This window comes from Sphingomonas sp. YR710 (genome assembly GCF_900101455.1).
GTDB lineage: Bacteria > Pseudomonadota > Alphaproteobacteria > Sphingomonadales > Sphingomonadaceae > Rhizorhabdus.
The window spans coordinates 1-115,343 of record NZ_FMZJ01000014.1 but is presented as its reverse complement, the minus strand read 5'-3'; the positions used below and the strand labels follow the sequence as shown (position 1 = coordinate 115,343).

The 115,343-nt window shown below is 62.0% G+C and carries 90 protein-coding genes and 2 tRNA genes (1 of these 92 running past the window's edge); 39 read left to right on the top strand and 53 right to left on the bottom strand.

The window, feature by feature from the left end; all coding sequences use genetic code 11:
- From BLS13_RS16160 to BLS13_RS16100, 13 genes are all read left to right on the top strand, one after another.
- Positions 1 to 139: the 3' portion of an urease subunit beta gene (locus BLS13_RS16160; RefSeq protein ID WP_093453659.1), read on the top strand. It extends 170 nt beyond the left edge of the window; 139 of the gene's 309 nt are visible here — the last part of the coding sequence; the start codon falls outside the window, past its left edge; its stop codon occupies positions 137 to 139.
- A gap of 163 nt (positions 140 to 302) precedes the next feature.
- The gene (gene ureC, locus BLS13_RS16155) at positions 303 to 2,012 is read left to right on the top strand and encodes an urease subunit alpha (protein ID WP_093453658.1); all 1,710 of its coding nucleotides are present in this window, start codon (positions 303 to 305) and stop codon (positions 2,010 to 2,012) included.
- A gap of 8 nt (positions 2,013 to 2,020) precedes the next feature.
- Complete coding sequence (locus tag BLS13_RS16150; RefSeq protein ID WP_176943633.1) at positions 2,021 to 2,506, top strand: urease accessory protein UreE; 486 nt, start codon at positions 2,021 to 2,023, stop codon at positions 2,504 to 2,506.
- Positions 2,499 to 3,191 carry an urease accessory protein UreF gene (locus tag BLS13_RS16145; RefSeq protein WP_093453655.1) on the top strand — a complete coding sequence of 231 codons (693 nt, stop codon included), beginning with the start codon at positions 2,499 to 2,501 and terminating at the stop codon, positions 3,189 to 3,191. Before BLS13_RS16150 ends, BLS13_RS16145 begins: the two co-directional genes overlap by 8 nt.
- A 226-nt stretch (positions 3,192 to 3,417) precedes the next feature.
- Positions 3,418 to 4,053 (top strand): urease accessory protein UreG, encoded by a 636-nt coding sequence (ureG, locus tag BLS13_RS16140; protein WP_093453653.1) that lies wholly within the window; start codon positions 3,418 to 3,420, stop codon positions 4,051 to 4,053.
- The gene (locus BLS13_RS16135) at positions 4,050 to 4,619 is read left to right on the top strand and encodes a HupE/UreJ family protein (protein WP_093453652.1); all 570 of its coding nucleotides are present in this window, start codon (positions 4,050 to 4,052) and stop codon (positions 4,617 to 4,619) included. Before ureG ends, BLS13_RS16135 begins: the two co-directional genes overlap by 4 nt.
- Positions 4,607 to 7,774, top strand: a complete 3,168-nt coding sequence (locus tag BLS13_RS16130; protein WP_256325929.1) for a hybrid sensor histidine kinase/response regulator — start codon at positions 4,607 to 4,609, stop codon at positions 7,772 to 7,774. Before BLS13_RS16135 ends, BLS13_RS16130 begins: the two co-directional genes overlap by 13 nt.
- The gene (locus tag BLS13_RS16125; RefSeq protein ID WP_093453651.1) at positions 7,771 to 8,688 is read left to right on the top strand and encodes a response regulator transcription factor; all 918 of its coding nucleotides are present in this window, start codon (positions 7,771 to 7,773) and stop codon (positions 8,686 to 8,688) included. The genes BLS13_RS16130 and BLS13_RS16125 overlap by 4 nt, the downstream gene beginning before the upstream one ends.
- A 221-nt stretch (positions 8,689 to 8,909) precedes the next feature.
- Positions 8,910 to 11,171, top strand: coding sequence for a putative bifunctional diguanylate cyclase/phosphodiesterase (locus tag BLS13_RS16120; RefSeq protein WP_093453650.1), 2,262 nt, complete (start codon positions 8,910 to 8,912; stop codon positions 11,169 to 11,171).
- Between the two features lie 166 nt (positions 11,172 to 11,337).
- Positions 11,338 to 13,269, top strand: a complete 1,932-nt coding sequence (locus BLS13_RS16115; protein ID WP_176943632.1) for an alpha/beta hydrolase family protein — start codon at positions 11,338 to 11,340, stop codon at positions 13,267 to 13,269.
- Positions 13,270 to 13,654: 385 nt separating this feature from the next.
- The gene (locus tag BLS13_RS16110) at positions 13,655 to 14,875 is read left to right on the top strand and encodes a CaiB/BaiF CoA transferase family protein (protein WP_093453648.1); all 1,221 of its coding nucleotides are present in this window, start codon (positions 13,655 to 13,657) and stop codon (positions 14,873 to 14,875) included.
- Between the two features lie 35 nt (positions 14,876 to 14,910).
- Positions 14,911 to 15,906, top strand: a complete 996-nt coding sequence (locus tag BLS13_RS16105; RefSeq protein WP_093453647.1) for an amidohydrolase family protein — start codon at positions 14,911 to 14,913, stop codon at positions 15,904 to 15,906.
- Between the two features lie 30 nt (positions 15,907 to 15,936).
- Entirely contained in the window at positions 15,937 to 17,166 is a 1,230-nt protein-coding gene (locus BLS13_RS16100; protein WP_176943631.1) for an MFS transporter, read from the top strand.
- A 134-nt stretch (positions 17,167 to 17,300) separates the two neighbouring features.
- Here BLS13_RS16100 and BLS13_RS16095 read toward each other — a convergent pair whose 3' ends face one another.
- The 9 genes from BLS13_RS16095 to BLS13_RS16055 form a co-directional block, all read right to left on the bottom strand.
- Complete coding sequence (locus BLS13_RS16095) at positions 17,301 to 17,480, bottom strand: hypothetical protein (protein ID WP_093453645.1); 180 nt, start codon at positions 17,478 to 17,480, stop codon at positions 17,301 to 17,303.
- Entirely contained in the window at positions 17,471 to 18,235 is a 765-nt protein-coding gene (locus BLS13_RS16090) for an MBL fold metallo-hydrolase (protein ID WP_093453644.1), read from the bottom strand. Before BLS13_RS16090 ends, BLS13_RS16095 begins: the two co-directional genes overlap by 10 nt.
- Entirely contained in the window at positions 18,232 to 19,008 is a 777-nt protein-coding gene (locus tag BLS13_RS16085; protein ID WP_093453643.1) for a TatD family hydrolase, read from the bottom strand. Before BLS13_RS16085 ends, BLS13_RS16090 begins: the two co-directional genes overlap by 4 nt.
- Entirely contained in the window at positions 19,008 to 20,564 is a 1,557-nt protein-coding gene (gene metG, locus BLS13_RS16080; RefSeq protein ID WP_093453642.1) for a methionine--tRNA ligase, read from the bottom strand. The genes BLS13_RS16085 and metG overlap by 1 nt, the downstream gene beginning before the upstream one ends.
- Before the next feature lie 7 nt (positions 20,565 to 20,571).
- Entirely contained in the window at positions 20,572 to 21,561 is a 990-nt protein-coding gene (locus tag BLS13_RS16075; protein WP_093453641.1) for a DNA polymerase III subunit delta', read from the bottom strand.
- The gene (tmk, locus tag BLS13_RS16070) at positions 21,558 to 22,181 is read right to left on the bottom strand and encodes a dTMP kinase (RefSeq protein WP_093453639.1); all 624 of its coding nucleotides are present in this window, start codon (positions 22,179 to 22,181) and stop codon (positions 21,558 to 21,560) included. The genes BLS13_RS16075 and tmk overlap by 4 nt, the downstream gene beginning before the upstream one ends.
- Before the next feature lie 200 nt (positions 22,182 to 22,381).
- Entirely contained in the window at positions 22,382 to 23,548 is a 1,167-nt protein-coding gene (locus BLS13_RS16065) for a D-alanyl-D-alanine carboxypeptidase family protein (RefSeq protein ID WP_093453679.1), read from the bottom strand.
- Complete coding sequence (locus tag BLS13_RS16060; RefSeq protein WP_093453638.1) at positions 23,545 to 24,468, bottom strand: septal ring lytic transglycosylase RlpA family protein; 924 nt, start codon at positions 24,466 to 24,468, stop codon at positions 23,545 to 23,547. Before BLS13_RS16060 ends, BLS13_RS16065 begins: the two co-directional genes overlap by 4 nt.
- Before the next feature lie 31 nt (positions 24,469 to 24,499).
- Positions 24,500 to 25,498 carry a lytic murein transglycosylase gene (locus BLS13_RS16055; protein ID WP_256325931.1) on the bottom strand — a complete coding sequence of 333 codons (999 nt, stop codon included), beginning with the start codon at positions 25,496 to 25,498 and terminating at the stop codon, positions 24,500 to 24,502.
- Between the two features lie 277 nt (positions 25,499 to 25,775).
- Between BLS13_RS16055 and BLS13_RS16050 the strand changes: the two genes are divergently transcribed.
- From BLS13_RS16050 to BLS13_RS16040, 3 genes are all read left to right on the top strand, one after another.
- A tRNA-Ser gene (locus tag BLS13_RS16050) sits at positions 25,776 to 25,865 on the top strand.
- 1,236 nt (positions 25,866 to 27,101) lie between these two features.
- Positions 27,102 to 28,877: a type I secretion system permease/ATPase gene (locus BLS13_RS16045; protein WP_093453636.1), complete on the top strand. Its 1,776-nt coding sequence runs from the start codon at positions 27,102 to 27,104 to the stop codon at positions 28,875 to 28,877.
- The gene (locus tag BLS13_RS16040) at positions 28,874 to 30,253 is read left to right on the top strand and encodes an HlyD family type I secretion periplasmic adaptor subunit (protein ID WP_093453635.1); all 1,380 of its coding nucleotides are present in this window, start codon (positions 28,874 to 28,876) and stop codon (positions 30,251 to 30,253) included. Before BLS13_RS16045 ends, BLS13_RS16040 begins: the two co-directional genes overlap by 4 nt.
- Positions 30,254 to 30,451: 198 nt before the next feature.
- Here BLS13_RS16040 and pelF read toward each other — a convergent pair whose 3' ends face one another.
- From pelF to BLS13_RS16000, 8 genes are all read right to left on the bottom strand, one after another.
- Positions 30,452 to 31,960 (bottom strand): GT4 family glycosyltransferase PelF, encoded by a 1,509-nt coding sequence (gene pelF / locus BLS13_RS16035; RefSeq protein WP_093453633.1) that lies wholly within the window; start codon positions 31,958 to 31,960, stop codon positions 30,452 to 30,454.
- A complete protein-coding gene (locus BLS13_RS16030) occupies positions 31,957 to 32,679 on the bottom strand; it encodes a hypothetical protein (protein WP_093453632.1) in 723 nt (240 codons plus the stop codon). Before BLS13_RS16030 ends, pelF begins: the two co-directional genes overlap by 4 nt.
- Entirely contained in the window at positions 32,676 to 33,626 is a 951-nt protein-coding gene (locus BLS13_RS16025; RefSeq protein WP_143011984.1) for a hypothetical protein, read from the bottom strand. Before BLS13_RS16025 ends, BLS13_RS16030 begins: the two co-directional genes overlap by 4 nt.
- Positions 33,626 to 34,996: a hypothetical protein gene (locus tag BLS13_RS16020; RefSeq protein WP_143011983.1), complete on the bottom strand. Its 1,371-nt coding sequence runs from the start codon at positions 34,994 to 34,996 to the stop codon at positions 33,626 to 33,628. The genes BLS13_RS16025 and BLS13_RS16020 overlap by 1 nt, the downstream gene beginning before the upstream one ends.
- A gap of 179 nt (positions 34,997 to 35,175) precedes the next feature.
- Positions 35,176 to 37,290 (bottom strand): tetratricopeptide repeat protein, encoded by a 2,115-nt coding sequence (locus BLS13_RS16015; RefSeq protein ID WP_093453627.1) that lies wholly within the window; start codon positions 37,288 to 37,290, stop codon positions 35,176 to 35,178.
- Positions 37,287 to 38,078 carry a glycoside hydrolase family 191 protein gene (locus BLS13_RS16010; RefSeq protein WP_256325928.1) on the bottom strand — a complete coding sequence of 264 codons (792 nt, stop codon included), beginning with the start codon at positions 38,076 to 38,078 and terminating at the stop codon, positions 37,287 to 37,289. Before BLS13_RS16010 ends, BLS13_RS16015 begins: the two co-directional genes overlap by 4 nt.
- Before the next feature lie 89 nt (positions 38,079 to 38,167).
- The gene (gene pelG, locus BLS13_RS16005; protein WP_093453624.1) at positions 38,168 to 39,562 is read right to left on the bottom strand and encodes an exopolysaccharide Pel transporter PelG; all 1,395 of its coding nucleotides are present in this window, start codon (positions 39,560 to 39,562) and stop codon (positions 38,168 to 38,170) included.
- Between the two features lie 54 nt (positions 39,563 to 39,616).
- Positions 39,617 to 43,294: a cadherin domain-containing protein gene (locus tag BLS13_RS16000; protein WP_093453622.1), complete on the bottom strand. Its 3,678-nt coding sequence runs from the start codon at positions 43,292 to 43,294 to the stop codon at positions 39,617 to 39,619.
- 350 nt (positions 43,295 to 43,644) lie between these two features.
- Between BLS13_RS16000 and galE the strand changes: the two genes are divergently transcribed.
- From galE to BLS13_RS15985, 3 genes are all read left to right on the top strand, one after another.
- Entirely contained in the window at positions 43,645 to 44,667 is a 1,023-nt protein-coding gene (gene galE, locus BLS13_RS15995; protein ID WP_093453676.1) for a UDP-glucose 4-epimerase GalE, read from the top strand.
- A gap of 223 nt (positions 44,668 to 44,890) precedes the next feature.
- Positions 44,891 to 45,076 (top strand): hypothetical protein, encoded by a 186-nt coding sequence (locus tag BLS13_RS15990; RefSeq protein WP_093453621.1) that lies wholly within the window; start codon positions 44,891 to 44,893, stop codon positions 45,074 to 45,076.
- A 402-nt stretch (positions 45,077 to 45,478) separates the two neighbouring features.
- Entirely contained in the window at positions 45,479 to 48,289 is a 2,811-nt protein-coding gene (locus BLS13_RS15985; RefSeq protein WP_093453619.1) for a PAS domain S-box protein, read from the top strand.
- 57 nt (positions 48,290 to 48,346) lie between these two features.
- Here the strand turns inward: BLS13_RS15985 and BLS13_RS15980 are convergent, their stop codons facing one another.
- On the bottom strand, positions 48,347 to 48,946 hold the full coding sequence (locus BLS13_RS15980; RefSeq protein WP_093453618.1) for a response regulator transcription factor: 600 nt from the start codon (positions 48,944 to 48,946) through the stop codon (positions 48,347 to 48,349).
- A gap of 705 nt (positions 48,947 to 49,651) precedes the next feature.
- Complete coding sequence (locus BLS13_RS15975; protein ID WP_218123305.1) at positions 49,652 to 51,511, bottom strand: PAS domain-containing sensor histidine kinase; 1,860 nt, start codon at positions 51,509 to 51,511, stop codon at positions 49,652 to 49,654.
- Between the two features lie 549 nt (positions 51,512 to 52,060).
- On the opposite strand from BLS13_RS15975, the gene BLS13_RS15970 reads away from it, so the two are divergent.
- Complete coding sequence (locus BLS13_RS15970; protein WP_143011981.1) at positions 52,061 to 52,510, top strand: hypothetical protein; 450 nt, start codon at positions 52,061 to 52,063, stop codon at positions 52,508 to 52,510.
- A 7-nt stretch (positions 52,511 to 52,517) separates the two neighbouring features.
- On the opposite strand, the gene BLS13_RS15965 is transcribed toward BLS13_RS15970, so the two are convergent.
- The 29 genes from BLS13_RS15965 to BLS13_RS15825 all read right to left on the bottom strand — a co-directional run bounded on the left by BLS13_RS15965 (position 52,518) and on the right by BLS13_RS15825 (position 82,709).
- Positions 52,518 to 53,516 carry a hypothetical protein gene (locus BLS13_RS15965; RefSeq protein ID WP_093453615.1) on the bottom strand — a complete coding sequence of 333 codons (999 nt, stop codon included), beginning with the start codon at positions 53,514 to 53,516 and terminating at the stop codon, positions 52,518 to 52,520.
- A 5-nt stretch (positions 53,517 to 53,521) separates the two neighbouring features.
- A complete protein-coding gene (locus BLS13_RS15960; RefSeq protein WP_143011980.1) occupies positions 53,522 to 56,071 on the bottom strand; it encodes a fimbria/pilus outer membrane usher protein in 2,550 nt (849 codons plus the stop codon).
- Positions 56,046 to 56,762 carry a fimbria/pilus periplasmic chaperone gene (locus BLS13_RS15955; protein ID WP_093453612.1) on the bottom strand — a complete coding sequence of 239 codons (717 nt, stop codon included), beginning with the start codon at positions 56,760 to 56,762 and terminating at the stop codon, positions 56,046 to 56,048. The genes BLS13_RS15960 and BLS13_RS15955 overlap by 26 nt, the downstream gene beginning before the upstream one ends.
- A gap of 73 nt (positions 56,763 to 56,835) precedes the next feature.
- Entirely contained in the window at positions 56,836 to 57,396 is a 561-nt protein-coding gene (locus tag BLS13_RS15950; protein ID WP_143011979.1) for a hypothetical protein, read from the bottom strand.
- Positions 57,393 to 57,983, bottom strand: coding sequence for a hypothetical protein (locus BLS13_RS15945; protein WP_093453609.1), 591 nt, complete (start codon positions 57,981 to 57,983; stop codon positions 57,393 to 57,395). Before BLS13_RS15945 ends, BLS13_RS15950 begins: the two co-directional genes overlap by 4 nt.
- A 10-nt stretch (positions 57,984 to 57,993) precedes the next feature.
- On the bottom strand, positions 57,994 to 58,551 hold the full coding sequence (locus tag BLS13_RS15940; protein ID WP_093453607.1) for a hypothetical protein: 558 nt from the start codon (positions 58,549 to 58,551) through the stop codon (positions 57,994 to 57,996).
- 50 nt (positions 58,552 to 58,601) lie between these two features.
- Positions 58,602 to 59,150: a hypothetical protein gene (locus BLS13_RS15935; RefSeq protein WP_093453606.1), complete on the bottom strand. Its 549-nt coding sequence runs from the start codon at positions 59,148 to 59,150 to the stop codon at positions 58,602 to 58,604.
- A 70-nt stretch (positions 59,151 to 59,220) separates the two neighbouring features.
- On the bottom strand, positions 59,221 to 59,781 hold the full coding sequence (locus tag BLS13_RS15930; RefSeq protein ID WP_093453605.1) for a hypothetical protein: 561 nt from the start codon (positions 59,779 to 59,781) through the stop codon (positions 59,221 to 59,223).
- Between the two features lie 136 nt (positions 59,782 to 59,917).
- A complete protein-coding gene (locus tag BLS13_RS20880; protein ID WP_143011978.1) occupies positions 59,918 to 60,256 on the bottom strand; it encodes a hypothetical protein in 339 nt (112 codons plus the stop codon).
- Positions 60,257 to 60,929: 673 nt separating this feature from the next.
- Positions 60,930 to 61,463: a hypothetical protein gene (locus tag BLS13_RS15920; protein WP_143011977.1), complete on the bottom strand. Its 534-nt coding sequence runs from the start codon at positions 61,461 to 61,463 to the stop codon at positions 60,930 to 60,932.
- 175 nt (positions 61,464 to 61,638) lie between these two features.
- Positions 61,639 to 63,915 (bottom strand): S8 family serine peptidase, encoded by a 2,277-nt coding sequence (locus BLS13_RS15915; RefSeq protein ID WP_176943629.1) that lies wholly within the window; start codon positions 63,913 to 63,915, stop codon positions 61,639 to 61,641.
- 371 nt (positions 63,916 to 64,286) lie between these two features.
- Positions 64,287 to 64,790 carry an A24 family peptidase gene (locus BLS13_RS15910; RefSeq protein ID WP_093453599.1) on the bottom strand — a complete coding sequence of 168 codons (504 nt, stop codon included), beginning with the start codon at positions 64,788 to 64,790 and terminating at the stop codon, positions 64,287 to 64,289.
- On the bottom strand, positions 64,787 to 65,611 hold the full coding sequence (locus BLS13_RS15905) for a tetratricopeptide repeat protein (RefSeq protein WP_093453598.1): 825 nt from the start codon (positions 65,609 to 65,611) through the stop codon (positions 64,787 to 64,789). Before BLS13_RS15905 ends, BLS13_RS15910 begins: the two co-directional genes overlap by 4 nt.
- Positions 65,611 to 66,510, bottom strand: coding sequence for a LytR C-terminal domain-containing protein (locus tag BLS13_RS15900; RefSeq protein WP_093453596.1), 900 nt, complete (start codon positions 66,508 to 66,510; stop codon positions 65,611 to 65,613). Before BLS13_RS15900 ends, BLS13_RS15905 begins: the two co-directional genes overlap by 1 nt.
- Positions 66,507 to 67,487, bottom strand: coding sequence for a type II secretion system F family protein (locus tag BLS13_RS15895; RefSeq protein ID WP_256325927.1), 981 nt, complete (start codon positions 67,485 to 67,487; stop codon positions 66,507 to 66,509). The genes BLS13_RS15900 and BLS13_RS15895 overlap by 4 nt, the downstream gene beginning before the upstream one ends.
- A gap of 4 nt (positions 67,488 to 67,491) precedes the next feature.
- A complete protein-coding gene (locus tag BLS13_RS15890; RefSeq protein WP_093453594.1) occupies positions 67,492 to 68,487 on the bottom strand; it encodes a type II secretion system F family protein in 996 nt (331 codons plus the stop codon).
- A complete protein-coding gene (locus BLS13_RS15885) occupies positions 68,487 to 69,857 on the bottom strand; it encodes a TadA family conjugal transfer-associated ATPase (RefSeq protein WP_176943628.1) in 1,371 nt (456 codons plus the stop codon). Before BLS13_RS15885 ends, BLS13_RS15890 begins: the two co-directional genes overlap by 1 nt.
- Positions 69,857 to 71,062: a CpaE/TadZ family protein gene (locus tag BLS13_RS15880; RefSeq protein WP_093453593.1), complete on the bottom strand. Its 1,206-nt coding sequence runs from the start codon at positions 71,060 to 71,062 to the stop codon at positions 69,857 to 69,859. The genes BLS13_RS15885 and BLS13_RS15880 overlap by 1 nt, the downstream gene beginning before the upstream one ends.
- Positions 71,063 to 71,076: 14 nt before the next feature.
- On the bottom strand, positions 71,077 to 71,697 hold the full coding sequence (locus tag BLS13_RS15875; protein ID WP_093453591.1) for a TadE/TadG family type IV pilus assembly protein: 621 nt from the start codon (positions 71,695 to 71,697) through the stop codon (positions 71,077 to 71,079).
- Entirely contained in the window at positions 71,694 to 72,185 is a 492-nt protein-coding gene (locus tag BLS13_RS15870) for a TadE/TadG family type IV pilus assembly protein (protein WP_256325925.1), read from the bottom strand. The genes BLS13_RS15875 and BLS13_RS15870 overlap by 4 nt, the downstream gene beginning before the upstream one ends.
- Before the next feature lie 30 nt (positions 72,186 to 72,215).
- Positions 72,216 to 73,748 (bottom strand): pilus assembly protein TadG-related protein, encoded by a 1,533-nt coding sequence (locus tag BLS13_RS15865; protein WP_093453588.1) that lies wholly within the window; start codon positions 73,746 to 73,748, stop codon positions 72,216 to 72,218.
- 8 nt (positions 73,749 to 73,756) lie between these two features.
- Positions 73,757 to 74,029 carry a hypothetical protein gene (locus BLS13_RS15860; protein WP_093453586.1) on the bottom strand — a complete coding sequence of 91 codons (273 nt, stop codon included), beginning with the start codon at positions 74,027 to 74,029 and terminating at the stop codon, positions 73,757 to 73,759.
- Positions 74,030 to 74,039: 10 nt separating this feature from the next.
- Positions 74,040 to 75,554 (bottom strand): type II and III secretion system protein family protein, encoded by a 1,515-nt coding sequence (locus BLS13_RS15855; protein ID WP_093453585.1) that lies wholly within the window; start codon positions 75,552 to 75,554, stop codon positions 74,040 to 74,042.
- Positions 75,541 to 76,434, bottom strand: coding sequence for a Flp pilus assembly protein CpaB (cpaB, locus tag BLS13_RS15850; RefSeq protein ID WP_093453583.1), 894 nt, complete (start codon positions 76,432 to 76,434; stop codon positions 75,541 to 75,543). The genes BLS13_RS15855 and cpaB overlap by 14 nt, the downstream gene beginning before the upstream one ends.
- Positions 76,435 to 76,519: 85 nt before the next feature.
- On the bottom strand, positions 76,520 to 76,696 hold the full coding sequence (locus BLS13_RS15845) for a Flp family type IVb pilin (RefSeq protein WP_093453670.1): 177 nt from the start codon (positions 76,694 to 76,696) through the stop codon (positions 76,520 to 76,522).
- Between the two features lie 536 nt (positions 76,697 to 77,232).
- Positions 77,233 to 77,997 carry a DUF2569 family protein gene (locus tag BLS13_RS15840; RefSeq protein WP_176943627.1) on the bottom strand — a complete coding sequence of 255 codons (765 nt, stop codon included), beginning with the start codon at positions 77,995 to 77,997 and terminating at the stop codon, positions 77,233 to 77,235.
- A gap of 95 nt (positions 77,998 to 78,092) precedes the next feature.
- On the bottom strand, positions 78,093 to 79,499 hold the full coding sequence (locus BLS13_RS15835) for an HlyD family type I secretion periplasmic adaptor subunit (RefSeq protein ID WP_256325924.1): 1,407 nt from the start codon (positions 79,497 to 79,499) through the stop codon (positions 78,093 to 78,095).
- A gap of 2 nt (positions 79,500 to 79,501) precedes the next feature.
- Positions 79,502 to 81,244, bottom strand: a complete 1,743-nt coding sequence (locus BLS13_RS15830) for a type I secretion system permease/ATPase (RefSeq protein WP_256325923.1) — start codon at positions 81,242 to 81,244, stop codon at positions 79,502 to 79,504.
- Positions 81,245 to 81,359: 115 nt separating this feature from the next.
- Positions 81,360 to 82,709 (bottom strand): endo alpha-1,4 polygalactosaminidase, encoded by a 1,350-nt coding sequence (locus tag BLS13_RS15825; RefSeq protein WP_093453577.1) that lies wholly within the window; start codon positions 82,707 to 82,709, stop codon positions 81,360 to 81,362.
- A 333-nt stretch (positions 82,710 to 83,042) separates the two neighbouring features.
- Between BLS13_RS15825 and BLS13_RS15820 the strand changes: the two genes are divergently transcribed.
- The gene (locus BLS13_RS15820) at positions 83,043 to 83,495 is read left to right on the top strand and encodes a glycosyl hydrolase family 95 catalytic domain-containing protein (RefSeq protein ID WP_371128219.1); all 453 of its coding nucleotides are present in this window, start codon (positions 83,043 to 83,045) and stop codon (positions 83,493 to 83,495) included.
- Between the two features lie 689 nt (positions 83,496 to 84,184).
- Entirely contained in the window at positions 84,185 to 85,018 is an 834-nt protein-coding gene (locus BLS13_RS15815) for an amidohydrolase family protein (RefSeq protein WP_093453574.1), read from the top strand.
- A 21-nt stretch (positions 85,019 to 85,039) separates the two neighbouring features.
- Here the strand turns inward: BLS13_RS15815 and BLS13_RS15810 are convergent, their stop codons facing one another.
- Entirely contained in the window at positions 85,040 to 86,860 is a 1,821-nt protein-coding gene (locus tag BLS13_RS15810) for an ABC transporter ATP-binding protein (RefSeq protein WP_093453573.1), read from the bottom strand.
- 201 nt (positions 86,861 to 87,061) lie between these two features.
- The gene (locus tag BLS13_RS15805) at positions 87,062 to 89,410 is read right to left on the bottom strand and encodes a TonB-dependent receptor (RefSeq protein WP_093453571.1); all 2,349 of its coding nucleotides are present in this window, start codon (positions 89,408 to 89,410) and stop codon (positions 87,062 to 87,064) included.
- 431 nt (positions 89,411 to 89,841) lie between these two features.
- Between BLS13_RS15805 and BLS13_RS15795 the strand changes: the two genes are divergently transcribed.
- The 7 genes from BLS13_RS15795 (at position 89,842) to BLS13_RS15765 (ending at position 97,055) form a co-directional block, all read left to right on the top strand.
- On the top strand, positions 89,842 to 91,458 hold the full coding sequence (locus BLS13_RS15795; RefSeq protein ID WP_176943626.1) for an ABC transporter substrate-binding protein: 1,617 nt from the start codon (positions 89,842 to 89,844) through the stop codon (positions 91,456 to 91,458).
- Positions 91,459 to 91,642: 184 nt separating this feature from the next.
- Positions 91,643 to 92,572 (top strand): ABC transporter permease, encoded by a 930-nt coding sequence (locus tag BLS13_RS15790; protein ID WP_176943625.1) that lies wholly within the window; start codon positions 91,643 to 91,645, stop codon positions 92,570 to 92,572.
- On the top strand, positions 92,569 to 93,399 hold the full coding sequence (locus BLS13_RS15785) for an ABC transporter permease (protein WP_093453565.1): 831 nt from the start codon (positions 92,569 to 92,571) through the stop codon (positions 93,397 to 93,399). The genes BLS13_RS15790 and BLS13_RS15785 overlap by 4 nt, the downstream gene beginning before the upstream one ends.
- A gap of 1 nt (position 93,400) precedes the next feature.
- The gene (locus tag BLS13_RS15780) at positions 93,401 to 94,387 is read left to right on the top strand and encodes an ABC transporter substrate-binding protein (RefSeq protein WP_093453564.1); all 987 of its coding nucleotides are present in this window, start codon (positions 93,401 to 93,403) and stop codon (positions 94,385 to 94,387) included.
- A gap of 164 nt (positions 94,388 to 94,551) precedes the next feature.
- Positions 94,552 to 95,481 (top strand): LysR family transcriptional regulator, encoded by a 930-nt coding sequence (locus tag BLS13_RS15775; RefSeq protein ID WP_093453562.1) that lies wholly within the window; start codon positions 94,552 to 94,554, stop codon positions 95,479 to 95,481.
- A gap of 81 nt (positions 95,482 to 95,562) precedes the next feature.
- Positions 95,563 to 95,997 (top strand): AtzH-like domain-containing protein, encoded by a 435-nt coding sequence (locus BLS13_RS15770; protein WP_371128217.1) that lies wholly within the window; start codon positions 95,563 to 95,565, stop codon positions 95,995 to 95,997.
- A gap of 86 nt (positions 95,998 to 96,083) precedes the next feature.
- Positions 96,084 to 97,055 carry a bile acid:sodium symporter family protein gene (locus tag BLS13_RS15765; protein ID WP_093453667.1) on the top strand — a complete coding sequence of 324 codons (972 nt, stop codon included), beginning with the start codon at positions 96,084 to 96,086 and terminating at the stop codon, positions 97,053 to 97,055.
- Positions 97,056 to 97,076: 21 nt separating this feature from the next.
- Here BLS13_RS15765 and mutL read toward each other — a convergent pair whose 3' ends face one another.
- Positions 97,077 to 98,861, bottom strand: a complete 1,785-nt coding sequence (mutL, locus tag BLS13_RS15760; RefSeq protein WP_093453561.1) for a DNA mismatch repair endonuclease MutL — start codon at positions 98,859 to 98,861, stop codon at positions 97,077 to 97,079.
- 125 nt (positions 98,862 to 98,986) lie between these two features.
- Here mutL and BLS13_RS15755 point away from each other — a divergent pair, with 125 nt between their 5' ends.
- The 6 genes from BLS13_RS15755 to BLS13_RS15730 all read left to right on the top strand — a co-directional run bounded on the left by BLS13_RS15755 (position 98,987) and on the right by BLS13_RS15730 (position 104,706).
- On the top strand, positions 98,987 to 100,027 hold the full coding sequence (locus BLS13_RS15755) for a rod shape-determining protein (RefSeq protein WP_093453559.1): 1,041 nt from the start codon (positions 98,987 to 98,989) through the stop codon (positions 100,025 to 100,027).
- Between the two features lie 15 nt (positions 100,028 to 100,042).
- The gene (mreC, locus tag BLS13_RS15750) at positions 100,043 to 100,918 is read left to right on the top strand and encodes a rod shape-determining protein MreC (RefSeq protein ID WP_093453558.1); all 876 of its coding nucleotides are present in this window, start codon (positions 100,043 to 100,045) and stop codon (positions 100,916 to 100,918) included.
- Positions 100,915 to 101,424 carry a rod shape-determining protein MreD gene (locus BLS13_RS15745; RefSeq protein WP_093453556.1) on the top strand — a complete coding sequence of 170 codons (510 nt, stop codon included), beginning with the start codon at positions 100,915 to 100,917 and terminating at the stop codon, positions 101,422 to 101,424. The genes mreC and BLS13_RS15745 overlap by 4 nt, the downstream gene beginning before the upstream one ends.
- Positions 101,425 to 103,413: a penicillin-binding protein 2 gene (mrdA, locus tag BLS13_RS15740; protein WP_093453554.1), complete on the top strand. Its 1,989-nt coding sequence runs from the start codon at positions 101,425 to 101,427 to the stop codon at positions 103,411 to 103,413.
- Positions 103,410 to 104,510 (top strand): rod shape-determining protein RodA, encoded by a 1,101-nt coding sequence (rodA, locus tag BLS13_RS15735; RefSeq protein WP_093453552.1) that lies wholly within the window; start codon positions 103,410 to 103,412, stop codon positions 104,508 to 104,510. The genes mrdA and rodA overlap by 4 nt, the downstream gene beginning before the upstream one ends.
- 120 nt (positions 104,511 to 104,630) lie before the next feature.
- Positions 104,631 to 104,706: transfer RNA gene (locus BLS13_RS15730), tRNA-Lys, on the top strand.
- Between the two features lie 310 nt (positions 104,707 to 105,016).
- On the opposite strand, the gene BLS13_RS15725 is transcribed toward BLS13_RS15730, so the two are convergent.
- Positions 105,017 to 106,006 carry a cyclase family protein gene (locus tag BLS13_RS15725; RefSeq protein ID WP_218123304.1) on the bottom strand — a complete coding sequence of 330 codons (990 nt, stop codon included), beginning with the start codon at positions 106,004 to 106,006 and terminating at the stop codon, positions 105,017 to 105,019.
- A 202-nt stretch (positions 106,007 to 106,208) separates the two neighbouring features.
- Positions 106,209 to 107,216 (bottom strand): pyridoxamine 5'-phosphate oxidase family protein, encoded by a 1,008-nt coding sequence (locus tag BLS13_RS15720; RefSeq protein WP_093453549.1) that lies wholly within the window; start codon positions 107,214 to 107,216, stop codon positions 106,209 to 106,211.
- 184 nt (positions 107,217 to 107,400) lie between these two features.
- Between BLS13_RS15720 and BLS13_RS15715 the strand changes: the two genes are divergently transcribed.
- The 4 genes from BLS13_RS15715 to BLS13_RS15700 form a co-directional block, all read left to right on the top strand.
- Positions 107,401 to 108,300, top strand: a complete 900-nt coding sequence (locus tag BLS13_RS15715; protein WP_093453548.1) for an SDR family NAD(P)-dependent oxidoreductase — start codon at positions 107,401 to 107,403, stop codon at positions 108,298 to 108,300.
- Between the two features lie 156 nt (positions 108,301 to 108,456).
- Positions 108,457 to 109,269: an SDR family oxidoreductase gene (locus tag BLS13_RS15710; protein ID WP_093453546.1), complete on the top strand. Its 813-nt coding sequence runs from the start codon at positions 108,457 to 108,459 to the stop codon at positions 109,267 to 109,269.
- Positions 109,270 to 109,513: 244 nt separating this feature from the next.
- On the top strand, positions 109,514 to 110,815 hold the full coding sequence (locus BLS13_RS15705; protein WP_176943624.1) for a spinster family MFS transporter: 1,302 nt from the start codon (positions 109,514 to 109,516) through the stop codon (positions 110,813 to 110,815).
- 974 nt (positions 110,816 to 111,789) lie between these two features.
- On the top strand, positions 111,790 to 115,343 hold a 3,554-nt coding region (locus BLS13_RS15700), incomplete at its 3' end, for a two-partner secretion domain-containing protein (protein WP_093453543.1).

Here is a 115,343-nt window from a genome sequence, read left to right as displayed (position 1 = left end):
GGGCCAGAGGCTCGATATTCCCGCGGGGACGGCGGTGCGGTTCGAGCCGGGGCAGACGCGCGATGTCGATCTGGTGCCGTTTCGGGGCGGGCGAACAGTGATCGGCTTTCAGGGCAAGGTGATGGGGGCGTTGAAGTGATGGGTAGCTTCTGCTCCCCTCCCTGCAAGGGAGGGGCTGGGGGTGGGTGGCGAGCGCAAGCGAGCCTCCGACCTTCCGCCAGTAGCGACAATCCGGGCGTCGAGCCCGAATTGCCGCTCACCCACCCCTTAACCCCTCCCTTGCAGGGAGGGGAGTAGCAAATATGCCCTACCGCATCCCCCGCGCGGCCTATGCCGACATGTTCGGCCCCACCACCGGCGACCGCATCCGCCTGGGCGACACCGCGCTTATCATCGAGGTCGAGCGCGATTGCACGATCCTGGGCGAGGAAGTGAAGTTTGGTGGCGGCAAGGTGATCCGCGACGGGATGGGCCAGTCGCAGATCACCAATGCCGCGGGGGCGGCAGACACGGTGATCACCAACGCGCTGATCCTCGATCACAGCGGCATCTACAAAGCCGATATAGCACTGAAATCGGGCCGGATCGCGGCGATCGGCAAGGCCGGAAACCCGGATATCCAGCCCGGTGTCGACATCGTCATCGGCCCCGGCACCGAGATCATCGCCGGCGAAGGCAAGATCGTCACCGCGGGGGGCGTCGACGCGCATATCCACTTCATCTGCCCGCAGCAGGTGGAGGAGGCGATCGCTTCCGGTATCACGACGATGGTCGGCGGCGGCACGGGGCCCGCGACCGGAACCAACGCCACCACCTGCACCTCCGGACCCTGGCATATCGCGCGGATGCTGCAGGCGGCCGAAGGTCTGCCGGTCAATATCGCGCTCGCCGGCAAGGGCAATGCGAGCCGGCCCGAAGCGCTGATCGAGCAAATCCGTGCCGGCGCCGCCGCGCTCAAGCTGCACGAGGATTGGGGCACGACGCCGGCCGCGATCGATTGCTGCCTGAGCGTCGCCGATCAATTCGACATCCAGGTGATGATCCACACCGATACGCTCAACGAGAGCGGCTTCGTCGAGGATACGATTGCAGCGTTCAAGGGCCGAACGATCCACGCCTTCCATACCGAGGGCGCGGGCGGCGGCCACGCACCAGACATCATCCGGCTCGCCGGCTTCGCCAACGTGATCCCGTCGTCGACCAATCCGACCCGGCCGTTCACGGTCAACACGATCGACGAGCATCTCGACATGCTGATGGTGTGCCATCATCTCGATCCGTCGATCCCCGAGGATCTCGCCTTCGCCGAAAGCCGCATCCGCAAGGAGACGATCGCCGCCGAGGATATTCTCCACGATCTCGGCGCGCTTTCGATCATTTCGTCGGACAGCCAGGCGATGGGCCGGGTCGGGGAGGTCGTCACCCGCACCTGGCAGACCGCACACAAGATGAAGGTTCAGCGCGGAAGCCTGTCCGGCGATCCCGAACACAACGACAATCTGCGAGTGCGCCGCTACGTCGCCAAATATACGATCAACCCGGCGATCGCGCAGGGCATGGGGCATGAGATCGGATCGGTTGAGGCCGGCAAGCTCGCCGATCTGGTGGTGTGGACGCCGGCCTTCTTCGGCGCCAAGCCCGATCTGGTGATCAAGGGCGGCATGATCGCTTATGCGATGATGGGCGATCCCAATGCGAGCATCCCGACGCCGCAGCCCGTCCATGCCCGCCCAATGTTCGGCATGTATGGCCGGGCGATCGGCGCGACCTGTATTACTTTCGTGTCTGCCGCCGCGATCGAGGGCAGGGTTGCCGAACGGCTCGGGCTCGAGCGGATGGTGTTGCCGGTGATCGGCACCAGGGGGATCGGCAAGGCGCAGATGAAGTTGAACGATGCGCTGCCGGATATCCAGGTCGATCCGGAAACCTATGAGGTGCGCGCCGACGGCGAACTGCTGACCTGCGAACCCGCCGCCGAGCTGCCGCTCGCGCAGCGTTACTTCCTCTATTGAGTGGTCCCATGCGCAAGATCGTCAGCATCATAACCGAGGGCGCGCCCGACACGAACGAGGTGCTGAGGCTCGACCATGATCTGCGTAACCGGCGGCGAATGGTGTTCACCACCGATCAAGGCAGTATCCTGCTCGACATGCCGCGCCCCGTGCACCTGCGTGATGGCGATGTGCTCGCGCTCGATGACGGCAATGCCGTCCGGATCGAAGCGGCCGCCGAGGCGCTGATCGAAATCCGCGCGCACGACCTGCCGGCGCTGGTCCGCATCGCCTGGCATCTCGGGAACCGCCATCTGCCGACGCAATTGCTCGGCGATCGGCTGCGAATCCGCCACGATCATGTAATCGCCGATATGGTGTCGGGGCTGGGCGGGCATTGCGAGGCGATCATGGCGCCGTTCGATCCGGAACGGGGCGCTTATGCCGAGGATCAGGCCTTGCCTGGTGCCGGCCATCACCACCATCATCACGAAGACGAGCATCATCATGGCTGAAACCGCGATCTACGATTTGCTCTCCTGGATGTCGCCATCCTATCCGATCGGCGCCTTTTCCCATTCGAGCGGGCTCGAATATGCCGTTGAGGCTGGGCATGTCGTCGATCGGGTATCGACCGAGAACTGGATTACCGACCAGATCGATAATGGCGCGATCCTGACCGATCTGCTGATTTTCGTTCACTGCCACCGCGCGACGATCGCCGGTGATCGGTATCGGCTGCTGGCCGTCGCGGAACTCGCGCTGGCCAGCCTTACCAGCCGCGAGCGGACATTGGAGGGAACCGCGCAGGGCGCCGCCTTTCGCCGGATCGCGCGCGCAACGGCGCCGGCGGCGACGCTCGCCATGCTCGATGCTCTTGATGACGGTGAACTCAGTTATGCAGTCGCGGTTGCCTGCCTGACGGCGGGCCATGATATCCCGCTCGAACTCGCTTTGACGGGGTATCTGCATGCGGTCGTCGCTAATCTCGTCTCGGCGGCACAGAGGCTGGTTCCGCTCGGCCAGACCGATGGGCAACTCGCGATGCGGAACCTTGCTTCCACGGTGTTCGCCGCCGTCGCGATCATGGCCGCGATGCCCGACAGCGACCCGTTCGAGCAGATGGGCAGCGCGACCCTTTATGCCGATCTCGCCTGCATGGCGCACGAAACCCAATATACGAGGCTGTTTCGGACATGATTCACGAGCGATATTTTCTCGTTCCTCCCCGAGCTTGGTCGGGGAGGGGGACCGCCCGCGTAGCGGGGGGTGGTGGGGTAATCCCGACCTTTCATCCTCGACGTCTTCGCGCATCCTATCGTTGCGCCGGCCCCTCCACCATCCTTCGGATGGTCCCCCTCCCCAAGCAAGCTCGTGGAGGAATTGGCGCCGTCCAGATGATTGCTCCTGAGGGGAGGCCCGCAGCATGAGCGAACGCATGTCTCCGCTGCGTATTGGCATCGGCGGGCCGGTCGGCTCGGGCAAGACCGCCTTGATGGATGCGCTGTGCAAATATTTCCGTGACGATTACGATATCGCCGCGATTACCAACGATATCTACACGCGCGAGGATGCCGAATTCCTGACGCGGGCAGGGTCGCTGCCACCCGAACGCATATTGGGGGTTGAGACCGGCGGCTGCCCCCATACGGCGATCCGCGAGGATGCGTCGATCAACCTCGCTGCGGTCAACCAGTTGCACAAGGCGTTTCCGGCGCTCGACCTGATCCTGATCGAAAGCGGCGGTGACAATCTGGCGGCGACATTCAGCCCCGAGCTCGCCGATCTGACGATCTACGTCATCGATGTCTCGGCCGGCGACAAGATCCCGCGTAAGGGCGGCCCCGGGATCACGCGATCGGACATGCTCGTGATCAACAAGATCGACCTCGCGCCGTTCGTCGGCGCCAGCCTCGAAGTGATGGACCGCGATGCGAAGAAGATGCGCGGCGAGCGGCCATTCGTGTTCACCAATATCCGCGCAGGCACAGGCGTTGCCGAGATCGCACGGTTCATCACAATCACCGGCGGCCTGCCCGCCGTGCAGGAGAAACTGACATGACGAAGGCAGGAGCCCTAAGACTTTTACCGCACACCCTGTTGGCGCTGGCAACGCCGGCCTTCGCGCATCCCAGCCATGCGACCGGCTTTGCGGGCGGTATGCTCCATCCGATGACCGGCATCGATCACCTGTTGGCGATGCTGATGGTGGGCTTATGGTCGGGCTTGTGCCTCGGCCGGTATAGGTGGACCGGTCCGGCGGCTTTCGTCACGTTCATGCTGGCAGGCTTCACTTATGGAGCGGCGGGCGGAGCGCTTCCGATCGCCGAAGGCATCATCCTCGCCTCCTTGATCGGACTAAGCGGGCTGCTGATATTCCAGGTGAAGCTGCCAGTCGCGGCGTCGGCCGGGCTTATCGGGCTGTTTGCCATCGGCCATGGCTTTGCCCATGGTAGCGCTATGCATGGCAGCGGACATGACTATGCCTTTGCGACGGGCCTGATCACCACCACGATCCTGCTTCATGCCACGGGCATCGGCCTGTCGCGATTTGCCGGGCGCCGGATCGGGCAGGCGACGGGTCTGTTCGCCACCGTTACCGCCGCTGCCCTCATGTGGCCGGCCTGAACATCCGACCATCTCTGCCGGCGCCGAAACGCGCCGCCGATCCGGCGCAGATCCGCCGGCAGCGGATCGTGCGTACCCGGCGGCAATATAATCAGTGGGTCGGCAACGAGACGCTCGAAGATTATGCGCTGCGCTTCACGGCGTTGAAGGCGCGGCGCTGGTCGGCATGGTGGGTGGCGAACGCCGCCTTAGGTTCGATTGCCTTCCTCGCCTGCGAGGCGATCGGGGCGACCGTCACGATCAACTACGGATTCGCCAACACGACGTTGGGGCTGTTGATTGCAGGCATCGTATTCCTGCTCGCCGGCCTGCCGATCTGCTTCTACGGCACGCGCTACGGCGTCGACATGGACCTGCTGACCCGTGGCGCCGGTTTTGGATATCTTGGGTCGACAATCACCTCGGCGGTCTATGCGTCCTTCACCTTCATCCTGTTCGCGATCGAAGCGGTCATATTGTCGGCGGCGCTCAACCTGTGCTTCGGCCTGCCGCTGCCGATCGGGCATATCATCAGCGCGATGATCATCGTGCCGATCGCAGCCTATGGATTCCGGCGGATAAGCCAGGTCCAGAACTGGACGCAGCCCATTTGGTTGATATTGCAGCTCGCGCCGTTGGCTTATGTGGCAACACAGGGAAGGGCGGCGATCGCGCTGTGGACCGGCTATGCTGGCCAGAGCGGAGGGCTCAATCTGATCAGCCTCGGTATCGTGCTGTCCGTATTCCTGTCGTTGCTGCCCCAGATTGGCGAACAGGTGGACTATCTGCGCTTCCTGCCGCCGCGCGAAAAGATCGGGCGGTTCGCATGGTGGACGGCCTTGCTGTCGACGGGGCCGGGGTGGATCGTGATGGGCGGGCTCAAGATCCTGATCGGATCGTGCCTGGCCGTGCTGGCGCTATCGCTGGGCTTGTCCCGGCTCGATGCATCGAACCCGACGATGCTCTATTTTCTGGTGTTTGGCGGGCTGCTCCACTCACCGATGACGGCGGTGGTGCTGACCGGGCTGTTCGTCGCGATCTGCCAGATCAAGATCAACTCGACCAACGCCTATGCCGGGTCGATCGCATCGTCCAACTTCTTCTCGCGGCTGACCCACCGCCATCCGGGGCGCGTGATCTGGCTGATATTCAACGTGCTGATCTCGCTGATGCTGATGGAGGGCGGCATCCAGACGGTGGTCGAGCGGGTGCTTGCGCTCTACAGCAATTTTGCGGTCGCGTGGTTCGGCGCGGTGACGGCTGATCTGGTGATCAGCAAGCCTCTGGGTCTCAGCCCCAAAGGGATAGAGTTTCGCCGCGCTTATCTCTACGACATCAACCCGGTTGGCGTCGGCGCGATGGCGTTGTCGCTGATCGTCTCGACCTCCTGTTTTGCGGGCCTTTTCGGTGTTCTGCCCGGCGTTTTTTCGCCACTGATCGGCATGGCGGCGGCATTCGTAGCGGCGCCACTGATCGCCTGGAGCACCGGCGGACGATATTATATCGCGCGCGAGGCCGAGGTTTTCACCGGCAAGACGGAGGTGCGCTGCACGGTCTGCGAAACGATGTTCGAGCCGCCGGACATGGCGCATTGCCCGGTCTATCAGGGGCCGATCTGTTCGCTTTGCTGCACGCTCGAGGCGCGCTGTCACGATGCGTGCAAGGTCGAGGCGCGGGTGGTGGAGCAGGGGACGGCGGTTCTCAACCGCTTCCTGCCGCGCGCGTTGACCAATGCCGCCTACGGTCGGCTCGTGCGGTTCGTGATGCTCTATACGGTGGTCGCGGGCGCGATCGGCATATTGCTGACGTTGGTCTTCTATCAGCAGTCGCATAGCGGGATCGATCTCGCCGTTCTGCGATCGGTGCTGCAGGTGGTCTTTGCCTGTTTGCTGGTGCTGGCGGCCTTCGTCGCCTGGTATTTCGTGCTTGCGCAGGAAAGCCAGCGCGCGGCGGAGGAGGAAACCGACAGGCAGACGATGATGCTGATCGAGGAGATCGAGGCGCATCGCCAGACCGATGCGGAGCTGCAGCGTGCCAAGGAGATCGCGGAGGCCGCCAATCTCGCCAAAAGCCGCTACATCGTCGGCGTCAGCCATGAGATACGATCGCCGCTCAACACGATCTCCGGCTATGCGCAATTGCTCGAGCGCAACCCAGGGCAGCATGTGGGTGACGCCGTCCGCGTGATCCGCCGCAGCGCGAGCCATCTTGTCAATCTGGTCGACGGGCTGCTCGATATTTCGCGGATCGAGAATGGATCGCTGCGCATCGAGCGTAACCGGGTCAACCTGCTCGAACTGCTCGACCAGATCGTCGACATGTTCCGGCTGCAGGCCGCCGCGAAAGGGATCGGGTTCGAATATGACCGGGCGGCGCGATTGCCGGTGCATGTCTTCACCGACGAAAAACGGTTGCGCCAGATCCTGATCAACCTGATTTCGAACGCGATCAAATATACCCCGATGGGGACGGCCTCGCTGATCGTGCGCTGGCGCGATCCGGTGGCCGAATTCGAGGTCGCCGATACCGGGGTCGGCATTGCCGAAACCGATCTCCAAAGAATCTTCGAACCATTCGAACGGATCGGCAGTGTCAGCGGCGCGCCGGGCATCGGGCTTGGCCTCACCATTACGCGCCTCCTCACCGAAATCATGGGCGCCGAACTGACCGTCGACAGCCGGCCGGGCGCCGGCAGTACGTTTCGCGTGAAGATGTTCTTCTCGGACGCCCCGGCAAATGTGGGCGCTGCGGCGTCAGCGCGGACGATTGCCGGCTATCACGGAGCACGTCGCCGGATTCTCGTCACCGACGACGATCCGCAGCATCTGGAAATGGTGCGGGCGGTCCTCGGGCCGCTGGGCTTCGATCTCTCTTTTGCCGATGGAGCTACAGCCTGCCTGGCGGCGTATAGGCTCGCGCCGCCCGATCTCGTGATGCTCGACATCGCGATGCCGGGTCGTGATGGCTGGGCGGTCGCACGCGAACTGCGCCGCGATTATGGCGACGATCCGGTCATCCTGATGGTTTCGGCGAACGTCCATGATTTCCAGCGCAGCCGGCGCGAGGATGATCCGCATGATGACTTCCTGACCAAGCCGTTTGAGTTCGATGCGATGGTCGAACGCATCGGCACGTTGCTGGGGCTGGCGTGGGTTTATGGAGCCGCTGCATCATGACCACTTCATCAGCCCCAACCGAGCACAGATTGATCCTCATCGCTGACGATGATCCCGATGCCCGAGCCCTGCTGCACGACACGTTGAGCGCGTCGGGTTTCGCGGTGATCGCGGCGTGCGATGGGGCAGGCGCGCTACGCCTTCTTGCTGATGTCGTCCCTGATTTGATCGTGCTCGATGCGATGATGCCAGAGCCTGACGGGTTTGAAACCTGTCGCCGGATCAAGGCACAGTCCCATCTCGCCGCGGTCCCCGTCATCTTCATGACGGGGCTGAGCGATAGCGAGCATGTCATCATGGGTCTGCGCGCGGGCGGTGTGGATTATGTGACAAAGCCGGTGATGCTGGACGAACTGGTCGCCCGCATCCATGTCCACATCGCGAATGCGCGGCTGATGCGCAGCATGCACGAAGCGCTCGATGCGACCGGCCGCAGGCTGATCGCCACTGACGGCGAGGGGCGAATTCGCTGGTCGACCCCGCTTGCCGCCAGATTGCTGGCGGCGTTGCCGCCAGACACGGGGAAGGCAATCGGCTTGCAGGTGGGCCGGATGATCGAAGCGGCGCGGGCTTCGGCCGATCGGCAGGCGGTAAGAGTCGGCGTAGCGCCCTGTCAGATCGAGATCAGTCATCTCGGCCATGCTTCGGGGGATGAGCATTTCTTTCGCATCGCCGAAGTTCGCGAAGGCCTGGAAGCCGAGATTTTGCGGACCGCCCTGAACCTCACGCCACGCGAAAGCGATGTGCTGTTCTGGATCGCGCAGGGCAAATCAAACCGCGATGCCAGCGAGATCATGAATATCAGTGCCCGCACGGTTAACAAGCATCTCGAACAGATATTCATCAAGCTGGGTGTGGAAAATCGCGCTGCAGCGGCCGCAATTGCGACACGGGTTATTGCGCTGCAGCAATGATGCGGGCGATGGCCGCGATCATCAATATTGTACGAATTTTTCGGGTTCGGGGCGCTATATGTCCCTGATAGGGACGGGTGGCCATTTGACTGCCGCATTGGCAGCTATACACAGCAGCGCTACAGATCATGCGCAGCCGTTTAACCATTCGTTAAGAGTTTCGTTGGAAAAGACGGCTTAGCTGGTTAAGATTTCCTTGCGTAGCGTGAAGGGGGAAGGTCATGCGGTGGCCAGCATTCCAACGGCCTGCCTCATCCTTTGGAGTCAGATTCCTTGCACCGTTGATCGGTGTGACGCTTGCCGCCATCATGATTGCCAGCCTGGGATTATATTGGTCGACCAGCAGCAGCGACGCCGTTTCGGTCCAGCGGCAAATCCGGACAACCCGCCTCGCAATCAGTACCGCCATTGATGACCTCGCTCTGCAGCAGGAAACGGTCGCGGTATGGGATGAAACCGCGCAGATGTTGACTAAGCCTCGGCCAAATCAGACATGGTTGCGCGATAATGTCTCATTATGGCTGAATCATCTTTTCAATCATGATGAAGTTTTCATTCTGGACGGTCTCGATCGCCCGATCCACGCCGGTGCCAATGGCAGTACCGTGCCCCTGGATCGCTACGCGCATCTGGCCCTAACGCTCGAACCGGTGATCGCCGCCGTAAGAGGGCGCACCAACGAACCGAATGGCCGGCATGACCGCCTGCCCAATCGCCGGCTCGCCTCAGACAATTCGGTCCATACCACGTCGCGCAGTAATCATGCGTCCCGCCTGTTGCTGATCGCAGGTCGCCCTGCTGCCGTCAGTGCTATGCTGATCCGGCCCTCGACGCCGGGCTTTGTCACCTTCCACGGGCCTGAGCCCATCCTTGTCAGCATTCGTTACCTCGATACCAGCTTTCTGACCTCCCTGTCCGAGCGGAACCTGGTGGCAGCTCCCCGTTTTTCGCTGGCGCCAGCAGTCCATTCTGGCGAACAGGAGGTGTCGCTGCGTGAGGAAAACGGTTCGGCTTTAGGCTATATCATCTGGCGTCCGGAGCTTCCGGGAACAGCAATTCTGACAATGCTCGCCCCTGCTACGATGGTGGCGGTTGCCTTGATCGTCATGATGATGACCCTGCTTGCGCGCTGGCTGATCGGCACGACCCGCAGCCTCGAACAGACGATGCTCGAACTTCGCGCGAGCGAAGCCCATGCCCGGCATCTGGCCATGCATGACGTGCTGACCGGATTGCCCAACCGGGCGCTGTTCGACATCCGTCTCGGCGAAGCACTGGCGACAATGGGCGAGGATGCCGAGTTCGCGTTGCTGGCGCTCGACCTCGACAGGTTCAAGAATGTCAACGATACGCTCGGTCACCTCGCCGGTGATCGCTTGATCAGGCAGTTTGCCGAACGGTTACAGACCATCGCTCCAATGGATTCGACGATGGCAAGGCTGGGGGGCGATGAATTTGCGTTGCTGGTTCCTGTCACCAGTCGCGACACGCTCGAACGCATCTGCAGGCATATCCTGGATGCTGTCCAGGCACCGTTCGATGTCGGTTCGAGCCGCGCATTCGTTGGCGTGAGTATCGGTGTGGTTCGTGCACCGGCCGATGGAACGGATCGCGCAGAATTGCTTCGAAAGGCTGATATCGCGCTGTACAATGCCAAAAATGACGGCCGAAACTGCTATCGCTTCTTCAGTCCGGAGATGGGCAGGGCGGTTCAGAATCGCGGCGCGACCGAAGATGAGCTGCGCATGGCCTTAGGGCGACCAGGCGAACTGGCAGTGCATTATCAGGTCCAGGTGCACGCTTCGACGGGGGCGGTTGCCGGTTTCGAAGCGCTCGTACGGTGGCATCATCCCCGGCGAGGGCTAATCGGACCCGATCATTTCATTGCGATCGCCGAAGAAGCGGGCCTGATCGATGAGCTTGGCGAATGGGTGTTGAGCGAAGCCTGCGCCGTCTCATTATCTTATCCCGATCTTTATATCGGTGTGAATCTGTCACCTGCGCAATTTCGTTCGCCAGACTTTGCGGACCGGGTGATCGATATCATACTGGCCAGCGGAGCGGCTCCGGGGGCGATCGAGCTTGAAGTCACCGAGGGGCTGCTGCTTGAGGACTGCTCGATCAGCCACAGCGCGTTGAAGAAGCTTCGCGATTTCGGCATGCGTATCGTACTGGACGATTTCGGCACCGGCTATTCGAGTTTGAACTACCTGCGCAGCTTTGCCGTGGACAAGATCAAGATCGATAAGAATTTCGTTGCGGGCGTAGCCAGTAACCGGGAATCCGGAGCAATCGCCCAGGCGGTAATCACGCTGGGCCATGCGATGGGGCTGAAGGTTACCGCCGAGGGCGTCGAAACCGAAGCCCAACGCCTATTTCTGGCGAATGCTGGCTGCGATATCATGCAGGGCCATCTCTTCGGACCATCCTGCGCGGAGGAGGATCTCGCCAGGCCGAGCGATCCGATGCTGGCGGTTGTATGAGCGCAGCGCAGGGGCTCGTACTGGAACTCCGATAAAGACCAAGCGCTTCCCGAGATAGATCGGCTCCATCTAAAGAAAATCGCTATTTACGTCGGGCAAGAATCGGATATCTCCAGAATATAAAGAATATTCGGGGGAGAGACAGGTGCTGTTACGGAAGATGTGTGTGCTTGCGTTGCTTTCGCTGAACGCGCTGAATCTGTCATCGGTCGGAATGGCAGCCACACCATCGCTTGAAATCTACGGAAAGCTGCCGGGGTTCGAGAGGGCCGCGATCTCCGCCTCTGGCGACCATATCGCGCTGATCGGCACCGTGGGCGCGGACCGAAGGATCCTCATTTTAGACAAAAATATGGAACCCGTATCGGTCAGGCCGCTGGGCGACGCGAAGGTGCGCGGGCTATACTGGGCCGGTGATTCCTCGGTGCTCGTGGAAAAGTCGGTCACGGCCAAACTCGCGCCCGGCGAATTTACCACCGAAAAGGCCGAGCTGGCGGCAATGATTGTCATCCCTTTGGACGGCGGCAAGATGTGGTCGGTGTTCGAGCGTAGCGACACGATTACCGGCGGTATCGCCGGCTATCATGGCGTTGCCGAACATGACGGCAAATGGTTCGGCTATTTCGGCGGCATCACTTTTGAAGATAGCAAAATGGGTGGCTATCTCATCAGTACCAAGCCGGTGCTCTATGAAGTGGATCTGAGCACTCAGCATATCCGCAAGATCGCCGCGCGAACCGAACAGGGGAGTCGGCGAAACTGGCTGATTGGCCCGAACGGAGGAGTCAGCGCGACCTTCGATCTGGGCGAAAACGGCCGCTGGACCATTGTCAACGCAAAGGCGCAGGGGATTGCGTCGGGCACGAACCCGCTGGGAACGACAGGACTCATCGGATTTGGCTCAAACTCGGACACCCTCCTTTATTTCGACCAGCCCAAGGATGACACGAACAACCATTGGTATCAGATTCCGCTGGCCGGTGGTTCGCCGCAGGAGGTATTTCAGGACGTCGCGATCAGGGCAACGATTTCAGATAGCCGCACGCGCACCCTGGCGGGTTATGAGATAGAGGGTGATGTACCGGCCTATCGCCTGTTCAACGCACGGCAGCAGAAAATCATCGACGCGACGCAAAAGGCATTTCCCGGTCTTGCCATCGATCTCATCGACTGGAACGACGCCTTCGATCGCCTGATCGTGAAGACCGATGGGGTGGGCGATCCGGGCACATGGTGGCTGGTCGATATCAAGACCGGAGATGCGAAGGTGCTCGGCATATCCTATGCCTTACATGCCGCCGATGTCGCCCCGATGAAGATGATCCGTTACAAGGCCGGGGACGGGATGGACATCAGTGCGGTGCTGACCTTGCCGCCCGGCCGGCCGGCAAAGAATCTGCCCGTCATCGTCTTTCCGCACGGCGGCCCCGCCGCGCGTGATTATCCCGGCTTTGACTGGTGGGCGCAGGCTTTCGCATCGCGCGGCTATGCTGTGCTCCAGCCCAATTTTCGCGGATCGTCGGGCTATGGTGTCGCGTTCGAAAAGGCAGGGCACGGCGAATGGGGCGGCAAGATGCAATCGGACCTGTCCGATGGACTTGCCCAACTTGTGAAGGACGGTATCGCCGACCCGAAGCGCGCCTGCATCATGGGCGCGAGCTATGGCGGCTATGCCGCGCTGGCCGGCGTGACCTTGCAACAAGGCATCTATCGTTGCGCCGTAGCGGTGGCAGGCGTGAGCAATGTGGGCAAGATGGCTTCAACCGACATCGATGAGAGCGCCGACAATCGGATGACGATCCGCGGAATCAAAGACGAGATCGGCTCAGGCCGCGACTTGGCGAAGGTCTCGCCGATCCGCTTCATCGACAAGGTCGCGGCACCAATCCTTCTCATCCATGGCAAGGACGATACGGTCGTCGCTTATGAACAGAGCAAGGATATGGCCAGCGCCTTGCTTGCGGCAGGCAAGACGGTGGAATTCATAACCCTGCCGAACGAGGATCACTGGCTATCGAAAAGCGAGACCCGTCTTGCGATGCTGAAGGCGGCGATCGCCTTTGTGGAGAAATATAATCCTTCGGATACTTCCCCGTAAGATGCCGCAGCAAAGAGCCAGCTCCACAGGTGATGCTCGCGGCGTACCCGATCCAGCATAGCCGGTTTGATTTTCGCATGCCCCTATGAGTTTCAGTTATGGGACATGCCGTATCGGTAAGCGCACCATGCTCTTCCAACGGGCACAATAAGCCCGAGGATGAAGATCACATGGGAGTGTGATCACACGTCAAATCGCCGAGCGCAGGCGGATGACGCGGAAATATCAGCATCGGAGAGGGTCTGTGCGTCATTCTGTCAATCAGAACCGTCCGGTCGTAGCCAGCGCCGGCTACGGCAACGTTCATTACGGTCGGCCGCGCATATGAGGCTTCGGGCCACGCGACAGCTATGGCGCATGATGCATAATCCGAAAGGAGGCACCGGTGTATGACGTTCTGAAAGGCGTCCGGGTCGTCGAGATAGGCTCGTTCGTGTTCGTCCCGCTGGCCACTGCCGTGCTGGCAGACTGGGGGGCGGAGGTCATCAAGATCGAGCACCCCCGTACCGGCGATCCGTATCGCGGGCTGGTGACGGCGGGCATGACCTCGCAGGTCGACGACATCAATATCAGCTTCCAATATGCCAATCGCGGCAAGCGTTCGATCGGGCTTGATCTGGGCAAGCCCGAAGGCCGTGCGATGCTCGATATGTTGCTGGCGCAGGCAGACGTGTTCGTTACCAACCTGCGGCCGGCGGTGCGTTCGCGCCTGCGGCTTGGCGTTGAGGATATCCGCAAGGCCAATCCGAACATCGTCTATGTCCGAGGCGCTGGGTACGCCCAAAAAGGGGCGCAAGCGGATACGGCGGCCCTCGACGGCACCGCATATTGGGCGAGGGCAGGGGTGTCCGCGGCCCTGACCCCGCCGGGGTCGGAGTGGCCGCTGAATCAGCGTCCGGCCTTTGGCGACGTCATGTGCGCGATGACGCTCGCAGGCGGGATTGCCGCCGCGCTTTACCGGCGCGCGGCGGAGGGCAAGCCATCGATCGTCGATGTCGCGCTGATGAATGTCGGCATGTGGCAGATCCAGCGCGACATTCTGAGCGCGCCGTTCGAGCGCGCCGATCTCACACAGCGCGCGGTAGGCCGCACCGAGCGCAATCCGCTTACCAACGCGTATCGCACGCAGGACGGCCGCTTCATCACCCTGGCGATCGTCAACCCGGATTCCTACTGGGCGGAGCTCTGCCGGGTCATCGGCCGCCCCGAGCTGGTCGACGATGCGCGTTTCGTCAATGCGAAGGCGCGGCGGGCGAATGTCGAGGCGTGCGTCGCGATACTCGACGCGGTGTTCGGTGCGCAAAACTTCGATTACTGGCGCAAGGCCCTGGCCGGCTTTTCGGGCGCGTGGGCGCCGGTCCAGCGCCCGGCCGAACTTCACGCCGATCCGGAGGCACGCGATAACGGCTTCTTCACCGAATTGGCATTCGACGACGGGCGGAAGCTGGATGTCGTGTCGAGCCCGGTGACCTTCGACGAGTTTTCAGGGCCACGGCAGATGCCGGCGGCCCCTGAGGTCGGCCAGCACACCGAGGAGATCCTGCTCGAGCTCGGTTGCAGTTGGGAGGAGATCGAGACCCTCAAGGATAAAGGCGCCATCACATGACCGGTCTGGCCACTAGCGCCCGCAGGTCGCCCTGAATGGAGGCATCGCGCCATTCATGGCATAGTCTCGTTCGGGAGGTGCCGGTCGATGCCCGGCGTCCGATCATCGACGCGCACCACCATTTGTGGCGTGAGGGGGAGGGGCCACACGCGGGCCCTGCCTATCTCCACGGCCAGCTTCTGAGCGATATTGCGGCGCACAACGTAATCGGCACGATGTACGTCGAGAGCGGCGCCGATATGCGAAGCGACCGACCGGATGAGATGCGCGGGGTCGAGGAAACCCGGTTCGCGGCGTGCATCGCGGCGCGTTCTGTCGCGACCCGTGCGCCGATTCTCGGCATTGTTGCAGCCGCCGATCTCAGGTTGGGCGAAAGGGTGGGCGATGTGCTCGATGCGCATATGGAGGCGGGCCAGGGGCGGTTTCGCGGAATCCGCCACCGTCACGACAAAAGCGGCACCGGGGCGGCTTATAGTCCTTTGACCGACGCTTCAGTGTTGCCGGCGCTCAAACTGCTGGGTAAACGGAATTATAGCTTCGACGCCTTCGCGCTGTTTTCGCAATTGGGCAATCTCACCAAACTGGTGCGGTCCGTCCCCGACACACAGTTCATCCTCCTCCACATCGGCTTGCCGCTGACGAGCGGCGCCTTCGGTGTTCGTGAAGACGTGCTGCTCGCCTGGCGGCAGGGAATGATGGAGGCAGCCCATTGCCCGAACCTCGCGCTCAAGCTTGGCGGCATCGGCATGGATAGCCTGTACGGCACGGGCTGGTCGACACGCGCTCTGCCGCCCACGTCAGATGACGTTGCGGCCTGGTGGAGCGACGATATCCGCTTTTGCATCGACACGTTCGGGCCATCGCGCTGCATGTTCGAATCGAACTTCCCGGTCGATGGCGAAGGCGTTGGCTACACGGTGCTCTGGAACGCTTTTCAAAAGATCGCCGCCCCTTATTCGGACAGCGAGCAGGATGCCCTGTTTGCCGGGACCGCGATTCAATATTATCGGCTTGGCGGCTTGCCCGCATGACAAACCATAATCGCATCAAAGGGAGGGCGTGTGTCCTATAGCAACGAGTTCCGTTCATATTGGAGGCAGCTTCTGGGGGCGAGTATCGGTGTTTCGAGCGGGATAACACTCAACTTCTTCACCCTGAGCGTCTTCGGCCCCCGGTTGATCGCGGATTTGCATTGGACGAAAGCGCAGTTCGCCCTGATCGGTTCGATATCGATTTTCTCCGTTTTTGTCCTGCCGATTGCCGGAACGCTGGTCGACCGCTTTGGAACGCGCCGCACCGCATCGGTGGGTTTCATGGCCGTGCCGCTGGGTTTCATCGCCTTGTCGATGATGAGCGGAAGCATCTATCAGTTCCTCGCGATCAACCTTGTGATGAGCTGGCTTGGCCTGCTGACATCCGGGCTGGTGTTTTGCCGGGTGGTCGTCGACCGCTTTGACAAGGCTCGCGGCATTGCGCTCTCGCTGATGATGAGCGCTTCGCCGCTGGCGGGAGCGATCGTCCCCCAGGTGATCGCGCCCTTTATCGCGGCGCATGGCTGGCGCAGCGCGTATCTGTTGCTCGCGCTGATTTCGGTAATCGGCGGCGTGATGGCAATCATGCTGGTCGGCCCGACTTTGCACGCGCCTGCGGAACCGGCACGCACCGATGGCACCAAATCCGATGGGACGCTGACCAGATTGAAGGCCATCGCTTGCAACCCCGTCTTCATCCTGCTGATGGCCGGGATGTTCCTGGTCAATATGCCCAGGACCTTCACCACAAGTCAGCTCAAGATCGTTGTGCTGGATTACGGCTTTACCGACGCGATCGGCACGTCAGTCGTTTCGGTTTATGCGATCGGCACGATCTTCGGGCGCTGCGTTTCGGGGCTCGCGCTTGATCGGCTGCCCACGCACCTTGTCGCGCTGATCATATTGTCGATAGCGGCGACAGGTTATCTGTATTTCCTGTTCCCGCTGCCGAACACGGCCTTGCTGATGTCCGCCGTGTTCGTCATGGGCCTCGCCTTTGGCTGCGAATTCGACATTGGCGCTTATCTGATTTCCAGGAATTTTCCGGTCAGGGACTTCAGCAAGCTGTACGCGACGATGGATATCATGCTTGGGGCAGGTGCCGCGGTGGGATCGCTGATATTGAGCGCGTTGCTCAAGGAGACGTCGGGCTACCACAGCTTCATGGTCGTGGCGACAATCGGCACGCTTGTTGGCGCCGTGTTGCTCGGCCTGACAGGACGGATCCGCAAGCGATCGGACGCGCCGGTGGCGGGCTGATGCTGGCGCAATAATCGGCGCGCTTCAGGATCCCTTGTGTAAATGGAGCTATACCGAGGGTGAGGTCGCCAGGTCGATCGCGCCCTCTCGTCCATCTCTTAGTTTGATAATATATATTATGTTAAATCGACATATCATCGATGCTGGAACGTCATCACCACAACGGTGATGAACACGACAATCCCCACCCAGACCAGCGACATCCGAAGGAACCGGCCCTTCGGCATTTTCTCGCTCACCAGACGATGGATCAGCATCAGCAATATCAGTGAGATGCCGATCAGGCCCGCGATCTGGTCGCTGCTTATGCCCATGCTTCGAGACCGTCCTGGCCCGGTTCGACACCGACCGGAAGTTTTGCGGCCAACCCGCGATAGTCGAGCGACTGGTCCATATGCGTGAGGATTGCGCGCGCCGGCTTGCAGGCATGGATCGCGTCGAGGGTCATTGCCAGATGCGGATGGGTTGGATGCGGCCGCTCGCGCAAGGCATCGACCACCCAGATGTCGACACCGGCGAACAAGGCGATCATGCCCGGTGTTACCATATGAAAATCAGTGGAATAGCCGATAGACTTGCCATCATGATCAAAGCGCAGGCCCGAACTGTAGATATTGCCATGCGGCTGCGCGACCGATCGGACGCGGATGTCGCCGATCATCATGTCGCCATGCAGGATCTGCCTGTCGATGGTCGCCGGATAGCCGTCACGACCGAAAAAGGCATAAGCAAAACGCTCGGCCAGCATGTCCATCGTTTCCCGCGCGCCATAGCCCGCCACCGGTTCGCCTTTGGCGTGGAAGAGCTGCCGCAGGTCATCGATACCGTGGCAATGATCGGCATGGTCATGCGTCCAGATCACCGCATCGACCCGGTCGATATCGGCAGCGAGCAGCTGCTCGCGCATGTCCGGCGACGTATCGACGAGGATGCGGGTCGTATCGGTTGCAACGATGATCGATGCGCGGGTGCGTCGGTTGCGCGGATCGGCGGGATCGCAGGCCCCCCAGTCATTGCCGATCCGGGGCACGCCGGACGACGTGCCGCAACCCAGCACGCGGAGCTTCACGGCTTCGCTTTCGTGAAGAGATTGAAGAAGTTGTCGGTCGTTATTCGCGCCAGATCGGCAGTCGGCATGGCCAGCTCGTTGGCCAGAAACCGCGCCGTATCGGCAACGAAAGCCGGTTCGCAAGGCTTGCCGCGGTTCGGGATCGGCGCAAGAAATGGCGAGTCTGTTTCGACCAGCAGCCGATCATGCGGGATCATCCGGGCGGTGTCGCGCAGATCGCCCGCGTTCTTGAAGGTCACGATCCCCGACAGCGAGATATAAAGGCCGAGATCGAGCATCTTGCGCGCCAGATCGGTGGAGGCCGTGAAGCAATGCAGGACGCCGGTGAACGCCCCCTTCCCCATTTCCTCGCCGAGGATCGCGGCCGTGTCGGCCTCGGCCTCACGGCTATGCACGATCAACGGCAGGCCGGTTTCGCGCGCGGCGGCGATATGGCGGCGGAAGCTCGCGCGCTGGCGATCACGATCGGACTTGTCGTAGAAGAAATCGAGCCCGGTCTCACCGATGCCGATCACCTTCGGATGGCGCGACTTTTCGACCAGCATCGCGGTTTCGATGTCTTCATGGGTATCGGCATCGTGCGGATGGATGCCAACGCTCGCCCATACGTCGGGTTCGCGCTCGGCCGTGCCGATCACTGCATCCCATTCGGCGGCGCGGGTCGAGATGTTGAGCATCGTCGACACGCCGGCGGCGCGGGCATTGGCGAGCACCTCCGCCTGCCGCTCGACGAGCTTGGGGTAATTGAGGTGGCAATGGCTGTCGACGAACATCAGCCGGCGACCTCAAGCTCCAGGCGCGGGAATAGCGGAACCGGTTGCGACACCCGAAAGCCTGATGCGCGCAGGCGATCGTACCAGAATGTGTCTTCGAGCGCTTTGAAATCGCGCTCGTCGGTCGTGATACCCATCTGGTCGAGCAGCTTTCCGGCCGAAGCCGGGATGATCGGCTGGATCGCGATCGCAAGATCGCGGATCGCGCAAAACAGCACGCCGAGCACGGTCTTCATCCGTTCTGGATCGCTCTTGCGCAACGCCCATGGCGCCTGGGCATCGACATATTGGTTGCACGCGAACACGGCGCGCATCCACGCTTCGATCCCGACCGAGAAGGCGAATTGCTCAAACGCGCGCGGCAGTTCGTCGAGCACCGCGCCGGCGACCGTCCGGACCAGCGCTGCATCATCATCATTGCGATCGAGCGCCGGCAACTCGCCGTCGAGATTCTTGAAGATCATCGACAGGGTCCGCTGCGCGAGATTGCCGAAGCTGTTTGCGAGTTCAGAATTCGAACGATTTACAATAGCTTCATGGCTATAGCTCCCATCCTGTCCGAAGCTGACTTCGCGCATCAGGAAATAGCGGAGCTGATCGACGCCATAGGCTTCGGCCATGCCGACCGGATCAACGACATTGCCGACCGACTTCGACATCTTCTCGCCGCGGTTGAGCAGGAAGCCATGCCCGAACACCTGCTTCGGCAATGCAATCCCCGCCGACATCAGGAAGGCCGGCCAATAGACGGTGTGGAAGCGCACGATATCCTTGCCGATGATGTGGACATTCGCCGGCCAGTAACGCGCGAACAATCCGTCGAGGTCCGGATAGCCGAGCCCGGTGATATAATTGGTGAGCGCGTCGACCCACACATACATGACATGGCCGGGACTACCCGGCACCGGCACGCCCCAATCGAAGCTGGTCCGCGACATCGACAGATCGGACAGGCCGCCGGACACGAAGCTAACAATCTCGTTGCGCCGGCTTTCCGGGCGGATGAAATCGGGCTGATCGCGATAGAGCGCGAGCAAAGGTTCCTGATATTTGGACAGTTTGAAGAACCAGCTTTCCTCGGCCGTCCATTCGACGGGCGTGCCCTGGGGCGACAGCTTCACGCCGCCATCGCCTTCGATCAGTTCTTTCTCGTCGTAAAATGCCTCGTCGCGGACCGAATACCAGCCCTCGTAGCGATCGAGATAGAGATCGCCATTTGCCTCCAATGCGCGCCAGATCGCCTGGCTCGCGGCATAATGATCGGCCTCGCTGGTGCGAATGAAGCGATCATAGGAGATGTTCAAGGCATCATCCATCACCTTGAAATATCCCGACATCTCATCAGCGAGTTCGCGCGGGGTAATATCGCGCGTGCGCGCGGCCTGCGCCATCTTCAGGCCATGTTCGTCGGTACCGGTCTGGAAGCGGACGTCGCGGCCCATCGCCCGCTGGAAGCGCGCGATCGCGTCTGCGGCGATCGCTTCATAAGCGTGGCCGATATGCGGCCGCCCATTGGGGTAGCTGATGGCGGTGGTGATATAAAATGGCTCTGACATGATGATGTCAGGCTTTAACGCTCCCGGTGGCGGGGGCAAGCCTTGCGAGCATTGTTGCGAGTTCGAATACCGTCGTGGGCTGATCGAGCGACAGATGGACTGCGCTTTCGCCGATCTTGCGCGCCTCTGCCCACAGATCGATCGCTGTAGCCAGCGCGGCCCCCGATCGGCGCTTCGCTTCTGCGGCGATCCGCGCCGGCGCGCGCTCGAGAAAGGCTTCGTAGCGCGCCTGTACCGCCTTGGTGCCCAACTGCTTCGCGAGCGACGAGCGCAGGGCATTGGTGGGATCGCCCTGCTCCACCAGCCGATCGATCGCGGCGTCGAGCGCTGCAATTTCGAGGCCGGCGAACCGCAGCGCCCTGCCCGGAGCCCCCTCGCCCACCCGCACCAGCGCCTCGATCTCGTCGGAAGGCTCGTCGGGCAGCTTGTCCTGCAGCACGCGCGTCATCTCGCGTGGAGACAGTCCGCCGAACCGCAGCAGCCGACAGCGCGAGCGGATCGTCGGCAGCAGCCGGCCGGGGGCATGGCTGATCAGAAAAAATGTCGTTCCTGCAGGGGGTTCCTCGAGATTCTTGAGCAAGGCATTGGCCGCCGGCCGTTCGAGATCGTCGATCGCATCGATGATCACGACGCGGCGCGGCGAAAAGCCCGGGGTCGTGTTGAACAGGCTTTGCAGGCCGCGGACCTGGTCGATGCTGATCGAGCGGGCCAGATCGTCGCTCTTGTCGCGGGGCAGCCGCATCAGCACGCGCAGATCGGGATGGCTCCCCTGCTCGATGAAATTGGCAATACGATGGCCGAACGGCAGGTCGAACCCGGGCAGATCGAACTCCGGCCCGGCCGAACTTGCCAGCAGCCACGTTGCCGCCGCCATCGCAAATCCAGCTTTGCCCACTCCTTCTGGGCCTGCGAGCAACCAGGCGTGGTGGAGCCGATCGGACAAGGCCGCCTCGCGAAATGCCGCGATCTGCGCATCCTGGCCAAGCATTCGGCTCATAACAGGTCGGCGATGGCGGCGATCAGCCGGTTGGTCACCGCCTCGGGCGCGCCGACCGCGTCGATCCGCCGGAATCGATCGGGTTCGGCCGCGGCGAGTCGATCGAAACTGTCAGCCACGCGCGCATGATAGGCATCCTCGCGACCACCGATGCGATCGGCGCCGTCGCGATCACGCGCGGCCGCCCGGGCCACGGCATCGCCGGCCGGAAGGGCCAGCAACAGCGTGCGATCGGGCAGATAGCCCCCGCTGCCGATGCCATGCAGCGTACGGATTGCCTCTTCGCCCAACCCGTCGGCACCGCCCTGATAGGCGATCGAACTGTCGAGATAGCGATCGGAGAGCACCCATTTGCCGGCCGTCACCGCCGGCCCGATCGTCCGCGCGACATGATCGGCGCGGGCGGCCGCGAACAGCAAGGCTTCGGTGGGCGCGGTCCAGCGATCGCCCGCCCCTTCGAGCAGCAGGCGGCGGATTGCCTCAGCGCCCGCGCTTCCCCCCGGTTCGCGGGTTTCGATCACGTCGATCCCGCGAGCGCGCAGAGCCTCCGCGAGCCGTCGCACCTGCGTCGACTTGCCGACCCCTTCGCCACCTTCGAGACTGATGAAGCGCCCGCTCATAAGCCTGCCGCGGCGCCGTTTCCGATCCTCCCCCGCCAGGGGGAGGTGGCTGCGCACAGCGCTGACGGAGGGGGAGGACACAATGGGCGAGGAAGGCGAGCAGCCGATCGCAGGTCGCCGCCCGCCCCCTCCGTCGCCTTCAGCGCCACCTCCCCCTGGCGGGGGAGGATGTGGAAGAGTCGATCGATTGCCACGGCTCGTCAGATCAGCCAGCGCAGCCCGGCCATGATCCGGCCGAAAAAGCCCGCCTTGCCAACATCGCTTGCCGCCACCAATGGCAGGGTCTGCGGCGGCATGTCGGCGGTGGTCACGACCAGATCGGCGATATGATCGCCTTTCTTGAACGGCGCCTTGATCGGCCCCTGATAGACGACCTTGGTCTTCACGTCGCTGCCGAGCCCGGCGGGAATGGTGATGGCGAGATCGTTGGGCGCGACCAGATCGACGGTCTGCGCGTCGCCCAACTGAACCTCGGCCACCTGAACCTTGCGGCCCTTGGCGACGATCTTCTTCGATTGCCAGGCGCGGAAGCCCCAGTTCATGAACGATACCGACTGATCGATCCGGGCAGAAGACGATGTAAGCCCCGCCAGCACCAGCACGAGCCGGCGGCCCTGCTGCTCGGCCGATCCGGTGAAGCCGTAACCGGCCTCCTCGGTATGGCCGGTCTTCAAGCCGTCGGCGCCCTGCACCCTGCCCAGCAGCGGATCGCGATTGGCCTGGGTGATGTCGGCGCCGCTCCCCAATGTCTTGCCCCAGGTGAAGTTCGGGCGGCTGTAGAAGGTCTTGTAGAGCTGCGGGTGATCGGTGATCGTCCGTTCGGCCAAGGTCGCGAGGTCCCGCGCTGTCACATAGGTGACACCGGCATCGGGCCAGCCGTTCGACGTGCCGAAATGCGAATTCTTCAGGCCCATTTCCTGCGCGCGCCGGTTCATCAGCGCGACGAATGCGGGTTCGGTTCCCGAAATTCCCTCGGCCAGCACAACGCAGGCATCGTTGCCCGACAAGGTGACGATGCCGAACAGCAGGTTGGCGACGCTCACCTGTTCGCCGGGCGACAGGAACATCGTCGATCCGGCGGCGGGGCCATGCCATTGCTTCCAGGTTTCCGGTCGCACGGTAATCATCTGGTCGAGCTTGAGTTCGCCCTTCCTGACGAGATCGAACGCGACATAGACCGTCATCATCTTCGCCATAGACGCCGGCGGCATCCGGCGATCGGCATCCTTCGCATAGAGAATCGCGCCCGACGACAGATCCTTCATGAACGCCACCGGCGCCGGAGTATCGAACGGCGGCGCCGCCGCCTGAACCGGCAGGCCGAGCAAGGCAAAGGCTGAGATGAGAGCAATCCGGTTACGCTTCATTGCGTCGATTTCCATTCCGAAACATGATCATTGCCGGCGATGACCACCAGCCTGGCATCCTGATAGCCTTGGCGCTGGACCTGCGCCAGCGCCGAACTGGCATCCGCCGCGTTGCGATAAGGCCCCATGCGGATACGCCACAACGCCCCTGCCGGCTCGACCCGTCCCGCCACATATTCGGCGATATCCTCGGCCTTTGCGCGATCGCCGACCGCCGTTACCTGGATGAACCAGCCGCCCACCGGCACCGCGGCATCGGGCACGGCCGCGGCGATCAGCGGCGGCGCCTTGGGATCGGGGGGACGATTTGCGAATCGGGCATTGAGCATCGCAAGCGCGCTGGTCGGTGCATAAGGGCGATCGCTTGCGGGCCGGCCCGATCGCAGCGCGAGCCGGTCTTCGTCCGATGGAAATACCCTGCGCACGCGGACGCGCGCGACGCCGCTGCGCTCGATCCCGAGCAGGATCGCGGTGCGCCGCGACAGATCGATGATCCGGTTCGAAACGAACGGCCCGCGATCGTTGATTCGCACGAGCACCGTGCGGCCGGTATCGAGCGCGGTGACCTCGACATAGCAGGGCAACGGCAGCGTCTTGTGCGCCGCCCCGACCCGATCCATGTCGAACAGCTCGCCATTGGCGGTCGGCCCGCCATGGAATTGCCCGCCATACCAGGATGCAAGGCCGACCTCGTCATAGTTCGGATCGTCCGCCGGTACATACCGGATACCGGCCACCTGATAGGGCTTGCCGACCTTGACCGGCGTATCGCTGACCGGCCCCGCCGGCCTCGGCGGCGACACCGGACGCTCGGCGGTGCGATGCGGCGCACGATGCGGCATCGGACGCGGCTGCCCGCCGCAGGCGGCCAGGAACAGGGCCAGCGACAGCGATGCGGTGCCGACGAACCGGCGTGTCATGCCGCTATCGTCGAAATCCCCCCATGCGTCCTCACTCCGCAATCGCATCGCCCAGCATCCCCACCGAGAGCGCATAGAAGTTCGAGCAATTATAATCGAGGATCGATCGGAAATTGGTGGTCAGCAGATAAGCGGTGCGCCCCTGCCCGTCCGGCTCGATCAACGTCGCCAGTTCGCTGTCGGCGGGCACCGGATTGCCCACCATCTGCACACCCTGCGTGCGCCATTCGGCGATCGTCAGCCAGCGGCTGTGGCGGGCATAGACGCGCGGGCAGGTCACCGGCCGTAACGGCGACACCAGGCTTGCGCGATCGAGCGCGTCGGGCACACGGACCGCAACGCCCCATGGCGTGCCCGCCTTCCATCCGGCATCGCGCAGATAATTGCCGATCGACGCCAGCGTATCGAGTTCGCTGCCCCAGATATCGACCTTTCCGTCGCCGTCGCCGTCGATGCCGGTGCGCAGATAGACGCTCGGCAGGAATTGCGGATAGCCGGTCGCCCCCGCCCAGCTCCCTTTCAGCTTTTCGCGCGGAACGCCGCGCTGGAGCAGCAGCATCGCGTTGAGGAATTCGGCACTGAACAGGTCGCGTCGGCGTCCCTCATATGCCAAAGTCGCCAGCGACTGGAGCAGATCGAAATTGCCGGTGAACGTGCCATAGCCGGATTCATGGCCGAAAATGGCGAGCATGATCCGCTCCGGAACACCGGTCTTCTGCTCGATGCCCGCGAGCAGCGGCCGCAATCGTCCATAGCGCGTGCGCCCCATATTGATCCGCACGGCATCGACATGGGCGGCCGCATAAGGCGCGAAATCCGGCGCGGCGGACGCGGCCGTGCTCGCCGGATTGCCGCCTGGTTGCGAACGATCGAGCCGAATAACCCGCGCGTTGAACCGCAGCCCCGCGATCGTCCGGTCGAACAGATCGCCACCGACGCCCATCGCGACCGCCTTCGGGCGTAACGTCATCAGAAATGCCTGCATCCCGCTGTCTTCGGCGGACGGGACAGGCGCGGCTGGCGCGGCCATCTCGGTCGGTTGGGCGGCCTGATCGCCTGTCGGCGTCACGGGCGCCATTGTCGCCTGCGCGGGTGCTTCCTGTGCGTGCGCGGCCATCAGGGGCATCAGGCCCGCGAGCGCCAGCAATTGCCCGATTGCCGGACGATATCGATGGCGCATGCTTGGCATCTTATTCCCTTTTGTCCGTCTCCTGATTGCCACAACCGGCGCGATCCGCGAAATCCTTTGATCGCGCGACTTGCACGCGGGGCCGCAGCGGGGATATGGCGCCCGTGCCACGCGATCCGGAGAGATGGCCGAGTGGTTTAAGGCAGCGGTCTTGAAAACCGCCGTAGGTGCAAGCTTACCGTGGGTTCGAATCCCACTCTCTCCGCCAAAAACCCTCTTCAGAAGGGCCCAAAAATACCAGAAATAGTTGATTTTCTGCCAATTTTGAGATAGCGCTTGTCTCAGTCGGTTGCTCCTGACGCCCCCAAACTTCACAGCAATCGGGGCACTTTTTGGGCACGAAATTGAGAGATGGGGGCATTCGTGCCCCCGCTGCTCAAGCCCAAGCGAGCATAATTGGCGCGATTTTACATATTGGGACTGATCAATACAGCCCGCACCAACGACGAATGAGGTGGCCCCCTCTGCCATCAACCCATCGTCGTAACCCAGCTCAGTTTGAGGATCGCGCACCTCATTCGCCCGCGACGATACGTTCGCGCAGGTCTGCCACGCCCGAAAGGTCAGCACGCGGCGCGATCGGCGCTTCGGCGCTGATCTTGGGATTTCCGCGCGTCGCCTGGCCGTCGTCCTCCACCGCATGTGGACGGACGGCACCGACTTCCGCTGGGGCAGCGAACCCGGCACCGCGGTCGCCTGATACGATCTCAGACAGGAGTTTTCACAGTTCTGCCAAGGCAGGAAGAGGTCCTCACGGGGACGAAGGTGGTCTGAGATCGCAACGACCGCAGCCCCGTCGCTAGCCGCGAGGGCGTTCCAAGGATTGATCCACGCCGCTTTTTCTTATCCACCATGGGGTGGCCACGTGTCGATCCCGGAGAGAAGCACGAACCCCGTGTGGCGATCTCAGCTCGGCAGAAAGCGAGTATTTGCATTTCGTCGCCTACCAATTGCTCACGACCGGCGCACTCGCGACGGCGGAGATTGGTCTGCGCCTGTTGACTCAGGCCGCGATAGAGAAGCGTTCGTCGCCGTCACGGTATACGACGGTTGTGGTCGGTCGGCAGCGTTACGCTGGTCGTGGTGTTTACCTATGCGCCGATCGTGACGCGCCAGGCCTTTCGGACCACGCGTAACGGCTAAAGTTCCCGCCGTGCATTCTGCACGGGCTCTCGCTGCTCCATGTATATGTCATAGCAAAATTAAGATAAGTGCCGCAGCATATCCTATATCTGCAGTTTTATCGATAATGGTTCCGATATTTTATAATTGTTAAACCGCACCGTGGCAATCCGTAGGTAAATATCCGAAGTTATCATGCGTGGTTATTGTGCGAGCTTCTGCCGGAAGGATTTGACCCTCGCAACGCCCGGCAGCGTGCATCGCACACTGGACCAAGGCGTGGACGGATCGATTCCCTTCCTGGATACAGCCGGGGCTTGTGATGGGTAATCGAAACACGCGATCCGAAAAGGTTCGAGGCCCTGAGCCGTCCGAACGCGCCGTGCTCGACAAGGCACTATATGCGTGCCGGCCTCACCTGCTTATGGTCGCCGTCTTCAGCGCCTTGCTCAATCTGCTCTATATCGCGCCAACGATCTACATGTTCCAGATTTATGATCGGGTGGTACCGACACGCGGCACATTGACGCTCGCCTTCCTCACTCTTGTATTATGCTTTGCGCTTATAACCCTTTCGGGGCTGGATCTCATTCGTTCGCGGACATTGGTGTGGGCAAGCAACCGGCTCGAACGGCTGATTGCCCCGATGCTTCTGTCTGCCCTGCTCCATCGTACCGACCAGAATCGCGGATCCTATGTCCTGCGCGAATTCGATAGCGTGCGCGGCGTGATCGCCGGTCCCGGAATGCTGGCGCTGCTCGATGCGCCTTGGACGCCGATCTATGTTGCCCTGGGCTGGTTGATCCATCCGGCGCTGGGGATGCTGGCACTGGCCGGATCATTGCTGCTGATCGGCGTCGCATTGCTGAACGAGCGTGCGATCAAAGGGCCGGCGCGCCGGGCGAATGACGCCAAGGCGCTAGCCTATTCGTCGCTGGATCGTTCGATCAACCTTGGCGAAACGGTGCGCGGGCTCGGCATGCGCCGGGCGCTGGTCGAACGCCATATGGGCGAACGGCAAATTTCCGCGGCGCTTGTCCTGCCGTCCAGCTTTCGGTCCGCGGCCTATCTTTCGACCACCAAATTCGTGCGTCAGTTGCTGCAATCGCTTGCACTTGGCCTCGGCGCTCTGCTCGCTGTTCAGGGGAGCATCTCGGCCGGAGCCATCTTCGCGGCATCGTTGCTGGTTACCCGCGCCCTCGCGCCGATGGAACAGATTGTCAGCGCCTGGCGCGCCATCGTTCAGGCGCGCAACGGGTGGGATCATATGCGCCAGCTGCTTGCAGGCGAGGAGGGCACATTTCGCCACACGTTATTGCCGATACCAACTGGCAGGATGAACGTCGAGGCTGCGGTGGTGGTGGCACCCGGCAGCCAGCGGATCATCATTTCCGGCATTTCCTTTTCGCTCGAACCCGGCGAATCGCTCGGAATCATCGGTGCGAGCGGAGCGGGGAAATCGACCCTCGCGCGTGCTCTCACCAGGGCCGCTCCACTGGCGTCCGGTACGATCCGGCTCGACGGGGTCGATCTGCGCGACTGGGACGAGGCCCAGCTTGCGACCCACATCGGTTACGCGCCGCAGGAGCCAGGGCTGTTTCCCGGCACGGTCAAGGAGAATATCGCCCAGTTTGATCCGCTTGTCGCGGTCGATCAGGTCTTCGTCGATGACGAGGTTGTCGAGGCCGCGCGGCTGGCCGGTGCGCACGACATGATCGTGCGGCTGCCAAATGGTTACGACACGCTCATCGATACCGGGGGGGCCGGCCTTTCGGTCGGCCAGGCAGCCCGCATTTCGCTGTCGCGCGCATTCTACCGGTCACCCCGCTACATGGTCCTCGACGAGCCCAACGCCTCGCTTGACGCGGAGGGCGAAACCAGCCTGATTGCCGCGATGAAGCGGATGAAGGAGGATGGTGTGACGCTGATCGTCGTCGCCCACCGCATCGGCGTTCTGGGAAATGTCGATAAGCTTCTGCTGCTGAAAAGCGGCCAGATCGAGCTGTTCGGTCCACGCGATAGCGTTATCCGCAAGATCATGGAGATGCAGGCCACGATCAGGCCCATGCCCACGGCACATGCAGGCGAACGGCGATGAACTACGCCCCTTCCCCCCGCGATGCCTTCAACCCGGCCCCGGAAAGCCCCATCCCTTATCACGATGTCAACGATGACGGCGCCCGGCGTGAATTGCGCGCAGGTCTGGCGCTTATTGCCGTCTTCTTCCTCAGCTTCCTGGGATGGGCGGCCTTTGCCCGGCTCGATTCTGCGGCTTACGCCGTGGGATCGGTAACGGTTGCAGGCCACCGGCAGACGATCCAGCACAAGGATGGCGGCATCGTTTCCTCCATCAACGTGCATGAAGGATCGGAGGTGCGCGCCGGGCAGGTGGTGATGAGTCTCGCGCCGGCCGAAGTCGAGGCCGCCGAGCGCGCGATGACGTCGCAGGTATTCGGCCTCCAGGCCCAACGGGCACGGCTTCTCGCCGAGCAGGCTGGCGCGCGTCATGTCGATGCCCCGCCGGAATTTGCCACCCTGCCGGCGGCAAGTCGCGCGGACGCCGCCCGGGCATTGGCCTTGCAGGAAACCGAACTGGCCGCACGGCGCGCAGCATTGGCGGGCCAGAAGCATATCCTCAACCAGCGCAGCGCCCAGCTGAGGGAAACGATCACCGGCTATCGCCATGAAAACAGCGCGACGACGGAGCAGAAGCGGCTGATCGGCGACGAGCTGGCCGGGATGCAGAGTTTGGCCGCGAAGGGATTTGCGTCGATCAACCGTGTGCGATCGCTGCAGCGGGCCGCAGCCGGCTTGCAAGGCCAGAGCGCCGAGCTGGAGGCCAATGCGGCCCGATCCGAAGCCCAGATCGGCGAGATGCGATCGCAGGCGCTCAGCCTCGACACCGATCGGATGCAGGAGGTTACGAAAGCCCTGCGCGAAACCGAGTTTCAGCTCAACGATCTTCTCCCGAAGCTCCACGCGCTGCGCGAACAATTGGCACAGACCCAGATTCGCGCGCCGGTATCCGGCCATGTCGTGGACCTGACGATGTTCACGGTCGGCGGTGTCGTCGCGCCAGGCCAGCGTCTGCTCGATATCGTTCCGACCCATCGCACGCTCGTCATCGACGGCCAGCTTTCTCCCACCGACACGGACGGCGTGCATGTCGGCCAGCGCGCCGAGGTAAAGATCATGTCGATCCAGGACAGGTCTCTCCCCATCCTGATCGGCGTCGTCACGCGTCTGTCGGCGGACAGCCTTACCGACCCGCGCACCGGCCAGCGTTATTTTACGATTGAGGTGGTCGTCCCGCAGGCCGAGGTCAATCGGATCACGACACTCCGGGGCATCAACGGCGGCTTACGCGCCGGCCAGCCCGTCCAGATCGTCATTCCGCTGCGCAAGCGGACGGCCCTGCAATATCTGACCGAGCCGTTGTCCAACGCGATGTGGCGATCGTTTCGCGAGCGCTGACCGCTGAGAGCCCATTAGGAAACTTAAAAGGTCGTTACTCCCGCGAAAGCGGGGGCCCCATGGCTCTCCCCCCAAGCAGCACCATGTTTTGATGCAGACATAGCCCTCGTCTTCGCGGGGATTGCAGGAATTGGGGTCAGGCAAGCCCAAGAAGACCCGGTGGATGTCAAAACACGGATCATCGAGCTGTCCCCCGGATCATTCCCGCACGAACGGCTGGCTCGCCGCGCAAGCGAGCGTCTCGTAAAGCGCCGCGTAGCGATGGTGGAGACTGTCACGGTCGTACAGACGACGAACGCGCGCGCGCAGGGTCGCGCCCATCCGCCGGCGAAGATCTTCGTCATCGAGCAGCCGGAGGATGGCCCTGGCGGTTTCCTCGGGGCATCGGAGCGGCGTTATGATCCCGCCAGGCTCCCCGTCATTGCTATCCGACGGGCGCCCCTCCAACATCTCCCGGCAACTACCGACATTGGAAGCAACGCTCGGAATCCCGCAGGCACCGGCTTCCAGGATGACGAGCGGCTGCGCCTCCGACAGGCTGGTCAATACGATGACGTCGATCACCGGCAACCAGTCATCGATTTGAACCCTGCCGGCAAAGTCGAACCGATGGCCGATGTTCAGCAGCCTGACCAGATCGCGACATTCCTCGGCATAACCGAGATCCTCATCCACCGGCCCGAGAACTTCGAACATGACGTCCGCGCGATGCGAAAGGATGATGGCCGCGGCCCGGATAAAGGTTTCGATGTCCTTGATCGGCACGACCCGGCCGATCAGCGCGACGGTCAGCAGCTCATGATGATCCTGTCGCCTGATCGCGGCGAACCGTTCCAGATCGACGCCGTTCGGGATGACGGCAAGCGATGCCGGCGCGGCGCCCAGCCTGGCCTGGATGAGGCTGTTGGCCTGATACAAGGCGATGATCGGGTTGCAGGCCGCGTAACAGGTGCGGGCATAGACGGAAAAGACACGGCACCAGAGATCGCGAAGATCGGGCGTGTCGTTTGCAAATGGCAAACCGATGGCGATGCGATCGCCGATCCAGTCCGCCATCATGATTTCGATCTGGCGCTCCAGCAGATAGATGCCATGTTCGGTGATCAACGTCGGTCGGCCGGTTTCGATGCGCGCCCGCGCCGCGAGCAGGCCGGCAAACCCGGTTGAGATTGTGTGATACACCTTCGCTCGCGGGAACGGCGCGAGCAAAGTCGCCAGCAATCCGCCCAGCAACGTGCGCAGCGCCCAGAAGAAATGATGGAAGGACGATAATGGCAGCGTCCGTTCAAAATGGCGCGTCAGGCTCGCAAAGACGACGGGGTGGGTCAGCACATCGTCGATGGCGGGCTGAGGGGACAAATCATGCAGCGTATCGAGCACGCGCGCGAGGCGACCGAGCCCGCCATTGTCCATGAAATCCAGCAGCTCCCAGGCCAGTTGCTCCATCAATGATGAATCATAGTGCGTTCCCGGGCGGCCGGGCCCGGGCGTAAGTGACAATTCCTGCAGGATCATCACATTGTCCGGCGGCTTGATGCGCCGTTCCAGCACGTCATTGCCCGCCTTGATGGCCACGATCGCGAAGCGCACGTCGGGCAGATTTTCGATCAGATCCTGCAGCCAGCTCGATACGCCACCAACGAGGAACGGATACGCCCCCTCGACGATGACGCACACATCGAGGCCGTCCTGATCATATCCGCTCATGAGACGATTGACCGCTTCAACGCGTCGGTATCGGCAAGCATCTGCAGCCGCGCCGTCGGCGACAACAGAACATTATATGTGCCATGGGCGCTGAGGAATTGGATGAGACTGGCAGGATCCCCCGTCCGTTGAAGACGGCGCTCCAGCCGCGCGCGCGTCCTGTCGCAATTTTTTGCGATCTGGGTTGAAGCCGCCGCAGCCAGGGCCCGTATCGTTTGATCCGAATCCAGCAGCGCCGCAGCCACGATCGGCGAAAGCCGGGGCTCGAACGAACGCACGGCGATTTCAACGGCGCGCATACGATCGTTGACATCGCCATAGCGCAGAACGCTGATCAACGATCCGACCTTTGCCGCGGTAATGAGCGGGAGCCGTCCTTCCAGCAGCGCCTCGGTGGCACCCAGGCCGACCGCACCGGTATCCTTATTTTCCACGTCATCATCATCATCGAAGCCGACCTGCCCCCGCCCCCGCCATCTTCCGGTGAGGCTTGCGAACAGCAGAAAGGCCAGGCATCCCGGAGGTCCGAGCGAGCAGGCAATCAGCGCGGATACCGCGTCCAGCCTGTCAAATGAACGCTTCTTGCCGATGATGATCCCGATCGCGGCGAGCGTCGTAAAGAGATGCACACCGACAAATATGGCACGATATGCTCCTTCCGCCGCCAGGCCGATCGCGATAGCGTCCAGCGCCGCAAGAATGGCGATCCAGCCAATCACATTGCCCTGTTTCGTATGATGGGCGCTTCGTCTTCGCGGGCCAGTTTGAGGAATGATGGTGCCAATTGGGCAAAGGCTTCCCCCAGCCCGCCCGTTGCATCCGCCAGTTCAAGCAGGCCAAGACGCGACAGCGGTCGTGATTTGAGGCTGTGAAACAGCAATATCCCGATGGTGATATCGTCCGGTGCGCGGATCGCCAGCGCGGCGATGCCAATGTCTTCGAAGAGCGCCCATCCGCCCTCTTCGGCGGCCAGCATCAGATGCTCGCCGTTGAGGAGTCGGTGCGCCAGCGCCGACCCTTCGATGCTCCGCAACGGCCGCTTCGCGCCGGTGCCGCGGGTCAGTGGTCTGATCGTCGTGCCTTCGACCATATAATATGTGAAATCGTCTTCCTTGCTGGCAACGCTGATCAGGTGCGCGGCGATTTCCGCGAATTTGGACGGCGTCGCCCTGGTGAGCGCGATTGTCGACGTCATCACGTCGGCGGTTTCATCGTCGCTTGTCGCGACGCGCACCTGCAAATCGCGGTTCACCGCCATGATCAGATCGAAGGCAGCGGAAACCTTGATAATATCGTGTTCCAGCCTGGTACGGGCTTCCAGTGAGCGACGCAGCTTGGATCGGCGATAGGCCGTCAATTCGCCGATGCAGATCGCCGCAAGAACCCAAAGCAACGGCGTAAGCGACATGTGCAGCAGATGATCGAACGGATCGTCCCCCGGCGACAGCGGCACCTGTTGCGACACGATCCACCAGCTGCTCGCGACAATTGCGGCGGACAGCCCGGACCCCGAGCCATAAGTCATTGCCATCGCGACGACCGGTATCCAGTAGGGGTTCGGGTTGAATTGCACGAGCGCCCCGTCCAGTCGATAATCGAGCCAGCCAAGGCAGCCGAACATCGCCAGCATCTCCAGCGATATCCTCAGATGGGGGTGCTTGCGCATCATAGGCGCCCCAATGCCCTGGTGAAGGACACGCGCAGAAAATATTGCCGGCCAGGAAAATCGGGCCGGCTGATCGAACTGACGCCGGTTGCCAGTTCCGCTCGCCAACCATGATATGCGGTACTGGCGTTGATCGTGGCGGTAGGGCCACTTCCGCCAAACCGGTCCTTCGTCCAGCCCGCGCTCCCGCCCAGCTGGACAATGCCAAACCGTTTTCCCGTCGCCAGCTGCACCGTATGATTCTCGCGATTGCTGAAGGGCAGAGCCAAAGCCCCTCCGGGCCGGAGCGTGAGCCGGCCGGGATATTCCGCTTCGAGCCGATAGGTGAGCGTCAGCCAGGGTTCGCGTCGCCGCAGCAGATAATCGAGCCCCCCGGTAACGCTGACGGTGCGGGCCACGACGCCTTCGCCGGCAAGACCGTAGCGATTGATATATCCGTCGGCCTGGATGACGGCCTTTGACGATAGCCGCAGCGTTCCGCCGATCGAGATCCGGTTGATGAAGCCGCCGCCGACCGCCTGCTCCGCCGTCGAGATATCCGGCAGGTGATAGGCGCCCAGCAGGCGCAACTCCCGTTCCGGCGGGCCGAGACGAAGCTGGCCGCTAAGCCCTGCCGATCCTCTGCCGATCCAGGTTGCGCCGACCAGATCGACCCGCGTGGTGGGACCGACAAACCCGCGTGCGGCAAGCTCCAGCATCGTGTGGCTTTCGCGAACCTCATGTCCGATGCCCGTGCTATCGATAACCGGATCGGCATGCGTGCGCACGACGCGGATCGCCGCTTCGGCGGCGACTTCGGCGTATATAGGCAATGTGCCCCGCACGGTGCCGTCGATCTGCCGAAAGCCTGTGCCATCGCGCGCCAATACCGTCACGCCGATCGCCCCGCCCAATTCGCGGACGATGCGCCCCGCGTCGTCATCCTGTGCCCGGAGCATCAAATAAGCGCGACCGGCCCGCAACCGCGCGCCAATCGCGGCATCTGAATCTGCCAGCGCCCGTTCAACGCCGGGATCGCGGGGATATTGCCGGACGAGCCCCAGCAATTGCGCGCGCGCACGGTTCGGATAACCGGCGGCCTGGTTCGCAGCGGCGGAGGCCAGCGCGAAATCCTTCGCGGCCGGATCGACCGCGGGGGAAGCGGGCTGCTCTATCAGCTTTGCGAAGATCAGGCGAACGCCATTGTCGCACACCTCGGCACTGGCGGTATCGCCCGCCGCCGCCTGCAGCAGGAAGCTGTTCTCGTTCCATTCGAACCGCCCGATCCGATCGCCGACCGCATGTTGCATCGCCCGGATCTGGTCCGGCGGAAGCGGATGATCGAAACGCGCGACGATTTCATTATCCCTGGTTTCCAGCTTCACCGACACCGGGCTGCTCCATCGCAAGACGACCTCGCTTGAAGATGAGCTCGAGCCCGTGACCGGGGCGGAGCTTGTCACGTCATCGCTATCGGCCAGGTTGCGTATGTCTCCCAGCGGCAGACGAGGGCTGGCTGGCGCGGGTGCCGCGATCCCGGCAGCGCCCAATGCGAGGAGCATGAGCATCGTCATTGCGTGAACAACGCCTGGGCACGCCCGGGCTCGCCTGCCTGAATCAGCAGCCGGGCCTGAAGTGCAACGAGGCTCCTGTCATCGGGTTTCATGCGCCGCGCCTGCTCAATCACCACCAGCGCATCCGCCGTTTGCCCCAGACGCCCCAGCAATTCGGCCCGGGTCCGCAAGCTCGCCGGCGCGTCGGGCAATGCCGCCAAAGCGCGCCGTGTCCAGGCTTTCTCGTCCGAGCCAGGACTGACGTCCGCCAGCAGACGCAGCGCGTCGATGTCTTTCGGCCTGGTGCGGAGTTGCTGCTGCGCAAATGCCGAGGCTGCCGGAAAATCGCCGCGCTCGCGTGCGTCCCAGGCAAGGTCCATTCGGTCATTTGCAGCGGCTATGCCGGCCTCCAGCCGCAACCAGGCCAGCGCCAGGCGCTGGCTGCGGCCAGTCGATCGTGGAAGCTGCGCGGAGATTTGCGCCAATGATGCTGGCGAAAGCCGCCGTCCATCGAGTAGCCGAAGCAAGGCGCGGTTTGCTGCGGCAACATCGGAAAGGTGTCCGGCAAGCGCCAGCCGCTCGATGAGCATGTCGGTCCGATCCCCGAGCGGCGATCCTTCCAGCATCCGCAATGCCCTGGTCGGCCGGTCGCGGCGGACATATAGCCTCAGCCACGCCAGCTGATCGGCCTCGCTGCTTGCCTCGCCAATGCGGCTGCGCAGCCAATCGAGCGCCGGCTGCGGCGGCCGTGGTCCCCAGAGATAGAGCAGCCGATCGAGTGCCTCCCCATGCGGACCACTATGGGCCAGGGCGTCGGCTTCGAGGAGCGCCACGGCATCGTCACCCGCGCCGATCGCAAGCAGCCGCTCGGCAATGGCGCGGAGGGCGGCGGGATCCGCCGTCGCATGCGCGAGGAGCAGCGAACGAAGCAGCGCCTTGTCGCCGGATCGCGCCGCGATCGCTTCGCGCGCCTCCACGATGATCGCCGCAGGCAAAAATCCGGCGGACCGCAGCGCGCCGGGAACGTCGTGCGTGGCTTCGGCGACGCGGATCGCCAGCCAGGGATCGCTGCGCCGCCAATCAACCGAGGACAGGCGTTCGATCCGTGGAATGAGGTCAAACCGGTTTTTCAGGGCGGCGCGGCGAACCAGATCGAGCGCCATCGTGCTGGTCAATGGCTCGATTGTCCCTTTCTCCGCGGCCGTGACAAGCAGGAGCGGCTGATCCAGGTCAAACGCGGCGCGGACAATGTCCGCTGGCGACGCCGTGCCGGGTTGCGCCGCCGCTTTGGCCAGTAGTGCCTGCGCCTGATCGATCGCATGTGCCTTTTGAAGCGCAAGGATTTGGAGCGGCCAGAGCGCGCGCCGCTCGTCCGGGCTCGCTTGTGCAGCCATCTGTGCGGCTATGGCTGGCCGTCCCATCACCAGCAAATCGGCCGTGATCGTTTGCAACGACGGCGGAGCGCCCCGCGCCGCCAGAGCGGCGTGAAGCGACGACAATGCATGCGCGTCGCCAGTGGCGAGCGACAATTGGAGGAGATGCTGCAACCCGGCAGTCGACAGCTGCTGATGGGCGTTGAAATGTTGCTCGAGCCGGTTCCGAGCCTGGGCGACATTGCCTTCCCGTTCCTCGAGCGAAGCCAGCCGCTCAGCCTCGCTGGCCGTGGCGGCGTGCCCGGCATCGAGGCGCGTCAAGGCGACGCGCTCGACAGGATCGGCCCCGGCGCCGGCGGCCAGCTTTGCGACACGACGAAAAGCGTTGGGATCGCCGGACAGTTCGGCCTGGCGATAGGCATGCGCAAGTTGGCGACGGGCGTCGCCATTCGCGGCGAGAGCTTGGTCGAGATATGCTTCTGCTGTAGCATTTCTGGTGCGACCGGTTGTGAGCGGCTGGAGCAGGGCAATCGCCTTTTCCGGGTGGCCCGCTGCGATATCCGCGCGGGCGATGAGCAAGATGGCGATTGTGCGGTCCGATGCCATTTTACTGGTGGCGGCGAGGGCGGCCCGATCATCGTCGGTCCGCAGTCCCACGCCAAGTGCCTCCATTGGCGATGGCGTGCGCAGTGCGCTGGCGCCGTAAACAAGGCCAACAGCGATCGGCGACAAGATCATGATGATAGCGACGCTTTTCATGCCTCCGGCTCCCGCACGAGATGATCGAGCGCCAGCGTTGCGACATAAGGGCTGAAGCCCGCCGCGCGCTCACGAGCATAGAGGTCCGCCACCGTTCGGGTGTCGCCTGTTTCCCAATAATCGAGCGTCAACAATGAGAGCGACGGATTGCGCGCTCGTGCTGTCCGCAGACGGGTCGCCTGCCAGATCCAGTCAGAGGCGCTCGCCATTTCGTAGCGCTTTTCCGCAAAATTCCACCGTGACGCCATCGCTTCGCCCAGCGCGGCGTCAATCGACGTCGCGACCTCCGGAAGCATGGCGTAACCGCGGTTCATCATGACGAACATGCGGGGGAAGAGCGATCGGATCGCCTTTACCAGCGAGATGCCGGCCGCGATCATCCCGGCATTTTCGACCGGGCTGGCGCGCTCCAGAGTCTCGGCGCTGTCGAGCGTGTCGAAAAACACGCCATCATAGCCTGTCGCGAGGATAGCCGGCACCAGGTTTTCCAGAACATATCGGCGCCACGATGCCGCGCGCAGATCGGCCATCCGGGCGCTCGGCCAGGCCGGGTTCGGCTTCAACATGGCGCCGGATGCGTCCAGTTCGGCGAAGAAGGGCCGCGACCGATCGACCTCGCCCAGGCTGAGATAGCCGAGCAGCAAGGCGCTCGGCCCACGCAGCGGCGCGATGGGGCGCATATGGTCGGGTTCGAGAACGAGCATATCATAGCTGCGCGCCAACGCAGGATCGGTGTCCGCACCATAATCTATGCCCCAGCACCGGATGCGCGGCCGTTGATCCAGCAATGGGGTGACCTCCGTTTGGGCCCGCATCAATCCTGGCACAGCCAGCCCCGCAGCCGCGGCTCCCAGAAAAAGTGCGCGACGTCGGGTAATCATACCCACACCCGCCGGTCACCCATGATCGCAGGGTTGTTCTTGACGAATATCAGATAGGTCAGCTGCCGGGTGGCGCTGCCGACCAGAAGGATGCCGAGTATCGCTGCGGTCAGCGCGCCGATCATGAAGCTCCAGCCGAAATGAATATATCCGGATTCGATATCCAGCAGCGCACCGGTTGCGCTTACGCACGCCATGCCGCCCCAGATGATCAATATTCGGCCGAACAGATCGTAATAAGCGAGGACGACCGTGGCCATTGTTGCCAGCAAGTGGAAAATCAGACCGATGGCCGTGAAGCGAAAGGCGAATATACCGCGGGCATCCGCGCCGATCCCGTCAAACAGCGCCGGCGCAAGCACCCAGGCCGCGCATCCGATGGTTGCCTGGACGATCAGGAGCAGCCGGGCATCCTGCAGGAGCGTCGCCGCGACCTCCCGTCGCGCCCTTTCGATGATCCGAAAGCTGCCGTCAACGGCGCACGCTTTCATGAAGCGGCCAAAAACGAGCTCGAACCGCGTCTCTACCGTAATCACCATGAGCGTCAGCCCGGGGATAATCAGCAGCAAGCCCATGAAGGCCGCCTCGTCATATATCGGATTGAGGCGCAGCCAGCCGAGCATGGGCGCACTACCAGGACCAAACCACGCCACCCATTTGTCGATCCACACCGCGGTCACTGCCGCAATTCCGGCCGCCGCAAGATGGCCCCCAGAGTGCAATCTCCACTGCCAGTCCCCTGGCCATATCGCAGGCGCCGTGAATTCGCGTCCGATCGTCCGGCGAAGCATCCCGCAGGTCGTGATCAGCCCGACGGTAATGGCCAACAGGACGAGCCGGCACGTCACGACGCCGAAGATCAGAATTGCTGCGGCAACCCCGATTCCGGCGCCGAACGCAATCAGAATTGGCCAATGCCGTTTGAGAGCCGTCAAAAACAGGTTTGCGACCCAGATCTGGCCGAGAACGGTGAGGATCGCGATGGCGAGCACCAAATCGATCGCAGGCAGATTTGCCAGGACTCCGAACAACAGCGTCGCGGCGACGAGACATGATCCGGTTACCGCAAGACTGGCGGCCACCATCAGCCCGGGCACCGCGCTCCTGTTATCGGCGGACAGGCTATCGGCAACTGCCCGCATCGTCAGCGTCGTGATCGGCGCAGCGATCAGCGCCGATACGGCGAACGCATAGGTCAGGATCACCTGGACATACAGGCTTCCTTCGGAGCCGAGCATCGACCGACTCCCCCATTGCAGCGCGATCATGGCGGCCGCCGTCATCAACCATGGGCCCGAACTGATCATCGCTCCGTGCATGGCCGCGGCAGCCACGCCACCGATCCCCCCGTCACGGGCTAGCCTCGACAATTTGAAGCCGATACCTGCCATGGCCGCCCTATCCGGGTTTGTGGGTCTGGAGCGAACTCATGTTCTCCTGCCTCGTCACAGGATGAAATCGCTGGCGGTGAGGATCTGGTGCCCGACCAGATCAATCGAGAAATCGGCCCCGATATGATTCACGTTGACGTCGCCCTCGACGATGGTGTGTTCGACCCCACCGACCGTGACATAGGTGTAACGCAACTGCGCCGCGCCGGTGAACGCCGTGCCCGCCACGGGCAGGAACGTGAACGCCTGGTCCCCGCGAAGACTACCCCGGCCGGCATTCGCGTCGATCGCGGACAGATCGATCCGATCGATCGCATGCTCGAAATCGGTGATGACATCGCGTGTGGTGGCCGTGGTGCCGCTATCGGCAACATCCGTATAAACGAACAGGTCGTTGCCCGGTCCACCCGTCAGAGTGTCCGCCCCGGCGCCCCCCGTGATCCTGTCATTGCCGACGCCGCCATTGATGATGTCCTTGCCGGCATTGCCATTGAGAATATCGTTACCGCCGAGGCCAGAGATGGTATCGGCTCCCCCGGCGCCGGAGAGCGTATCGGGCTCGATCGTGCCCGTCATGATGTCGTTTCCGCTGGTACCCGTCTGCACAATGCCGAGGACGTTGGTGACGTTAACCGTCAAGTTCTGCAGGTCGGCCAGGCCGCGTGAATCGGTAGCACTGATGTTGACGAGGTAGCTGTTATTGTGGTCGCTATCCTGCGGCAGCTCGTAATCGGGGGCTGCCTTGAAGGTCAGAACGCCCGTTACAGGATCGATCGCGAACAATGCCGCATCTGCACCCGACACGATTCCATAAGTCGTGGTGTCGCCTGTTGCCCTATTGGCATCGGTCGCGACCACCATCGTAACCGCGGTGGTGTTTTCGGCGATCCCCAGGGTCGCCGTGGCGCCAGCGCCATTCGACGTTATGATCGGAGCGACGTTGGCATTGGTGACATTCACCGTCAATTGCTGCAGATCGGCCAAACCATGTGAATCGGTCGCGCTGACGTTAACCAGGTAGCTGTTGTTATGATCGCTATCCTGCGGCAGCGTGTAATCTGGGGCGACCTTGAAAGACAGCACGCCCGTTACTGAGTCGATCGCGAACAAGCTCGCATCCACGCCGGATGCGATGCCATAGGTCGTGATGTCCCCCGCATTGGCGTCGGTCGCGACGACCGTTGCAACTGCGGCGATGTGCTCGGGGATCGACAATGCTGCCGTGTCGCCGCCCCCGTTCGACGTTATGACCGGGGCGGAATCGGCCCCCAGGCCGATCGTGACATCATGATGTCCCGCCGCACCCAGATTGAGGGTCAGAATCTCTCCGCTCTGGCTTGCAATCGTTGCGCCCGTCACATTTATCAAATCGGTGCCGGGATTCTGCAGGTCCACCGTAACGAGCCCGTCACCTTCAACCGAAAAGGCAAGGTTGCGCCCGTCGCCCGCCACCGAAATCAGCGAGGCCCGCATCGGCAGGGCGGCGATGTGGGTGACATCATCCTGCGCCGCGCCCAGATGAATGGTGAAGGTGCCGCCGGAGGCAGGCATGAATATGCTGTCCGTATCATAGGCATACCAGTTGTCGACATTCTGGATGACGCTGCTGCCCTGACGCTGGAGATCAAGCGCGAACCGCCCTGCGTCGGACGAGCCGACAGTCGCCGTAATGGTGTTGCCGACAACGCTTGTCGTGACACTGGCCTGATCGAACGCCTGTATCCGATCCGCCAGATCGGCAAGCGTGACGAATTCTGAACCACTTGCCGACGCTCGGGCAATCCAGTCGGTGAACATCTGCGTGGTATAAGGACTGGTGCCCGTACCATTCACATCGAAGGCGGCGGCGGCATAGTCGTGGAACGGCCAGACGACGATTGGTGTCTGGCCCTTGCTCGTCAGGTCAGTCCATTCCTGAGCCCAGGCGGCTTCGGCCTGAGCGATGGTTTTGCCCTGAAATTCGACAAGCGTGAAATCAAAGGAGGTATTGGGGGCAAGATAGACCTTGTTTTCCTGTGTCGGCGACAGGAAGCCGAAGGCATCCGGATATCCCGCGCCGACCCCCGAATAGCCGCCGGTCAGGTATTGCTGGACATATTTCATGATCTCGGTGGAGGTCGCAACCGTTTCCGGCGCACCCGGCACCGCCGCCCCCACGATGTTGTAGGGATGACCGAGATATGCCGATAATTGTTGGTTCAGGATCGTCGTGCTGTCCGCAAATTCCGTCTGAATCTGCGCAGCGCTCAACAGATTGGTATTGTCCGGATGCGTATAGCTATGCGTGCCGATTTCGTTGCCGAGATCGATCATAGCCTTGTAATAAGGAAGCGAGACAGTCCAGTCAGTATATATACCCTGGGCCGGATTGTTCCCGATATTGGCATAAAGACTGCCGACGAAATTATACGCATCCTTCCACTGCGCAAGAATTGGCACGAGCTTGTCGTAAACGCCCGGGCTCCCGTCGAGCGGATTGACGTCTTCCGCATACATGCTGCTGTCCAGATCAACGCGTGCCGCGACGATCCCGGTCTGGCGCGTCAGCTGCAGCCCGACCGACACGCCGGTCCCTTGTGCCGAATAGTCGATCGCCTGCCACAGCAGGTTGCTGTCGGCCATCGTCGCTTCGCTGGAAAACACGACGTTCCGGCCGCCCGTCTGCGTCGCCATCGCGGCCGCATATGTCTGGCCGCCGATCGTTTCGGTGGCCACCGTGGTGCCCGTGCCGCTGACATTGGTGAAGGCGTTCCAGCCCACGCCCGTATAGTTACGAATGACTTCGTTCGACGCGTAATTCTGCAGCACCAGCCCGCCCGGATCCGTGGCCTGAAGCGAAACGTCACCCGTTCCACCGGTGACGCGCGTCGCATCGAGCAGAAGTTTCATGCGGGAATAAGAGTCGCCGGGTAATGGGTTGTTGTTTTCGTCATCCGTCATGAACTCGCCGCCAACGATCAGGCCGACGCCGAACTGCACCTCGGCCTGTTGGAGCGTGTTGGCGATCGCATTGGCCTGGCTGGCCTGGACATTGCGGAACGACGGAAAAATGAGCGTGTCATATTGCGAAATCTTGGACAGGTCGGTCAGATCGGATTCGCTCAGCAGATCGAAGCTGACCCCCGCCTGCATCGCCTGCGCCTGGGCATTCATGAACAACTGCGCGTAAGCGGTTTCACTGAAATATTGGTGCGCAGTTGTGTCTGAATAGACAATACCAACCTTGGTCGATAGGTTTGGCGCTATTCCCGTATCATTGAAGAGTGTGAAGGGCTTGTCGGAGTAACTGGTTGGTCCGAAGACGGCATCGTTGACGTCATAAAGAACGTCGATCGCAGGCGGGTTGCCGATGGCCGCCTTCGGTAGGCTGAATTCCGCAACGGTATGATCCGCATTATAGGCGATCTGGAGGTTGGCAAGCACCAGCGTCTGCCCTGCCGCACCGGTGTACAGTGACGCGGTACCATCTGCCGCAATATTGACATTATATTCCGCACCACCTGCGAAACCGAAGATCTGGTATCCGGTTGTGGCATCACGATCGGTGTTAAGCCAGAAGGTGGTATTGGCGCCAATGGGCACGGCCGAATGAAAGGCAAAGGCAAGCGAGCTGCCATCCGGCCTGGCATATAGCGCATATCCTGGAGGGCTTTCGATCGCATTATCGATCCGCTCACTGTCGCTCCAATCGGAGAGATCGCCATCATAAATGACCGGTGCACTTGTCGCCATGATGTTCTCCTCAGATCATAACGGGTAACGCCAGTACTTTGCATGAGAGCACTGGCGTCCACCGTTATTTATAAATGATGCAATCACTATATTATTGAAATTATCAAAATATAGTGGTTTATATTTGGCTACGTGATATTATTCTGCTATAGCTATTACTTCTCATCCGGAAGCATCGTAGCCAAAATTATCGATCAGAAAATTAGTGAATGGTCATAAGTATTTCCACCTAAATCATCACCTATGTTTACGAGATCATGATTTATTCTACGCTTTGCGAGTCGCAAGCAGCATGCGCAGCCCGCAATCGCGCACCCTGCCGATATGAGGATCCAGATGTGGGGATGGTCATGAACAAAAAACCGACGATATTGGTAACAGGGGGCGCCGGCTATATCGGCAGCCACGCTGCACTTGCGCTTAGCGACGCGAGCTGGCCGGTTGTGGTCATCGACAATCTCACCACCGGCTTTCGCGAAGCCGTTCCCCACGATGTCCCCTTGCTCGTGGCGGACATTGCCGATCAGCCCGTTGTCGAGACCTTCATCCTGGACCATGACGTCGGCGCGATCATGCACTTCGCCGGTTCGGTTGTGGTGCCCGAATCCATTGCGAATCCGCTCAAATATTATCACAACAACACCGCCAAGAGCCGCTCGCTGATCGAGAGCGCAATACGGTGCGGCATCCCGCACTTCATCTTCTCGTCGTCGGCCGCCACCTATGGGGCGCCTGCCAAAAGCCCGGTGAGCGAGGACACGCCGCAGCGGCCGATCAACCCCTATGGCATGTCGAAGCTCATGACCGAGATCATGCTCGCCGACGTCGCCGCCACACATCCGCTCAACTATTGTATCCTGCGCTATTTCAATGTCGCCGGCGCCGACCCCAAGGCACGCGCCGGCCAGTCGACGATAGGTGCGACGCATCTGATAAAGGTCGCGGTGGAGGCCGCCTTGCTCAAGCGCGACCACGTCTCGATATTCGGAACCGATTATGACACGCCCGACGGCACGGGCGTGCGGGACTATATCCACGTTTCCGATCTGGCCACCGCGCATGTGCTCGCGCTCGAGGCCCTGATCGCCGATCCGGCCACGAACCACGTCCTCAATTGCGGCTACGGCCGGGGCTTTTCGGTACTCGAAGTGCTCGATGCCGTCGAGCGGATCACCAATCGTGGCATCGTCCGCAGGTTCGAAAAGCGACGGGCCGGCGATCCCGGCGCACTCGTATCCGATAATCGCGCGATTCTGGAATGCCTGCCATGGAAACCCCTGCATGCAGACCTGGACGAAATCGTCGCACATGCTGTGGCCTGGGAACGCAAGCTCGGCCAGCCAGGTGGAGCGTTTTCGAACGTCATGGGCTAGCGACCTGTTTTGAAACGCGTATTTTCGTGAAGATCACCCTAATACGTATTGGCCGCTATGGATACGTACCAATGGTTTCGCGGTGCAACACGTTCTAGCTGAAGACCAGACGCTATTCGAACGATAGCGCAATTCAAACGAGGTGCCGGTGAAAAACAAACAATCCCCATCGCCGTCGGGATTCCACCCTTCCCGAGAGCCGACACACCTCACGCCGACGATCATGAGCCGCAAGACCGGCTGGAGCGTCCCATATTGCAGCATGATGCTGACTGGCGCGCGGAAGGTGCCGCTGGAACGGGCCATCATAATATATGAGACAACCGGTGCGAAGATGGGTCCGTTGAAGGACGCAACCGATGCCGAAATCGCCGCGCTGTGCCATTATGCTCATGGACATTCCGGCTGACCACCCATTCCTGCCTCGCGGATGAAGGGCGTGAAAATGGCAGGCGAACGCAACATATTTGATAAATATGATGGTCAATATTTGATCGTTAACCCTCTCATGAATACGATGCCATTATAGATTCCATGAATATTGCGAGTAAATTGTCATCGATACTCAAAAAATGAACCGGCTTTGGAAATTGTCATCGACACGGTGTTCCGGCTGTAGCGGCCACGCGTTTATCGGGGCTTCATCGAACAAATCGCCGTTCCCATGCCCGTACCGAAATATTTTCCAAACCAGTGATGGTCCGCGGAGCCGTCGGACCATGTTGACAGCGTGAAATTTTACGTAGATTCTCAAAACGTGTCTGCTTCGGTAAACGATCAAGGTCCGCCCTCAACTGGAGGAGCTTGGATCGTGGCTGTGTTGGCGGCCCAGAACGAAGACATCTGGCGAACGATTCTGCTTACTATCGCCTGCATGCTGACGGCGATGGCGACCCTCTGGTTGGAAAGATTTTCAGGGGCTCCCACTCCGCTGTGGGCGCCAGCGGGCGTTGCGCTGGCCGGCTTTATGATCGGTGGGCCCCGGTTATGGCCCGCCGTCGCTGCCGGGCTGTTCGTGGCCCCCTGGCTGATAGGCGAATTCCCTGCCGTCGGGACGCAGGGCATCATGACCTGCGCATCGACCGTAGCGGCAGTCATGGCCGCGCATGCCGTGCGGCGCATGGCCATCCTCACCGACGCACCTCTCTCGCTCCATCGCCGGATGATCATGACCTCGTTGATCATAATGGCTTCGGCATGGGTCTCGGCGCTGATCCGCGCCTTCGGCCTGGTGGCCACAGGCACGGCGCCTGTGGCGCTTCTCGACGATATCAGCTTTGCATGGTTTGCCCGTGATGGCCTGGGCATCCTGGTCTTCATGCCAATCATTCTCATCTGGTGGCGCCACCGGGCCAAAGACCTGACCGCCGCGCGCCTGCTGCATATGGTCCTGGCCCTGCTTGCTACGTCGATCACGGCCTGGATCGTCTTTCTGGAACCAAAGTCGGGCGCAAATGCATGGAACATATTTCCGTTGCTCGTCTGGTCGGCCGTCGTGGGGCATTTGCGAGGCGGAACCGTTGCCGTCGTCATCCTGGCTGTGATGGCAATGGCAGGGACAACGATCGGAAAAGGACCGTTCAGCGCCAATGGCGTGGATATGGCCGGCAACATCCTCTTACTCCAGAAGTTTCTGGCAAGCGCCAGCCTGATGACATTGATGCTTGCTGCTATAGCCCAGGACCAGCAGACCACCGCCAGTCTCCGGAAGACCACGAACGAATTGCGGGAGCGCGAAGCGCAGCTCGCTTTGTTTGTGGAGCATACCCCTGCAGCCATGGCGATGTTCGATCGTGAAATGCGCTATCTCGTCGCATCGCATCGCTACCTCACCGAATATGGCCTGCCGCCCGACACCCTGTTGACCGGCCGATCGATCTACGATGTCTTTCCCAACTTTCCCGAGCGATGGCGTGCCATGCATAATCAGGTGCTCGACGGAATGGAGGCTTCGGCCGACGCACAGCCCGTCACGCGCGGCGACGGACATATCGACATCGTACGTTGGCTTGCCAAACCCTGGCTCGACAGCGAAGGCAAAGTGGCCGGCCTCGTCGTGTTCAGCGAGGTCGTGACCGAAGCGGTGGAAAACCGGCGTGAGATCGAGGAAGCCGAAGCGCGGTATCGGAGCGTCTTCGAGCAGGCCGCGGTCGGCTTCGCGCGCGTTGAGATAAATGGCCGATTCCTTGAGGTGAACGATCGCTTTTGCGAGATCCTGGGCCGCAAACGGAAGGAACTGCTGGCCACCACCTTCGATCAGATAACGCATCCACATGATCGCGTGGCAAGCGAGGAAGGAACCATCCGTCTGATCGACTCCGTCCCCCTCCTCTCGATCGAACGGCGCTATGTTGGCAAGGACGGGAATGACATCTGGACGAATGTGTCGGCGAATATGGTCACGAACTCGGCCGGAGTGCCGGACTGCTACCTTGTGGCAATCGAGGATATTTCGGCGCGCAAGACCGCGGAGGCCGCACTGAAGGAAAGCGAAGAGCAATTGCGGTTCGCACATGAGGCAGCCGGCGTGACGGCCTGGCAGTTTGACCCCGCGGAGAAATTTTCCGTGACGGCGTGCATCGCCGGCGGGTTCGGCATCGCGACGCCCGCCAACGTCGCGATCGGGCCCGAAGACAAGATGGTAGCTCTTTTTTATGAGGACGATATTCCAACGCGGAACGCGGCCGAGGCTGCGTTGGCCACAGGCGGGCTTTTTGATCACACGGTGGCGATTAGGACGGCCGAAAATGCTCAGCGCTGGATTCGTGGGCTCGGTCGCGCGGAGTATGCGCCGGATGGACGACCGCTTCGACTGATCGGGCTCGCGATCGACGTGACCGCAATGGAAAACGCGCAGAACCAGCTTCGTGCCGCCCATGAGGAGTTGCTGAGAATATCGCGCCTCAGCGCGATGGGTGCTTTCGCATCCACACTGGCCCATGAACTCAATCAGCCGCTGACAGCGGCTACCAGCTACATGCAAGCGTGCGAACTCACCCTGAAGAGCAGCCCGCAAGACCAGGACAGCGAACTGATCGAGATGGTGAGGCTGGCGGCCGCTGAGGTGCTGCGCGCCGGCGACATCATCCGCAAGATGCGGCAATTCACGATCAGCGGCGAAATCGCGGTCCAACCCGAAGATCTGAACAAGATCATCAACGAAGCGTCCACCGCCAAGCGCCGCCGCTCGGTGGCGTCCGGTCTCACCATCAAATGCCACTTCGACCCGAAGGCCCAATTCGTTCTCGTTGATCGCATCCAGATCGGGCAGGTTCTGGCAAACCTTCTGGCCAATGCCGTCGAGGCTATGCGGGAATGCCTCTTCAAGCACATTGATATCACGACCCAGCGGCAGGGAGACATGGTGCTGGTCCAGATCAAGGACAGCGGCAGCGGCTTCGCCCCTGGGGTGCTGGAGCATATTTTCGAACCATTCAGGACCACGAAGGAAACCGGAACGGGACTGGGCCTCCCGATATGTCGCACCATCGTGGAGGGGCACGGAGGAAAATTGTGGGCGGTACATTCGCCGGACGGGGCCACGCTTTGCATGACCCTGCGTTGCCAATCCGCTGCAGAGCCGGATGAGGCGAGCGAGAGTGTTTCCGCCGCGGTCCGTTAGGCCTTTTCCGACTTTCGTCGGCACGGGCCTGCGATCACGACCGGATAAGGCCCCGGATCAGGCGCCCAGACCGGCCGCGAACGCGATCCGCAGCGCCTCCGGGAAGCTCCGCACCCGCAATTTCATCATCAGGTTGGCGCGGTGAACCTCGACCGTTCGAGCGGAAATGCCCAGATCATAAGCGATGGTCTTGTTTGGAAGACCGAGCGCAAGCCCGTTGAGAATCTCCTGCTCGCGGGATGTCAGCGCCGCGATCTTGAGCGAAGCGTCGGCCGTCTGAGTCTCGACCTGTCCAGCCTGCTCGATCCTGTCAAATGCACGCTCGATGGCCCGCAGCAGATCATCGCATTCGAAGGGCTTTTCCAGAAAGTCGACCGCGCCAGCCTTCATCGCCGCAACGGCTGTCGAAACGTCGCCATGCCCCGTCAGGATAATCACGGGTAAAGTACATCCCGCGGCCAGCATGGCTTCCTGGACCTCAAGACCATCCATCTCCTGCATGCGAATATCGAGCAGGACGCAGCCATCGCTCAGTCGCCGCAATTGATCGAGAAAGGCCTTGCCATTTGCCCAGGATGTTACGCCAAAACCTGCTTTCCTGAGCATGAAGGTCAGAGCCCGACGAATACCTTCCTCATCATCGATGATATGCACCATATAGGGGCTTGCGACGGGCACACGCGTCTCTCTGCTCTGACGCTCCGGGGGCGCTCCATCCGAGTTCCCCGCGCCATTGGTACCGGCGGCTACCCGCAATCGAGGCGGCACGAGAGATCTGGAACGAAACGGCACTGTCTTCTCAAGAAGTGTCGGATTCCGGATGATGATGTTATCCATTACGCATACCTCCCCCGATTTGTACTATATCGCACAGTTACTTCAGAGCCTTAATACGTAAACTTACGCCATATTTGGTGAATTAAACCTTTCCCTATCGCTCATACAAACAAAATCGGGTTTGTTCCCTAAGTGATAACCACAATGCTTCGCAGCGAGAGATATCGATCTTGAAACGCGAATCTCCCGATCGCTGATCGCACGCCTCTTCCTTACCGAAATTGCAGAAAATGGCCCGCATACGGTGCTTCTTCTATGTCATATGACTGGAATGGGTGGAAATCCGGAAACGGTCTGCCTATCGGCGCATGACCCTTGATCCGGGCCTTTGTCTAGCGCTGTCACTACTGCAATAGTCCGCCCAGGCTCGTCGCGCATGAATTCGTTCGTCAGTTTGTGCTCCGCAGATTGCCCAAAAGCCCGAGTCGCCACCATCCGGCAAAACCAGCCTCAACTCTGTCCGCATAATCTCCGTCCGCTTGTAGATGCCCGGGATGAAATCGACCGGCCTGCATTGGCCAGGATTCAGTGGACTGCATCGCCGACAGGAAAGGCGCTTGCCCGCAACAGCGTGAAGTGGAACCGCGAGCCCCCATCGGGATGGGCCTCATACCAGATCCTGCCGCCATTGGCCTCCACGATGGTACGGCAGATCGAAAGCCCCAACCCCATGCCATCGCCTTTGGAGGAATTGAAGGCCGCAAACAATTTTTTGGCGATGTTCGCCGACACACCTGGCCCTGTATCGGCGATGGTGACCTGAACCAGCCCGCGCTCGCGTCGCGCCGATATTCGCAATTCGCAACGCTGGCAGCCCGCTAACGCCTCGATCGCATTCCGTAGCAAGTTGATCACGACTTGCTGAATTTGCACGCGATCGACAAGCACCGGCCCGACATCCTCGTCCAGCGCGAGCCTGATCGGAATACTCTGCGCCATCTGCCTTATTCTTCCTATGCTCAATGCATCTTCGATCAAATTCGGCAGGGATTCGATCGTCCGGACGACCTCTCCTCGTGCGACGAACTCCCGAAGCTTCCGGACAATGTCCCCAACGCGTCGGGCCTGGCCAATCGCCTCATCCAGCGCCTCGCTCTGATCCGGATCGTTCGCGGGAACATGGGCCCGGGCGGTTTCGACGAAAATCAGCATCGTCGCCAGCGGCTGATTGATTTCATGCGCAAGTGTGGACGCCATCGCCCCCATCGAACTGACACGCGTGGCGTGAACAAGATCCTGGCGCAGCTCTTCGAGCCGGGCCTCGGTGATATCATGTTCGGTCATGTCTCGTATGAAAATGGTCAGAATCCGTTGATCGCCGCTCACGGCCTGGCCGATCGAAACTTCCGCTTGAAAGGTCGATCCGTCAAAACGGCGCACCATTATTCGACGCCGTGGAGAGCCGTTCCGCCGTCCCTCACGGACGAATTTCCGTAGATTGCGGGCCTGCACGGCACGGTTGGCGCGCGGTACGAAGATGTTGGCATTGAGCCCGATCACCTCGTCGCTCTTCACACCCAGTATCTCCTCGGCCGCAACGCTGAAGAACTGGATCTGCCCCCGCTCGTTCGTCACGATCATGCCTTCCGGCACGGTCGACAATATCGATCGCAGATGCGCGGCATGAGCGCAAAGTTCGTTGGCAGCGGCACGCTCGCGCGTGATGTCGCGAAGGATCTGGCCGAAACCGATGATCTGCCCGTCCGCATCATGCAGCGCCGTAATCGATACATGGGCCAGAAACTCGCTTCCATCACGGCGGCAGCGATAGGCTTCGCGTTCCAGGTTCCCGAAGCTGCGCGCTTCTGCAATATCCCGCTCTGGCACGGAATCGGCGCCGGCCCGGGCCGGATACAGCATGCCGACATGGCGATTGAGCACTTCACCCTCCCGCCAGCCGGTGAGGCGTTCTGCGCCCGAATTCCAGCTCGTCACATAGCCTGCGGCGTCGAGCAGATGAAAGGCATAGTCCCTTGCCCCATCGATCATCAGGCTGAACTCCTCTTTCGATCGCTCTGCCTGCTTGCGTCGCCGATGCGCCTCCTCCTCGCTCCGCCGCGCCTCATCGCGCAGGGCATTCATCTTCTCGGCCACACCGATAATGGCCAGCGAGACGATGCCAAACAGCAGGGCATTGATCGAACGCCCGGAATCGACCGGCGAGATTTGCACGAGCATCGCCGCCAGAATCTGCGACAGGACCAACGCGATGATGCCGGCAGCCCAGCCCCCCAGGGCCGCGGCAAGCAACACCGCCACGGTGAAGGGAAGATAGGGAAACGAGCCTCCAACCACGTCGTCGAGCGCCAACCTGATCAACCCCGCAGCCGCGACGCAGGCCAGAGCCAGCAAAGCGCGGGAGGCCAGTGATGCCGCCTTGGGCAACGACCAGTTCCATCGGCCGGATCGGCTGGCAATCAGCCTGGAGCAAAAGATCAGTGGTCGGGACCGGGAAAGCATTCGCCAATATCCGGCGCCTGCCGACACGATCTTACCAGTCACGGAGCAACCCGGCTTTTCGCCCGATCTGCTTTTTCTTCCGTGCGCGGTACCATATTTCACTCCGACCGCCTTATCTTTTACCCTGAGCCAAGTTAGAGCCGATCGTAAACTCCTGCCGGAATCATCACTATTGACATATACCCCTACGGAACCGGCGCGTGATCGCGCTGCGACCAGCGTTCCCGTGATGCTTTTCCGGTAACGTCTTCGCCGCTCCCACGATTGAGGCTTGACTGTGGATTTTACGTAGTAGATGCCCCTTACCGACGTGTCCGAACTTTCCGGTTGTACGCGCTGCCCACGCTCTCCCGATCCATCGGCCGAGCTGTCGGCCCGGCGCCGCAAAGTTCCCTCACGAGCAAAAATGGTCGCAGCGCCTTCGTTTTTGCGAGGTGCTGCCAAAAGACCTTTGGGGCATCACGGAGGCACAAGATGGCATTGCGGGGGAACTTTTCGACGGCGCATATTCGGGCCCTTCTTCTGGGGGCAATCGTGACAGCCGGGATGTCATGCGCGGCGACGGCGGCGGAACCCTCTCAGGGTAACTCCCTGACACTGGAGATCTCCGGCTTCGTACCGGTGGCCTGCCGCGCTTCGCTGGTGGCCAATGTCGTGACACCGAACGGCAATGGCGAAACTAGCCTCGGTACGCTCTCCGAATTCTGCAATAATCCGAGCGGCTATCAGGTGCTTGTCGATCACTCGCCTGAGCTGACCAATGCCCGATTGGTGGTCGATGGTGTCGAAATCGCGCTGGCACAGGAAGGGTCCACGCTAATTTCGTCTTCATCGCATGCCGCGCGGAAGACACATAGCGTTGCGCTGCGCGGCGCCGGCGAAAATGTGAGTGGCACACTATCGGTTCGGATCGTGCCGCTCTGAACATAGCTCAGGAACAGGTGGTTCCCGGTGTCGTTGCAACCAGCGGCGCAATGGTGATCGTCAGCACGTCCTGATAATTCGGGGCCGGCGTCTTCGTCTTGCCGCCGCTGGTCAACCGGACGTCAACCGGTAGCAAGATGCCCTGGGTCGGTGGCGAGCCGGCCAGCCCGGCGCGCGTGCAGGTCTGCGAGATGGTTGTTATATTAGCATCGCTGCGAGTCTGACCGACAAAGGTTGCCTGATAATTTAGCGATTGCGCCGCCAGAGCCGGATTGCCGCCCGGGAAGGTGAGCCGATATCCGTTTTGCGACGTGACAGCGACCGAATAAGGCCCCGAACTCGCGACCCGTACATAGCCGGTTCTCAGGATGGGCGTGGTCGCGACATCGGCATCGGTCTTGTCGCCGACTTCGCCGAAATCGAGCGCCGGGCCGACATAGCTCGCCTGCAGCGCGCTCAGCACGTTGACGTTGATGTGGATCGCCTGCGCCAACTTGGTCGGCGTATTGACATCGCTCAGGCCGCCCGTCCCCTTGCAGACATAGCTGATGTCGAAATCGATCGGCTTGCCCGCCGAAAGATCGACATTGGCCGGCACAGTCACCACCAGATTGAACGGTGTCGACTGGTCGGGCTGCGAAGCCCCTCCGAAACTGTAGAAGATTTCACCCGAAGCCTGCGAGTTGATCTGGGGGTGCCCCATCGTATTGCCCTCGGTGTAGAGCACGCTCGAACCATTATAGAGGATCTGGTAATTCGGCGTTCCGATCGCCTTGGTCAGCACGAAATTGACCGACTGCGTCTTGGCGGCGCCGACCGCGAAGCGCGTCAGAACCAAAGGTATCGTCACCTGAGTCAATCCAGTTGGTGAGAAGGGATCATAGGTTATGGTCGGCGAAGCCTGCGCCTGACCCGAGACCCCGCAGCTGGCCGCCCAGCCAGGGGCCGACGGCATCAGGGCGATGACCGCGCAGCCGATGCCGAATGTTGAGGCGAAGTTTTTCATGGGTTTCACTCACCTTCCTGCGAAGGTTTCATGTCGCCTGTGCGAACGATACCCTCGGTGCCCTTGGGGATATTGATCGTGAAGCGGCTCTTATCCGCATCGTGCATCTCGATATACCATTTGCCGGGGGCCAGGCCGGTCAGGCCAAACCGGCCGTCCTTGTTGGTGAAGACGGTCACGGGTTCGCGATCCGGATGCGCCATTTCGATCGCCGAGCCCGTTACCAGCGCGACCGGTTCGCCCGAAGCATCAAGGAATCGGCCCAGCGCGGTCACGCTATAGTCGGAGCCGACCCGCAAGCTGTAGCCGCTGCGATAGGGTGGATAGAGACGGTAAGCCCCCTGCCCCAGATCGATGCCGGCGGGTGCGTTCGGTGCGTCGACGGTCAGCGTGCGTTCGGCATAGGAGCTCAGACTCGGCTGAACCGCCGTACCGAGCATACCGGTTGCCGCCGTATAGCCGAACACCGTGGGGTCGACCATGATCGATGCGCCCTTCAGGCTCTCATGACCACGGACGATCGCGAAACTGTCGTAGATCGGCCGGCCGATCGCAGCCGTCCCGTCCGCGACCGCCAGCGACGAGGCGAAGCGGAAAGATGTCCGCTGCCCGGTCGACGCGCCGAACGTATTTTTGAACGTGCCGTAATGGCTGAGCCCCAGTTCCGCACGGTTCGCGAAATAGGTGCCGGTCGCGTTGATGCCGGATCCGAATTTGCTGCGCTCGATGTCGCCCGCCAGATTATAGGACCCCACGCCCTGCCCGTGGATGACATTGTACGATAGCCGCGCGCGATGATCGCGCGTGTCATAATCGGCGCGCGCGTTCGCGAAACGCCCGAAGCGTATGGTCAGTGAAAGCAGCGCGCCGACGCCGCTATGGACATTGTCGCGTTCCCATCTGACGTCGCTGGTCGCGCTGATCCGGTCGTTGATCCGCCAGCCCAGCGTGCCACGCAGCGTATAGAGATCGCGCTGCGCGTCGCGTCCGCTCGAATAGCGCCCGTCGACGCCGCCGTAGAAATAGTCACTGAAGGCATGCGAATAGCCGCCACCAGTCTCCCATTTGAACGGATTGCTGGGCGCCAGGATTCCCATCGGCCCGAAGTTGCGGCTGCGGCCTTCGAAGAACAGGCTGAGCGAGTCCGATCGCCCGCCTCCGCGTTGAATGAGGCGCTGAAAGGTGACCTGTGTCGCATATCCGGAACCGAAGCTGTCGATATCCGACGCCGAAACGGTCGTCGCAAATGTGCCGATCGCCGTCCCCAGCACCGCTTCCACGCCGCCCATGCGACTGCCGGGGGCGGCCTGGAAATTGGCGCCGAGCGTCAGCGAATCCGTGAAGCCATGGCGAAAATACCCGCTGACCGCGAAGTCGTTCGTATAATGCGGCCCATGACTCTCAAGAGGTGACAGAACACCCGCGTAGAAGCCGAACTCGCTGAGCCCGCGCGCCAATTGCGATTGATCGAGGAAGATGTTGAAACGCAGCAGCTGCGTCCGGCCAGTATCGTCGATGATCGACAGCTTGATGTCATTGGCGCCCTGCGTGAACGGGAAGTTGCGCAGGTCATAGGTGCCCGGCGACAGCTGCAGCCGGCGCACGGTCTGCCCGTTGATCTGCACCTCCACGGTCGATGGCCGGTCGAGCTGGAAACTGCGGTCGCCACGCGGACGCGCGATCTGCTGCGGCTGCAACACGCTGTAGGAGCGGAACACCGAAAGTCCGGAAATTTCCGGCGACGCCTGGAATCCCCGCGCGGTGGGCTGAAGGTCGCCTAAGGTCCAGCGCATCAGATGATCCTGATCGTCATAGACAAGGCGCGACCCGAGCCGCTGGAAATCAACGCCGTTAGAGCCCGGCTGCCAGATCGCCTCGGACTCGGCAACGGTTCCGAGGATGCGAGCGGCGCCATCGAGGAACATCACAGGTGACTGCACGCCGGTATCGGGGCCGTCGGACAGATAATCGACATTACCGCGCACGTTCAGATACGCGCTGAACGCTGCCGGCTTGATGAAATCGCCAAGACGGGCGCGATCGAGCGGGCTGACCATCAGCGTCTGCGTGGCGCGCCGCTCGGCCGCGATCGTCAAAATGACGGCGAGCTGCTGCGGATCATAACGGAGTTCGATGCCGGTCGCGGCGAAATCGGCCATCGTCAGCGTCGTCTTGCCGGCGAAACTCGCCTGCAATGTCTTCAATACATTTGGATCGAGCACATTGATCAGAAGGTCGAGCAACCGCTGGGCCGCAAATTCGACCTTGTCGTCGGTGTCGATCGTGATCACCAGATCGCCAAGATAGATCGCTCCATCCTTCGCGGGCACCGTGAGCGTCACCGCTCGCCCCGTCGGGTTCAGACGCGTCATGACATTGGGATCTGCCAGCGTCGGCCGGTCCAGCACGACATGTTGCTGCTGCGCTTGCAACGTTTCGCCCGGTTGATCGGCCCAGGCGCTGGCCGTCGACAATGCGGTCAACGCGCACCCCACCAGCAACTGCCAAAGGCGGCGTGTCTCCTGCTGTTCAATTTTCGGGGGTGAACTGCGCATCGATCGAGCCTTCGCTTGAGGGCAGCTCTACCGGCACGATCACGCGGCGCGTCTGGCCGGCGCCGATCAGGCCGAAGCCGATGCTCTGCTGGATTTCCGGGCCGGCAAGCGTCTTGCGAAAAACTTCCCGTCCGGCCGCGTCCTTCTCGATGATGCGCAACCGCCCTTTCGACAGATAGCCATAGGTCGGACTGTCGTTGGACAGGGTAATCGCCGGCACCGAATGGCCCGTGTCATCCCTGGCCACTTCCGTCGTCTGGATCCTGAGCTGGGGCCGGGCACCCGTCGGTCCGACGCTGGCCAGCACCTGGAAGTTGTAGAGGATCTGGATTGCCGACTGGCCTTCGGGCAGCTTGACCGGCAACTGGGCGACGGTCACATAATAATGCTTGCTGCGCGCCAGATCGGGATTGCCGACGAATTGCACGCGGAAAGACTGGGTCTGGCCCGGCTGAATCATTGCCTGCGGCGGGAAAACGAGCAGATCGCCAGGATCTTTCCCCGTCCCGTGTACGCCCTTTTCGTCGATCAGGAGCTCCTCCACCCGCAACTCGACGGGGAGCGGGTTGGCGAAGCTGTTCTCAACCGTCACGATCTGGCTCATGCGGCGGCCCGCCGTGCTCAGGTCGACGACGACGGGCTGCACCGTCATGGCCTCGCCTGCCTGCCAGGCCATGATCAGGGATGCCATCACTACCCCGGTCTTTAATCTTGATGATATTTTGGACATATCCACCCCCAATGTATAAATGTTATTTTGAGAATTAATTCGTAGCCTGAAATTCTATGATGATCTGATCGGAATAGGTTCCCGCCACTAATGATATCTCACCTTTGTCAACGTTGAAGGACAGGATGACATCACCTGTTCGAGCGCTATCGGCGTTGATCACGAGTTGACCGGCGATATCGCTCCCGCGCGTAACCCGTCGGTTCGCCCAGGCCGCGCCGAACCGGTAGGTCAGAAACTGCGCGAACGCGCCCTGTCGAGCCGAGGTCCCGCCCTGGCGTAGCAGGCCGCCATTGCCGCTGCGCATGACAAGCCGGTGCGGTGCGTTGCAAATTACGGGAATGGCCAGCCGCAACTCGGCCGCCTCGGGCTGTGCGGTGATCGGATCCACCAGTTCGGAAATCCGGATCTCACCTGTCGTTCCCGAGGTCGCTGTAAAGGTTGCGTTGAGTCCACTCGCGACGGTCGGGGCCTTCATCACGCAGGCCGCCGGTGCCTCACCGACGATTTCGACGCGGGCGCTGATCGGCGGCGTGGTCTGGGCAAGTGCCGGTGCCGCGATCGGAATGATCATGAGAATTGCAAGGCTTTTCATTGCTGTGGCTCCAAAGTGATGCGAAGCGTGTCGCCATAGACCCCCGCGACCAGCGGGGCGTTCGCGCGGGCGTTGGTGGCGCCAGCATCGACATCGAGGCGGATAAGCACCGCGCCGGTGGCGGTGTGATTCACGAAGATCGTGCCATCGGTCACGCGCCGGCTGCGGGCGTCCGCCGAGAAGGTCAAATTCTCGGAAGCCCAATGCACCGCGGCGTGATAGGGAATGGCATCGGCAAAGCCTTCGGGCGCCGCCGCCGTCCGCTCGCTCGTTCGCCAGAGGCCGTTATTCTGGCTCTCCACACGCAGCGTGTGGGGAAAAGAGCAATTGGCATCGAGGCTGATCTCGGCCGAAGCGGGGCTCGTCGACAGATTTTCGGTGTCGACGATCTGGTCGATCTGGAGCGTCGTGCCGTTCAGCCCGCGAAAATTCACAAGCGCGCCCGCCGCCAGCGACGGCGCACCGAGGACGCATCCGCCCGGCACCTGTCCTGTCACGGAGAAGCTGTGCGGCTCACCAGCCGCCTGTGCCAGCGCCATGGTCGGCAACAACGTCGCCGTGATCGCGAGGGGGAGCGCGATGTGCATCTCCACCCCCTCAGTTCGCGACCGAGAGCGTTACCGTGACGGCGCCAAGGTAGCTGGGATCGGTGATCAGCCGGAGGCCACTCCCGCCCGAGGTGCTGAAATTGCCGATCCCGACGGTGATGTCCCCCTGAAAGGCCGTCGCGCGTTCCTGGCTCGAACCGGGATTATTGTCGCTGCCGGTCGTGAAGGGCGCGGCCGTGCTGGTCCAGCCGCTGGCCGTGGCGCGATAATCAACGATCCTGGAAAAGCCGCTTGCCGGCGTGGCCGTGTTGTTCTGCGCTGCCAGCTGGGTCGCGCTGATCCCGATCCGGCTGCGCGCGCTGCAGAAGGCGCCGGTCAGCACCTTGGGCGATGCGATCAGATCGGTGCGCAGCAGACCGGTTGTGGTATCGACGAGCACGCCCAGATCGAATGAACCGCCCCCCGTGAGCGTACCGCCGAAACAGAGCGCCGGAACCGTTCCCGTCACCGAAATGATGCCGGCGGCCGGCGGCGTTTGCGCCTGTGCCGCGCTTCCCGTCGCCACGAACAAAGCCGCGCCGAGGGCCAGCTGGATCAATCCAGTCATAACATATCCTTCAGGTACAGAGGGTTCGCGGTGGTGGTGGCGGCGCATCATCATTTCCCCCCGAAGCTCACATTGGGGGCGAGCGTGACCAGCACTTGGCCGCCATAATTGCCGGCGACGAGCAGCCCGCTGGTCGGCGTCGATGCCGCCGACAGGTTGACGACCACATTGCCGGTGAACAGGCCGATGCCGGCGACACTGCCCGGTGTGGCGATCGTCGAGCTATCGGATGCGGTGACGCCGTTGGCCACGGCCGTAGCGGTATAGTCGACGCGCGCGTCGAAGCCGCTGATCGCGGGCCCGGTATAATCACTGTTGAGGAGCGGTTGCGCTTCGACGCCCATCGTCGCCGCAGTACCGTTGCACCAACCGATGAGCGTCCGGCTCTGGCCATTGACGCGGCTGGGGTCGAGCTTGCCGGCACCGGCAACGCCGCCGCCATTGGTCATCTCGCCCAGAGCGATCACCGCGGACGGTGTGGTAAACAGGCAACGATCCGCAACCGAACCATTGACTGTGACGGTACCCGTCGACTGCGCGAACGCGGGGCCGATGATGAAGGGCAGGCTGGCCAGCGCCAGGAGGGATAATCTGCGCATCGCGATTCTCCGAAAGAAGGCTACGAAGGAGAGCGCCCGTGGAGACAGGCGCCCTCCCCCCTCGTAAGCGTCAGGCAGACGGTGCGACCGTGATCGCGATCGAGCCATTGTAAGTACCGGCCTCGAGCAGGGCGCCCGCTGCCGTGTTGCCGGTCGACACGGTCACAGCGACGTTGCTCGCAGCGTTGGCGAGATGATCGCCAACCAGAACCGTGGTCGCGCCCGCGACGTTCGATGTATCCGCCACCGACGCCAACCCGCCGGCCGCTTTGGCCGCCGTCATCGTCGCGGTATAATTGACGGTGTTGGTGTAGCCCGTCGTCGGCGTGACGACAGCCGCATTCACCAAAGGCGACGCATTCACCGAAAGCTGCGGGTTGGAACTGGTGCACGTCACCGTGAACGTCCGCGTCAACCCGCCATTATTGGCCGAAAAGGCCGCGTTGACGGTGCCATCGGCCACTGCGAGCTCCCCGAGGTCGATGCTCGAATTGAGCCCGCCAGCTGCGGTGCATTTGGCGGCAACAGTGCCGGTAAGATCGATCGTTCCCGACACACTCTGCGCGACGGCAGGGACGGCAAAAGCAGCGGCGCCGGCGGCGAGAGCTGCAATGATCAGTTTCTTCATCATTCTGTCCTTCCTTACGTCCATTGAAAAGCCGCGAGGCCAGGTGACCTGAACCGGGCTCATGATGCGATTGCTCGCGGGTTTCCGGGGATGAGTTGTTCGACGCCGCCCCCCGGAACGGCGTCGGACACCGACAGGCTTACGGTGCAGCGCTCAGCGTCACGGTAAGCCTGTCGGAGTAGGTGCCCTGAACAAGCGTGCTCGGTCCCGGATAAGGTGGTGCGGCGACCCTGACGTAGGATCCCGCCTGCAGATTGGAGGCCGCAGCCAACCGAAGCCCCTGCGATGTGCTGGCCGGCCCCACGAACGAACAACCGGCGCTCGCCGTCAATGTACTTACCGGACATGTCGCGTCGGCGATCGTACCACCGCCATCCGCAATCAGGTGCAGTGTGACGTTATACGGAGCCTTGGTGATATAGCCCGCCGGCACCACACCGCCTGTCAGAAGACCGCCATTTTGGGAGACAACGGCCACGCGTGAGGGGCCGGTGCAATTCAGGACAAAGGCAAAATCCTGCTGAAACCCTTCCGCATCGAAATTGTCCTTATTGTAGGCCCCATTGGGCGCGCCGCCCGTGGCAAATCCACAACGTCCGCCAACAGATGCGGTAACCGGGACAGAAAGGACAATCTGGTTGGGCGAACGCCCACTATCCGGCGAATATGCAGTTTGCGCCTTCGCAACTGGCATGAGGAAACTACTTAGTCCCATTACCAATAAAAGATGCGTTCCTGACTTCACCGAACAGCCTCGTTTCCAATATAGTCGGCTCATCTGACCCGACATGTTCCGAGTCCTTATTCATGTAAATTTCTCGATTGCGCATTTGGTAATGCTCCCACTGGGGACTCTTCATCCGGATTCTTCCATCCGGGATTCCGCTTACATGGCCTCCGAATCCTGCTGCTTGCCGGAACCAGAGAATTCATATTTTTCCGATAAGAATCAATATGTTGCAAATTTCATCGGCGACAACCGACCGGCCCAGGCGCTCATGCCACAGCATCCGCCATGTTCTTCCAAAATTGTTTTCGGATTTTTATGTCTTGGCGAGGAATTTTGGCGGCAGAACAACAAATGCCGACTGAGAAGAGGCGATTCGCCCGCACTTTATTATGGGATAATATCTTGCGTAATTACGGCGTAACTACAGGTGCATTGCACCTGGCACGGCAGGGAAGGTCAGCAAAATGACGTTGCCGACTGCCTTACTGAAGCGGATACGAAACTGGCCATCGGCGGATTGGACGAGGCGCCGCGCGGTCAGCAGCGCCAGCTCATCTCTTATCGCCGAGTAGCTCAGCGCTTTTCCCATAGCCGATCGATAAACAAATATGACGCAGATGCGCCCGCAAGATCGCCTTGTTCTGATCGCTACCGAGCGGATGACGCCACTACAGGCGCGCGCGTGATTCACGAGTTGCAGCATGGCGGCTTCGATGGCAGCCGATGGCAGCCTTACCTCCGCGCCGGAAGCTCTCAGATCGCACGACAGCCGCGCGTCGGGGCCGATCAAGGCGCGCATGATATGTTCAACGGCCCGGACATGATCATCGATGGTGGCGACAATGTGCTCACGCTCCACGCCCCCCAGGAGGTTCACATGCTCAACCACCTCATGCAGCCCCTGATAGACTCCAGGCTCAAAGGGTTCATCGGATGATATGATATGGTCGCACACGGCCCGCCTCCCTGTTTAGCCGTGATCATCTTCCGCAAAGCTGCAACGGAGAATTGGGAACTATACCATCGGCGTTCCACTTACATGGTCGCCGCAGAACGGCATCGCCGGGACCCGTTCGGGGGGCCAGCCGAAATTGGCACAATGCGCGCGCGCCCAATCGCCATTCATACCCTCAGAGGGCCAGCGCGTAGCGCACCGCCATGCCGTGATCGACCGGCGCCGCCGCGACGTTGCCCGGTTCACGGCGCAGAAACAGATTGGCGTCGATCCATCCGCCCGCCAGCCGGGCACCGTAAGCCGCTTCGAGATCGAGCTCCCGCCCTTTGGGCCTCAGGCTCAGATATTGCCGATCATAGCCAACCGTGCCGGTGGCATAATCATAGCTTGAGGGCAAAGAGAGATCATAGCCGCCGCTTGCCACCCGCATCGGCTGCGCAACGCGCAGGCCGAAGCGATAGCCATGGCCCGCCTTGACGAGATCGAAAGCGAAGGCGCTGGTCAGCAGTTTGCCGTTGACCAGGGTGCCGCCGGCGTCCGCGCGGGTCCAACCCTGCCGCACAGCGCCTGCCAGCGACCAGCCATTGCTGATTTGCCAGGCAACGCGCGCGTCGATGATCTTCGTGTTCGCACCGCCACCGCCCAGCGCTGCGCCAAAGCGGGCTCCCAGCACGCTGGCGTCTTCCCGGATCACAGCTATGCCGCCCGACAACGACACGCCGCCGAGCCGGCGATCGAACCGAGCACTGGCCGAACTATATCCGGCATCGGACAAGCTATCGGCAACCGGCCCGCTCACCACGCCGCGTTCGGAGGCGACCGTCACCGCGGCAAAACCGAGGTCATGGCGGATTGCGAACGCAACACCATGGCGCACGGCGAAGCCGGGGGTCTCATCGGGCTCGCGTGCGACGAGGAAGGGCGCCTCAGCCTGACCAGCGATCATCGCGGACAAACGTCCGGCGCCTTCCGCCATGCCCAGCACGGCCAGGGTATTCCTGCCAATCCGCGCCATCACCCGGCCCGACAGCATCCGCACCATCCGCGCATCTCCGCTGCTGAGGCCCAGCCTGCGGATGTCTGCCGCCGGCTCGCCGATCCGGCCCTGCGCGACATTCAGCGACACCGCGATCGGCCCTCGTGACAGATCGGTGGTGTGGACATCCCCCATCAGTGATGCGATCAGCGGTCGCACCGCAGACGGTCGGCCAAGCGTCGATCCCAGGTTCATCGTATAAGCGCGGCCATAGCCATCGAGGATTACCATCTTTCCGGCCGACATCCCGGTCTGGGCAGTCGCATCGCCCATCGCCGCACTGGTCGTGCCGTTGCCGGTCAGCGACACCGCGATGGTGCTGCCCGCCAGGTTGGTGCCGCCCTGCGGCTGAAAGGCCTTGCCAAGATTGAGGATGCCATGGCCAAAGATGCCGTCGACGCCGGCTGCGCCAGCATCGGTCGCGGTGGAAAAGAGCAGGTCGACGATCTGTTTTCCAGTGAGATTCGGAAAGGCCTGCGCAAGCACGGCCGCCGCACCGGCAATTGCCGGCGCCGAATAAGAGGTGCCCGAAAACAGGAAGTGGCCGGCATTCTGGTTGATCGAGCGCACCGCCTCACCCATCGCCGTCAGATAATATGGGCCGTAAGTACCGGCTCGATCCGAGAAGGAAGACATATTGTAACCAGCATCATGCGAACCGGCGATGACGACCATTCCGTTCATGCCATTGGCGGCCGCGATCTGGGAGAAGGCGTCGGGATTAGCCCCGCCATCATTACCCGCCGAAATGACGACGATGATACCCGCCGCCGCCGCCGCCCTGACAGCGGTAACCAACCCGCTGGTCGCAGCTTCACTTCCCCCCAGCGACATGTTGATCACCCGCGCGCCATTCTGCCGGGCAAGATCGACACCCCTGGCCAACACGTCGTCATTATGCTGGCAGCCAGTGCTCGATCCGCACGATCCGATCGTATCGGTGCGGGCGACCAGCACGGTGGCGTTGAATGCCACGCCCATCATATCTTTGCCGTCGCGGCCCGCCGCGGCGATCGCCGATACCGACGTTCCATGGCCGTCGGTATCGGTTATGCCGCGATTGGATACCAGATCGGTACTGGCGGGATCGATCCGACCGGCGAATACGGCGGCCGGATCGGACAAGCCGCTGTCGATGATAGCGATCTTGACGCCAGCGCCGGTAGCCCCCGTATTGTAGGCCGCGAGCGCGTTCGCGGCGACATCGACGTTCGACAATCGATATTCAGCGTCGTCATAATTGACGCCTGCGCTGTTGGTCGTCGCGACGGGCGGCATAGCCGATATAGACGCGATCTCGATCGGTGGCGGAGAAGGTGGATTGGGTGAGATACTGCCCGTTCCCGAGGATGTTGGGGTGGGGGTCGAACCGACTCCGCCGCCTCCCCCGCACGCCGCGAGCAGAATGAGCGGCATGATAGCGGCGCATGCCCGCGTCGTGCTGATCAGCGCGCATGACGCTGCGCCAGGAATGTGAACTGCTTGGGCGGCTTTCCCCTGATTCAGCAGAGTTTTCGATGCCTGCAAGGCATACATACGTATGTTCATCACACACCCTCAATTGCATCGACTTACTTGCCGAATACGTAGGAGTGTCAATTTCGTATTTTTTATTGATTAGCGCATTTCGTAATGAACACGTTGGATATTATACTTCGGTGTTTTTATATCAGTACATATACGCAGGTATATTATATTCTATAGATACCATAATTTTGCTCGCATCAGCGATTGGCGCGCATAGATATTCACAATCATCAATTGATGGCCGGGATGAGGTGCGGGCCCTACAGCGTGAGGACAAACACACCGTTCGGATTCGGGCCGTGAACCATGATTGCCACCATCACGCCCGCCGCGATCGCAAGGCCATAAGGGATGGGTCCGTGGATCTGGAGCCCGGGCCACCCCAGCTGCTGCCGGAACCGCATGGTCGTCATCCTGCGACCAATGATGAGCGCCAGCCCCAGTACGCCGCCGCATAGAGCGACATAAATCAGGACAACCAATCCGCCGGAGAGACCGAACCAGATCGAAGACGCGGCAAGCAACTTCACGTCGCCGCCGCCCAGCCAGTGAACAGCAAACAACAGAACGCCGATGCCAAACGTGACGGCAAAGACGATCCCATTCTGCCAGATCGTTGCCGGAACGCCGTTCACGAACAACCACGCGCAAAACAGGACGAGCACCAGTGCCGGAAAGATGTTTGAAATCCTGAGCGTCGCGAGATCCTGCAGCGCTGCCAACATCAGCACCGCGTAGAACATATAGAGGATCACATCCTTCATGGCGCAACCTTTCCTGTCAGCCCTTCGAGATTGGTCTCGGCCGCGCGAAATCGATACGCGCTGGTCTCGATCGATTTATTGAAATAGGCTTCTGCAGTCGTTCGATCATCGGCGAGCCAGGCGGCATAGCCCGCGTTGTTGAGCCGCAGCGAGCGCCGTTCGGGATCGGATTCGTCGTCTATCGCCGGCGCTTTGCCCCCGGCCACGATCGCGATGTCGAGGTTGTTGCGATACCGCTCCGTAACGGGATCGCGTTGGACGGCCCGCTGAAAATAGTCCCGAGCCTCCCGAAAGCGACGCTGGGCAAACATCGACGCACCGGCGTTGTTGAGCAGCGCCGGGTTGTCGGGCTCAATCGCAAGCGCCTGCCGATGGACCGCGGCCGACGCATCCCATCGCCCCTGGATATCGTACAATATGGCCAGATGCCCCCAGGCCAGCGCACGATCGGGACAGGTGGCGATGACGCTGGCCAGCAGCGAGCCGGCCTGCTCATAACGACGCAGCCGCATCGCCGCGGTTGCGGCGCCCTCCTCTACACGGCAATCGTGCGGCATGCTCTGCAGGAGCACACCGAACAGGTCCGCCGCCTTCTCGTCCTCATGGCGGGCAAGCAGGAATGAAGCCGCCAATCGCTGACGCTCGACCGGATTGGCGATCGCATCAGGAACATTGAGCATGGCCTCGGCCTGAGTCAGGCGCCCCGCCGCAATCGCGCGCTCGATACCCGCAACATAGCGACCATCGTCGGTGCCCGCCGCGGCGGCACCGCTCGCGACAAGGAGCATCGCCGACAGCCTGATCCAGCCGGGCCGCAACATCAGCTTCCCGCCTCTTGCCGGAGGCGATCGTCGAATGGCGCTGAATCACCCCCGAGAACGAGGATCATATGGGACAGCGACGCGAGCTGGCGAATTTTCGGGGTGAAGGGCAAAGACGCCGCGAGACGCTGTGCCTGTGCCTCGTCCTTTTGCGAAACAAGAATGAGCGAGTGCTTCAGATGTGACCGAAAATCGCTGATGTCGACTGTCGCCCAGCCGGAACCGGTGAGATGGCCCCGCATGTGCGCCGCGAGATGCCGGCGCCCGACGGCATTGACGATGCGCAATGACACGCTCTGTTCGACGACAGCCGGCTTTGCCGCGGGCAGAACGACGTCCAATTCGTTGCCCACATCCTGCATTTTCGGTGTCGTCGAGAGGCCCACGAGCGCTGCCAAGTTTGTCAATATGCTCACCGGCTGCCGGGCTTCGGTCATGGGCTGGCGCGCGACTTCCATGCTGTCAGGCTGCACTGCCGTGGATTTCGTCAGCAAGGCGACTTCATCCATCAGCTTGCGAACCGCGAGCTGATCGCCCTGCCGGTCGAGCGAGCGCGCCAGATTGCGCAGAATGCGAACATCTTCCGGCGCACGCGCCAGCGCCAGCTCATAATAGCGGCGGCTGAGATCGAAACGCCCGAGCTGATCATAGCTGGCGGCAAGACCGTTATAGCCATCGGCGCCGGCCGGATCCTCACGCACAGCCCGCTGGAAGCATTCCAGTGCCAGCGCATATTCGCCGCGCGCGAACAGCATCTTCCCCTTAGCCAAGGACAGGCTGGGCAGCCCCGCATCGACGGCGGGCAAAGGCGACACCCGGACAGCGACATGATGGTGCGCGCAACCGGCGAGCACCATCGGCAGCAGGAGCGTGCCGAGAAGGGCGCTTTTCTGTTTCATGATCCGTGATGCGCCATGGAGGGCATGACTTGCCGCACCACCCGGATGCCGGCCGGCAGCATCAGCACGCCGATCATCACCGGCAGCATGCAGGCGACCAGCGGGATCGAGAGCAGGACCGGCAGGCGATGAGCCTTTTCTTCGGCCCGCATCCTGCGCTTCACCCGCATTTCAGTGGCATAGATCCGCAGCGTCTGGCCGATGCTCGATCCCAATTTGTCCGACTGGATAATCAGCGTGGCAAAGGATCGTATCTCGTCGATACCCGCCAGATCCGCCATACGGTGCATGGCCTCTTCGCGGCTGCGGCCCGCTCGCAGCTCAAGAACGAGGTTGCCGAGCAGTTCGGATAAAACGGGGTGGGCAAGGCTCATCTCCTGGCCGACGCGATCGAACGCAGCCTCGAGCCCCAGCCCTGCCTCAACGCATACCAGCATCAGATCGAGTGCGTCCGGAAAGGCATTTACGAGCTGGCGCTGACGTCGCTCGGCGCGGCGCGTCACCCAGAAATTGGGCAGATACAGCCCGATCAATGCCAGGATCGATCCGAACATATCGAGCCTGAAAAGGGTCACCGGCGCGCGCGCGAACATGTTGATCGTCACGAATGCCGCGGGCAGCGAGATCGTCAGCAGCAGGCGAATGAAGGTGAACAGCTGCGGCGCTTCCGGAGCTGTATAGCCCGCCGCAATCAGCTTCTTGCGCAGGATATGGCCTTTCGTATCGGCCAGCGAAATTCCGCGATGCTCGATTGCAGCGACCATCCTGGTCCAGGCAGAGCCGGTCGCGTCGGCCCGCAACGATGACCCTTCGAACGCCGGAAGGCCGGCGTGCGGCCCGGCCGCGCCCAATCGCTGCCGCAGCTTCACCCGTCGCTCGATCAGGCTGCTGACGACGAACGCTGCCGTCGCCACGAGCAGGAAGATCATCGCGAGCCAGGCGATGCGGACGGCGGTCTCGGAGAGGAGATATTGCATCACATTACACCTTCAGATCGATCATGCGACGAATAGAGAAGAAACCTATCGCATACAGAACCAGCAGCGAACAAAATCCAATGACAAAAGCCGGATCCTGTGCTACATCTAGATAAAATTCTGGATTCAAAATAAACAAGGCCACGAATGAAAGCACAGGAAGTGCTGTAAGTATTACGCCTGTCATTCGTCCTTCCGAACTCAGAGCCTTCACCTGCATCATCATGCCGGCTCTTTCCCTGATAACTCCGGAAAGATTTTCCAGAATTTCGGCGAGATTTCCGCCTGTTTCCGCCTGGATTGAAAGCGATACGACAAACATGTTCATATCTTCCATCCGGCATCGATCCGCCATATTCTGCAATGCATCGCGGATATCGGCGCCGTAGGTGACTTCATCGACCGCAAGCCCGAACTCGCTGCCGATCGGATCCGGCATTTCCTGGGTCAACATGTGGAGGACCGACGACACGGGATGCCCCGCCCGCAATCCGCGAACGAATACGTCGAGCGCGACTGGAAACTGTTCTTCCATCTTCCGGTGTCGGCGGTCGGCAAGCCGCGACAGGATCAGGGTCGGAACACCAAGACCCGCCGCGGCGGCGAATACCGCCAGCAACAATATGGTGCCCGCTGTGATCGCAAAGCCGGTAAATTTCGCGAGGCCCGCTCCCAGCATAAGGAGCCCTCCGGTAGCCGCCATCATGAAGGCTAGGACGGTCGATCCCGACCAGGGCAGGCCCGCGGCAACCAGATTGGCCTCGAGCCCCGCACTGATACGTCCCAAGGGGCCCCTCGGTTGCTGTCCGCGGCGCTTCCGGCGAAGGTTCGCGATCGCCACCGAACGATCGACATCGCCGGCGACCATCTTCAGACGCCTGTTCATTCGGCGACCGGTCTGACGGTGCATGCGGATGAAGCCCACGATAGCTTCAGTGGCCAGTACGACCGTTCCGAACAGGAGCGTGAGCAGCAGGAAGCGGAGCGATGCGGGACTCATCATTCGATCCTCGCATCTGGGCGAAACAGTTCAGCGGGCAGCATTATGCCGCGATCGTTGAGTTCCCCCATGAACTTCGGTCGAACGCCGGTCGCTTCGAAATGACCGACGACCTGCCCCTTGTCGTCGCGACCGCGGAGCTTGAACCGGAAAATTTCCTGCATGGTGATCGTTTCACCTTCCATGCCGGTAATCTCGGACAGGCTCATCAGCCGGCGCTTGCCATCACTGAGACGGCTGACCTGGATGACGACGTTGATGGCCGATGCGATCTGCGTGCGTGCCGAACGCGGCTCGATCTCCACGCCACTCATGCCGATCATCTGCTCGATCCGGGATAAGGCGTCGCGCGGCGTATTCGCGTGAACGGTGGTCATCGAGCCGTCGTGACCGGTGTTCATTGCCTGCAGCATATCAAACGCTTCGCCAGACCGGACTTCGCCGACGATGATCCGGTCCGGCCGCATGCGCAGCGCATTCTTGACCAGATCGCGCTGCGTGATCTCGCCACGGCCCTCGATGTTCGGCGGCCTTGTCTCCAGCCGCGCGACGTGACGCTGCTGAAGCTGGAGCTCGGCGCTGTCCTCAATCGTGATGATACGCTCGGTTGCACCGATATAGGCCGACATTGCGTTGAGCAACGTGGTCTTACCCGAGCCGGTACCACCCGAAATGAGGACGTTGCGCCGCGCCGCGACGATGCCGTGGAGGACATCGGCGATGGGCTGGGGGACGCTTCCCAATTCCCCGAGCCGCGCCATGTCGATCGGCATCCTGGCAAATTTGCGGATCGACAGCAGCGAACCGTCGACAGCGAGCGGCGGCACGATCGCGTTGACACGCGAACCGTCGGCGAGCCGGGCATCCACGAAGGGCGCGGATTCGTCGATACGACGTCCGACAGCGCCCACGATCTTCTGGATGATCCGCAGAAGATGCCGTTCATCCTTGAAACGAACCGCGGTCTCTTCCAGCCGTCCATGACGTTCGACGAAAACGAGCATATGACCGTTCACCAGAATATCGGTGACGCTTTCATCCTTCAGAAGCGGTTCAAGCGGGCCAAGGCCCAACAGTTCGTCAAGGATGTCCTCGACGAGTTGATCGCGTTCCTTCTGGTTCAGCGCGTGATTCTGAAGCGCCAGTTGCTCGTAAATGATCTCGCCGATTTCATCCTGAACCTGCGCCCGGGACTTGGTTTCAAGCGCCGACAGATTGATGAGGTCCAGAAGCTGTTTGTGCAATTCGACCTTGAGGTCGATGTGTCGGTTCGACCAATCCTGCCCTTCTCTGGTCACGGGAGGATCCGTCGGAACCCCATCCCCATGCTCGAAGCCGTCTTCCTGCGGCGATTTCATGATCTTCCACATCAGCGGGCACTCCGATCGAACAGGGTTTCACATTTCTCGACGATCGCCTCGATATCCCGCGCAACCTTGCTGCCGGGCTTGATCTCATCGATCAGGACCCCCTGATCGAGCGCGGTTCTGACCAGAGCGGGGTCATTCACGATGCCGAACGAGATCGCGTGCCCCAAAGCATGCTCCGCATCGACGAAGCTGATCGGCCGGAACAGCTTCTTCTCAACCCGGTTGAGGACGATGTGGATCGGAAGCGATGCCAGACCCTGATTTTCCAGAAAGACCAGTTGCCGCTTCGCCTGCCGAAGGCTGGCGATCGTGAGTTCGACGACCAGCAGAACGACGTCCGATCGCGCCGCCAGTGATAGCGACCAGTTCGTCCAGTTTTCGGGCATGTCGAGATAGATCGTATCGAATTCGTTGGTCGCCAGCTCGATGATGTTGAGAAGCTGATCGGCATTGACCATTTCAAACGGAATAATATCCGAAGGCGCCGCCACGAGGTTCAATCCCCGCGATGTTTTCGTGCACGCCGAGCGCAATAACGCTCCATCAACCCGCGAGCCCGCCTTGAGCAGATCGTGGAGGGTGAGAACCGAGCTTACCCCGAGATAGTTTGCCGCGTTCCCGAACTGGATGTCGAGATCGAACAGGCAGGTCTCCCGGCCGCTACCCGCGTCGCGCCGGGCATGGCTGCTGGCAGCCTGCGTCGCGAGCATCGTGCCCCCGGCCCCCCCGACGCTGCGAACGATCGATACGATCCTGCCGCGCGTCGAAGCGCGAACGGAATCGCGGCCGTTATCGCAGCGCAGTTGCTCCAATATCGTGGACAACTCGGAAAGGCGCAGCGGCAGCGACATCACATCGTTGACACCGGCCTTCATCAGGGTCCGAACCAGCTGGGCCGATGGATCTCGAACAGCCGCAATGATCGGCTTGTGGCGGCACGCCCTCCTGGCCTGGATGATGCGATTGAGGGAGGCCGGGAGATTCGCCTGGATCTCGATGATGATCACCTGGCCAAGTTCGAGTGTCTCGCACGGCAAGGGAGCGTCGGTCGGCAACGAGGTGATGGCGATGTCGAGCCCGACGACGGAACCGGCCGGCAACTCCGCGCTGATCAGTTCGGTTGGCGAGAGCACCAGCTGCACGGTACCGCCAGCCGCCCGCACCGACCAGTTCCGCGAGGTCTTTTCCGTGTTCTCGACACCCACAGCATGTCCCCCTGTCAATTTGATACCGAGCCCAAACCATCTTCCAATGTGAGCGCTGCGCTGAAATCGGGCAGCGGTACGGTCACAAACAGGAAGGATGTGATGGGCGTGAATTGCAGCGATTTGAGTCTGACCGTAACCAGCGGCGCCACATCCGAACCGGTCGGATTTCCGGCATAGCCGAGCCCGGAGGCACCATATTCGACTTCGACATTGGCGGCCTTTATCTCCGGCATGAACTGATCCATGCGGTTGAGAATGTTGGTGAAGGCATCGCTGTTGGCGGTGCCAAGGGATGGGCAGGTCGCACCCGCGTTGCACGTGCAACTCACGGTCCCGCCCGTCGATTTGCACGTAGCCCCTCCGAACGCACTCGTCGGGACAGGATCGCCCTGCGGAATGCCGCCGCTGCTCGCAAAGCTGTAATCATACAGCCCTTGCGGGATCATCTTGGTGGCAACTGCAAAGCGAACCCCCATCTGCGTCGCCTTCTCGGCCCGATTCCAGGTCCACATGAAGCGCCCGACATCGATGATGCCGAACGTGAAGATCATCAGTAGCGGCAGCACCAGAGCGAACTCGACGGCGGTCCCGCCCGACTGCGCCCGCAGCAAGCGATGGAGGAGCGTCGTCATATACCTGCCACCGCAGCCTGGGATTCGGCACGCAGCGTGAGCGTGGAGGAGGAGAAACCCGCCTCACCGAACAATGTTTGGTAAGGCACGGCGGCGCTGACGGTCACCACCGGGGCGCCCGTCGCCATGCCCGTGTAAATACCGGTATAGGCAACACCGCCCACGCCGGCCGTATTGCAACTGATCGAGATGCTGATCGTCGCAGGGTCGGTCCAGCCCGGCAGCCGCGCGGTACCGCCGGAAAGCTGCCCTGTCCGGACAATGTTACGCGTGTCGGTTACCACCGTACCGCCCGGCGCGCCCGAGCATGCCGAATAATTCGCAAATGCACGCCGCGCTGCATAACGCGCACCATCGCGCACCGCCTTGGCGACGACATGGCTGTCGAGATAGAAGTTGCCCGCCTCGAACGATCCCAGCATCACGGCGATGAGCAAGGGCGTGACAAGCGCCATCTCGACGGCGGCAGTGCCGCGGCGGCATCGCATCAAAAGGGGGAAACGCCTGCGCATCACCGATCACTCGATCAGATAGGGGGTGTCGTGACGAACGACCTGCCCCGCGGTTGCGCCCGCACTGCCGCTGGTCGTCTCGCCGATCATCTCGACATAGACTTCCTTGGAGTCGGTGAACGTCTTGCCGCTGGGCCGATTGAACGATGGCTCCACCAGAAAGGCCTCGACCCATTTGGCGACAGGCAGGTTGTTTTCGGAGCCATGCAGGCCCAACGCCTTGCAGTTCAACACCGCCACGGTGATCCTGCGGCGATCAACGGTCGATGGCCCCGGCGTCAGGCCCGGCGTCACGCAGGCCGGGGCGCCATAGGCCTTCTTTCCGCCCGTTACGGTCTGAGCGACGTCGATCCCCTTGGCAGGCGATCCCACGCTGGTATGCGCCAGTTCCCAGGTGTAAACTTCATAGCGCGTGGCGCTCGACGACAGCCCGGTCTGCGCCATCCACTGGCTGGCGCTGGTCCAGCCATAATTGACGCGGAAATAGGCATCCCGGTCCCATTGCCCCGTGCCGATATTTCCACACGTCTGCGATGATTGCTTAACGGCGTGGCAATAGTCCCTTGGATAGCCCATGACGTCCGGATAGCCGCTCGTCAGCGGTCCGACCGTCGTGGGCCGATACGGGTTGGGCGACTCCTGCCAGCCCTGACCGCCGTTGGTGGTGCAGGCGTTGCCGCGCACCAGATCCTTGCGGGTATTGCGCGATGGTGAGCAGGTTCCCGACCCCACACAGGCATTGCTGTCGTAAATGTCGAAACGCGTGTTGAGCGCCGCGATCACCGACGCGTCCATCCCCGTCTTGGTACTCACGCCCTGGGAAGGCGAGCAGTCCCCGGGGGGGACATTATAGCCCAGCGCCGCTTTCAACGCATTGGCGCCACTTCCGAAATTGGTGTCCAGAAAGCCGAAATTGCCGGGTGTATCCGGGGATCCGGAAATCAGCTTGAATCCAACGCCCCGCAACGCATTGGCATCGAAATCATAATTGACGTTGGTGTTCGTCAGCGGCTCGCTGGGATTGCACATCATCACCGGCGGCACCTTGCACACCGCCGAACCGAGCCCCGCGATAGCCTCTCCCGTGATATTGCCCGATTTCAATGCAGCCACGATCGGCGTCAGGGCGAAGAAGGCCGCCCGGCTTCCGGTCGTCACCTTCACGAAATGGGCATCGGCATCCCCCGTCGCGGCGGTGTTGGTGGTCGGATTGGTATAGGCCGAATAGAAGACGACGGTCGGCACCGTGACCACGGACGTTCCGCCGTCATTCACAAAACGCGTGTCGTTCGCCACCAGTGCCTGCGCGGCGTTGATCGCGCGGGTCCGCGCACTGGCCTTCCCGTCAAGCTGGGTCGCCGCCGCGAGCGCGGCCTGATCGGCGGCGCTCTGAAGTTCGGTATCAAGCGACGCCATCCGCGCATAATCGAAGGCAACGCCGCCGGCCGCGATCAGCGCGAACAGCGATATGCCCACGGTCGCGGCAACCGCGCCGTCCTCGGCTTTCAGCAGCCTGTGGAGGAAATGCCGGGTGGTCATCGCACACCTCACTTCGGTGTGCTGCTGCCGGACGAGCCGCTGACTAGCCCGCTCGTGATGCGGATCGTCTGCGGCTCCTTGACGGTGCCCTTGCGGTAGCGCTCCATCGCCGCCGTGGCATGCGCGCCTGATCCACCCTCGATCGCGTCGCCCGCATATCGCGGATCGGGATCGATGACCTGCATGGCATAATTGTGTTTGGCTGCGCCGCCCATGGTGATGTCGTTCGGCGTGCAGCCCGGCAGCGCGAGCCCGGCCAACAGCAAAAGCGTGATCCGCATTGTCTTGCTCCTACATTTCATAGCCGGTGGGGCCCGAAAAACCGCCGCTCTTCGCCTTGTCGGCGGGCGCAAGCGCGGGCTTTTCCGGTGGCGGTGCGTTGGGATCGAGCGGGTTGGTGCCGACGGCCTTGTCGGTACGGCCCATCAGGAACAGTTCGAGCTCGTTCGGATTGCCGACGCGATCGGTGGGCAGCCGCACGTCGGCGGCGTTCATCGGCTTTACGAGCCGCGGCGTCACAATGATGACGAGTTCGGTCTCCTGCTTCTGGAAACCGGTCGACCGAAACAGCGAACCGAGTATGGGGATCGATCCCAGCGCCGGGATCTGGCGCACCGTATCCTGGAAATTGTTGCTCAACAGCCCGGCGATCGCGAAGGATTGCCCATCACGAAGCTCGAGCACGGTCCTGGCCCGGCGCGTCTGGAGTCCGGGCACGACCAGCCCATTGATGTTGACCGATGCCGAGGGGTCGATCTGGCTGACCTCCGGCGCAACCACCAGGTTGATGATTCCGTCGCCGAGCACGGTCGGCGTGAACGCCAGGCTCACGCCGAACGGCTTGAACTCGATGGTGATGCCGTTGCCGCCACCGGTGCCGCCTGCCGTGCCGCCGCCACCGCTATTGCCCTGGATCACAGGGATCGGGAATTCACCGCCCGCAAGGAACGAAGCCGTCTCGCCCGAAAGCGCAATCAGCGTGGGTTCGGCGAGCGTTTTGACCACGCCCTTGCGTTCCAGCAAGTCGAGCGCGGAAAACAGATTGAGACCGCCGAGACTATAGGCCCCCGCAGCAATGCCGAAGGTGTCAAGAATACCGCCAATGTCGATCGTTGGCGTGCCATTCTTGTTCGTCAGCAAGGTTGTGCTCGGGGCAGTATTGCCGGTGCCGCCCTGAAAACGGCGATTGTTCGAAATGAACGAATTGTTCACGCCGATCTGCTTGGCGACCGTCCGGCTCATTTCAGAGAAGCGCACCTCGAGCATCACCTGCTGCGATCCGCCGATCGACATCAGGTTGACGACCTTTTCCGGCGCATAGGTGGCAGCCACCTGCATCGCCCGGTCCGCGATCGGCCCACTCGAGACCACGCCCGTCAGCACGATCGCATCGTTCGAGATCCGGGCGCCGATCTTCTCGTTCGGCATCAGTTCGGTGAACTGGCGCCGCAGCGTGATCACGTCGGGTCCGACCGCGACATCATAGACCCGGATCAGCGCGCCTGCGGCGTCATACAGGGTCAGCGTCGTCGTTCCCGCCTTCTTGCCGAGCACATAAAGCGAGTCATTCGACAGTGGCAGCACATCGGCGATCTCGGGATTGCCGACCAGCGCCCGTTTGAAATTGCGCCCCGCCTGGACAACCTGGCTCTTGTTGACCGGTACTTCGATCTTTCCGGCCTCGAACGCCGCGGCAGCTGGTGCTGGAGCGGCAGATACTATCGCCGCGGGTGCCTGGGCCAATATCGCCGCCGATCCGATCAGGATCGCACGAGTCAGCCGCACGGGTTTTTCAGAGCCCCACATGATGTCCCACCTCATAATCTTTGCCTGTCGTCCCCCGGACGATCTCGACGGTTATCGTGCGCAGCACCGGCGCCAGTGACGGCCGACGGACGGCACGCCATATGCGCGGCGCCGGAGCGCTGTTGTTCGCGGCGACCATCGGCCCGGAAAGGTGCGCGCCATCGCGCAGATCCTGGGTTCCGACGGTCCTGACGGCTGCGCTGGTCTGATCGGACGGTTTCTTGAGCGCGAGGCTCAGCGATCCGATCTGTTGGGCAAGCGCGAGTTTCTGGGCGTCGGCCTGGCTGACCTCGAGCGTGGCGGTCTTTCCGATCCGCGGATCGGATTTGCCGTCATTCGCATCCTGATCGATCGCGACCACCCGCACATTTTGCAGGAGGACATCCGTAATCTGCTGACTGTTTGAGTCGGTGAGCGTGCGCGTCACCAGCACATCGACGACATCGCCCGGCAGCACGAAGCCGGCAACACCACTGACTTCGCTGACGCGCACCGCAAAGGCGCGCATGTCCGGCCGCAGCATCGCCGCGATCGTCGCCCGGCCACCTTCGCCGGAAAGCTTCGAATTCAGGATCGGTTCGTTGACAGCCATCGGCCGCAACACCAGGCGCTGCTTACCCATCGGCAACAGTTGCGCGTCGGATGTGAAAGTCCCTTCCGGAACCGACCAGTTCGGCCAGTCGACATAGCGCACCTTTTCAGGTGTCACCGCCGCGCCGAAGTCGAGCGGAACGCGGGCGACGGCGACTTTCACCATGCCCCCGCTATGCTTAGCCTCGCGATCCGCGACACCGCCCAGATAGGCGTTGGCGACCAGAACAGCCGCCAGCCCGAGCAGAACCGCGATTCCGAAGATGATGAGCGAGCGCCCGTACAACATGGCCCGTTTCTCCCCCGACGTCTTGAATTATATGCAGGTAGAAGGCAGCTTCCGGCCGGATGACGGCCGGAAGCCGTAAATCAAATCAGCACGTTTTTGCGGAGATGCAGGTTGATGCATCATTCATGGCTTTGCTGATCGTTCCGCCCAGGTTGACAGCCGCCAATGCGATGGCCGATCCAACAATTGCGAGGATCAATGCATACTCAGCCGCCGAAGCTCCGCTGGTATCAGCAATAAGTCTTTTGATAATATTTTTCATGATATTGCCCTTCATCGATATTATTTGGTAAAATTCCTAAACGGTAACATATTTACGCAAGCCAATTGGACAATTATAAAATACGAGTAATATTTAGTTGAAACTATTTGGCAAGCGATGCGCTAAGAAAGCAATATAAATAACAAGTCTCAATAAGTGATTTTCCTGCGGTTCATACGTAAATAAAATGACTTATTTTCCATTTCATAATTTACCAATGAATGCATGGAAACAAAACCGCCTTTCAACATCGTGAAAAATAATAACATTTTATTTTCACATTATTATTTTTAACTGATTAGTGGCGCAGAAATTTCGTATTTCCCGCATCACATTGTGATAATAATTGATGTTAACAGCGACGCCTATAAGTGATCATCTATCCGTGATGATACTTACGCGATGACAGACGGATTCCACGCGACGGCGTTGCGTACGGCCACGCATCGTTCCGCCGTTTCAGATCTTATGCAGGCCTTGATTGGGCCGAACGGCGCACGGCCAGGGCCGGCGGCTCCTACGGCGATGGTGCGGATTCAGGCGCGGATGCGCTGCCTGTAGGTAAGGTTCACCCGCCGCGACAGCAGCAGATAGGGCAGCCAGATCGCGACGCTGATCGCAACCTTCTGCAAATTCCCATGCAGCAAGGCATCGAATTGCATCTGCACGGATGCCGGTACTCCGGCAACGAGGTGCATCGTCCGGCTCATCACGATCTGCGCGAGCATATCGAGCATCCAGGCACCGGCCAGAACCCTCGGAAACAGCGGAAACCGCCGCAGGGCAAGCGCGAAGGCAACCGCGTAGCAGCTCGACAGGATCATGAGATCCAGCGACATCAACATGAATAACGCGTAGAGCCACTTGGGTGCTGACGCCGTCGGCAGCGGCATCGCCGCAAAAAATTCGATTGTGCGGATCGCCACATTGAGGAGCAGCCCGATCAGCAACATCGCCATGAAGCCGCCAGGGCCGAATTCAGCAGACTGGCGGCATGAAAAATAATCAACGCTGCGCCAGCGCCCGGCACGCGCCAGCCTGAATCTGGGTTGGGAAACCGGCACGTCGCTGTTGAAATGGTTCAGCATCCATCGCAGCACGATGACCGGCGCCGAAATTGCCAGGATGATCCAGGCCAGACTAACTAGGCTCGACTGCGCCAGCGTCGCCCAATTTCTGGCGGCGCACAGCCATATCGCCACGGCCAGCCAGATCAGCGATAGCAGCGGAACGCCGACTTCCAGCCTGAGAGCGTATCGGCTACCCCTTCTTTCCCATGCTGCAATCAGTGAATGGAACATGCTCTGTGATATTCCTGCAGGGGGCGATCCGCAACATGGCCCCATCCATAGCGGGGAATGCCTAGGGTCTGGCCCCGGGGACCGAGCGAAAACGATCAATGTTCGCGAAACGATGTCCAGAAGGCCCCCACCAGCGGCTCGAGCAGATAGTCGAGCGCCGTCCGCTTGCGCAGCGGGATCAATATCTGAGCGGGGAGCCCGGCACGCAGGGCAAAACCCTCGCCGCGAACGTCGCTGATAAGACGTAGCTGATCGACGGGAACGGTGACCTCCGCGGTGAAATAGCTCTGCCCGCTGTGCTCGTCGGTGAAGCTGTCGGCCGAGAGCCGGGTAAGCCTCCCTTCGAGTTCGGGCAGCGAGCGTTCGTGCAGGCCAACGAACTTGACGAGGGTGCGCTCGCCGACCGCGAGATCGTCCGCATCGTCCGGCGAGATCCGCGCCTGAATCAGCAACGGCGTGCGCTCGGGAACGACGTCCATCAGCTTCTGGCCTGGCGCGATCACGCCACCGGGGGTGAAGACCGTCAGGCCCACGACGGCGCCCGTTGCGGGTGAGCGTATCTCGGTACGTGCGAGCTGATCGCGCGCGGCGCTCAGGCGCGGCAGCAAGTCGCCAAGCCGGGCCTCGACATCGCGCAGATCGGCGGCAGTGCGCTCGCGATAGCTTTGTTCCGCCTGCAGCATCTGGATCCGGCTTTCGCGCGCGGCATCGCGGCTCTCGGCGACGCTGGCGCTGTACTGACCGCTCTCGCCGTCCAGTTGCGCCCGCATGCGTTCAAGCTCGCGCATCCGGGTTTGCGAGACGAATCCCTTGGCAGCAACCGGCTTGAGCGCGTCGATCTGCTGGTCGAGGAGGCGGAGCTGTTCGTTGGTCGATGCAACCTGGCGACTATAGCCCCGCCCCTTCTCGCCCGACTGGGCCGCGCGTTGACCGAGCGCGGCGCGCTGCGCGGCCAGCACCGCGGCGCGCGCATCGAGCTCACTCTGCTGGAGCTTGAGTGAAAGCCCCGCTTCGGCGCGATCTTCCGGGCGCAGTTCGGCAAATTCCACGGGTGCGGCGACCTGCGCCTGCCCCGATTGTTCGGCCTGGAGCCGGGCCCTCTGCGTGAGCAGCCCGATTACCTGCGACGCATAGCCACGTTCCTGCGCACGGGCCTCGGCCGCTGCGAGGCTGATCAGCAGCTGGCCCCGCAGCACGCGCTGTCCTTCGTGGACAAGAATCGCGCCCACCACCCCGCCATCACGATGCTGGACGGACTGGCGCTGCCCCGAGACGACGAGCGTGCCCTGCGCATAAGCCGCCGCATCGAGCCGCGCAAAAGCTGCCCAGCCAAGGAAGAGGACGAAGAACAGCCCGGCGATGATCAGCCCACCCCCGATCTCGCGTGTCGGTTCGGCGGCCGCCGCGAGCCGGTCAGCGGCATCGGGCGCATAGATGCTGTACGCCGCCGGCGCGGCGCCATGCGCGCGAGCGCGTGAACCGGGAACGGGAAGCGGCGTCACGCTCATGGCCTTGCCCGTCCGCCTTGCGCGACCGGCGCCATCACCGGCCGGACATTTTGTGGCACGATATGCGGCAAAATCTCGTCGCGCGGCCCGAACACCTCGATCCGCCCGCCGCGTAGCACCATGATCCGATCGACGATCGGCAGGATGCCGAGCTTGTGCGACACGATCAGGATCGTCTTGCCCTCCGCCTTCAGTCGGGCGAGCACAGCGATCAACTGCGCGTCGCCCTCGCTGTCGAGATGGGCATTGGGCTCGTCGAGGACATAGAGCGCGGGATCCCCATAGACGGCGCGGGCGAGCGCGATCCGCTGCGCCTGCCCTGCCGACAGCCCGCGGCCACCGGGCTGGAGGCGGTGTTCATAGCCGTTCGCAAGCTGCAGGATCAGCTCATGCGCGCCGACCTTTTGTGCGGCGGCAACCACGGCGGCATCTATCGCGGCCGAATCTTCGCCCAGCTCGGTCGCCAGGCGGCAGATATTTTCCTTCACCGTGCCCGCGAGCAGCGAAGGATCCTGCGGGAGGTAGCCGATATGGCATGCAAGCCGTTCGGGATCCCAGTCGCGCTGATCGGCGCCATCGATGCGGATCGTCCCGCGATCGGGAAGAATCGCCCCCGCGATCGCGCGCACCAGGGTCGATTTGCCGGCGCCGCTCGGCCCGACGATCGCCACCGCCTCCCCGGCCCGCACGGTGAAGCCGATGCCCCCGATCACGGCGCCGTCGCGGGCTTCGTTGAATATGGTGAGCTGATCGAGGAGCAGCATGCCCTTCGGCGCGGGGAGCGACGTATGATCGGGGACGAGATCGCCACGGCCGAGCAGTCCATCGAGCGCTTCATAGCTGTTGCGGGCCTGTACGATCGATTTCCAGCTTCCGATCAGCTGCTCGATCGGGGCCAACGCGCGCGCGATCAGGAAGGACGCCGCGAAGATCGCGCCGCCGCTGATCTTGTGGTCGATCGCCAGCAGCGCGCCCACCCCGAGCGCCAGCGACTGGAGTGCGAGCCGAGCAAAGCGTGTGGCGGCCAGATAGGCGCCCGCCGTGAAGCTGACGTCGACGATCGTTGCCATCATGCCCTGCCGCTGACGCAGCTGGCGCGCGACGACCGCGCGGCGCATTCCAAGCGCGCGCACGGCCTCCGCCGCCTGCAGAAATCCCTCCTGGCCGGCATAAGCGGCGACGGCCGCAGCCTGTGAGCGATCGAGCCGCGAATGGGTCGCCTTCTCGTTCCGCCAGGCGATGACCGGCAGGATGGTGCAGCCGATGATCGCGACGCATCCCAGCAGCGGGTGGATCAGGAAGCAGGCAAGGACGTAGATCGGGCCCCAGGGTGCATCGAACAGCGCAAGCACGCCCGGCCCGGTCAGGCTCTGGCGCATCGCGTCGAACTCGCGAAGCGCCTGGCGCGACACCGCGAGTTCGGGCCGCCCGAGCGTCGCTTCGAGAATGGCTGGTGCCAGCGCGACATCCACGGCGACGCTGGCGCGCACCAGCAGGCGGCTGCGCACCCGATCGAGCAGCGCCTGCGTGCCCAGCGCGAACAGCAGCGCCAGCGTCAGGAACAGCAAGGTCAGATGGCCCTGGGTCGGCACCACCCGATCATAGACCTGCAGCATGTAGAGCGTCGGCGCGATGTAGAGCAGGTTGACGAGCGCGCTGAACCCTGCCGCCCCAAGGAAATGGCGGCGGCAGAGAAGCAGCGCGGCGCGCATCGGGCCGGGATGGAGCTTAAGGTTCACCTATCGTTTCCACGACGACGTCCGTCCGACCCGCCATGGCTGACGTCGCCAATGTTCAATGGAAAATACCCGATCGTCATATGATGGCCTGGGTCGGCGTAAAAACACGAACGACCTAAATAATGTGGAAGTCCGTGTGACTCAGATCCGTTCCTATCGCCACGGTCGCTACCTGTACCTGCCCTGCGCGACCCGTGCCGTCAGGATCATAATAAATGATCCCGGTGGCCGGATTGTAGATGATATGGTCACTCGAATCATGCGCCCGAGTGCCTTCCCAATAGGCAGCATCGGACAGCGTACCGATCGCACCGGCGTTCGAAAAAAACGAATGGTCCAATGCTATGACATCGGTCCCCGGCTGAAAATCATGGATGTTATCGACATTATACTTGCCGCTAGCGCGAAAGACGAAGGTATCGGCACCGCTTCCGCCGGTGAGTTGATCGTTGCCCTTGCCGCCATCGAGCCAGTCATTACCATCATTGCCGTTGAGAATATCATTGCCGCTTTTGCCGTAAAGCGTGTCGTTACCGGCCTGGCCTGTGAGCGTGTTATCGTAACTGTCACCGGTCAGGACAAGGTCAACGGGCGGCGGCGGAGTAGTGGTCGTGGTCGTTGTGGTGGTTGTCGTGGTCGTCGTACCCCAGTCATCGTGAATGGTTTGACCGGGCAGAACCCCGGTATAGCTGACGCCGTCCAGATTGATATCGGCCGTGTAATAGCCAAGCCCGTCGTGCGCCGCTTGCGCTTCGACGTCGGCAACCTTGGCCGCATCGGAAACATACTCGATTGCGATGACGTCCTTGCCAGCGGCGAGCATCGGCTTCAGAAGATCAAGGCTCGCCTGCGTTTCGGAAAGCGGCTGCTTGGATCCGCTGTCGGTATAATAGAGATCTTCCTTGAACATTCCATCGATGTGATCAAAATAGGTTTTGTTGCTGAGCAACTCTTCAGCATTGTTGGCCCATATCTTGAATGTCGGATTCTTCGCATGAGCATAGTCCGCCAAGTAGGCGACCAGGTCAGCCATGGCTTGTTCGGCGCCGGCGGCTCCTCCCGGAGCATTATTCTTGGCCCATGACTGTTGATATTCATCGACAACGTCGAAATATATACCGTCATATCCTGCGGCAATCACCTTAGCGAGGTACGCGGTGGCCACGTCTCGCCACTCCTGCGTCCAATAAGCAACCTGATAATCACCTTGCCATTGCGGGTTTTCCGGGCCGATGATCGACTTGGGAATGGTGCTGAAATAATCCCGATATGTCTCCGCTTCGCCGATGCTGAAATACCCCAACAACAAACCATTTCCCGGTCCGCCGCCCATCTGGGCGACCTGCGTCGGGTTAAAAAGCGTTCCATTATCATCGTAGATATCGACGACCTTCACATCGAAAGGCGCTGCGGCAATCTCCGACGGCACGACCCCCTGCAAAACATACATTCCGGTATGAGTCATATTACATCCTCCGACATCTGTTCGAATTTGTTCAAAAGCCAAGCGACCACTGACTGCCTGAATCTTGATAAGCGGATGCTACTGAGCAATTAGTGGCCGATCGTAATACGTCTTCGCTCGGACAAGCCTGTTCGGCCACCCGCAGGATCAATAAATTCGTGGAGAAGGTTGGCCCCCGCCGTCTCGCGAAATGGCGTTAACTGGCTCAAGGTTTTCGAAGCAAGTCCAACATTTACAGAGTGTTAACTTATCGCGACCAACCGGCTGCCGCACACGCCGACTCGTTTCGCCGACGGGCCGACTGAGCGCGCGCGATCAGCTCTGAATTGACAAATCGCGACTCAGCTCGTCGGACCGCCCCGATTCCCTCGCACGGCTTGCCTCGCCTGGCGGCTCAACCTGTGGGCGCGCCTGCGCGACGGGGAGCATGCGCATACCATCCTCGGCCGGCTACTTGGCCCTGAGCGGACCTATCCCAACATGTTCGACTCGCACCCGTCGTTTCAGATCGATGGCAATTTCGGCGGAACCGCCGGCATCACCGAGATGCTGGTGCTTAACCGCGGCGAACTGGTTGACCTTCTTCCCGCCCTGCCAGCCGCATGGCCGAACGGCAGCATAACCGGCGTTCGCCTGCGGGGCGGCGCGGAAATTGACATGATCTGGCGCGACGGCAAATTGTATAGTCTTCAGTTGCGATCGGTTGTTGGTGGAAGCTGGATTTTGCGCCATCAACAGAAAGAGTGGCGGGTAACATTATCGCCAATAAGTATCTATCGCTTCTAACTCCTGTAATCATCTGATAATATAAATTGCGAATCCTCTTCGAGCGGCGACGATAAAATTTGCCTTTTCTTCACGGAGTGTGACACTGCTCCGATCAACATCGATATATCCTGACGGAACTTTATTCGCAAAATGGTTCATGCAATCTCACAATTTTTGGGGGCATTGACGGGGGCACTGGAACAAATGATCGTTGAGGAATCGACGATTTTCAGGGCTTTCAGTGCTGCTTTTCGAATCCCACTCTCTCCGCCAGTGCCGGCTCCCCCGGCATTCACCCCGATTAAAAATAAGGCACTGTATTCAAATTATATTATACGGAATTTTGGTTCCACCCCTGGAACCAGGAGTTGCGCTCGCTAAAAGTTGGCGAGTTTAGGGAATATAGAAAATTTGGGGGGGGGGGGGGCCTCAGCGTCTTTCAGTTGGCGCTGACGCGTTTGGCGATCCGATCGGCCAGTGCACTGAGTTCTTCGAAAATGTTCGCCGGCACGGAGTAGCCGCTGCACCCGTGACGTATAGCGAGTGGTCGCACAGACAGTTGCTTGAGGCAGCCCGAAGTTCCTACTTTTCGATTCCCCTACCCTCATGCCGGGCTTGCATGCGCGCTACGCTATGTCATCTGCTTAAGTGCGGGCACCTCGAAGTCAGTGGGCATTGTACCCGGCTTGGACAACAGGAGAGGGAAGATGGCCATTATAGATTGCCAAGTCCATGTCTATGAGGCTGATGGTCCTGAGCGCCCATGGGCTCACAAGATCGACGGGGCCGAGCATGCCACCGGCGACGAACAGATTGCGGCGATGGATGCGCTGGGGATTGACGGCGCGATCATCGTTTCGACGTTCACGACCTATAAGTACGACACGAGCTATGCGCAGCAGGTTCATGCCCAACATCCCGACCGCTTCGCGCTAGTCAAACCCATCAGGGTTACCGATCCGGCCGTCGGCGAGGCGATCACCGACTGGGCTTCGACACCGGGAGCAGTGGGCGTCCGGATCATGCTCGCGTTCGCGAAAAACAAGGATCCCCTCGATCCCGGGCTTGCCGGGGCGCTTGCAGCCAGCGCCAGGCACGCCCTTCCGGTCAACGTCTTTGCTACAGGATGCCTTGACGTGGCGAATGGCCTTGCCGCGCGCCATCCCGATACCTGCATGGTCATCGACCATGTCGGCCTGCCTCAGAACGGGCGCCCGGAATCCGTCGACCCCTGGACCGACCTGCCGAAGGTACTGGCTCTCGCGCAATATGAGAATGTTCGCATCAAGCTCAGTGGCGCCTGCACGCTGTCAGCAAAGCCGTTTCCGTTTAGCGACATCTGGGATCCGCTGCTGCGGATCATCGACGCCTACGGAATCGAACGGTGCATGTGGGGAACCGACTGGACGCGCGTGACCTCGGCGACCTACGAACAGGCCGTCGATGCATTCCGCACGACGACGCGCCTGTCAGATAGCGACCGCGCCGTGTTGATGGGCGGTGCCGCAGAGAAGATCTACGGTTGGGCGCCGTCGCGTTAGGCCATCATCCAGATTCAGACCCTAAAGCGCTTTGACGAAAGAGCGGTCTTTGTCATGGTCGGTGGCCACGAGATGGCCCGGCCCTGCTTCATCATAAGCGAAGACCCGTGGCTCGTCCCCGACACGCCGAACGGGGCTCGGAATTTCGCCATTGATCAGCGTCGCGGGCTGCGATCGTGCTGTCGGATCGCCGGTCGGCGCCGCAGCCAGCAGTCGCCTCGTATAAGGATGCTGCGCCCGCTCGAAGATGTCCCGACGGCTGCCAATCTCGACGATCTGGCCGAGATACATCACCGCAACCCTGTGGCTGATCCGCTCGACGATCGCCATGTCATGGCTGATGAACAGATAGGCAAGGCCGAGCCGGCGCTGGAGATCGATCATCAGGTCGACGATCTGCGCCTGTACCGACACGTCGAGCGCGGCCACCGACTCGTCAGCGATGATCAGCCGCGGTTCGGCGGCGAGCGCGCGGGCGATGCAGATGCGCTGGCGCTGGCCGCCCGAGAATTCGTGGGGGTAGCGCGCGGCATGATCGGTGGCCAGGCCGACATCAACCAGCAATTGCGCCACCCGTTCGCGAACTGCCGCGCCGCGCGCGAGCTTGTGCACGTGGATCGGTTCGGCGATCGACGCGCCGATCGTCATGCGCGGATCGAGCGAGGCGAACGGATCCTGGAACACATATTGGATGCCGCGATTGACCTGCCGGCGCAGATGCCGTGGCGCGCCGGCGACGTCGACGCCCTCGAACAGGATCCGGCCGGCTTGCGGAGCCGCGAGTTGCAGGATCGATCGGCCGATCGTCGATTTGCCGCAGCCGCTTTCGCCGACCAGCGACAATGTCTCGCCGGGTTCGATGTCGAAGCTGACCTGCTCGACCGCATGGACCCGGCTACGCACCCGCCCGATCACGTCGCGGCGCGCGACGAAGCGGGTTGTGAGACCGCGAACGCTCAGCACCGGCGGGTCGCCGGGGCCCTTTTCGGGCGGGACCGACGCGAGAGAAGACGAAAAGGGCTCGGGGTAATCCCTGCCCGCCATCGCCCCGAGCCGCGGCGCCGCGTCGATCAGCATCCGCGTATAAGGCGCCGCAGGGGCGGTATAGATCTGTTTCACGTCCCCGGTTTCGATCAGTGCGCCGCGCTGCATCACCACCACGCGATCGGCCATTTCAGCGACGACGCCCATGTCGTGACTGATGAACAGGACGGCCATTTCCAGCTGTTGCTGGAGTGTCCTGATGATCGACAGGATCTGTGCCTGGATCGTCACATCGAGCGCGGTTGTTGGCTCGTCGGCGATCAGCAGGCTGGGACGGCAGCACAACGCCATCGCAATCATCACCCGCTGCCGCATGCCGCCCGACAGTTCGTGCGGATGGCGGCCGAGCGCAGCGCGGGCATCGGCGATGCGCACGAGTTCGAGCATCAGCCGGGCCTGTTCGCGCGCCTCGGTCATTGACGCGCTGCGGTGGCGCGCGATCGTTTCGGCAATCTGCTCGCCGATCGAAACGACCGGATTGAGCGAGGTCATCGGTTCCTGGAAGATCATCGAGATCTCGGCGCCGCGGATGTCGCGCAACGCCGGTTCGGGGAGTTTCGCCAGATCGACGATGCTGCCATCCTTGCGACGAAAGTCGATCGCGCCGTTCAGGATGGTCGCATCCTGGCCGAGCAGGCGCAGGATCGAGAGCGACGTGACCGACTTGCCCGATCCGGACTCGCCGACGATCGCAACGGTCTCGCCACTGTCGACATGGAAGGAGATGTCGCCAATCGCCTGCGTGCCGCCGAAAGCGACAGAGAGGTTCCGGACATCGAGCAGGCGTTTCGGGTCCATGATCGTCCTCCGTGTCGTCACCCACCGTCATCTCGTACCTGAAGCCTTCTCCCGCTTGCGAGAGAAGGTTTGGATGAGGGTCTTCTTCTTGTTCTTCTTTCCAAACTCCGTGTTCGAAGCGACGAAGAAGAAGTAAGTAGACCCTCACCCAACCCTCTCCCGCAAGCGGGAGAGGGCTTTGGGAATGACGGTCGTAGCGCTTCACTTCACCCCATATTTCCAGTCAAACGTGACGCCCACTGTCCGCCGCGCCTCGACGTTGAGGATGCTCGTATATCCGCCCGGATCATTGCCGTTGGCCTGCACGGCCGACACATAAAATTTGTCGAAGAGGTTGCGCGCGAACACGCCGATCCGCCAGCCCTGATCGGGATTGCCGATACCGATATTGACGTTGGCGATGCCATAGCCCTTCACTTTTGTGTTGGGGTCGTAACCGACCGTGCGGAACGAACTGCGGTGGACATAATTGGCGGTCGCGTCGGCGACGATGCCCGGCACCACTTCATGCGAGTAGTTCGCGTTCATCTGATAGGTGAACTTGCTCGAATTGTTCAGCCGGAAGCCCGCCGCCTGGACGAAGCTCGCATTGGTACCGGGCACCGCGTAACAGGCGCCGACCGCATTGGGGTCGGTGGTCGTCGGTTGCGGGATCGGCGCGAATTTCTGGTAACAGGGCGCCTTGAAGTCGGTATATTTCGCGTCGAGATAGGTGAAGGCCGACGAGAAAGTAAGATCGGGGATCGGCTTCGCGGTCATCTCGAACTCGACACCGCGGGTGCGTTCGCCGCCGGCATTGCCGAGCACCTGCGCGACCGGATTGATGTTGGTGTTCAGCACGGTCGTCTGGAAATTTTTGAACTTCTCGCTGAACAATGTGAGGTTCAGGAACAGCCGGTGCTGCAGGAAGCTCGATTTCACGCCGAATTCGATCGAATTCACCGTTTCGGGCAGGATGTGTGTGATCACCGCATTGGTGGTGTCGGCCGCCGGGCCCTTATAACCGTGCGAGAAAGTGCCATAGGCCATCAGGTCGGGCGAATAGACATATTGCACGCCAGCGCGGTAGGTCGGCGCGGTCTTCTTGAAGCCCGCCGATGAGGCCGGCTTGATGCTGGTGCCTGGGAAGGTCGGCACGCCGGCCAGCAGGGCCGTTGTCGAATCCGCAGTCACGATATCGTGGGTCAGGCGGACGCCGCCGATCAGCCGGAACTGCTCGGTAACGTGATAGGTGCCGTCGAGGAAGGCGGCATAGCTCTCATTCTTGTTGGTGGTGAGGATACGCCCACCATTTTGGGCAACCTGTACGCCGGGGCCATAGGTCGCCGCGGCAAAGCCGTAGAGGCCACCGATCGACAGCAGGCCGCTATGGTTGAGCCGGTCATAATAATAGAGGCCGCCGACGAACTGGAGCGGCACATCCGACGGCGACGTGATCCGCAATTCCTGCGAGATCTGATGGCCGCTATAATCGTTGTAGGAATAGGTACCGGGTGTCGGGCTCGATCCGATCGGGGTCGCATAATGGCGATCGATCATCCGGAACGCGCTCAGCGACGTCAGCGTGTAGTTGCCCATCGCATAATTGAGCTCGAGCGAGGTGCCGCCGCTCTTGGTGTTGCGGTAGGAATCGGCGCTTTCGGCGATGTCGACATTGGTGGCCGACGGGGTAACGCCGGCAGCGATCACGCCGAGGCCGCCGGGTGCGTAGGTCACGCCGTTGCGGACGAAGCCGATGCCGATGTTGCGATAGGCCTGGATGAAATTGGGCGAGGCATGTTCATAGCGATAATCGCCGTTGAGCAGCACCGAGAGCGTGTCGGTCGGCTCCCACAGCAGGCGTGCGCGAACGCCGCGCTGATCTCGCGAGCCTTCCTTCTCGTGACGGATGATGTTCGGATAGACGCCGTCGCGGTTAAGGTAGGAACCGACGACGCGGAGCGCCGCAGTATCGCCGAGGGGCGCGTTGAGCACGGCCGAGGCGATCGTGTCGCCATGTTCGCCATAGGAAACATGGCCCTTGACGCCGAACTGGCCGAGCACCGGCCTGGCGGTGCTGATCGACACCAGACCCGCGGACGCGTTCTTGCCGAACTGGGTGCCCTGCGGTCCGCGCAACACCTCGATATGATCGAGATCGCTGAGATCGCCGCTGATATCGTCAACGAAGCCGATCACGACGCCGTCGACGACCATGCCGACCGATTGTTCGGTGCCGCTGTTCTGGCTGTTGATACCGGCGCCGCGGAGATAGACACCGTTGCCGCCGACGATGCTGAGCTGGACGCTCGGCGAAAGCTGGGTGAGATCGCCCGGGCCCTTGAGATTGAGCTTCGTAAAGGCTTCCGATGAGATCGCGGTGACGGCGAGCGGCACTGACTGGAGCTTGTCCGATCGGCGGGTGGCGGTAACGAGAATGTCATTACCAGTGGCGCCGTTGTCGGCAGGTGCCGCCTGGTCGGGCGTGGCATCGGCTGCAGCGGCGTGCGCCATCTGGATCGGAACCAACGCGGTTGCAGCAAGAAGCAAGGTGGTGAAACGGGCGGCCATATATTCCCCCTATGGTTGCGACGTCCGGCTCATGCCGATGCGTTGCAATTCAATAAGAGCAGTTTAGGGGCGCAGACTATGCGATAATATTTGAAAGACTTCGTACGAAGCGGAACGGCCTTTATCGCCAAATCGTACAACAGATTATCATACACACAATAAACAATTGCATGAAATTTGTGCATATGCCCATTTTGCGGGCGGCACAATGCACATTTATCGAACAGAATTGCACCTTTCCATAGGTGTTGTACGTCCGTATGCCCGACAGCATACTCATGTAAATAGCCGAAAAATATATCGAAATTTTCGCGTTCGGTCTTTTCGGCCACTTGTCCCATGCCATGCCGCATCGCTTCATCACGTTCGTTGAAACTGCTTGCGAAATGTCGCGCAGGCGCGGCCGCTCAATTATCGTTATGGTAGGCACCATGTCGTCGCACAGCCAGCCTTTCCCTGCATTCCTCTCGCGCCGCAATATGCTGGCCGGCGCGGCTGCAGCATTGACGGCAGCGTGCGCCGGGCCTGTTGCGCGCCGCCCGGATAGTGACACGCTGACCTTTGGCAGCCCGGCCAGCAATGACGATGGCTATGATCCGCGTGTGACGCTGTCGCGTAACGAAGAACAGGTCATCCTCCAGATCTTCGACCAGCTCGTCGTCGCCGATTGCGACAACAGCCTGCATCCCGGCCTCGCGCGATCATGGAAAGTTGCAGACGATTTCCGTTCGATCGCGCTTGAGTTGCGCGACGATGTGCATTTTCATGATGGCACGCCGTTCGATGCCGGAGCGGTGAAATTCACCTTCGATACGATCGTCGATCCGAAGACCGGATCGATGGGCGCGATCGACGTGATCGGGCCCTATGAAGGGGCCGATATCCTCGGCCGACATGCGATACGACTGCGCTATCGCGAGGCCTTTCCGCGCGTGCTCCACGCGCTGGCGGATATAAAGGCATCGATCGTCTGCCCGGCGGCGGTGCGGCGGCTCGGCAATCGGGGTTTCGCGCAGGCACCGGTCGGGACCGGCCCCTTCCGTTTCGTCTCGTGGACGAAGGGCGATCAGGTCGTGCTGGCGCGCAATCCCGATTATCGATGGGGGCCGGCGTTTCTCCCGACCGGGCCGGCACGGATCGAGCGGGTGGTCCACCGCTTCATTCCCAACGCCTTCACGCGGGTCGCGGCCCTTGATGCGGGCGAGATCGATATCTGCGCGCAGACGCCACCGCTCGATACGCGCAGTCTGGTCACAGGCGGCGGCTATAAGGCAATGGTCGGCGTGGCGCAGGGTCTGCCGTTCGGCTTCAGCCTGAACAGCTCGCGCGGCCCCTTTGCCGATCGCGATGTGCGGCGCGCCTTCATGATGGCGATCGACAGGCCCTGGCTGTCGCGCAACCTGTTCTTCGGCCTCGCCGATCCCGCCTGGGGACCCTTGGCCTCATCGATCCCCGAATATTGGGCCGGCGTGAAGGGCTATTATCCCTATGATCCGGCGGGCGCAGCCGCCCTACTCGATCGCGCTGGCTGGCGAACGGGCCCCGGCGGCATAAGGCAACGTGGTGGCATGCCGCTCGCGCTGTATCTGCCGATCTTCATCGAGCCCGAACTCGGCGTCGCGATCCAGGCGCAGGCGCGCCGCGCCGGCTTCGACATCCGCATCGAACAGGTGACGCGCCAGAAGCAGGACGAACTGATGTTCGGCAACGGCTATGATCTGCTGTCGCAGCGCTGGGATCATAATGATGCGAGCGTGCTCGAAATCCCGTTCCTGTCGCGCAATATCCCGGTGCCGGGGCGCTACTCATTCAATTGGGCGCGGATCCATGACCCCGCGCTCGATGCCATGCTCGGGGCAGCGGCGGAGGCGACGACGCAGGAGCGCCGCTCCGCGCTTTATGCCGATGCGCAACGCCGGATCATGGATGCGGCAGTGTTCCTGCCGATTCATGAGCAGGTGCAGACGATCGTCCATCCTGAGAGGGTGAGCGGGCTGCGCTATGCCAGCGGCAATTGGCAAGTGCGCCTGGCAGGAGCGAGTTTATGAACGGGCGCAACCAATTCCTCCCCGAGCTTGCTCGGGGAGGGGGACCATCCGAAGGATGGTGGAGGGGTCGGCGGGCCCTTCGGGCAAGCAGAAGCCGCAAGGGTGCGAGTTCGGGATTACCCCTCCACCGCCTTCGGCGGTCCCCCTCCCCGAGCAAGCTCGGGGAGGGGTTGGGGAGTTTCTTATGATCCGCTACCTCTCCCTCGCGATACTGCGGGCCATCCCCACCCTGCTCGTGACATGGGCGCTGGTGTTCGCCTTGTTCCAGATCATCCCGGGCGATCCGGTCAATTTGATGCTCGGCGGCTCGCCGGCCTCTCCGCAGGTGCGCGAGACGATGCGCCAGCAGCTCGGGCTCGATCGCCCGGCGCCTGTGCGCTTCGTTGCCTTTCTCGGCGACGTCGCGAAGGGCGATCTCGGAACCTCCTATCGCACGCGGCAGCCGGTAGCCGACATGCTCGCCGCCAATATCCCACCGACGCTCGAACTCGCCGCCGGCGGGCTGGTCGTCGGCGTGACGTTCGGCCTGATGTTCGGCTTGCTCGCGGGCCTCAGGCCCGGCGGGGTCACCGATTTCCTTTGCTCGACCCTCGTGCTGGCAGGCGCATCGCTGCCCAACTTCTGGAGCGGCATGCTGCTGATCTGGCTGTTCGGGATCGTGCTGCACTGGGCGCCGATCCTGAGCCATGGGATCGGTGCATTGATCCTGCCGTCGATCAGTGCCGGCCTGTTCGTGGTCGGCGGGTTTGCGCGGCTGATCCGATCCTCGCTGATCGAGACTTCGGCGCAGGACTATATCCGCACCGCGCGCGCCAAGGGCCTTCATCCCGCGCGCATCCTGATCCGCCACATATTGCCCAATGCGATGATCCCGCCGGTCACCTTGCTCGGCATGCAATTGGCGACGATGATCGGCGGCGCGATGGTGACCGAGAACATCTTCGCGCGACCCGGCATCGGTACCTTGCTGATCCAGTCGGTGCTGGCGAAGGATCTGCCGGTCGTCCAGGCGGTCGTGGTCTATACGACTGGCGCCTATATCCTGCTCAACCTGCTCGTCGATCTGCTCTGCCATCTGATCGATCCGCGCCTGCGCGTGGATGACGCACGATGAGCCGGCGCAAGACCTTCCTCGCGCATCCCGGCGCGACGATCGGCGGCGCGATGCTGGCGATTATCTTCGCCGCGGCCGCGCTCGCGCCGTGGGCCGCACCCTATGACTGGAACGCGATCGGCATCGCGCCGTCTTTGTCATCACCGTCGGCAAACTGCTGGTTCGGCACCGATCTCTACGGCCGCGACATCTTCTCGCGGGTGATCGCGGGCGGGCGCTATTCGATCGCGATCGGCATGATGACCCTCGCGCTGTCGATGTCGCTGGGCAGCCTGATCGGCATGGTGCTCGGTTATTCGGGCGGGCGGGTCGATGCGTGGGGCTCGCGGGCCATCGACGTGCTGCTGGGCCTCCCGGCACTCGTCGTGGCTATCATGATCGTGTCAGTACTCGGCGTCGGCCTTGTCAACGTCGCGATCGCGGTGGCGCTGGCACAGGCGCCGCATTATGCCCGCATCATCCGCAGCGCGACGATAATGCTGCGGCGGACCCTATTCATCGATGCGGCGCGCGCGATCGGCGCCGGGCCCTTGTCGATCACCTTACGCCATTTGCTCCCCAATGTCGCGCCAACCCTGATTGTCGTTGCGACGCTGAACCTCGGCGAGGCGATCCTTGCCACATCGACCTTGAGCTTCCTCGGCCTCGGTGCGCAGCCGCCAACCCCCGAGTGGGGCGCGATGCTCGCCGATGGCCAGGCCTATATGCGCTACGCGCCCGGACTGATGATCTTCCCCGGGCTGGCGATCTTCCTGACCGTGATCGCGGTGAACCTGCTGGGGAACCGCCTCTCGCAAACCCTCAATCCCCGTTCCAAAGGCCACTGACATGACCCGTCTGACGATGTTGATGAACAGCTATTATTCTGGGGCGAATGCCTGGTTCGCACTGGCCGAAGAGCGTGGATATTTCGCCGAAGCCGGGCTCGATATGGCGTTCACCGCCGGCAACGGTGCGTTCCGCGCGCCGCGGATGCTCGTTGAGGGCGACTATGACCTGACCTTTGGCGACATGTGTTCGTTGATCCGATTTGCGGCCGAAGGGCAGAATGTCGCCCCGGTCGGGATCTACATGATGCATCATCGCAGCCCGTCCGCAATCGCCGTTCCGTCCGAAAGCCCGATCCATACGCCGGCCGATCTGCACGGCCACCACATCATCGGCCATCTCTCCGACGTCGCGATGCGGACCTTTCCGGCTTATGCGAGCAAGGCGGGAATCGATCTCGCGAGGGTTTCGACCGCCATCTCGGATGACACGATGGCCGAAATGCTGGTGACGATGATGAAGGGCGGCTGCGACGGCGTATTCGGCTATGTGAGCAGCCAGCGTGCCGTGCTGCGCCAGGCCGATCCGGCGCTGGCTGCGCGGCTGCGGTTCCTGCCGTTTCCCGATATCGCGCCCGATCTTTACGGCAGCGTCATCATGGCCTCACGCAGCGCGATCACCGACAAGGCAGATGCGCTCAAGCGGTTCCTGCAAGTGGTCAACCGCAGCCTGATCGATGCGATCAACGACCCCTCCGCGGCGATCGATGCGGTGCTCGCACGCAATCCGTCACTCGATCGGGCAATCGAACGCGATCGCTGGCGCGGTACGATCGACGAAGAATGCTGCCATGACGAAACTGCCACGATCGGTTTCGGCGCCGTCGACACTGACCGGCTTGCCCGTTCCGCGACACTGATGGCCGAGACGGTGCCCCTGCCCCGCGTCGTCGCTGCCGCCGAACTGTTCAACGGCAATTTTCTGCCGCCGCTGGCGGACCGTCTGGCGGTCGCACTCGCCAATGGTCCAGTTTACGAATCTGTTTGAAGGCCAAGGCGATGGGGGACCTACACCCTTAGTCCCCAAAAGCTGATATATCGGGCTGGACTGCACGAACGTCGCACTTGCACGAGCCTCGCCTGATCGGCATTATCTCACAAAATCGTAGGAAGAGGGTGCTGGGCGAAGGCGTTTACGGCCGGGGACCAGCCATGTTGACCGAACTCACTGTGTTCGTGCGCGTTGTCGAGCTTCGGAACATCTCCGCAGCGGCCCGCAGCCTGCGCCTTTCCCCTGCCGCCGCCAGCCATCGCATCCAGCAGCTCGAAACCCGGATTGGTGCGCGATTGCTCAACCGCACCACGCGCAACCTGCAGCCTACCGAGGAAGGCTATATCTTCTACGAACATGCGCTGGATGTGTTGAGCGCAGTCGAACGGGCCGAAAGCAGCATCGCTTCGGTGGGCGGAACACCCTCCGGCGCACTCCGGATTACGGCGCCGCTGGGTTTCGGGCGCCGGGTGCTCGCGCCGCTGGTTGCCGAATATAACGAACTCTATCCGCGCGTGCAGATCCGCTTGCGTCTTTCCGATCATCTTATCGATCTGCTGGCAGAGGCGATTGACGTTGCGGTGCGGATGGCGAACCCCACCGACAGCAGCTTCATCGCCCGCCGGCTCGCCGATTGTCCCCGGGTGCTGTGCGCGGCGCCGTCCTACCTCGCCAGACACGGCACACCCGTGGCTCCGGCCGAACTCTCCGCGCATAACTGCCTTTTGCTTCGCTTCCCGGGGAGTCAGCAGGCACGATGGACCTTGCATGACGATGGCCGGCCGGTCGCGCTGAACGTCACCGGCAACCTCGATGCCGACGACGGCGACGTGCTCACCGAATGGGCGCTGAGCGGCCATGGTATCGCGCTGAAACCCTGGTGGGAAGTCGCCGATCATCTGCGATCGGGCGCATTGATCGAGGTGTTGCCGAACAATCGGCCTGAATCGGTGTCGCTGGTCGCGCTGTTTCCGCATCGCCAACTGGTTTCGGCGAAGGTGCGAACCTTCGTCGAATTCCTCAAGCAGAAGCCCCAACTGATCGAAGCACCGGATATTCCGGAGCCGGCCCGTATAGGGGCGGTGATTTGACAGATTGGCTTGAAACTGTTCGCGGGTCGCATCGGCTTATCAACGCGCGCGGCAACTCTATGGTGTTGCGGAAGGTGATCGATGGACAGAGCGGAGCATCGAAATGACGACCCGGACAGCACGAAGGCGTTGCGCAACATGATCCTCAACGAACCCGAAACTCTGGCCGAGGTCACCGCCGCCTTCCGCTCCTATGAGATCGCGCTGGGCGAGGAGGATGTCGCGACGCTCGACTCACTTTTCCACGAATCGCCCTTTACCGTGCGGTTCGGCGTCGATGGCGTGCTGTACGGCTATGAGGCGATCGCCGCGTATCGCCGCGCGCGCCGCGCCCAGGGCGGTTCGCCGACGCAGCGGCGGATCGATCGATCGGTGATCGCCAGCTATGGCCGGCACTTCGCGACGGTCGACGCCGAATTCACCCGCGACAGCGGCGAGCGCGGCCGACTGAGCCTGACCTGGGTGCGGTTTGTCGATGGCTGGAAAGTGGTTTCCACGCACCTTTCGATCGAGTGACCGGGCGCCGCAGCTTGCGGCGTGAGATCGTTCGGCCTGACGCACCCCCGCAATCAGGGGCCGTGCGATCCGACAAGGATAATATCATGAAAATCGATGGATTCCTGCTGGCCATGCTGGCCGCGGTTCTGCTCGCTTTGGCCTGGCCCGCGCCAGGCGCCCCGGGCGGCATATTGCACCTCGCCTCGGTCACCAAATATGGGATAGGTCTCGTCTTCTTCCTGCAAGGCTCGATGCTGTCGCCGGCAGCGATGCGATCGGGCGCCGCCAAATGGCAGTTGCATCTGTTTGTGCAGGCGATGACGTTCGTCGTCTTCCCGATTATCGGCGGGATCGCCTATCGGCTTCTGTCCGGCATGGTCACCGAAGAGCTTCGCCTCGGCTTCTTTTTCCTGTGCGCTATGGCGTCGACGATCACATCCTCGGTCGCGATGACGGCGCTGGCCGCGGGCGACGTTCCCAGCGCTGTGTTCAACGCATCGATATCGGGTCTGATCGGCATGATCGCGACGCCCGTCATCATGCTTTGGGTCGGGGCAGGCGGGCACGCCATGCCGCCGCTGCTCGATACGATCCTCGGCATATTGGCCACGCTGGCGATCCCGTTCGCGCTCGGGCAGATCTGCCGCCCGCTCACCCTGCCCTTCCTCGGCACGCGCAAGAAGGCCGTGAATCGGGTGGATCGCTTCATGATCATCCTGATCGTCTATGCGTCCTTCTGCGATTCCACGGCATCGGGGGTATGGCATCGCTTCAGCATCGGCCAGTTGCTGGTCGTGGCGCTGCTGGCATCGCTGATGCTATTCATCATGCTCCTGCTCACCAGCCTTTGCGCGAAGGCGCTCGGCTTCAGCCGTGAGGAGCGGATCACGGCAATGTTCTGCGGGTCGAAGAAAAGCCTGGCGAGCGGCGCGCCGACCGCCAAGATCATGTTTGCGGGGCATCCCGGGCTCGGGATGATCATGCTGCCGCTTCTGCTCTACCATCAGATCCAATTGGTCGTGTGCACGATTCTGGCCGGCTCATGCGCGCGGGACAACACAGCACGGGCAGAATGAAGTCCTGCCGCGGCGAGCGGTTCACTTTCTACCGAACAATTTCTCGATATCGCCATGGCCGAGCTTGATCCAGGTCGGCCGGCCATGGTTGCACTGGCCCGAATGCGGGGTAACTTCCATTTCGCGCAGCAGGGCGTTCATCTCGGCGATCGAGAGTAGGCGGCCTGCCCGCACCGATCCGTGGCACGCCATCGTCGCCGCGACATGATCGAGCCGTTCCTTCAGCGACAGCGCCGAATCATAGGCCGCCAGCTCATCGGCGAGATCGACGATCAGCCCCTTCACATCGCTCTGGCCGAGCAGGGCGGGCACCGCCCGCACCAGCATCGCCTTCGGACCGAACCGTTCGAGTTCGAGCCCCATTTCGGCCAGTTCGTCGATCCGCGCATCGAGCCGGTCGCACGCGACCTCATCGAGTTCGACGACCTCGGGCAACAACAACGCCTGCCGCGAGATGCCGCCATCGGCCATAGCCTTGCGCATGCGTTCGAGCACCAGGCGTTCGTGCGCGGCATGCTGATCGACGATCACGAGGCCATCCTCGGCCTCCGCCACGATATAGGTCGCCGCGACCTGGCCGCGCGCGACCCCCATCGGAAAGGCCTTGTGCTCGGGCGGTGGTTGCATGTGCCCGCCGGACTCGGATCGCCCCATCGGTTGCGGCGCGAAACCGGGAGCATGATCCCAGACGCTGCCCTGCGCGCTGCCCGACGGGGTGGGATAAGAGAAATTGCCGCCGCCGGACGCGGGGCGCGATAGGGACGGCAAAGCGCCCGGCTGCCAGTTGCCGAGCGCACCCGCCGAGGGACGCTGCGCACTGCGATGCCCCGCCGCGTCGAGCGCGGCCCGTAACCCGCCGACGATCATCCCGCGGATCAGCCCGGGATCGCGGAATCGCACTTCGGTCTTGGCCGGATGGACGTTCACGTCGACCTGATCGCCGGGCAATTCGACGAACAAGGCCACCACCGGGTGGCGGTCGCGTGCGAGCATGTCCTGATAGGCCGCGCGCACCGCGCCGATCAGCAGCCGGTCCTTGACCGGCCGGCCGTTGACGAACAGAAACTGGTGATCCGAAATGCCACGGTTGAAGGTGGGCAGCCCGGCCACTCCGGCCAAGGTGACACCCTCGCGCCGATAATCGACCGCGACGCTGTTATCGGCGAGATCGCGGTCGGTGAGCGCCGCCACCCGATCGATCTGCGCTTCACCTGGCGAAACCGAGAGCGCCCGCCGACCATCATGCTGGACCGAGAAACCAATATCGGGCCGCGCCATCGCCAGCCTTTTGACGACATCAATGCAGGCGGCGAACTCGGAGCGGGCCGAGCGCAGGAATTTGCGGCGCGCGGGGACCTTGGCGAACAGGTTGGCAACCCGGATGCGCGTGCCCGGCGGCAAGGCGGCCGGCCCCTCCCCCGCCAGCACGCCATGATCGATCCGGCGGGACCAGCCATCGGCGCCGCGCACCCGGCTCTCGATCGTGACGTCGGCGACACTGGCGATCGACGGCAGGGCCTCGCCACGAAAACCCAATGTCGTTACGTCCTCGATCGCGTCGTCGGGCAGTTTCGACGTGGCGTGCCGCTCAAGCGCCAGCGTGATTTCGTCCGGGGCCATGCCGCAGCCGTCGTCGATCACTTCGATCGCGCTGAGCCCGCCTTCGCCCAGCAAAACGGCGATCCGGGTGGCGCCCGCATCGATCGCATTTTCCACAAGTTCTTTCAACGCGCTGGCGGGCCTTTCGACCACTTCGCCTGCGGCGATACGATTCACCAGATGCTCTGGCAGGCGGCGTATTGACATGGATGACGCTGTAGCCCAAGCGGCGGCTTTCCGCACCCCTTCAAACCCGATCTTCTCGATCGCCAAGACGGTTGTGCGCAAAAAGCGAGACTGGCCCGGTACGGCCGATATAGACGGACGGTAGCATGTTCTTTCAGCGTTTCTTCAAGATCATGTCGCACGATATGGCGATCGACCTCGGAACGGCGAACACTTTGGTCTATGTCCGCGGCCGCGGCATCGTGCTCAATGAGCCATCGGTGGTGGCGATCGAGACGATCAACGGCGTGAAGCGGGTCAAGGCGGTCGGCGACGACGCCAAGCTGATGATGGGCAAGACCCCGCACCAGATCGAGGCCATCCGTCCGCTTCGCGACGGCGTGATCGCCGATATCGACGTCGCCGAACAGATGATCAAACATTTCATCCAGAAGGTTCATGGCCCCCGCCGCTTTCCGCGCTGGCCCGAAATCGTGATCTGCGTGCCATCCGGATCGACCTCGGTCGAGCGGCGCGCGATCCGCGACGCCGCCTCCAATGCCGGCGCGAGCCAGGTGTGGCTGATCGAGGAGCCGATGGCGGCCGCGATCGGTGCCGGGCTGCCGGTGACCGAGCCGATCGGATCGATGGTGGTCGATATCGGCGGCGGCACCACCGAGGTGGCGGTGTTGTCCCTGCGCGGTCTTGCTTATACGACGTCGGTGCGCGTTGGCGGCGACAAGATGGACGAAGCGATCGGATCCTATGTCCGCCGCAACCACAATCTGCTGATCGGTGAGGCGACCGCCGAACGGATCAAGCAGGAAGTGGGGATTGCCAAGATGCCGGCTGATGGCAAGGGCAAGACGATCCTGATCAAGGGCCGCGATCTCGTGAACGGCGTGCCCAAGGAAATTTCGATCTCGCAAGCGCAGATCGCCGAAGCGCTGACCGAGCCGGTGAGTGCGATCGTCGAAGGCGTGCGCATCGCACTGGAAAACACCCAGCCCGAGCTGGCGGCCGATATCGTCGACCAGGGGATCGTACTTACCGGCGGCGGGGCATTGCTGCAGGGGATGGATGAGGTGCTGCGCGAGGCGACCGGCCTGCCGGTGGTCGTCGCCGACGACCCGCTGACATGCGTCGCCCTCGGCACCGGCCGCGCGCTGGAAGATCCTATCTTCCGCGGCGTGCTGCAGACAGCCTGACGAGTCCAGACCGCGATGGCGGCGCCCCGCCACCGGCGTCGAGGTTTTTCGCGCCGCATCCAATATGGCCTGTTCGCGGGCTATGTGATTGCCGTCGCCGGCACCGTGGTGGCCGCGGCCATGCTGCTGCTCGCCCATTTCGATCCGCGTTCATTCGCAACGGTCCGGGGCATGGCGATCGACTTTGGCGCCGGGCTGACCGGCATCGCCCGCATCGGCGTGCGTGGCGCGGCTGAGGCGAGCGCCGAGATCGACGCCTATTTTGATGCCGCCGCCCAAAATCGCCGGCTGACGCAGGAACTCGCCATCGAACGCCACCAGGCGATCACCGCCAGGGCGCTGATCCTCGAAAATGCCCGGTTGAAGAAGCTGGCAGGCGTCGTCGAGCACCTCCCAAAACCCTTGCTGTCCGCACGCATCATCGGATCGAGCATTTCGGGCCAGCGCCGCTTCGCAACGCTCGCCGCCGGCCGCATTGATGGCATCGCGCCCGGCATGCCGGTGCGATCGCCCGAAGGGCTGATCGGGCGGGTGTTCGAGACCGGGCAATTCGCCGCGCGCGTGCTGCTGCTGACCGATGGCGACAGCGCGGTGCCGGTACGGATCACACGCAACGGCGTGGCGGGTCTGATCACCGGCCGTGGCGACGGCGGCGTCGAGATACGCGGGCTGAACGTCGGCGGCCAGCCATTCCGCCGGGGCGATCTGGCGGTCACGTCGGGGACCGGAGGCATCTATGCCCCCAATATCCCGGTGGCGGTGATCACCGCGGTCCATGGCGATCGCGCCAGCGCCGCGCCGCTCGCCGATCCCGCGACGATCGATTTCGGCGCGGTCTATCCGATCTATCTGCCGCCGGCCGAGGATCGTCCGACGCAGCCGAAGCCATGATCGGTCGTCCGGCCATACGCCCTGTCCGTGCGCCGTTGCGGCCATTGCTGGTACCGATCGCCTCGACGCTGGCCGGATCGGCGATGATCCTGGCGCCGATGGTCTCGTCCGCCCCCCAATTGCCGCCGTTCGGCCTGCTTCTGCTGCTGTCCTGGCGGTTGCTGCGCCCCGAAATGTGGCCAGCTTGGATCGCGCTGCCGCTCGGCCTGTTCGACGATCTGCTCACCGGCCATTTTCTCGGCACGTCGATGGGACTGTGGACGGTCGCCTTTCTCGCGTTCGATTGGATCGATCATCATATCGTCTGGCGCGATTATTGGATGGAATGGATTATTGCGGCGACGAGCATCGCGATCATCCAGTCGGCGACATGGGCACTTTCGCAAACCCCGGGCGCGAGCGGCACGATCCTGACCGTCATCCCCGAAACCGTGGTCGCGATCCTCGTATTCCCGGCGACGGTGCGGCTGACCGCCCTGCTCGATCGCTGGCGGCTGGCCCGATAGATGCGCCGCGGCAGGATCATCACCGAACAGGCGCAGGCCTTCTCGTTCACGCGGCGCGCCTTCGTGCTGGGCGCCGCGCAGACGGCGGTGGGCGGGCTGCTGATCGCGCGCATGGCATGGCTGTCGGTTGCGCAGAACGAGCGCTATTCGACGCTGGCCGAAAATAACCGGGTGCAGATGACGCTGGTGCCGCCGCGGCGCGGGTGGATCATCGACCGGCATGGGAAGCCGATCGCGATCAATCGCACGATTTTCCGGGTCGATATCATTCCCGATCAGTTGCACGACAAGGATCGGGTGCTCGGCCAGCTCCAGTCGCTGCTCGCGCTCACCGCCGACGATATGGATCGGATCCGCGAGGATCTGGGCCAGGCGCGCGGCTATCAGCCGGTCGCGGTGGCCGAGAATGTCAGTTACGAACGGTTCGCCGCGGTCAGCATCCGCCAGCCCAGCCTTCACGGTGTTTCCCCCACCAGCGGGTACGGGCGTTATTATCCGGCCGGCGCCGCCGTCGCCCATCTCGTCGGCTATGTCGGCGGGCCATCCGCCGCCGATTATGATCGAACGCACGATCCGCTCATGCTCACACCGGGATTCAAGATCGGTAAGGAAGGTCTTGAACGAACGATGGAACAATGGCTGCGTGGCAAACCCGGCGCCAAGCGCAGCGAGGTCACCGCGCACGGCAAGGTGGTGCGCGAGCTGACGACCCGCCCGGAAGTGGTCGGCAACGCCCTGCAGCTGACAATCGATGCCGGCCTGCAGCGTTATGCGGCGAGCCGCCTGGGGCCCAACAGCGGCGCGGCCGTGGTGATCGATACGCAGACCGGCGGCATCCTCGCCATGGCATCGATGCCGGCTTACGATCCGAACAGCTTTTCGGACGGCATTTCGCAAAACGAATGGGCGATGATGTCCGGAAACGATCATCTGCCGCTCACCAACAAGGTGATGCAGGGGCTTTATCCGCCGGGATCGACCGTCAAGCCTATGGTCGCGCTCGCGTTGCTCGAGGCAGGGATCGATCCCGGCCAGACGGTGAATTGTTCGGGCACCTATCGGCTGGGGAACAGTTTCTTCCACTGCTGGCGTCATAGCGGCCATGGTCCGGTCAACATGGCACACGCGATCGCGGCGAGTTGTGACATCTATTTCTACACGATGTCGCGGCTGATCGGGATCGAACGGATCGCCTCGATGGCGCGAGCGCTGGGGCTGGGTCAGGAATTCGAATTGCCGATGCCGTCGCAGCGTTACGGCACCGTGCCCGATGCCGAATGGAAGGCGCGCAAATATAAGGGCGCGCGCTGGGGGGTGTCCGATACGCTCAACTCAACGATCGGCCAGGGCTATATGCTCGCCAATCCGCTCCAGCTTGCGGTGATGGCGGCACGGATCGCATCAGGGCGCGAACTGGCGCCACGCCTGATCGTCAACCGCAAATATCCGCCGCAGGGCGGACCGCTCGCCTGCAATCCCGAACATTTGCAATTCGTGCGCGACGCGATGGCGGGAGTCGTCAACGGCCCGTTTGGCACCGGTGGCCAGGCACGGCTCAACCTGCCTGGAGTGCAGATGGGCGGCAAGACCGGGACCGCGCAGGTGCGGCGGATCACGATGGCGCAGCGCGCGCGCGGCGATTTCGGGGTGAATGGCGTGCCATGGAAGTATCGCGACCATGGGCTGTTCATCGGCTTCGCGCCCGTCGTCGATCCCCGCTACGCGGTATCGGTGGTGCTCGAACATGGTATGCACGGCGCCGCCGGCGCGCCGATCGCCCGCGACATCATCACCTGGCTATATAATCGTCCTCTCGCCGAACAACGGCTTGCGGCAATCGAGTCAGAATCGGGATCGATCGAGCAGCGTATGGCCACCGAGGCGCAGGCATGGCAGCACCGCAACGATGCCACGCCGTCTCCCGCCCCGGCGCCGGCCGCTCCCGAGCCATCGGTCCCGCCGCAAAACGCCGCCGAGGAGCCCGAATGAGCCGCGACTCGCTGATACCGGCGTTCCTCCAGCAACTGCCATGGAGCGTGCTGTTCCTGATCCTCGCGATCGGCGGGTTCGGGCTTGTCGTGCTCTATTCTGCCGCGGGCGGCAGCATGTCTCCCTGGGCCTTTTCACAGGGCACGCGCTTCATTCTGTTCGTGGGGCTAGCGATCCTCCTCTCGCGGGTAAGCGAGGCCCGGCTGAAGGGCGCGGCCTGGCCGATATATGGCATCCTCGTCTTCCTGCTACTGCTCGTCGAAGCATTCGGCTTTGTGGGCGGTGGCAGCCGGCGCTGGCTCGATCTTGGTATCATCCGGCTGCAGCCTTCCGAATTGATGAAACCCGCGATCGTGCTCGCGGTGGCGCGCTTCTACGACATGCTTCCCGTCAACCAGATCCGGGCATGGACGGCGATCTGGCCGCCTGCCTTGCTGATCGGCGTGCCCGCCGGCTTGGTGATGGCGCAGCCCGATCTCGGCACGGCGCTGATGATCGTGTTCGGCGGCGTGGTGGTGGGCTTTCTGGCTGGATTGCCCGTGCGGCTGTTCGTTGGCGCGGCAGCGGCGATGGCCGCGGGCCTGCCGATCGCTTTGTCGATGATGCATGGCTATCAGCGCGAACGGATCGAGATCTTCCTGAACCCGGAAAGCGACCCGTTGCGATCAGGCTATCATATCATCCAGTCGAAGATCGCGATCGGATCGGGCGGCATCTTCGGCAAGGGATTTCTGGGTGGAACGCAGAGCCATCTCGATTACCTGCCCGAGCGCCATACCGACTTCGTTTTCGCGACGATGGCCGAGGAATGGGGGCTCGTCGGCGGCGCGTTGCTGATCATCGCCTTCCTGCTGGTCATCCGCTGGGGCATGGGCGTCGCGAGCCGCGCGCGCACCCGCTTCGCCCGGCTGACCGCGGCGGGGCTGGCCACCACGATCTTCTTTTATGTCGCGATCAACCTGATGATGGTGATGGGCCTCGCGCCCGTGGTGGGCATCCCCCTGCCCCTCGTCTCGTTCGGCGGATCGGCGATGATGACCGTGCTGATATGCCTGGGCGCATTGATGGCGATCGACCGTTCGGCCCGGCGCTACTGAATGATCCACAGCCAATTTCAAAAAATATGCTTTTGGTGGTTTACATCGCCGACAACCCGCTGCTAAAGGCGCGCCTCACCACGACGGGCGGCACCAACCGCCCCTGCCGTTCGGTAGTGTGGACGCATAGCTCAGTTGGTAGAGCAGCTGACTCTTAATCAGCGGGTCCTTGGTTCGAGCCCAAGTGCGTCCACCAAAACCTCCTCATGTTTCAATGACTTGATGGTGGCATTGCAAGTAGGATGAGGTTGGCAATTAATGGCCACGGAACGGGCTAGGGAACAGCTCATAGGGCCAAAAAATCTCCCACTCCATCTCCCGCCGCATCAGGCGGTCTCACCACCCAGCATCGCGTTCACCTTCGGCTATCCTCGGCTGAGCCAACCCCGCCTACCGGCAATGGCAGGGCCACGCTGATCATTTTCGCGCAATTGGGTGCATTTCTAAGCGGCTTCACCGTGTTCGGCCCGCTTGTCTACTGGTTACGCCGGACCAGCACGACAGGTTCAGACGGTAGCGACGGGCGTGACGGGGGAGCCCACCGCGCCCGGCAGGCGCAGCGGCGGGGCGGTCAAAAGGAAGGCGTTCCGGTCGTTGGCGCTAAGCCAGGCCGCCAGCTCGTCCAACCGCCACATCTCGCCCAGATGGATTCCCTGTTTGAACAGGCACAGGTCGTGCAGCGGCAGGCGAGGGTCGTGCTCGCCGCGTTCGCTGCGCATGTCAAAGCCTTCCACGGCCTGGTTGTCCGAACACAGGGCGACGGCGTCGGAGTCCGCGATCCACTGCAGGAGCCGCGCGTCGGAGCCGTCCAGCACCGCGCCAGCCAAGCCCAGCGCCTGAGTGTCACCGTCGTAGCCGATCGTCAGGATCGCCTCGCTATAACCGGTGTTTATCAGCAGGAAGTCGCCGGGGCGGACCTCGACCTTCTGCTCGTCCAGCGCGCGCATGAACTCGTCGTAGCCGACCCAGCGCCTCCCGGTTCCGTAGCGGGCGAGGTCCACCAGCACGCCGCGACCCTGGGCGCCGGTGGCGGCGAAGTTATCGATGCCCAGGGTCAGCGCGGCGGGGCCGCCCTCCTCATCGGGACCGATGAAGTCACCCTCGTTGTAGCCGTTGTAATAGACCTTCTCCGCCGCCCCATCGCCGTTAGCGTCGAACAGCCGGCCGTAGTGAGCGAAGGCGTCCCATTGGGTGGAATATTGCAGGCTGAGCACGACCTCGTCATCGCAGACCAGCTCGCTGCAGCATCCGCCCAACGCATCCATTGTTGTATGGTACCAAGCGGGCGACCGCAGGCGTGGCGGCTTGCGCGGGCCTTGCCCGTCCGAGACGGGCAGGTCGAGCGGAAGGCTGAGGCAGAAGGCGATTCCCTCGCGCACCTCGGCCACGGCGGCGCGGCGGCGCTCAGATGTCAGCAGGTTCATCTTGCCCAGCCGGTCGTCGGGGCCGAAGTCGCCCCAATTCGATCCCTCAGGCCGCTGTTTCCACCTACTCATACGCGGTGTTCCTCCCATGCTCTTGCTTGGCCGAGTGAATCCGCTTGATTTTCCCTTGCTAGAGGCATTTCAAGATTTGTCACACGGACAGCGAGTATAACCCGACAATTCCCAGATGGGTGTCACATCTGCCCGCGGTTGGCGGTAAGCTCTGTTGATTTTTGGCTGATGGGAAGGTTGTGCTCGGCCTGGTGGCTGCAGTTCAGGCCTGCCTGACGCGTGCGTCACGATCGCGGCGGCGAAGCGCGCCAGCGGAGGGCGCAGGTCGCTCCTCTGGAACGATAGGGATGGGCTGACCACGCCGGGCGAGTTCCTCGCCGAGGCGGCTCAGCAGGGCCGCGCGAACCTCATCGGATGGCTCCAGCACCTGGGCCGGATCCTCGACCATCGGGTGCACCGGCAACATCCGCTCGACCATCAGCTGCATCGACCCGCCGGAGCCGCTGACGGGCCCGACGAACGTCGCGCAGCCCGCAAAGGTGAACGTCGCCATCCCCGCTCCCGTCCACGGCACGCCAAGGGGCACATCGAGCTCGAACATCGTGTCGGTCATCCGCACGCCGCGGACGCCTATCGGCAACGGGAAGCCCTCCGGATCGAGCAGTGTCAGGTGACCTGGTACGCCGCCTTCGACGAATGGCCGCGCAAACTCGCGCCAATCGCGTTGCGGCCACTTCGAAGCCCCGCTCGGTCGTCCGGCAGGAGCGGGATCGGATGGGGGAAAGACGGTATCTGCCGGCGCGGTCCAGACATTCGGCGGTTGGTCCATCGCCGCTCGATTTTCCCACCACATGATCCGCTTGGGGGTCACGTCCATGATGATCCGCGCCCAGTACCAGACGGCATTTCGCGTCAATTCCCACGGGCGCGAGGTGCCGACGCTGTAATGGCCGGTTTCGGACAAATAGCGGATCAAATTGGCTTGAATGTCGGCATCGCGCACGGCGCAGAGCCCGGCCACCGATATGACCGGCTCGTCGACAGTCCCTTCGATCAACAACCCAACCTTGGGATTGCGGCGGGCCCGCTCCGCCTTCACGGGATAGGCCAGTCCGGTCGCGCCGGAGATGATGCCGAGATCGTCGGACGAAAAAGTCATGATGGGCGTGTCGATGGGCACCCCCTCACCGCTTACCGTCGCGAACTGCATGTGGAGCACGCTGCGCATCAGGTCGGTGACGTTTTTCGGGATATCCTGCAGCGCCGACATGCTCTTCTCCCGTTATGCCGGGACCGAATCTTCCCGCTCGACCTGGTTCAATCTTACGGTGCGGGGAGCCGCGGAAGATTCCAACTTGCGCGTTTGGCATCGGCATATGTGTCGCTGCATTCGCGCGCGCGCGTCACAATAGCGTAGGCCCCAAAACCGGAAAAGTGATGCAGGAGAGTCGACGGTGACGCAAGCATTTCTGGACGGTCGAGCGCGCCTCCAAGGGCGGGTCGCCGTGGTGGTCGGTGGCGGCGGGGGGATCGGTCGCGCGGTATCGCTTGGCCTGGCTGGCGCGGGGGTCAATCTTGCAATCTGCGATATCGACGGGACTGCGCTAGCCGCGACTGCGGCGGAGGCACGTGAACTCGGCGTCGCGGTGCTGGCCATGGAAACGGATGCTACCGTTACCGCTGCACTTGCCAGCTTTTATGACGAAGTGGGCCGGACGTTCGATGGTATCGACATTCTGGTGAACGTGGTCGGCGGGGTGAAGCGCGGCCGGTTCATGGATAGCACGCCCGAAGCATGGCAAGCGGACATCCACCGGAACTATGTTTACGTGCTCGAATCCATCCATCGGGTGGTCCCGTCCATGATCCGGCGCGGCGGTGGCAGCATCGTCAATTTCACAACGATCGAGGCGCATCGCGGCGCCGCGACCTTCGCGGTCTATGCAGGTGCGAAGGCCGCCCTCACCAACTTCACGCGCTCGCTGGCAGTCGAGCTGGGATCGCAGAACATCCGCATCAACACGCTGGCGTCGGATAGCACGCCGACAGCGGGCAATATGAATGCCATCTCGGCAGAATTACGTGAAGAGGCGATGGCAGCGACACCCGAACAGCATCTAGGGGGGCGGCGCATGTACATTCCGATGGGACGCGCGGCGAGTGTGGATGACCTTGCCAACGGCGTGCTTTTCCTGGTTTCCGACCTTGCTGCTTCGATCACGGGGACGACACTGCACATCGATGCGGGCACGCACGCCGCGTCGGGCTTCATCGACTGGCCAAACGGCGTCGGTCACCTCCCGGCGCCGTTGGGCAAACCGCTCAGCCGACTGTTTCCGAGCGCGGATGCGTAAACTGCGGCCGGAGGCGGCCAGTATGCCGGGTTGCACCCTGTAAGGAGATTGGGGCAACGTTTCATCGGGTGCGCGGCGGGAGTGGCATGCTTGATGGCGACGCGGTAATCGAACCTCGCGGAGCGCAATACAATTTTCAGACTGAAGGAGAAAATCATGACAAATGTAGTGATCGGCGCAGCGTCGGGAATGGGTGCGGCAACAGCCCGAAAACTGGCTCCGCGCGGCCCGTTGATCGTCGCCGACTATAATCTGGAAGGCGCGCAGCAGATCGCGGCCGAAATCGGCGGTGACGTTCGGGCGTTCCAGTGCGACATCTCCAACCAGGAGCAGGTCGATGCGCTCATGTCTGCGGTCGACAGTCTTGATGCGCTCGTCATCACGGCCGGCGTTTCGGCCGTTCAGGCGCCCGGCCCGCGTATTCTCGCGGTCAATGTCGCCGGCGTAGCGCGCGTTTTCCGCGCAGCCGAGCCGCTGCTCCGCGAGGGTACCGTTGGTATCGCTGTGGCATCGCAGTCGGGCTATATGGTACCTGAGGCGCCAGGACTGTTCGCCGCGATCGACGATCCGCTGGCACCGGATATGATCGAAAAGGTCGGACAGTATATCGATGTCGAGCAGCGGAGCCTGTGCTATCAGCTTTCGAAGCGCGCCGTGCATCGGATGGCGCGCCGTCTCTCGTTCACTTGGGGGGCCAAGGGCGCGAGGATCCTGTCGCTTTCACCGGGCATCACCGACACGCCGATGAACCGTGCGGAAGAGCAGAAGAACCCGGTGATGCTCAAGATGGTCGCATCCTGCCCGCTGCAGCGGCGGGGCGAGACCGAAGAGATCGCCAATGTCATCGCTTTCCTGACCTCGCCCGACGCCTCCGCCATGACCGGCAGCGACGTTCTGGTCGATTGCGGCATGCGTAACATCTTGCCGACGACCAGTTGGGACGGAAAAATTCGGAGTGCGGCGGCGTAATCTGCCCTAGCCCTCCGACGATTATCCGGCGGTGAGCAAGACGGCCTGACGCATTCGGGCGGATGAGAAACGCTGCGGCCATCGGCCGCATGCCCAAAATGTCGGGGCGCGCTTCTGGGAAGAAGGCGCGCCTCGACATCGACCTCTATTACTTGCACGATATGAACTTAAGGGGGCCGGCTGCGGCCGCGCGCAAACAAAACAGGATCGGCGCATCCACAGCCGAACACATGGGGAGATGGCAATGTTTGCAACCGAGAAGGAGCCGGCATCAGGCACCGCGACAGCTTCCGCCCCCGGGGATGCAGCCGGAAGCAGGGTTCCCGCCGCGGCCTGGTATGCACTCGCCGTTCTCACCACCATTCACATCTTCAGCCAGATGGACCGGGTGGCGCTGTCGATCCTGCTGCAACTGATCAAGACCGACCTTCACCTCAGCGACGCGCAGCTTGGCCTGCTCTCCGGCCTCGCTTTTGCGCTGTTCTATGCGCTGCTCGGCGTACCTCTGGCGTGGCTGGCAGATCGCACATCGCGCCTGCGGCTGATATCGGTATGCCTGGTCTTGTGGAGCGCCATGACCGCGCTTGGGGGCTTCGCGCGAAGCTATTCGCAGTTCTTCCTGTCGCGGGTGGGTGTCGGTGTCGGCGAAGCGGGTTGCCTGCCGCCATCATATTCGCTGGTCGGCGACTACTTTCCCCGTACCAAGCGGGCTCTCGGCATCAGCCTGTTCAATACCGGCGCGGCGATCGGCATGGTCGGCGGGATGAGTCTGACCGGCTACCTTGGCGAACATTTCGGCTGGCGCGCGGCGCTTCAGATCATCGGACTTGCCGGCTTGCCGCTCGCGTTGATCACGATCCTGACCCTGCGCGAACCCGCACGGCCGAAATCCGATCGCCCGGCAGAAAGCATGCTGCAATCGCTGTGGGTGCTGTTGCGGCGGCGGACGTTCATGCATCTATCGCTCGCTTACGCGCTCAGTCACGTGGCAACCCAGGGATATTCTCAATGGGCGCCTTCGTTCCTCATGCGCAGCTTCGACATGAAGCCCACCGAGATCGGTGCCTGGCTTGGCGGTATGGGCGCTGCCGGCGGCATGCTGGGGGTCGTATCGGGCGGACTGCTGGCGTCGTGGCTGGTCCCCCGCGATCAGCGCTGGGAGATCTGGATTCCGGCGGGATCGGTCGCCTTGTGCACGCCGCTATATGTCGTGATGGTCCTGAGCCCGCACGCGTGGCTGAATCTACTGTCCAACGGCATAATCGCCTTTCTGACCGGCGTGGCTGGTATCGCGACTGCCACCGTCCAATCTTTCACCGAGCCCTATCGCCGGGCCACGGCCGTTGCGATCATGATGTTTCTGCTCTCATTGCTGAGCAGCGGCATGGGGCCTTATCTGATCGGCCTGACGAGCGATTTTCTGGCGCCGGTCGCGCGTGGAGAAAGCCTGCGCTATGCGCTGCTGGTTGCGAGCGTGATGCTATTCTGGTCTCTCGGGCACTATATGCTGGCAATCCGTTCTGCGGCAAATGACCGTGTGGCGTAATCATCGGCGACCGCATCGCCTCCTTGCTCGACCCGAAAAGGTACAGATAACGGAAGATCAGCGCCTCGGGTCAGCGAACTGAGGCCTTCAATTTTTATCAGACTGCGAATCCTGATTTGATGCGCCTGTGTTCAACGTATGGCCCAACCTTGTTCGCGATCTCGCCGGCCGTTAACCGGCTTTGACCAGGCCGCGTGGACGTTTTGACTGAGTAGCTAAGTGCAGCGATGCCGGCCATGCACCTGAAGCTGACCGCGAATTGGCTGCGGAGTACCCGTGCATGATCGATTGCGACCCGACGGTCTGATCGAAATGACAGCCCGAATGTTGCGATTGGCGAAGCCGGCGTCGATGGCGTCAGCACAATAGCCCTTATCGCTCAGCGGAAAATCAGCCAAGGCATCCTGCGGCGAATTCGCCAAAACTTGTCACCGATCATTGAGCGGTTCTGCTCTGGTCGGCGGCTGCGCTCCCGGTTCACCTCATCGATCGGCAGCAAACGCTTCCAAGGCCGGCGTTGCACTTCGTTCAGATCATCCCGGATCAATCCGGCTGTGCCGCGTCAATTCGTCCTTCTGCCTAAACTGACGATCACGCACGGCGGAACGGAAATTAATCAATATTGAACTTCTGTTCACTAAACATATTGACGAATAATTTCGCATTTCATGACGTCAGTATTATATCTATAGAACAGCTATAAATTCCAAAAATTTGTAATGTCAAAAACTATTTATGTAGATCGCAAAAATAATATCGACACTATTAAAATGAATTGTCGGTAATATTGCGAAATTTATTCTGAGAGGTATCCGTTGGCTACCAAGGGAAATAACGTCGTTGACTCACTTGAATGGCTCGGCAGGCGAGGTTCACCATTGAACACCGCGAAGCGCCTTGCGCATGGAATTGCTTTCGCCACCGCAACGAGCGTACTGGCTATGAGCGCGGCTCGAGCAAACGAAGCGCCTAGCATGCCGACCGTCACTCGGGGCGTGGCGACGATTGCTACTGCCGGAAATATCACGGTGGTAACCCAGAGCAGCGATAAAGCCGTGCTCAACTGGTCCAGCCTTTCGGTCGCGGGCGGAACCACGCTGAGATTCGATCAGCCCGGTGCCAATGCCGTTACGCTCAATCGCGTTACCGGTGGCGGTGCATCGCGGATCGACGGGACCGTTTCGGCCAATGGGCAGGTCTGGCTGCTGAATTCATCGGGGATATTGATCGGCGCCACGGGCCGTGTGAGCGCGGCCGGCTTCCTGGCGACCACGCGCGATATCGCCGATGACGATTTCATGGCCGGCCGCTATGTGTTCGGCGGGCACGGCGGCGGCGAAATCCGCAACGCAGGGGCAATCGTTGCGGAGAATGGCTATGCGGTTCTCGCCGGTGGCAAGGTTTCGAACAGCGGGCTGGTTTCGGCGCGGCTCGGCACCGTGGTAATGGCGGCCGGCGAAGGATTTTCGCTGGATTTCGCCGGCGACAAATTGCTGTCCTTTGCGATCAGCGAGCCGCTCTCGGCCATGTCCGCGGACGGCGCGATATCGAACAGCGGCACGCTCACCGCGAATGGCGGCCGTGTCATTCTTTCGGCGCGGGCCGCCGCCGATGCCGCTGCGAGCGTCATCAACAATGCCGGCCTCGTGCAGGCGCAAAGTGTCCAGTTGCGGAACGGTGAAATCACCCTCGACGCGGGGCCGGACGGCAGCATGCGGATCGGCGGCAATCTCGATGCATCGGGTCGCGTGGCCGGGGAAACGGGCGGCACGATCGGTCTGTTCGGTAGAAGCATTCTGGTTGACGATGGTGCCGGACTCGACGCGGATGGCGATCTTGGTGGCGGCAATATCCATGTCGGCGGCGGGTATAGGGGCGCGTCGATCGACGGGCGGCCGTCCGCCCTTGTTGTCACCGTCTCTCACGGAGCATCTCTCAGCGCCAGCGCCCTGAGTCGCGGCGACGGCGGTACGATCAGCCTGTGGTCGGACGTGAGCAATCCGTTGTCGGTGACGCGCGCTTACGGTAGTTTTACCGCAAATGGCGGCGCTTCGAGCGGCAATGGCGGCAAGATCGAGACCTCCGGCCACTTGCTGCTGACACAGGGTGTCCGGGGATCAGCGTCCGCGCCTGCGGGGATGGCCGGCGAATGGCTGTTCGATCCGTATGATGTCCATATCGTCGACCAGATCACGACGCCGGATTCCACCGAAATCCTCGCCAGCGATATCGTCACTGTGCTGAGCAGCGGGACCGATGTGACCATCGACACCGCTAATGCTCCGTCGCAGGGGGCGAGCAATATGGCGGATGGCAATATTACGGTCAGCACCGCGATCACCAAATCGGGCGACGGCGCGGCGACGCTGACGTTGCGTGCACACAACGACATCATCATCGAACCGGGCGCCAATATCACCTCGACAGCCGGCGCTTTCAGCGTCGTCCTGACAGCGGACAGCGACAATGACGGCATGGGCTTAATCAAGCTGGGGGCCGATATCGGCGCCTCGGGCGGAGAAGTGAACGGCCTGCAGGGCATAAAATATGAGGGCTATTTCAACGAGAATTTCGACTTTTTCAAAACAGCCAGCGTCCAGCAGGATTCGCGTTTCACCAACCTCTTCACGGCGATCAACACGACGACACCGGGCCAGAATTTCGATGACACCTATTCGGTTCGCTTTTTCGGTTTTTTCAAACCCGACGTCAGCGGCGTCTATACGTTCCGAACCGGCAGCGATGATTCCTCTTACCTGTGGGTGGGAAATGCCGGCGAAAGCGTGCCGTCGCTCGAAGGCCGAATTTCGTCGATTTCGCCGACGGCAGCCGTACCAGGGCTCCACGGGATCAGCTATAACAGCGGCACGACGACGCTAACCGCCGGGGTTTTATATCCCATCCTCGTTTATTTCGGTGAAAATGGCGGTGGTGACGCCATCATCGTCGATTTTGCCTCGCCGGGCGGCGGACTCACGAACAATGGCACAGGCCATTATTTCACGAGCCTTGGCGGACAGGTGACCCTGAACGGCAATGTCCAACTGACCGGTAACGCGACCATCAGTGCGCCAGGCAATGTGGCCTTCAACGGAAAGCTGGATGGCCCGGCTTATGGTTTGACAGTGCAGGCCGCCAGCGGCTCTGTTAAGTTCGCCGACGCGATCGGATCGATCAACCCGCTCGCTAACCTGACGATCGACGCGGGCGACGTCAGCGCCGGGTCGATTGCGCTGGCCAGTGGCGGAAACCTCGCGCTGGCAGTTGCCCGCAACAGCGACATTACCGGTGCCATCACGGCAAACCATTTCACGGCTTCGGGTGCCGGCGACATCAACTGGATCGCGACCTCCGACGCGGACATTGCCGTCAACGATATCGGCCTGAACGGGGGCACGCTGCGGTTCAAAAGCGCATCGGCGCTCACGGTATCCGCCCCGATCCTGCTGACCGCAGCGAGTATAATCGCCTTCGACAACCCTTTCGGCGTAACGCTTTCGGCTGCGATCGACGGTCATTACGATCTCGATCTGGGCGGCAATGGACCGCTGACCATCGGCGGCGTAATTGGTGGCTCCGACCGGCTGGCGAATCTACACATCCATGCCGATGGCGTGCTGACCATCGGCGCCGATGCCCAGATCAGGACCGACGGGAATATCCGGATCGCTGCGGCCGGCGGGTTCGTGAACAATTCGCTCGACGCCGATGTGTTGAACAGCTCCAGCGGCAACTGGCTTGTCTGGAGCGGGAACAACGAGCCCTTCGACGGCGGCACACCCGATTCACGCGGCAATCTGATTCATGATTTCAAAGCTTACGGTGTTAGCCGCGCGGATTTTGACGCCATCGACAGCAGCGCGCCCTTCCCGGTACAGGGCAACGGCTTCGTATATGCCATCTCGCCCACGGTTACGGTCAGTGTCAGCCGTGACTATGACGGAACCACCAGTGCGACCGGCCCCAATATCCAGCTCACAGGATCCGGTACTGTCGATGGCGATGCGATCACCGGGGGGACGGTCGCCTACGGCTATTTTGATTCGGCGAATGCCGGCGCACGTACCGCGACGCTCAACGGGATAAGGCTGACCGCGGAGGATCGCAGCGGCAAACCCGTTTATGGCTATACCCCTGATTCAGGTGAAGTTTCGGGCACGATCACGCCCAAACAGCTGACCGCCAGCCTGACCGGCGCGGTGTCGCGCGCCTATAACGGCACGACCGCGGCGACGCTGGCGTCGTCCAACTACCAGATCAGCGGGCTGGTCGACGGCGAGACCATCACTGCGACGCAGACCAGCGGCACCTTCGCCAGCGCGAACGCGGGCAGCGGGATCACGATCACCGCCAGCCTCGCCAGCAGCGACCTCTCGGCGGGCTCGAACACCCTGCTGGCCAACTATGTGCTACCGACCTCGGCGGCCGGCGCGATCGGCGAGATCACGCGCAAGCAGCTGACCGCCAGCCTGACCGGCGCGGTGTCGCGCACCTATGACGGCACGACCGCGGCAACCCTCGCCGCGTC

What these genes read in the sequence shown, in the direction of transcription:
- BLS13_RS15825 (WP_093453577.1), bottom strand. Translation starts at nt 82,709, where the DNA reads ATGACTCATACCGGAATGTATGTTTTGCAGGGGGTCGTGCCGTCGGAG.
- BLS13_RS15910 (WP_093453599.1), bottom strand. Translation starts at nt 64,790, where the DNA reads ATGAAGGATGTGATCCTCTATATGTTCTACGCGGTGCTGATGTTGGCA.
- BLS13_RS16075 (WP_093453641.1), bottom strand. Translation starts at nt 21,561, where the DNA reads ATGAGCCGAATGCTTGGCCAGGATGCGCAGATCGCGGCATTTCGCGAG.
- BLS13_RS15990 (WP_093453621.1), top strand. Translation starts at nt 44,891, where the DNA reads ATGAGCCGCAAGACCGGCTGGAGCGTCCCATATTGCAGCATGATGCTG.
- BLS13_RS16045 (WP_093453636.1), top strand. Translation starts at nt 27,102, where the DNA reads ATGGGTAATCGAAACACGCGATCCGAAAAGGTTCGAGGCCCTGAGCCG.
- mrdA (WP_093453554.1), top strand. Translation starts at nt 101,425, where the DNA reads ATGCGCCGCGGCAGGATCATCACCGAACAGGCGCAGGCCTTCTCGTTC.
- BLS13_RS15865 (WP_093453588.1), bottom strand. Translation starts at nt 73,748, where the DNA reads ATGACCACCCGGCATTTCCTCCACAGGCTGCTGAAAGCCGAGGACGGC.
- mreC (WP_093453558.1), top strand. Translation starts at nt 100,043, where the DNA reads ATGGCGGCGCCCCGCCACCGGCGTCGAGGTTTTTCGCGCCGCATCCAA.
- BLS13_RS15710 (WP_093453546.1), top strand. Translation starts at nt 108,457, where the DNA reads ATGACAAATGTAGTGATCGGCGCAGCGTCGGGAATGGGTGCGGCAACA.
- BLS13_RS15755 (WP_093453559.1), top strand. Translation starts at nt 98,987, where the DNA reads ATGTTCTTTCAGCGTTTCTTCAAGATCATGTCGCACGATATGGCGATC.
- BLS13_RS15810 (WP_093453573.1), bottom strand. Translation starts at nt 86,860, where the DNA reads ATGGACCCGAAACGCCTGCTCGATGTCCGGAACCTCTCTGTCGCTTTC.
- BLS13_RS16065 (WP_093453679.1), bottom strand. Translation starts at nt 23,548, where the DNA reads ATGAAGCGTAACCGGATTGCTCTCATCTCAGCCTTTGCCTTGCTCGGC.
- BLS13_RS15930 (WP_093453605.1), bottom strand. Translation starts at nt 59,781, where the DNA reads ATGATGAAGAAACTGATCATTGCAGCTCTCGCCGCCGGCGCCGCTGCT.
- BLS13_RS16015 (WP_093453627.1), bottom strand. Translation starts at nt 37,290, where the DNA reads ATGAAAAGCGTCGCTATCATCATGATCTTGTCGCCGATCGCTGTTGGC.
- BLS13_RS15720 (WP_093453549.1), bottom strand. Translation starts at nt 107,216, where the DNA reads ATGTCGGCGCTGCAGGATATCCCGAAAAACGTCACCGACCTGATGCGC.
- BLS13_RS15870 (WP_256325925.1), bottom strand. Translation starts at nt 72,185, where the DNA reads ATGCGATGCCGCCGCGGCACTGCCGCCGTCGAGATGGCGCTTGTCACG.
- BLS13_RS16150 (WP_176943633.1), top strand. Translation starts at nt 2,021, where the DNA reads ATGCGCAAGATCGTCAGCATCATAACCGAGGGCGCGCCCGACACGAAC.
- BLS13_RS15935 (WP_093453606.1), bottom strand. Translation starts at nt 59,150, where the DNA reads ATGCGCAGATTATCCCTCCTGGCGCTGGCCAGCCTGCCCTTCATCATC.
- ureG (WP_093453653.1), top strand. Translation starts at nt 3,418, where the DNA reads ATGAGCGAACGCATGTCTCCGCTGCGTATTGGCATCGGCGGGCCGGTC.
- mutL (WP_093453561.1), bottom strand. Translation starts at nt 98,861, where the DNA reads ATGTCAATACGCCGCCTGCCAGAGCATCTGGTGAATCGTATCGCCGCA.
- BLS13_RS15900 (WP_093453596.1), bottom strand. Translation starts at nt 66,510, where the DNA reads ATGAAACAGAAAAGCGCCCTTCTCGGCACGCTCCTGCTGCCGATGGTG.
- BLS13_RS15805 (WP_093453571.1), bottom strand. Translation starts at nt 89,410, where the DNA reads ATGGCCGCCCGTTTCACCACCTTGCTTCTTGCTGCAACCGCGTTGGTT.
- BLS13_RS16095 (WP_093453645.1), bottom strand. Translation starts at nt 17,480, where the DNA reads ATGGGCATAAGCAGCGACCAGATCGCGGGCCTGATCGGCATCTCACTG.
- BLS13_RS15970 (WP_143011981.1), top strand. Translation starts at nt 52,061, where the DNA reads ATGGCATTGCGGGGGAACTTTTCGACGGCGCATATTCGGGCCCTTCTT.
- BLS13_RS15725 (WP_218123304.1), bottom strand. Translation starts at nt 106,006, where the DNA reads ATGAGTAGGTGGAAACAGCGGCCTGAGGGATCGAATTGGGGCGACTTC.
- BLS13_RS15745 (WP_093453556.1), top strand. Translation starts at nt 100,915, where the DNA reads ATGATCGGTCGTCCGGCCATACGCCCTGTCCGTGCGCCGTTGCGGCCA.
- BLS13_RS15795 (WP_176943626.1), top strand. Translation starts at nt 89,842, where the DNA reads ATGTCGTCGCACAGCCAGCCTTTCCCTGCATTCCTCTCGCGCCGCAAT.
- BLS13_RS16000 (WP_093453622.1), bottom strand. Translation starts at nt 43,294, where the DNA reads ATGGCGACAAGTGCACCGGTCATTTATGATGGCGATCTCTCCGATTGG.
- BLS13_RS15945 (WP_093453609.1), bottom strand. Translation starts at nt 57,983, where the DNA reads ATGCACATCGCGCTCCCCCTCGCGATCACGGCGACGTTGTTGCCGACC.
- BLS13_RS16085 (WP_093453643.1), bottom strand. Translation starts at nt 19,008, where the DNA reads ATGTTCGTCGACAGCCATTGCCACCTCAATTACCCCAAGCTCGTCGAG.
- BLS13_RS15885 (WP_176943628.1), bottom strand. Translation starts at nt 69,857, where the DNA reads ATGTGGAAGATCATGAAATCGCCGCAGGAAGACGGCTTCGAGCATGGG.
- BLS13_RS15875 (WP_093453591.1), bottom strand. Translation starts at nt 71,697, where the DNA reads ATGACGACGCTCCTCCATCGCTTGCTGCGGGCGCAGTCGGGCGGGACC.
- rodA (WP_093453552.1), top strand. Translation starts at nt 103,410, where the DNA reads ATGAGCCGCGACTCGCTGATACCGGCGTTCCTCCAGCAACTGCCATGG.
- galE (WP_093453676.1), top strand. Translation starts at nt 43,645, where the DNA reads ATGAACAAAAAACCGACGATATTGGTAACAGGGGGCGCCGGCTATATC.
- BLS13_RS15790 (WP_176943625.1), top strand. Translation starts at nt 91,643, where the DNA reads ATGATCCGCTACCTCTCCCTCGCGATACTGCGGGCCATCCCCACCCTG.
- BLS13_RS15705 (WP_176943624.1), top strand. Translation starts at nt 109,514, where the DNA reads ATGTTTGCAACCGAGAAGGAGCCGGCATCAGGCACCGCGACAGCTTCC.
- BLS13_RS15855 (WP_093453585.1), bottom strand. Translation starts at nt 75,554, where the DNA reads ATGTGGGGCTCTGAAAAACCCGTGCGGCTGACTCGTGCGATCCTGATC.
- BLS13_RS16145 (WP_093453655.1), top strand. Translation starts at nt 2,499, where the DNA reads ATGGCTGAAACCGCGATCTACGATTTGCTCTCCTGGATGTCGCCATCC.
- BLS13_RS15955 (WP_093453612.1), bottom strand. Translation starts at nt 56,762, where the DNA reads ATGGCATCCCTGATCATGGCCTGGCAGGCAGGCGAGGCCATGACGGTG.
- BLS13_RS15890 (WP_093453594.1), bottom strand. Translation starts at nt 68,487, where the DNA reads ATGAGTCCCGCATCGCTCCGCTTCCTGCTGCTCACGCTCCTGTTCGGA.
- BLS13_RS16025 (WP_143011984.1), bottom strand. Translation starts at nt 33,626, where the DNA reads ATGCGCAAGCACCCCCATCTGAGGATATCGCTGGAGATGCTGGCGATG.
- BLS13_RS16120 (WP_093453650.1), top strand. Translation starts at nt 8,910, where the DNA reads ATGCGGTGGCCAGCATTCCAACGGCCTGCCTCATCCTTTGGAGTCAGA.
- metG (WP_093453642.1), bottom strand. Translation starts at nt 20,564, where the DNA reads ATGTCAGAGCCATTTTATATCACCACCGCCATCAGCTACCCCAATGGG.
- BLS13_RS16040 (WP_093453635.1), top strand. Translation starts at nt 28,874, where the DNA reads ATGAACTACGCCCCTTCCCCCCGCGATGCCTTCAACCCGGCCCCGGAA.
- BLS13_RS15905 (WP_093453598.1), bottom strand. Translation starts at nt 65,611, where the DNA reads ATGTTGCGGCCCGGCTGGATCAGGCTGTCGGCGATGCTCCTTGTCGCG.
- ureC (WP_093453658.1), top strand. Translation starts at nt 303, where the DNA reads ATGCCCTACCGCATCCCCCGCGCGGCCTATGCCGACATGTTCGGCCCC.
- BLS13_RS15980 (WP_093453618.1), bottom strand. Translation starts at nt 48,946, where the DNA reads ATGGTGCATATCATCGATGATGAGGAAGGTATTCGTCGGGCTCTGACC.
- BLS13_RS15775 (WP_093453562.1), top strand. Translation starts at nt 94,552, where the DNA reads ATGTTGACCGAACTCACTGTGTTCGTGCGCGTTGTCGAGCTTCGGAAC.
- BLS13_RS15840 (WP_176943627.1), bottom strand. Translation starts at nt 77,997, where the DNA reads ATGTTCCATTCACTGATTGCAGCATGGGAAAGAAGGGGTAGCCGATAC.
- pelG (WP_093453624.1), bottom strand. Translation starts at nt 39,562, where the DNA reads ATGGCAGGTATCGGCTTCAAATTGTCGAGGCTAGCCCGTGACGGGGGG.
- BLS13_RS15895 (WP_256325927.1), bottom strand. Translation starts at nt 67,487, where the DNA reads ATGCAATATCTCCTCTCCGAGACCGCCGTCCGCATCGCCTGGCTCGCG.
- BLS13_RS16135 (WP_093453652.1), top strand. Translation starts at nt 4,050, where the DNA reads ATGACGAAGGCAGGAGCCCTAAGACTTTTACCGCACACCCTGTTGGCG.
- BLS13_RS16105 (WP_093453647.1), top strand. Translation starts at nt 14,911, where the DNA reads ATGGAGGCATCGCGCCATTCATGGCATAGTCTCGTTCGGGAGGTGCCG.
- BLS13_RS15785 (WP_093453565.1), top strand. Translation starts at nt 92,569, where the DNA reads ATGAGCCGGCGCAAGACCTTCCTCGCGCATCCCGGCGCGACGATCGGC.
- pelF (WP_093453633.1), bottom strand. Translation starts at nt 31,960, where the DNA reads ATGAGCGGATATGATCAGGACGGCCTCGATGTGTGCGTCATCGTCGAG.
- BLS13_RS15860 (WP_093453586.1), bottom strand. Translation starts at nt 74,029, where the DNA reads ATGCGGATCACGCTTTTGCTGTTGGCCGGGCTCGCGCTGCCGGGCTGC.
- BLS13_RS15940 (WP_093453607.1), bottom strand. Translation starts at nt 58,551, where the DNA reads ATGACTGGATTGATCCAGCTGGCCCTCGGCGCGGCTTTGTTCGTGGCG.
- BLS13_RS16055 (WP_256325931.1), bottom strand. Translation starts at nt 25,498, where the DNA reads ATGGCCGCGCCAGCCGCGCCTGTCCCGTCCGCCGAAGACAGCGGGATG.
- tmk (WP_093453639.1), bottom strand. Translation starts at nt 22,181, where the DNA reads ATGAGCGGGCGCTTCATCAGTCTCGAAGGTGGCGAAGGGGTCGGCAAG.
- BLS13_RS15765 (WP_093453667.1), top strand. Translation starts at nt 96,084, where the DNA reads ATGAAAATCGATGGATTCCTGCTGGCCATGCTGGCCGCGGTTCTGCTC.
- BLS13_RS16060 (WP_093453638.1), bottom strand. Translation starts at nt 24,468, where the DNA reads ATGACACGCCGGTTCGTCGGCACCGCATCGCTGTCGCTGGCCCTGTTC.
- BLS13_RS15780 (WP_093453564.1), top strand. Translation starts at nt 93,401, where the DNA reads ATGACCCGTCTGACGATGTTGATGAACAGCTATTATTCTGGGGCGAAT.
- BLS13_RS15845 (WP_093453670.1), bottom strand. Translation starts at nt 76,696, where the DNA reads ATGAAAAATATTATCAAAAGACTTATTGCTGATACCAGCGGAGCTTCG.
- BLS13_RS15770 (WP_371128217.1), top strand. Translation starts at nt 95,563, where the DNA reads ATGGACAGAGCGGAGCATCGAAATGACGACCCGGACAGCACGAAGGCG.
- BLS13_RS15950 (WP_143011979.1), bottom strand. Translation starts at nt 57,396, where the DNA reads ATGAAAAGCCTTGCAATTCTCATGATCATTCCGATCGCGGCACCGGCA.
- BLS13_RS16125 (WP_093453651.1), top strand. Translation starts at nt 7,771, where the DNA reads ATGACCACTTCATCAGCCCCAACCGAGCACAGATTGATCCTCATCGCT.
- BLS13_RS15815 (WP_093453574.1), top strand. Translation starts at nt 84,185, where the DNA reads ATGGCCATTATAGATTGCCAAGTCCATGTCTATGAGGCTGATGGTCCT.
- cpaB (WP_093453583.1), bottom strand. Translation starts at nt 76,434, where the DNA reads ATGTTGTACGGGCGCTCGCTCATCATCTTCGGAATCGCGGTTCTGCTC.
- BLS13_RS15965 (WP_093453615.1), bottom strand. Translation starts at nt 53,516, where the DNA reads ATGAAAAACTTCGCCTCAACATTCGGCATCGGCTGCGCGGTCATCGCC.
- BLS13_RS15960 (WP_143011980.1), bottom strand. Translation starts at nt 56,071, where the DNA reads ATGCGCAGTTCACCCCCGAAAATTGAACAGCAGGAGACACGCCGCCTT.
- BLS13_RS15915 (WP_176943629.1), bottom strand. Translation starts at nt 63,915, where the DNA reads ATGCCGCTCATTCTGCTCGCGGCGTGCGGGGGAGGCGGCGGAGTCGGT.